We start from the raw sequence: 112,589 nt of genomic DNA on the forward strand, positions 1-112,589 counted from the left end.
GAAGTGCTCTGCGCTGCACGCACGAAAACGGGGCGATTCCAACCCTCAGCGCACAGACGGGCCGTAAGATCGTGGCCGACTCGAACCCGACAGCCTACGAATCGCGCCGATGCCGCGCCTGAAGCAGATCGAATCCTTCGTCGCCGTGGCGACCAAGGGCAGCCTGACCGCCGCGGCGAACGCCGAAGGCGTGGCGCCGGCGGTGATCGGCCGGCGCATCGACGCGCTGGAGGAGCGCCTGGGCGTGAAACTGATGCTGCGCACGACGCGGCGCATCACGCTGACCCACGAAGGCAGCGCCTTCCTCGAGGACTGCCAGCGCGTGCTGGCCGACCTGGGCAACGCCGAAGCCAGCGTCAGCGCTGGGGGCGTCAAGGCCAGCGGCCATCTGCGCATCACCGCGCCGGCGGGTTTCGGCCGCCGTCACGTCGCGCCGCTGGTGCCGCGTTTCCTTGCCGAACATCCCGACGTCAGCCTGTCGCTGAACCTCAGCGACCGCGTCGTCGACATCGTCAACGAGAGCTTCGACTGCGCGATCCGCGTCGGCGACCTGGCCGACTCCAGCCTGGTCAGCGTGCGCTTGGCCGACAACCGCCGGCTGTGCGTCGCGACGCCGGCCTATCTGAAGCGCGCCGGCGTGCCGCAGACGCCGGCCGACCTGGCGCGCCACGAATGCCTGACGCTGTCGTCCGACGCCAGCCAGACCCGCGGCTGGGCCTTCCAGGTCGACGGCCAGGTGGAACATCTGCGCCCGAGCGGGCGACTGGACTGCAGCGACGGCCAGGTGCTGCACGCCTGGTGCCTGGCCGGCCTGGGCATCGCCTGGCGCAGCACCTGGGAGGTGCAGCAGGACATCGCCGCCGGCCATCTGGTGGCGGTGCTGGAGGACTACGCCGCGCCGCCCAACGGCATCTATGCGGTCTTTCCACAGCGGCGGCTGCTGCCGCTGCGCGTGCGGCTGTGGATCGACTTCGTCAAGCACAGCTACGGCGACCCGGGCTACTGGGCCCGGGCCGCCGGCTGACTCAGGAGCCCGCCTTGTTGGACAGGCATTCCTTCATGAAGGCCTTGCGCTCGTCGCCGGTCTTGCCGGTGGCCTGCGCATTGCACGCCTTCATGCGCTCCTGCGGCGTCGCCGCCTTGGCGGGCTTGGCCGACAGGCATTCCTTCATGAAGGCCTTGCGTTCGTCGCCGGTCTTGCCGGCGGCGTCGGCGTTGCAGGTCTTCATCTTGCTTTGCTGGGCCGTCTCGGCCGCCAGCGCGGGGCCGCAGACCAGCAGGCTGGCCAGCGCGGCGACAATCATCGTGTTCTTCATGTTGTATCTCCTTGAGTGCCCTCCGGGGCTGGCACCGATTGGACCAGAGGGCCCGACCCCGGGCCAGGGGGAATCGTGTCGTATTTCCAGGCCGGCGCTTGTGACATCCGCGCCCGCCCCCGAAGATAGGCGCCCATGATCTCGCTGGAGGGGGTGCCGTCGGCCCTGGTGGCCCGCAATCAGAGCTGGGTGCGTCAGCAGGCGCAGTCGCTGGTGCGGCATTTGCCGGCCAACGTGGAGAAGGCCGACCTGATCCAGGTCGGGCTGATCGCCGTCGCGCAGGCCTCGCTCAGCTTCGTCTGGGAGGGCGACCCGGAGTCCGAAGAGGCGCGCGAAGCCTTCGCGCGCTACGCCCGCCAGCGCGTGCGCGGCGCGATGATCGACGAGCTGCGCCAGATGGACGTGCTGACGCGCGCCCAGCGCCGCAAGATCAAGGTGATGCAGATCGCGCGCGAACGCTGGCGCTCGAAGAACGGCACCGAACCCGGCCTCGCCGAGCTGGCGCGGCTGTGCAAGATGGACGTCGACGAGATCGCGCTGCTCGAGCAGTTGGCCCAGGCCAGCCAGCAGCGCAGCAGCTCCGGCGGCGACGACGACGAACCCGACTTCGCCGAACGCCACCACCCGGCGACCGAGAAGGACGAGGTCGAGGCGCGCGTGGACACCGCGATCGTGCTGCGCCACCTGGAGACCTTCTTCGCCCAGCTCCCGGAGCGCGAGCGCCAGGTCATCGACGCCTACCTGGGCGTCGGCATGACGCCGGTGGAACTGGCCGCCTCGCTGAAGGTGACGCCGTCACGCGTGTCTCAGATGTACCACGGGCTGCTGCGCCGCATGGCGGTGCGTTTCGGCCACGCGCCGCAGCAGCGTGCCACCGACCGGGCACGCCGCCCCAGCCGCGCCGACATGGAAGCGCTGGTCGCGCAGCGCGAGCGCGATCTGCAGGCGCAGCCCGAAGCCGGGCCGTGGGGCGAGATGATGGAAGACGTGCTGGTCTCGCCCGCCGAACGCTTCGGCATCCGCATTGACGTGCCGCCCGGGACGCGCTGGTAACCGGCACGCGCCAGCGGCGCTACATGATGCGCCTAGGGTGCGCCATCGCCTCGTGCGCGGCGTGCAGCCGGCGCACCAGCACGCCGATGAAGGCCTGGTCGAAGCGGTGGCGCGTGTCGACCGACAGCTGGCCCAGCGTCTCGGGCGTGAACGCGATGCTGGTCAGCGGTTCGGAAACGAGGATGTCGGCGCTGTGCGTGCGCAGCTCCTCGCTGGGCGCCAGGTAGGCCATCTCGCCGACCGAGGTGCCGGTGCCCAGGCGCGCGACCCGCTGGCCGTCACGGTAGACGTCCACCTGGCCGGCGGCGACGATGTGGAAGGTGTTGCCGGTGTCGCCCTTGCGGTACAGCGCATGGCCGTAGGGGAAGCGCTGCCACTTCGCGCGGTGCACCACTTCCCAGAGCTCGACGTCTCCGAAGCGCGAGAAGAACTCCAGCTTGCGCAGCAGGCTGAAGCGCTCGGAGTCGAGCACGTTCTGGGCGTGGCCGTGCGTGACCTCGCGGTTGGCGACCAGCTCCGACAGCGCCTGCGCGAACTCGTTCCAGTCGGCCGGGCGCTCGTCGCGCTTCTTGCCCAGTGCGCGCAGGATCAGAGCCTCCAGCCGCGGCGGCACGCCTTCGCGCAGCAGCCCGAGCTGCGGCGGCGCGGCGCGGTAGATCTGGTGCATCAGCGCCGGCTGCTGCTGGGCGTCGAACGGTGGGCGGCCGGCGATCAGGTGGAACAGCACCGCGGCCAGCGAATAGATGTCGGCGCGGCAGTCCAGCGTGTCGCCATCGAGCTGCTCGGGCGACATGTAGGCCAGCGAGCCGACGCGGTAGATCTGGGTGCGCTCGGTGTCGAAGTTGAAGACGCTGCCGAAGTCGGTGATCTTGACGTCGACGACCTGGTCGCCGTCGAGCACCGCCAGCAGGTTGGCCGGCTTCACGTCGCGGTGGATCAGGCCCTGGCGGTACATGTAGTCCAGGGCCATCGCGCACTTGAAGCCGATCTCGACGATCTGGTCCAGCGGCAGCAGCGCGTCGGCGCGGCAGAAGCGGCGCAGCGTGACGCCGGGCACGTACTCCATCACCAGGTACGGCGCCTGGACGTCGGCCACCGCGTCGAGGATGCGCACGACGTTGGGGTGCTGGAGCCGGCCGACGAGCGCCGCCTCGGCGGCGAAGAAACGCTGCTGGAAGTGGCTCTCGCGCGAATCGGCGGCCAGCGCCGGGCGCACGCGCTTGATCGCCACGTCCTCCTCGCGGAAGTCGTCGCGGGCGCGGAAGACTTCGCTGGTCGCGCCCTCGCCGAGGCGTTCGAGCACGCGGTACTTGCCGATGCGCTCGGGCAGCTCGGAGTCGAAGAAGGTGGAGGTCGCGGTGGGGGCGTCGGTCATCGTCGCAGCCGGGTGGGGCCGGCCGATGTTGCCACCATCGCGGCCGGGCGGCGAGCCCGCGCCGCCCAGGGGGGCCCCAAAAGTAGAATCGCCCGATGATCCAAGCCAAGCAAGAGCTGCTGCAGGCACTGGCCGCGGCGCTGGCCGAACTGGCCCCCGACGCAGCCCCGGTTGCCGCCTTCGAGTCCCCCAAGCAGGCCGCCCACGGCGACCTCGCGATCACCGCCGCGATGGGGCTGTCGCGAACGCTGAAGAAGAACCCGCGCGAGATCGGCCAGCAGCTCGTCGCGCTGCTGGAGAAGCAGCCGGCCGTGGGCCGCTGGGTCGAGTCGCTGGAGATCGCCGGCCCGGGCTTCATCAACCTGCGCCTGAAGCCGGCGGCGCGCCAGGCCGTCGTCGCCGAGGTGCTGCAAGGCGGCGAGGGCTTCGGCCTCAAGCCGGCCAACGGCCAGCGCATGATGGTCGAGTTCGTCTCCGCCAACCCGACCGGGCCGCTGCACGTCGGCCACGGCCGCCAGGCGGCGCTGGGCGACTCGATATGCCGGCTGTTCGAGTCGCAGGGCTGGGACGTGACGCGCGAGTTCTATTACAACGACGCCGGCGTGCAGATCCAGAACCTGGCCACCTCGACGCGCTGCCGCCTGAAGGGCCTCAAGCCCGGCGACGACGGCTGGCCCGAGTCGGCCTACAACGGCGACTACATCGGCGACATCGCCGCCGACTTCGCGGCCAAGAAGACGGTGCACGCCGACGACCGCGCCTTCACCGCCTCGGGCGACGCCGACGACGTCGACGGCATCCGCCAGTTCGCCGTCGCCTACCTGCGCCACGAGCAGGACCTGGACCTCCAGGCCTTCGGCGTGCGCTTCGACAACTACTACCTCGAGTCCAGCCTCTACGCCGACGGCCGCGTCGAGGACACCGTGCGCCGCCTCGTCGCCGCCGGCAAGACCTTCGAGGAAGGCGGCGCGCTGTGGCTGCGCAGCACCGACTACGGCGACGACAAGGACCGCGTGATGCGCAAGTCCGACGGCAACTACACCTACTTCGTGCCCGACGTCGCATATCACATCGCCAAGTTCGAGCGCGGCTTCACCAAGGTCATCAACGTCCAGGGCAGCGACCACCACGGCACGATCGCGCGCGTGCGCGCCGGCCTGCAAGCCGCGGGCGTCGGCATCCCGGCCGGCTACCCCGACTACGTGCTGCACAAGATGGTCACGGTCATGAAGGGCGGCCAGGAGGTGAAGATCTCCAAGCGCGCCGGCAGCTACGTCACGCTGCGCGACCTGATCGACTGGACCAGCCGCGACGCGGTGCGCTTCTTCCTCATCAGCCGCAAGGCCGACACCGAGTTCGTCTTCGACGTCGACCTGGCGCGCAAGGCCAACGACGAGAACCCGGTCTTCTACGTCCAGTACGCGCACGCCCGCATCTGCTCGGTGCTGGCGCAGTACCAGGGCGAGGCCGACTTCGCCGGCGCCGACCTGTCGCGGCTGACGGCGCCGTCGGAGTACGCGCTGATGCTGCAGCTGGCCGCCTACCCGACGATGCTCGAACGCGCCGCGGCCGAGTTCGCGCCGCACGACGTCGCCTTCTACCTGCGTGACCTGGCCGCGGCCTTCCACAGCTACTACGCCGCCGAACGTTTCCTCGTCGACGACCCGGCGCTGGCCCGCGCGCGCATGGCACTGCTGGCGGCCACCGCCCAGGTGCTGCGCAACGCGCTGGCGATGCTCGGCGTCTCGGCCCCGACTTCGATGGGGCGCGACGCCGCCCCGGAGGTGCAAGCGTGAAGAACCAGCGCGGCGGCTTCGCGCTCGGCCTCGTCGTCGGCCTGCTCGCAGGCCTGGCGGTGGCGCTGGGCGTGGCGCTCTACATCACCAAGGCCCCGGTGCCCTTCATCGACAAGGTGCCGCAGCGCACCCCCGAGCAGGACAGCGCCGAGGCCGAGCGCAACAAGCGCTGGGACCCGAACGCGCCGCTGGCGGGCAAGGTGCCGCCGATGCCCGAGCCCGCCGCCTCGGGCACCGCGGCCGGCACGCCCGCCACGTCGCCGGCTGCCCCGGCCGCGCCGCCGGTCCCGGCCTCGGCGCCGGGCACACCGCCCACCGCCCGCACGCCGGCCACGCCGCCGGCCGCGCAAGGCGGTTCCTCCCGCGATCCGGCGGCCATCCTCTCGGGCCAGTCCACCGACAAGGCCGCTGAAGCGTTCGTGTATTTCGTGCAGACCGGCGCGTTCACGCGCACCGAGGACGCCGAGCAGGAGCGCGCCCGTCTGGCGATGCTCGGCTACGGCGCCAAGGTGAGCGAGCGCGAGCAGGCCGGCAAGACGATGTACCGGGTGCGGACAGGCCCCTACGCCACGCGCGAGGACGCCGAAGCCGTGCAGGGGCGGCTGCAGGCCGCCAACATCGACGCCCGGCTGGTGCGCGCCGAAAAGCCGTGATCAGGGAACCCGGCACCGTCAGCGCCGGTCCATGACCCGTCAACGCTCACTCGAAAGGACTCTCATGAAGCGGCGCGATTTCTCGATCCACCTGGCCGGCACGGGCCTCGGGCTGGCGCTCGCCGGCTCCGCCCATGCGCAGGGCGGGCCGGTCGAGGGCACGCACTACGTGCGGCTGCAGACGGCTGCGCCGTCCTCGCTGCCCGAGGGCAAGAAGGTCGAGGTCGTGGAGTTCTTCTGGTACGAGTGCCCGCACTGCTACCAGTTCGAGCCGCTGCTGGACACCTGGAGCAAGCGCCTGCCGACCGACGTGGCCTTCCGCCGCGTGCCGGTGGGCTTCACGGCGCGCCACCAGATCGGCCAGAAGATCTTCTACGCGCTCGAGGAGATGGGCCAGGTCAGCGCGATGCACCGCAAGGTCTTCACCGCGATCCACGCCCAGGGCAAGCGCCTGCTGGCCGAAAAGGACATCGTCGACTTCATGGTCGCCAACGGCCTGGACGGCAAGAAGTTCGCCGAGGCCTTCAACTCGTTCAGCGTGGCGACCAAGTCCAACCGCGCCAAGCAGCTCTCCGAGGCCTACAAGATCGACGGCGTGCCGGCGATCGGCATCCAGGGCCGGTACTACACTTCCGGCGCACTGGCCGGCAGCCACGAACGTGCGCTGGCCGTCACCGACTACCTGATCGGCCGCGTCCGCCAGGGCGCCTGAGCGGGGAATGCGCCGGCTTGACCCGGCGCATCGCCCTCGCAACACGGGGCCTCGGCCCCTGCCCTGCGGCACGAACTTGTGGCTAGAATGCTTGCAAGTTTCGTGCCGAATATGACGCCTCGTTCCCACCTCCTTCGCCGCGCCGCGCCGTTCGCCCTGGCGCTGCTGTGCGCCGCCGCCATGGCCGAGCGTGCCGACCGCGAGCGCCAGATGGTGGTCGAGGCCGATCGCCCAGGCTCGGTCGACCTGCAGCGCCAGGTAGTCGAGTTCAACGGCAACGTCGTCATCACCCAGGGCACGATGATCATCCGCGCCGACCGCGTCGAGCTGCGCGAGACCTCCGACGGCTACCGCGCGGCCACCGCGATCGGCACGCCCGGGCGCCAGGCCAGCTACCGCCAGAAGCGCGACGGCGTCGACGAGATCGTCGAAGGCCAGGCCGACCGCATCGAGTACGACGGCCGCGCCGACACGCTGCATTTCATCGGCAACGGCGCCGTGCGCCGGCTGCGCGGCTCGATCGTCTCCGACGAGATCACCGGCTCGCAGATCGTCTGGGACAACACCGCCGAGACCTTCAACGTCGCCGGCGGCCAGACGACGAGTGCCAACCCCAGCGGCCGGGTGCGTGCGGTGCTGAGCCCGCGCGCCGACGGCAGCGCGTCCGCCGCCTCGGCACCGGCCTCGGCCGCGCCGCTGGCGCCGTCGCGCACGCTCGGGGGCGCGCGCTGATGGACGCCGCGGCGAACGTCAGCCGGCTCGAGGCCGAGCACCTGCAAAAGAGCTACGGCGCGCGCCGCGTCGTCAAGGACGTGCACCTGTCGGTGGCCGCCGGCGAGGTCGTCGGCCTGCTCGGCCCCAACGGCGCCGGCAAGACGACCACCTTCTACATGGTGGTCGGCCTGGTGCGCGCCGACGACGGCCAGATCCGCATCGACGGCCAGGCGATCGAGCGCCTGCCGATCCACCAGCGTTCGCGCCTGGGCCTGTCCTACCTGCCGCAGGAAGCGTCGATCTTCCGCAAGCTGACGGTCGAGGAGAACATCCGCGCCGTGCTCGAACTGCAGCAGGGCCCGGACGGCCGGCCGCTGAAGCCGGCGCAGATCCAGGAGCTGCTGGACAAGCTGCTGCACGACCTGTCGATCGAGAAGCTGCGCGACTCGCCGGCCCCGGCGCTGTCCGGCGGCGAACGCCGCCGCGTCGAGATCGCACGGGCGCTGGCGACCCAGCCGCGCTTCATCCTGCTCGACGAGCCCTTCGCCGGCGTCGACCCGATCGCCGTCATCGAGATCCAGCGCATCATCTCCTTCCTCAAGTCGCGCGGCATCGGGGTGCTGATCACCGACCACAACGTGCGCGAGACGCTGGGCATCTGCGACCGCGCCTACATCATCAGCGAAGGCAGCGTGCTCGCCGAGGGCACGCCGCAGGCGATCGTCGAGAACGCCGAGGTGCGCAAGGTCTACCTCGGCGAGCACTTCCGCATGTGACCCGCCGATGAAGCCGTCCCTGCAGGTTCGCCTGTCCCAGCACCTGGCGTTGACGCCGCAGCTCCAGCAGTCGATCCGGCTGCTGCAGCTGTCGACGCTGGAGCTGCACCAGGAAGTCGAGCAGATGCTCGAGCAGAACCCGTTCCTGGAGATGGACGAGGAGTCGCCGACGCCCTTCGACGCGCCGGCCGAACGGGCCGCGGCCGACCGCGTCGCCGAGCGCGACGACGGCGGCGACGGTGCCGCCGAGCCGGCGCCGGCCGAGGTCGACGCCGCCGAGTTCGGCACCACCGAACGCGACGACTGGGAGAACGGCACCGAACGCGACGACTTCGACGGCATCCGCGAGACGCCGAGTTCGGCGGCGCCCGAAGGCGACGACGAGCTCGACCCGCAGGAGCGCCGCGCCGGCGTCGGCACGCTGCAGGACCATCTGCGCGCCCAGGTCGCCGGCATGCGTTTGTCGCCCGAGGACTTCGCGGCGCTGAACGTGCTGATCGAGTCGCTGGACGACGACGGCTACCTCGCCGACCCGCTGGAAGACATCGCCGCGCGCCTGGCCGACATGCTCGACCTGGACGACGACGAGCAGCGCGAGAGCCTGCTCGATCGCCTGCAGTGCGCGCTGCGCTGGCTGCAGAGCCTGGAGCCGACCGGCGTCGGCGCGCGCTCGTTGTCCGAGTGCCTGGTGCTGCAGCTGCGCACGCTGTCGCGCTGCGAGGCGCGCGAGGTCGCGATCCGCATCTGCGAGCACTCGCTGGAGCTGCTGGCGCGGCGCGACGTGCGCAAGCTGACCGCGGCCACCGGCGCCGGCGAGGATCTGCTGCGCCAGGCGCAGGCGCTGATCGTCGCCTGCGAGCCCAAGCCCGGGCGGCCGTTCGCGCCGGCCGAGTCGAACATCATCGTGCCCGACGTCATCGTCCAGAAGGCCGGGCGCGGCTTCAAGGTCGTGCTCAACCCGGACGTGATGCCCAAGCTGCGCATCAACGACCTCTACGCCCAGGCGATCCGCGGCCAGCGCGGCAGCGGCGGCGGGTTGTCGTCGCGGCTGCAGGAGGCGCGCTGGTTCATGAAGAACATCCAGCAGCGCTTCGACACCATCCTGCGCGTGTCCAAGGCCATCGTCGAGCGCCAGAAGGGCTTCTTCACCCACGGCGCGATCGCGATGAAGCCGCTGGTGCTGCGCGAGATCGCCGACGAGCTGGGCCTGCACGAGAGCACGATCTCGCGCGTGACGACGGCCAAGTACATGGCCACGCCGCAAGGCACCTTCGAGCTGAAGTACTTCTTCGGCAGCTCGCTGAACACCGAGGCCGGCGGCAACGCGTCGAGCACCGCGGTGCGCGCGCTGATCCAGCAGCTGGTCTCGGCCGAGGACAGCGCCAAGCCGCTGTCGGACAGCCAGCTCTCGCAAATGCTCGAGGAGCAGGGCATCCAGGTCGCACGCCGCACCGTCGCCAAGTACCGCGAGGCGCTGAAGATCGCGCCGGCCTCGCTGCGCCGCGCGATCTGACCCGCTGCACTACAGTGCAGCCAAACCCGGCGCCCGCGCGCCGTTTCGCACCATGACCGTTTCGCTGTTCCTTCCGTGCGCCGGCGGCGTCGAACCGCTGCTGGCCGAGGAGGCCGCCCGCATCACCGGCCGGCCGACCGAAGCCACGCGCGGCGGCGTCTGGGTCGACGGCGACGCCGCCGCGGCGATGGCGCTGAACCTGGAGAGCCGGCTCGCCCAGCGTGTGCTATGGCCGCTGATCGACGGCCCCTACCGCGACGAGCACGAGCTCTACGAACTCGCGCGCCGCGTGCGCTGGGGCGACTGGATCACGCCGCGCCAGACGCTGCGTGTCGACGTCGCCGCCCAGCGTTCGCCGCTGAAGAGCCTGAACTTCGCCGCGCTGCGCGTGAAGGACGCCGTCTGCGACAGCCTGCGCGAGAGCGCCGGCGAACGGCCCAGCGTCGACACCCGCCACCCCGACCTGTCGCTGCAGCTGTACGTCGGCCCCGAGCACGCGACGCTGTACGCCGACACCTCGGGCGAGGCGCTGTTCAAGCGCGGCTGGCGCGACGAGCGCGCCGGCGGCGTCAAGGGCGAGGCGCCGCTGAAGGAGACGCTGGCCGCGGCAATGCTGGCCGCCGCCGGCTGGCAGGGCCGCGAGGAGGACGGCGCGCTGCTCGACCCCTGCTGCGGCGCCGGCACGATCGCCATCGAGGCCGCGCAGATCGCCTGCGGCATCGCCCCGGGCATCAAGCGCCGCTTCGCCTTCGAGCGCCTGCTGCCCTTTCGCGACCAGCTCGGCGCCTGGCGCGAGCTGCAGCAGGCTGCACGCGAGCGCGTGCACGCGCCGGCCGTCGAGCTCTTCGCCGGCGACGTCAGCTTTCGCATGACCGACTTCGCGGCGCGCAACGCCGCCAACGCCGGCGTCGGCCAGGCCATCGCCTTCAAGACCGCCGACGCGCTGCAGCGGCCGGCGCCGGCCGAACGCGGCACGCTGATGCTCAACCCGCCGTACGGCGAACGCATCGCGCCCAAGGGCAGCGGCGCCGCACGCGCCGAAGCCTCGGCAGGCGGCGCGCGCGAAGGCTTCGACGGCGGCGGTTCGTCGGCCGAGTTCTTCGGCGCGCTGGCCGGCCACTGGAAACGCCGCTACGCCGGCTGGACGGCCTGGGTGCTGAGCCCGGAGATGAAGCTGCCCTCGCTGATGCGGCTGAAGGAAAGCCGGCGCGTGCCGATGTGGAACGGGCCCATCGAATGCCGGCTGTTCCGCTTCGACATGGTCGCCGGCTCGAACAAGGAGGCCGAATGAAACGTCTGCACATCGACTTCGTCAGCGACGTCGTCTGCCCCTGGTGCGCCGTCGGGCTGGCCTCGCTGGAGCGCGCGCTGGAGAACCTGGCCGGCGAGATCGAGGCCGAGATCGAGGTCCGCCCCTTCGAGCTGAACCCCGACATGGCGCCCGAAGGCGAGGCGATCGACGAACACCTGCAGCGCAAGTACGGCGGCGCGCCCGAGCAGTTCGCCGCGGTGCGGCGCACGCTGGCCGAACGCGGCGCGGCGGTCGGCTTCGCCTTCGGCGAACGCACGCGCATCTGGAACACCTTCGACGCCCACCGGCTGCTGCACTGGGCCGGAATCGAAGGCCGGGCGCTGGAACTCAAGCGCGCGCTGCTCGCCGCCTACCACGGCGAAGGCCGCAACCCGAGCGACCCCGAGGTGCTGGCCCAGGTCGCGGCCGGCGTCGGGCTGAACGAAGCACGCGCCCGCGAGATCCTCGAGTCCGGCGAGTTCGCCGACGCCGTGCGCGCCGAGGAGCAGCGCTGGCTGGGCTTGGGCATCCGCTCGGTGCCGGGCGTCGTCGTCAACGAACGCCATCTGATCTCCGGCGGCCAGCCGCCCGAGGTCTTCGAGCAGGCGCTGCGCGAGATCGCCGCCGAAGGCTGATCAGCCGGCTTCGTGTGCGATCGGCGCCAGCCGGTCGAACCAGGGCGCATCGGCTTCCAGCTCGGCGGCCAGCCGCAGCAGCGTCGCCTCGTCGCCCTGGCGGCCCACGGCCTGCACGCCAAGCGGCAGGCCCTCGGGCGTCCAGTGCAGCGGCAGGCTCATCGCCGGCACGCCGGCCAGGTTGGCGAGCTGGGTGAACGGGTACGGCGCCAGGTTCTGCACGAACAGGCGCTGCACACGCGCGTCGAGCGCCCCCCAGCGCGCCAGCGGCGCGAGCAGGCCGCTGGCCAGCAGCGTGTCGGTCAGCCGGGCTTCGGCCGGCGGCGGGTCCAGCGTGCCGTGCGGCAGTGCCGCTCGCGCCGTGGTCGGTGTCAGCCAGACGTCCCAGGCGCCGAAGAACGCGCCCAGCGTGCGTGCGAACTCGTTCCAGCGCGCTAGGCTCTGGGTCAGCGCCGCCGCGTCCAGGCGGCGGCCGTAGGCGGCCATCACGCGCGTCAGCGGCTCGAACTCGGTGTCGCGCGCGCCCAGCGAACGCGCCTGGTCCATCACCGCCGGCACCTGGGCGGCGTAGAGCTTCAGATAACACGCCGCGACCGCGTGGCCGTCGACGGGCGGTGCGGCTTCCTCGACGTGGTGGCCCAGGGCTGCGAGCCGGCGCGCGGCGGCCTGCACCGCGGCCGCGGCCTCGGCGTCGACGGCGGTGCCCAGCGGCGAGGCGATCGAAAACGCGATGCGCAGCCGCGCCAGCGGCCGGCGCAGCGCGGCGACGAAGGGCTCGGCCGGCGCCCCGCCGGCGAACGGGTCACCGGGCTCGGGGCCGCAGAGCACGTCCAGCGCCAGCGCGCTGTCGCGCACGCTGCGCGAGATCACGCCTTCGCTGCAGGCGCCGAACCAGACCTCGCCCAGCCCCGGGCCGTTGGAGATGCGCCCGCGCGACGGCTTCAGCGCGAACAGCCCGCAGAAGGCGGCCGGGATGCGCAGCGAGCCACCACCGTCGTTGCCGCCGGCCATCGGCACGACGCCCGCGGCGACCGCAGCCGCCGAGCCACCGCTGGAGCCGCCGGCGTTGCGTCCCGGGTCCCAGGGGTTGGAGACCGGGCCGAAGGCACGCGAGTCGCTGATGCCCTTGAGCCCGAACTCGGGCAGGTTGGTCTTGGCGAAGACGGTGGCACCCGCGTCGAGCAGCCGGCGCAGCACCGCGGCGTGCCGCGGGGCGACGAAACGTTCGCCGGCGCGGCTGCCGTAGCTGGTCGGCTGGCCGGCGACGTCGGCGACGCTGTCCTTGACGACGAAGGGCACGCCAGTCAGCGGGCCGGCGGCGCCGCGCGCGAGCTGGGCTTCGGCCAGCGTCGGCAGCATGCGGGTGAAGGCATTGAGCCGGGGCTGCACGCGCCCGGCCTGGGCGCGCGCCAAGTCCAGCAGCTCGCGCGCCGAGACCTCGCCGCGGCGCACGAGTTCGGCGAGCGCGGTGGCGTCGTGGCGCAGGTACTCGTCGTGCCGCATTGCGCGGCGATTGTCGCGGCGGCCCCGGCCGCCGCGCAGCGGGTCAGACCCGCAGCCCGGCCCAGCCCAGCACCGCCAGCGGCGCGGTGTCGGCACGCAGCACACGCGGGCCCAGGCCGACGGCGGCGAAGCCGGCGGCCTCGGCAGCCGCTTCCTCGGCCGGCGACAAGCCGCCTTCGGGGCCGCTCAGCGTGCAGAAGCCGGCGCCGGCCGGCAGCCGCTCGGCCAGCGGGCGCGCACCGGGGCGCGGGCTCAGCAGCAGCCGCGTGCCCAGGTCCTGCGAAGAGGACAGCGCGCCCAGCCAGGCCGCCAGCGGCCGCACCGGCTCGACGCGCGGCACACGCGTGCGCCCGCACTGCTCGCAGGCGGCGACGGCCACCGCCTGCCAGTGCGCCTGCTTGCGCTCGGCACGTTCGCCGTCCAGGCGCAGCACCGAACGTTCGCAGACCAGCGGCTGGATCGCCGCGACGCCGAGCTCGGTCGCCTTCTCGACCAGTGCATCCATGCGGTCGTTGGCCGGCATGCCGACGGCCAGCGTCGCCGTGAACGGCAGCTCGCGTTCGACGGCCTGCGGCTCGCCGACACGCACCGTGACCTCGCTGCGCCCCATCGCGAGGACCTCGGCCGGCCATTCGGCGCCGCCGCCGTCGAACAGCAGCAGCGCGTGGCCGGGCTGCAGCCGGCGCACCTGGACATGGCGCGCGGCGCCGGGCGGCAGCGCCAGCGTCGTGCCGGCGGCCAGGGGAGAGTCGACATACAAACGGATGCTCATCGCGGCGCGCAGTGTGCCGCAGAGCGCGGCCGGCGTGCCGCGCGGCGTCAGCCCGGCGAGCCGAGGCGGCGACAGAAGTCCAGCGCCGCGGCCGTGCCCTGGGCGGCTTCGAGTTCGTCGACGAAACGCTGCGCCAGACGGGGCAGCTGCTCGGGGCCGCTGCGCTCCAGGTCGAGCACCAGGCGGTAGCCCTTGACCAGGCCCAGCAGCGGGCGCGCCTCGGCGGTCAGCCGGGCGTAGAGCAGGCGCGCATCGAGCGTCGGCAGCAGCGCCTGGAGAGCCGCACGCGCCGGGGACACGCCGGGCGGCAGCGCGGCCGGCGCTTCGGGTTCGGCGACGTAGCCCAGCGCGATCAGCCGCTCCAGGTCGGCCGGCTGGGCGCCGGCCACCGCGGCCAGCCAGGCCTCGGCCGGGCGCGAGGGGTCGAGGATCAGCAGCAGGTTGCGCGCGGCGCGCGAGAGTTCGCCGTCGCGGCGGCGGATGGCCTCGCGCCCGGCCTCGGTCTTCTGCAGTCGCACGCTCACGCGTTGCCCCGGCGGGTGCGTCAGGCCGGCGCCCGCGGCCTCAGGTGCGCAGCTCGCGCCGCAGGATCTTGCCGACCGGGGTCTTGGGCAGGTCGCTGCGGAACTCGACGATCTTCGGCCGCTTGTAGCCCGTCAGGTTGGCTTCGCAGAAGGCGCGCACGTCGGCTTCGCTGACCGCCGGGTCCTTCTTGACGATGACCACCTTGACTGCCTCGCCGGCCTTGGCGTCGGGCACGCCGACGGCGGCGCATTCGAGCACGCCGGGCATCTGCGTGATGACGTCCTCGACCTCGTTCGGGTAGACGTTGAAGCCCGAGACCAGGATCATGTCCTTCTTGCGGTCGACGATGCGGAAGTAGCCGCGTTCGTCGACCAGGCCGACGTCGCCGGTGCGGAAGAAGCCGTCGACAGTCATCACCTTGGCGGTCTCGTCGGGGCGCTGCCAGTAGCCGGCCATCACCTGCGGGCCCTTGATCGCGATCTCGCCGGCGACGCCGGGCGGGACTTCGCGGCCTTCGTCGTCGAGCAGGCAGACGTCGGTGGACGGCAGCGGCAGGCCGATGGCGCCGCTGTAGGCATCGGTGTCGACCGGGTTGCAGGTCGCCGACGGGCTGGTCTCCGACAGGCCGTAGCCTTCGCAGATCGGGCAGCCGGTCTTCTCCAGCCAGAGCTTGGCGGTGGCGTGCTGCACCGCCATGCCACCGCCGACGCTGATCTTCAGGTGGCTCCAGTCGACGGTGCCGAAGTCCGGGTGGTTGGCCAGCGCGTTGAACAGCGTGTTGACCGCCGGGAAGCTGTGGAAGCGGTGCTTGGACAGCTCCTTGAGCGTGGACGGGAAGTCGCGCGCGTTGGGGATCAGGATGTTGCACCCGCCCATGCGCATCGACAGCATCATGTTCGCCGTGAAGCCGAAGATGTGATAGAGCGGCAGCGCGCAGACGGTGACGATCTGCTCGCCAGCCGGGATCTTCTTCAGCGCCGGCTGGTACCAGGCCTCGGACTGCAGCACGTTGGCGACCAGGTTGCGGTGCAGCAGGATCGCGCCCTTGCTGACGCCGGTGGTGCCGCCGGTGTACTGCAGCACGGCGATGTCGTCGGGGCCGACCTTGGTCGGCGCTAGCGGCTTGTTTCGGCCGCGCGCGACGGCATCAGGGAAGCGCACCGCGCCCGGGATGTCCCAGGCCGGCACCATCTTCTTCACCTTGCGCACGACGTGATTGACGATCGCGCCCTTCAGCAGGCCGAGCATGTCGCCCATCGCGGCGACGATCACCTTCTTCGTCGGCACCGCGTCGTAGACCTTCTGCAGCGTCGCGGCGAAGGTCTCGAGGATGATGATGGCCTTGGCGCCGGAGTCCTTGAGCTGGTGCTCCAGCTCACGCGGCGTGTACAGCGGGTTGACGTTGACGATGACGTAACCGGCCCGCAGGATGGCCGCGACGGCCACCGGGTACTGCGGCACGTTGGGCATCATGATCGCCACGCGGTCGCCGCGCGCCAGGCCCAGCGACTGCAGGTAGGCGGCGAAGGCCCGCGAGACCTCGTCGACCTCGCGGAAGCTCACGGTGCGGCCCATGAACTTGTAGGCCGGCAGCTCGCGATACTTGCCGAAGCTCTCCTCCAGCAGGGCGACGAGCGAGGGGTACAGCTCGACGCTCACTTCGGCAGGCACGCCCGCCGGGTACTGCTTCAGCCAGATCTTCTCCATGCACCTCTTCTCCGTGGAACGCGGGATTCTGTCGGCTGCCTTACGTCCGCGTTATCCGGGATTCCGAGCAGGCACGCCTGCCCCGGGGGGTGCTGCACGCGCCGGCCGCGGGGCGGGGCCGGCGCGGTGCGACCGTCACTCGACGGCCTTGACCATCTCCTCGACGACCTTCTTGGCGTCGCCGAAGACCATCATGGTCTTGTCCATGTAGAACAGCTCGTTGTCCAGGCCGGCGTAGCCCGAGGCCATCGAGCGCTTGTTCACGATCACCGTCTTGGCCTTGTAGGCCTCCAGGATCGGCATGCCGTAGATCGGGCTGCCCTTCACATGCGCGGCCGGGTTCACGACATCGTTGGCGCCCAGGATGATCGCCACGTCGGCCTGGCCGAACTCGGCGTTGATGTCTTCCATCTCGAAGACCTGGTCGTAGGGCACCTCGGCCTCGGCCAGCAGCACGTTCATGTGCCCCGGCATGCGCCCGGCCACCGGGTGGATGGCGTACTTCACCGTCACGCCCTTCTCGGTGAGCTTGGCCGCGAGTTCTTTCACCGCATGCTGGGCACGGGCGACGGCCAGGCCGTAGCCCGGGACGATGATCACCGTCTCGGCGTTGCCAAGGATGAAGGCCGCGTCGTCGGCGCTGCCGCTCTTGACGCTGCGCTGCGCCTGGCCGCCCGCCGCCGCCGTCGTGCCTTCGCCGCCGAAGCCGCCCAGGATGACGTTGAAGAACGAGCGGTTCATCGCCTTGCACATGATGTAGCTGAGGATCGCCCCCGAGCTGCCCACCAGCGAGCCGGCGATGATCAGCATGCTGTTGTTCAGGCTGAAGCCGATGCCTGCGGCCGCCCAGCCCGAGTAGCTGTTGAGCATCGACACCACGACCGGCATGTCGGCGCCGCCGATCGGGATGATGATCAGCACGCCCAGCACGAAGGCCAGCGCCAGCATCGCGAAGAACGCCGGCCAGCTCTCGGTGGCCGCGAAGGCCAGGCCCAGGCCGACGGTCGACAGCCCCAGCACCAGGTTGAGCATGTGCTGGCCGCTGAAGGTGACCGGCGCGCCCTGGAACAGGCGGAACTTGTACTTGCCGCTGAGCTTGCCGAAGGCGATGACCGAACCGCTGAAGGTGATCGCGCCGATGGCCGCGCCCAGGAACAGCTCGATGCGGTTGCCGACCGGAATCGGCTCGCCGCGGTTGATGATGCCGAAGGCCCAGGGCTCGGCGACCACCGCGACGGCGATGAACACCGCGGCCAGGCCGATCATGCTGTGCATGAAGGCCACCAGCTCGGGCATCTTGGTCATCTCGACGCGGTTGGCCATCAGCGAGCCGGCGCCGCCGCCGATGACCAGACCCAGCAGCACCCAGCCCAGGCCCAGCGGCGAGCCGGCGAGCTTGACGATGAGCGCGGCGGTGGTCAGCACGGCGATGGTCATGCCGACCATGCCGAAGACGTTGCCGCGGATTGAGGTGGTCGGGTGCGACAGGCCTTTCAGCGCCTGGATGAAGCAGATGCTCGCGACGAGGTAGAGCAGCGTGACGAGATTCAGGCTCACTTCTTGGCCTCCGCCGGCTTGCGGTCCTTCTTCTTGAACATCTCCAGCATTCGCCGGGTGACCAGGAAGCCGCCGAAGACGTTGACCGCGCACAGCGCCACGGCCAGCACGCCCATGGTCTTGCCCAGGTCGGTCTCGGTCAGCGCCGCCGCCAGCATCGCGCCCACGATCACGATCGCCGAGATCGCGTTCGTCACCGCCATCAGCGGCGTGTGCAGCGCCGGCGTCACGTTCCACACCACGTGGTAACCCACGTAGATCGCCAGCACGAAAATGATCAGGTTCGTGACGGTATGGCTCACGATTTCCATCGCCGCCTCCTTCAGTTCTTCTTCAGTTCGCCGCCCTGCGCCATCAGGCAGGCGAGCACGATGTCGTCGTCGGCAGGCACGTGCAGCGCACCTTCCTTGGTGACGACGAGCTTGAGGAAATCGAGCACGTTGCGCGCGTACAGGCTGGAGCTGTCCGCGGCCACCAGCGCCGGCAGATTGGTCTCGCCGATGATGGTCACGCCGTGCTTCTTCACCGTCTGGCCGGCTTCGGTCAGCGGGCAGTTGCCGCCCACGCCATCGGCGCCACGGCCGGCGGCCATGTCGACGATGACCGAGCCCGGCTTCATGGCCTTGACCATGTCCTCGGTGACGAGCACCGGCGCGGCACGGCCCGGGATCAGCGCCGTCGAGATGACGATGTCGGCCTGCGCGACGCGCTTGGCGACTTCGACCTTCTGGCGGTCCAGCCAGCTCTGCGGCATCGGGCGGGCATAGCCGCCGACGCCTTCGGCGGCTTCCTTCTCTTCGGCCGTCTCGTAAGGCACCTCGATGAACTTGGCGCCCAGCGACTCGACCTGTTCCTTGACGCTGGGACGAACGTCCGAGGCCTCGATGACCGCGCCCAGGCGCTTGGCCGTGGCGATGGCCTGCAGGCCAGCGACGCCGACACCCAGGATGACGACACGCGCGGCCTTGATCGTGCCGGCGGCGGTCATCAGCATCGGGAACAGGCGCTGGTACTTGTCCGCGGCCATCATCACGGCCTTGTAGCCGCCGATGTTGGCCTGGCTGGACAGCACGTCCATGCTTTGCGCCCGCGTCGTGCGCGGCGCGGCTTCGAGCGCGAAGGCGGTCAAACCGGCAGAGGCCAGCGCCTGCAGGCCGGGCTTGTCGAACGGGTTCAACATGCCGACCAGCGCCGTGCCGGGCTTCATCAGCGCGAGCTCCTCGGCATCCGGGCTGCGCACCTTGAGCACCAGCTCGCAGCCGAACGCGGTGGCACGGTCGCAGATCTCCGCGCCGACGGCCGCGTAGGCCTCGTCCGGCGCACTCGCCGCCACGCCCGCGCCGCTCTGCACCTTCACGGTGTGGCCCTGCGCCTTCAGTTTCTTCGCCGTCTCCGGGGTGACGGCGACACGCGTCTCGCCCTGCGCCGTCTCCAGCGGCACACCGATCAGCATGGGGATCTCCTAACCTACGTTGCTGAAATTGCCGCCGCGGGCGCCTGGTGCCGGCGCCCGGGGGCGTCGGAAGCTACCACAACTCGCCGCTACGATCCGGCGATGCCGAGCACCCGCTGGACCCCCTTCGTCACCGTCGCCGCCGTCGTCGAACACGAGGGCCGCTACCTGCTCGTCGAGGAAGAGACGGCCGACGGCCTGCGCCTGAACAACCCGGCCGGGCACCTGGAGTGCGGCGAGTCACCGCAGCAAGCCGTGGTGCGCGAGGCGCTGGAAGAGACCGCCCGCGCCTTCACGCCCGAGGCGCTGCTGGGGCTGTACCTGTCGCGCTTCACGCCACGGCCCGGCGACGACCGCACCTATCTGCGCATCGCCTACACCGGCCGTGTCGGCGAGCCGCTGCCGGGCCGCCGCTTGGACGCCGGCATCGTGCGCACCCTGTGGCTGCGGCCCGAAGAGATCCGCGCCCAGGCGGCGCGGCTGCGCAGCCCGCTGGCGCTGCAGTGCGTCGAAGACCATCTGGCGGGTCGCCGGCTGCCGTTGGATTCGGTTTACATCCATCCCAGCCTGTGGAATGAGAACGGTATGAATTTGCGCTAGAACAAACCCATAAAAACACAAGCTCAAGCTGGCAAGGTTCGGCGTCGATAGCACCGGGACAGTGTTGGCCCGACGCAGGCGGACACAAGGCATCCCGTCAACGCCTCGACAACAAGAAGCCAACATGCGCCAGAACCTGCCTGTGACGCAGCGTGAACACCCGTTCCCCGACGGAACGACGCTGATGTCGATGACCGACCCGCGCGGCAAGATCACCTATGCCAACGCGGCCTTCGTGGCGATCTCCGGCTACAGCCGCGAGGAACTCGTCGGCAAAGCGCACAACATCGTGCGCCACCCCGACGTGCCACCGGCGGCCTTCGCCGACATGTGGACGACGCTGAAGGCCGGCCAGGCCTGGACCGGCATCGTCAAGAACCGCCGCAAGAACGGCGACCACTACTGGGTGCGCGCCAACGTCGCGCCCATCGTGCGCGACGGCCGCATCGTCGGCCACCTGTCGGTGCGCACGCGGCCCACGCCCGAGGAGATCCAGGGCGCCGAAGCGCTCTACAAGGAGATCCGCGAGGGCCGCGCCAAGGGTCTGGCGATCGAATGCGGGCTGCTGGTGCGCACCGGCATCGGCGCGCTGCTGTCGATCCGACAGCGCATGTCGCTGGCCTGGCGCGTGCGGCTGGGCGTGCTGGTGGCGGCGCTGCCGGCTGTTGCCGCCGCAGCCGCCGTCGGCGCTCCGACGCCGGTGATCGGGGCCGTGGCGGCGGCTGCGGCCGCCGGCGCACTCGCCGCCGGGCTCTGGCTGCGCCAGCAGGTCACGCAGCCGATCCGCGTGGCCGCCGAGCAGTCGCTGAAGGTGGCGACCGGCCAGCCGGGCAGCACGCAGCTGCTGGACCGCGCCGACGACGTCGGCATGCTGCTGCGCTCGGTGAACCAGTCCGGCCTGAACCTGCGCTCGCTGATCGACGACGTCGCCAACCAGGTCGACGGCCTGGGCAACGCCAGCCGCGAGATCGCCGCCGGCAACCTGGACCTGTCGCAGCGCACCGAGCAGACCGCCGCCAGCCTGCAGCAGGCCGCGGCGTCGATGCAGCAGATGACCGGCAACGTGCGCCAGACGGCCGACAGCGCCGCCGCCGCACACGACCTGGCCGAGGAAGCCACCGCCGCCGCCGCCCACGGCGGCCAGGCCGTCGGCCAGATGGTGGCGACGATGACCGAGATCAGCGGCAGCTCGGCGCGCATCGGCGAGATCGTCGGCGTCATCGACGGCATCGCCTTCCAGACCAACCTGCTGGCGCTGAACGCCGCGGTGGAAGCCGCACGCGCCGGCGAACAGGGCCGCGGCTTCGCGGTCGTCGCCGCCGAGGTGCGCGCGCTGGCCAAACGTTCGGCCGAGGCGGCACGCGAGATCAAGCGCCTGATCGCCGAGTCGCAGGAGCGTGTCGAGGCCGGCAACCGTCAGGCCGGCGACACCGGCGAGGCGATGGAGCGCCTGGTGCAGCAGGTGCACCGCGTCGGCGACCTGCTGGCCGAGATCAGCGCCGCGGCACGCGAGCAGAGCGAAGGCATCGGCCAGGTCAACGAGGCCGTCAACGAACTGGACCGCTCGACGCAGCAGAACGCCGCGCTGGTCGAAGAGACCGCCGCCGCGGCCGCCAGCCTGCGCCAGCAGGCGGTGGCGCTGTCGGAGGCGGTGGCGGTGTTCGACCAGGGCTCGACCGCCCGCAGTTGAAGGGACGCGCGCCGCGACGGTGGCGCGAATAATGGCCGCGTCCTATCGAGGAGGCGGGCGTGAACTTCCAGCAGCTGCGATCGGTGCGCGAAACGGTGCGCCGGGGCTTCAACCTCACCGAGGTCGCGCAGGTGCTGCACACCTCGCAGCCCGGCGTCAGCCGCCAGATCCGCGAGCTGGAGACCGAGCTCGGCGTCGAGATCTTCGTGCGCGCCGGCAAGCGCCTGACCGGGCTGACCGCACCGGGCGCGACCATCCTGCCGATCGTCGAGCGCCTGCTGCAGGAAGCCGACAACCTGAAGCGCGCCGGCGACGACTACGCCGGGCAGGGCAAGGGCACGCTGGTCATCGCCGCGACGCACTCGCAGGCGCGCTACGCGCTGCCCACCGCGGTGCGCGACTTCCGCGCCACGCATCCCAACGTGCAGCTGCGCCTGCACCAGGGCTCGCCCAAGCAGGTGGCCGAGCTGCTGCTCGAAGGCGAGGCCGACCTCGGCGTGGCCACCGCGCTGATCGCCCACTACCCCGAGCTGGTGGCGCTGCCCTGCTACCGCTGGACGCACTCGGTGATCGTGCCGGCGGGCCACGAGCTGGCGCGGGACGCCGAACGCGGCGCGCCGCTGACGCTGGAGCGCCTGGCCGCCTTCCCGCTGATCACCTACGAACCCGGCTACACCGGCCGCAGCCAGATCGACGAGGCCTTCAGCCAGAAAGGCCTGGCGCTGGAGCTGGTGCTGTCGGCGATGGACGCCGACGTCATCAAGACCTACGTCGAGCTGGGCATGGGCGTGGGCATCATCGCCTCGATGGCCTACGACGAGCAGCGCGACCCCGGCCTGCGCGCCATCGACGCGCGCCATCTCTTCGCCACCAACATGACGCACGTCGGCCTGCGCCGCGGCGCATACCTGCGCGACTACGTCTACGACTTCATCCGCACCTTCGCGGCGCCGCTGGACCGGGAGCTGGTCGACCGGGCGCTGGCGGCGCCGGTGGGGGTGGTGGTCGAGCCCTGATCAAGGGCATTCCGAAGGCCGGCCCGCCGCCGGAGCGGGCGTGATGGCCCGGCCGCCGTCATCTCGTTCGCGATCGGCGCAACACAATGCATCAGGCCGAATTCGATCGAATTGAGGACGTTCTTCTTCGATTTCCTGAGTGTCGAATGCGATCGGACCGCCAACACGACCCCAATTCCGGGGACGAACACTCGTGTTCGTGCGGCCGCGCAGGACCGGCACGATACGATCGAATGACATCGAAAAAAGCACTCAGGGAGAGATGCGAATGGCGGGGAAACTCGAATGGCTGGCCGCAAGGCCTGCACGCGCCGTGGCCGGCGTGGCGCTCGTCGGCGCCCTCGCGGCGTGCGGCGGCGGGGTCGTGGACGACAACGGCGAAGCGGATCACCTCGTTTGTGCGACGGGATGCAAACCCTCCAGTTCGCTGAAAACGAACGAACTCCGCGCGTATTTCGCCGTCGTCGGCGATGGCTCCAGCGTGCAAGCGCAGGCTGGTTTCAGCACCGGCAGCGACCTGCGCTTCAATGTCGAGATCGACGGCGGCGACAGCCTGCGGCTGGTCACGCCCAAGGGAAGCCAAGGCTTCCATATCCCGGGAGGAGACATCACGACGCTCCTCGGCGACGCCCTGATCACGCTGATCACCGGGGCAAAGCCTTATGTGTCCAAGATCGATCCGTCGTCGGGCGTCACGCCATTGCGCTTCGAGTTCGTTCGCGGCACCACGACCGAGGTCTCGACGGTGGAGTTGCCGGCGCCATTCGACATCTTGAGTCCCGCGTCGCGAACGACGCTGCCCATCACGCAGCGCACGCTGCCCATCCGCTTGAGCGCGGCGGAGGTGGGCTCGTCGCATTACGCCAGCATCGATTGCACCGACGTCAACGGCAACAAGGGCAGTGGCTCACCCGGACTGGGCGTGGTGTCCGGCAGTCTCGCCAGCGACACGTCCGGCGTGTCTTATTCGCTGGATCTGGGCAAGGCGATCGATGGACTCAGCTTCTCGAGCACTTATCCGCGTGGCGCGGTGGCGCGCTGCGACGTCAAGCTCCAAGTGGTCGTGCAGAGGGTGGGCCAGGCCGACCCGGCGTTCGCCTCGGCCGAGGTCTACGCGAAGCAGGCCCGGTCGGTCTCGATCGCTCTGCGCTAAGGCGTCCCCGCTGCGGGACAGCCGCTCGACGTCCCGATGCGCTTAGCCGGCAGGCTCACCCGCTGGAACGACGAGCGTGGCTTCGGCACGATCGAGTCGACCCAGGGCGGCGAGCCGATCTTCATGCACGTCTCGGCATGGCCCAAGGGCGAGCCGCGGCCGCGGCTCGGCCAGGCGGTGTCGTTCGAGATCGAACTCGGGCCCAAGGGCAAGCGCGCGTGCAAGGTCCAGCCCCTCGCGCAGCGGCGCACGCCGCCGCGGGCGCCCCGCGCGCGCCCGGCGCCTTGGGGCACCGCGACGCTGTTCACGATCCCCGCCTTCCTGCTGCTGTACCTGGGCCTCTCGGTGCTCTGGGGACTGCCCCGGTGGGTCGGCGGGCTGTACCTCGCGGCCAGCTTGGTCAGCGTCGTGGCCTACGCGCTGGACAAGTCGGCCGCCGAACGCGGCGCCTGGCGCACGCCGGAGAGCACGCTGCACGCGCTGGCGCTGCTCGGTGGCTGGCCGGGCGCGCTGCTGGCGCAGCAGTGGCTGCGCCACAAGTCGAGCAAGCCGGCCTTCCGCCGCGTGTTCTGGGCGACGGTGATGCTCAACGTGGCGGCGCTGGCGGTGCTCGGCTCGCCGCTGGGTGCGGCGCTCGTCGGCGCCGCGAGCTGAGCCGCGCCGCCTAAACGCTGCCCGCCACGAAGCGCGTCACGCGCCGCGGCCGCAGGTGGTAGTGGCCGCCGACGGCCAGCCCCAGGCGCTCGCGCAGCGCGACGTAGTCGGCGCGCAGCATCTCGACGTCGACGAAGCCGCCGTCGTCGCCACGGCGGAACTCCAGCCGCGTGTGCGCGCCCACCGTCAGCGTGTGCGCCAGCGTCGCCGGCAGCGCGTCGGGCGCGGCGTCGCCCAGGATGTCCAGCTCGTGCGGGCGCACGTAGCCGGTCTCGCCGTCGGGCACGCCGAAGCGGCCGCGGAACAGGTTCACGTCGCCCAGGAACTGCAGCACGAAAGGCGTCGCCGGATGGTCGTAGACCTGGTCCGGAGCGCCTTCCTGCTCGATGCGGCCGGCGTTCATCACGACGACGCGGTCGGCGACTTCCATCGCCTCTTCCTGGTCGTGGGTGACGAAGACGCTGGTGACATGCACCTCGTCGTGCAGCCGGCGCAGCCAGCGGCGCAGCTCCTTGCGCACCTTGGCGTCGAGCGCGCCGAAGGGCTCGTCGAGCAGCAGCACCTTGGGCTCGACGGCCAGCGCACGCGCCAGCGCCACGCGCTGGCGCTGGCCGCCGGAGAGCTGGTGCGGATAGCGGTCGAGCAGCGGGCCCAGCTGCACCAGCTCCAGCAGCTCGGTCACCTTGCGCCGGATCGTCGCGTCGTCGGGGCGCCGGTGTTTGGGGCGCACGCGCAGGCCGAAGGCGACGTTCTCGAAGATCGTCATGTGGCCGAACAGCGCGTAGTGCTGGAAGACGAAGCCGACGTTGCGCTCGCGCACGTCGGTGTTCGTCGCGTCCTCGCCGTGGAAGTGCACGCTGCCCGAATCAGGCACTTCGAGCCCGGCGATGATGCGCAGCAGCGTCGTCTTGCCCGAGCCCGAGGGGCCCAGCAGCGCGACCAGTTCGCCGGACGGGATGTCGAGGTTGAGGTCGTCGCAGACGACCGTGCTGCCGAAACGCTTCTTCAGGTTGCGGACTTCAATGCTCACCGGCAGCTCCCTTCATCGTCGCCTTCACGCGCTGCTCGACGGCGTACTTCAGCACCAGCGTGACCAGCGCCAGCGCCGCGAGCAGCGACGCGACCGCGAAAGCGGCGGCGAACTGGTATTCGTTGTAGAGGATCTCGATGTGCAGCGGCATCGTGTTGGTCTCGCCGCGGATGTGGCCGCTGACGACGCTGACGGCGCCGAACTCGCCCATCGCGCGCGCGTTGCAGAGGATCACGCCGTACAGCAGCGCCCACTTCACGTTGGGCAGCGTCACGCGGCGGAAGATCTGCCAGCCGCCGGCGCCGAGCACACGCGCCGCCTCCTCCTGCTCGACGCCTTGGGCCTGCATCAGCGGGATCAGCTCGCGCGCGACGAAGGGGAAGGTGACGAAGACGGTGGCCAGCACGATGCCGGGCACGGCGAAGATGATCTTCAGGTCATGGTCGCGCAGCCACTCGCCGAACCAGCCCTGCATGCCGAAGACGAGCACGTAGATCAGGCCGGCGATCACCGGGCTCACCGAGAACGGCAGGTCGATCAGCGTCAGCAGCAGGTTCTTGCCGCGGAAGTCGAACTTGGCGATGCACCAGGCCGCGGCGATGCCGAACACGAGGTTCAGCGGCACGCTGATCACCGCCGCCAGCAGCGTCAGCTTGACCGCCGACAGCGCGTCGGGCTCGACGATGGCCGCCAGGTAGACCGCCCAGCCTTTCTTCAGCGCCTCGTGGAAGACGGTGGCCAGCGGCACGAAGAGGAACAGCGTCAGGAACACCAGCGCGGTGCCGATCAGCAGCCGGCGCACCCAGGCCGGCTCCTCGGTGGCGCCCAGGCGGCGTTCGACCGCGGGTGCCGCCGTCGGCCAGGATTCGGTCTTGCGCCGCACGACGGCGCGCCAGCCGCCACGCAGCCGAGTGGTCGTCGTATTCACACGCCCCCCTGGCGTTTACGCGCCCAGGCCTGCAGCGCGTTGATGACCAGCAGCAGCACGAAGGACACCGTCAGCATCACCACCGCCACCGCGGTGGCGCCGGCGTAGTCGTACTGCTCGAGCTTGGTGATGATGATCAGCGGCGTGATCTCGCTGACCATCGGCATGTTGCCGGCGATGAAGATCACCGAGCCGTACTCGCCCAGCGCACGCGCGAAGGCGAGCGCGAAGCCGGTCAAGAGCGCCGGCATGACGATCGGCAGCACCACCTGTGTCACCGTCTGCCAGCGCGTCGCGCCCAGCGTCGCGGCGGCTTCCTCGAACTCGCGGTTCACGTCTTCCAGCACCGGCTGCACGGTGCGCACGACGAAGGGCAGGCCGATGAAGACCAGCGCGACGAAGACGCCGACCGGCGTGAACGCCACCTTGAACGGCAGCCACTGGCCGATGGCGCCGTTCTGGGCATAGATCGCGGTCAGCGCGATGCCGGCCACCGCGGTCGGCAGCGCGAACGGCAGGTCCACGAGCGCGTCGACCAGGCGCCGGCCCGGGAAGCGGTAGCGCACCAGCACCCAGGCGACGAGCAGGCCGAACACGGCGTTGACCAGCGCCGCCGCGAGCGAGGCGCCGAAGGTCAGCCGGTAGGAGGCGACGACACGCGGCGACATCGTCGCGGCGACGAAGGCGTCCCAACTCAGCGTCGCCGTCTTCAGGAAGGCGGCCGACAGCGGCACCAGCACCAGCAGGCACACGTACAGCAGCGCGAAGCCGAACGCGAGGTCGAAGCCGGGCAGGACGGTGTGGCGGCGCAGCAGCGCGCGTGAGAACGGCATCAGGCCTCCACGCGCCGTGCCGTGCGCACGCGCTTCATCGGTTTGCTCATGGGAAGGGGCGAAATACGAAGCTGAACGCATCGTAGGCAGCACATGACGGCCGCCTACGAAGCGTTTCGAGGATCGTTATGCGAGCGGCGTCTGTCCCCGCGGATGCGGGCGCCGGCCCGCGGGGGTCACTTGCGCACGTAGATCTGGTCGAAGGTGCCGCCGTCGGCGAAGTGCGTCTGCTGCGCCTTGGCCCAGCCGCCGAACACCTGGTCGATCGTGAACAGCGTGACCTTGGGGAACTGCTTTTCGTACTTCGCCGCCGCCTTCGGATCGATCGGGCGGTAGTAGTTCTGCCCGGCGATGTCCTGGCCTTCGGGCGAGTACAGGTACTCCAGGTAGGCCTGGGCGACGGCGCGTGTGCCCTTGCGGTCGACGACCTTGTCGACCACGGCCACCGGCGGCTCGGCCAGGATGGACAGCGAGGGCGCGACGATGTCGAACTTGTCCGGGCCCAGCTCCTTCAGCGCCAGCAGCGCCTCGTTCTCCCAGGCCAGCAGCACGTCGCCGACGCCGCGTTCGACGAAGGTCGTCGTCGCGCCGCGCGCGCCGCTGTCGAGCACCGGCACGTTCGCCAGGATCTTGCCGACGAACTCCTTGGCCTTGGCTTCGGAGCCGTACTTCTTCTGCGCGTAGCCCCAGGCGGCGAGATAGTTCCAGCGTGCGCCGCCGGAGGTCTTGGGGTTCGGCGTGATGACCGAGATGCCGGGCTTGATCAGGTCGTCCCAGTCCTTGATGCCCTTCGGGTTGCCCTTGCGCACCAGGAACACGATGGTCGAGGTGTAGGGCGCGCTGTTGTGCTTCAGGCGCTTCTGCCAGTCGGGCGCCAGCAGCTTGGCCTTTTCCGCGATCTCGTCGATGTCGTAGGCCAGCGCCAGCGTCACGACGTCGGCGTCCAGGCCGTCGATGACCGAACGCGCCTGCTTGCCCGAGCCGCCGTGCGACTGCTTGATCGTCACGTTGTCGCCGGTCTTGGCCTTCCAGTGGGCGGCGAAGGCCTTGTTGAAGTCCTGGTAGAGCTCGCGCGTCGGGTCGTAGGAGACGTTCAGCAGCGTCACGTCCTTGGCCCAGGCGCCGGCAGCGGCGACGGCCAGCGTGGCGGCGGCCAGCGTGGCGCGCCAAGGGAATCGGGTGATGTTCATGCAGGATCCGTTCGGTCGGGGATGCAGTCCATGCTAGGAACGAGGAAGCAAGCGAAGAACGAATGAAATCGCCGATCCTTATGCGTTTTGCGCCCATTGCCGCCCAGCCGCACGGCTTGCGCCCGGTGAAGCGGGGTGCCGCGGCGGGCGGCTATGCTCGGCCGCCATGCCCTGTCTTGCTTGCGCTCCGCGATGAGCCTGCCCCCCGCCGACTGGCCGCTGCGTGAGTTCAGCCGCTCGGTGCGCACCGGCGAAGTCGACTGGCACGTGCAGGTCGCCGGCCGCGGCCCGGTGATCCTGCTGCTGCACGGCTCGGGCGGCTCCTCGCACTCGTTCGCCGGCATGCTGCCGCACCTGGTGGCGCACGGCACCGTCGTCGCACCCGACCTGCCGGGCCACGGCTTCACGACCGGCGCCCGCTTCGACGCGCTGACGCTGCCGCGGCTGCGCGAAGCCATCGCCTCGCTGCTGCTGGCGCTGGAGCTGCCGCGCCCGGCACTGGTCGCCGGACATTCGGCCGGCGCCGCGCTGGCGCTGCGCTGGGCGCTGGACGCGCCGCGGCCGCCGAAGGCGGTGTTGGGCTTCGCGCCTTCGCTGGTGGCGCCGCCCGCTTATTACATGCAGTGGATGGCGCCGCTGGTGCATCCGTTCGCGACCTCGGCGCCGGTGACCTCGATGCTGGCCTGGGCCGTGGGCCCCACCGGCATGCTCGACTGGCTGCTCGACTCCACCGGCAGCAAGCTGCCCGAGGCCGAACGCCGCCTCTATCGCACGCTGTTCGCGCAGCCGACGCACGTGCGCGGCGCCATGAGCTTCATGGCCGCCGCCGACCTGCCCTCGCTGCTGCCGGGCTGCGCCGCGCTGCCCTGCCCGGCGGCCTTCGTGCTCGGCCGCGAGGACGGCTGGATCCGCGAGCGACCGCTGCGCCGCGTGCTGCAGCGCCACCTGCCGCAGGCCGAGGTGCAGACCTGGCCCGGCGGCCATCTGCTGCACGAGCAGAGCCCCGAACGCGCCGCCCGGCGGCTCATCGAACTGCTTTGAGCCGGCGGCATACTCGCCGGCGATGACCGAATTCCTCTTCATCCGCCACGGCGAGACCGACTGGAACCGCCAGCAGCGTTTCCAGGGCCGCATCGACGTCCCGCTCAACGCCACCGGCCGCCTGCAGGCCGAACGCCTGGCCGAACGGCTGGCCCCGGAGCCGGTCGACGCGCTCTACGCCAGCGACCTCGTACGCGCGATGCAGACCGCCCAGCCGCTGGCCCGCGCCTGGAAGCTGGACACGCGCCCCGAACCGGGGCTGCGCGAACAAGGCTTCGGCATCCTCGAAGGCCTGGACGTGCCGACGATCCGCGTCGAACACGCCGATCTGTGGGCGCGCTGGATCGAACGCCGCGCCGACTTCGCCTTGCCCGGCGGCGAGAGCGTGCGCGACTTCAGCACGCGCGTGCTCGGCGCCGTCGCCCGCCTGGCCGCCGCGCACGAGGGCGGCCGCGTCGCCGTCGTCACGCACGGCGGCGTGCTCGACATGCTGTGGCGCCACGCCCGCGGCGAAGCGCTGGATGGCGCCCGCGCCTGCCTGATCCCGAACACCGGCCTGAACCGGCTGCGCTGGCACGACGGCGCGCTGACGATCGAGGCCTGGGGCGACGACGCCCACATTGCCGACCTGCCGGGGACGGCGCCGGTGACGCCGCTGGCGCGCTGAGTTCAGCGCTCGGGTGCGCCCGGCTGCGGCAGCGCCGGGTCTTCGGCCGCGGCGGCGTCGGTCACCGGGCGGCTCACGGCCTTGCCCAGCGACTCCAGCACGCCGTCGTCGGCGCCCTTGGGCGAAGGCTGACCGCCCGGGTCGGCTGCGGGGTCCGGGCGCGGATCGGGGGGAGTGGGTGTGTTCATGTCGGCCTGATGGCAATCGGGAATCCCACGCCCCCTAACCCCCACGAATGCGCGGCCCGGCCCGCGGGATTCGGCTCCTAGGATGGCTCGCGCCTTGCGTGGCGTGACCAAAGACAACATCAAGACAGGAGCGAAACCCCCGTGACCCAGACTTCCTCGCGGCGTGTCCGCATCACGTTCTCGATCCTCGCCGCAGCCGCGGCCCTGGCCACCACGACGGCAGGCGCCGCACCGAGTGCCGACCAGAGCCGCGCCGCCAGCGCGCGTGCGCTGTCCCACGTGCAGGCCTATGCCGGCCGCACGCTGCACGGCGCCGGCCAGACCTGGGCCGTGCGCAACATGGTCATCGACGCCGACGGCCGCGAGCACGTGCGCCTGGACCGCCGCTACCGTGGCCTGCGCGTCATCGGTGGCGACGTCGTCGTGCACGGCAGCCGCAGCGGCGCTTTCCTCGACGCCACGCTGACGCTGCGCCGCGCCCTGACGCTGGGCACCAAGCCCGGCCGCAGTGCCGCCGACGCGCTGCGCACGGCGCTGGCGACGCACAGCGGTGCACTGCGCCAGGCGCCCGAGCTCGTCGTGCACGCGCGCGGCGACCGCCCGGTGCTGGCCTGGGACGTGGTGCTCGACAGCGAAGGCGAGGACGGCACGCCCAGCGCGCTGCACGTCATCGTCGACGCCGCCAGCGCCCAGGTCATCGAGAGCTGGGACGACATCCAGACCGCGCCGGCCGCCGGCACCGGCAACTCGCTGTTCCTGGGCAGCGTGCCGCTGACGACCGAGAGCTCGGGCAGCAGCTACGTGCTCAAGGACACGACGCGCGGGGGCCAGAACACTGTCGACATGAACAACCGCGGCTTCGGCACCGGCAAGGCGCTGAGCGACAGCGACAACGTCTGGGGCAACGGCACGACCAGCGACCGCGCGACGGTGGCCGTCGACGCGCAGTACGGCGTCGCGATGACCTGGGACTACTTCCAGAACGTGCACGGCCGCAACGGCATCGCCGACAACGGCGTCGGCGCGCAGAGCCGCGTGCACTACAAGCGCAACTACGCCAACGCGTTCTGGAGCGACAGCTGCTTCTGCATGACCTTCGGCGACGGCAACTCCAGCATCTACCCGCTCGTGTCGCTGGACGTCGCGGGCCACGAGATGTCGCACGGCGTGACCTCGCGCACCGCCGGCCTGGTCTATTCCGGCGAGTCCGGCGGCCTGAACGAGGCCACCAGCGACATCTTCGGCACGATGGTCGAGTTCTACGCCGCCAACGCCAAGGACACGCCCGACTACCTGATGGGCGAGAAGCTGTTCAAGAACGGCACCGGCTTCATCCGCTCGATGATCCAGCCGAGCAGCGACGGTGCCTCGGCCGACTGCTGGTACTCGGGCCTGTCCTCGCTGGACGTGCACTACAGCTCGGGCGTCGCCAACCACTTCTTCTACCTGCTCGCCGAAGGCACGACCGCCGGCCAGCCCAGCCGCACCTGCAGCGCGTCGAACACGCGCGTGGCCAACGGCACCGGCACGCTCGCGGGCATCGGCCACGGCAAGGCCGAGAAGATCTGGTACCGCGCACTGACGGTCTACATGACCTCCAGCACCAACTACGCCGCCGCCCGCAGCGCCACGCTGTCGGCCGCCGCCGACCTCTACGGCGCCGGCTCGGCCGAAGTGAACGCGGTGGCCGCCGCCTGGAGCGCGGTGAACGTCAACTGAGCGTGACCGGCCGGCGGCGGTTCAGGCCGCCGCCGGCTGGATCGTCGCCACCGGCTCGGGCGCCAGCAGCGAGCCGTCGCGCAGGCCGCGCCAGGTCGCCAGCGACAGCCAGGCGATGACCAGCGAGGCCAGCGCCAGCACCACCGGCGCGAAGCCGGCCAGCGCGCTGCCCGGCTCGGCCAGGCGCAGCGTCAGCGCCGCAAAAGCCGCCAGCGGGAACGACAGCCCCCAGTGCGGCAGCGCGAAGGGCAGCGCCGCGATGCGCCGCGCCTGCGTGCCCGCCCAGACGACGGCGAACGCCGCCGCGCCCCAGCACATCCAGGCCAGCAGCGCCGAGGCGCCGAACTGCAGCGCCGACAGCCCGACCACCGCCGGCGGCGCGACGAGGATGAAGGCCGTCGGCCGGAAGCGTTCCGGCCAGGGCCCGCGCAGCGCGACACGCGTGGCCAGCAGGCCGATGACCACCGGCCAGAACACGAGGCCGACGCCGAACTGCGCCGCCGACCATTCGACGCGCCCCAGCGGCACGCCGGCCAAGGGCGCCAGCACGTTGCCGACCACCGGGATCAGCATCGCCGGCGTGACGCCGGGCCACTGCAGGCCGCCGGACTGGGCGTCGTGCCACCAGTGCTGCAGCACCCAGACGGTGACCGCGAGCTGGACCATGCAGCCCAGCCACCAGACGGCTTCGATCCAGCGCGCGGGCCCCAGCAGCGCCGTGGCCACCGTCGCCAGCAGGATCACCGCCACCGGCATCGCGGCGACGAAGGGGTAGCGCACAGGGTGCCGGCGGTCCTCGCGCCAGGCCTCGGGGTGGCGCGACAGCCGAAGCCCGAAGGCGACGGCGAGCACGGCGAAGACCAGCGCTGCCAGCACGCCGAGCGCGAGTGCGATCGCGCCGGCCATCTCGCCCATCAGCGGCACCGCGCGATACCAGGCGAGCGACAGGCCGCACAAGCCCATCACGACGGTGAACCAGCCGGGGTGGAGGTACTTCAGCGGGGCGGAACGGGACATGGCGATGCCGGTTGTCGCCGGCATGCGCCGGGCGGCGCCATGCCGGTCGGCCCTGCGTCGGCAGGGTCGGGGTGGATCTCAGGCGGGCCGGCGGGCGCCCGCGCGCGTGTCGGCCGGCGCGCTCAGCGCACCTTGGACAGCAGGTTCTGCACGTCGGCCAGCACGGCGGCGAGGTCGTCCTCGCGCGCGTCGGACAGTTCCAGGCGCTGCTGCAGCTCCTGCTGCATGAAGCACACCGTCATGCGCACGTAGGTGCTGTCCAGCGCCTTGCGCACGGCCGACATCTGGCCGGCGATCTCGAGGCAGGGTTCGCCTTCTTCGATCATGCGCTGGATACCCCGCAACTGCCCCTCGGCCCGCTTCAGGCGGTTCAGGATGTCGGTACGGCTGGTGGTGTCGACGAGCGAGCTCATGGGGCAGGGCTCCGGGGACGGGGCGGATGGGTCTTGTGGCCCCATTGTCGTACCTCAAGCACTTTTCGTGACGGGGACGCCCAGCTTCCTGAGCACGATGCCCAGCGGACAGACCTCGGTGAAGCCGAACTGGAACAGGTTCAGGCCGACGAAGGCGGTGAAGGCGAGCCACCACTGGCTGACGAACAACGGGCTCGCCGGCGCGCCCAGCGCCAGCGAGATCAGGATGAAGCTGCCCGCGAAGACGCGGATCAGGCGGTCGACGGTCATCGTCACGCTCCTTCGGTTGCGGTGGGGCCCTCGTGGCGCCGGCGGAACAGCGCGTAGTACAGGACCGGGATCACGACCAGCGTCAGCAGCGTCGACACGGCGATGCCGAAGAGCAGCGAGATCGCCAGGCCGTTGAAGATCGGGTCGTCGAGGATGAAGAGGGCGCCGGTCATCGCCGCCAGGCCGGTCAGCGCGATCGGCTGGGCGCGCACCGCGGCGGCGTCGATGACCGCCTGCTTGAACGCCACGCCGCGTGCGGCCTGCAGCTCGATGAAGTCGACGAGCAGGATCGAGTTGCGCACGATGATCCCGGCCAGCGCGATCATCCCGATCATCGAGGTGGCGGTGTACTGCATGCCCAGCAGCGCGTGGCCGGGCATCACGCCGATGATGGTCAGCGCGATCGGCGCCATGATCACCAGCGGCGCGAGGTAGCTGCGGAACTGGGCGACGACCAGCAGGTAGATCAGCACCAGCCCGACGCCGTAGGCCGCGCCCATGTCGCGGAAGGTCTCGTAGGTGATCTGCCACTCGCCGTCCCACTTCAGCGCGTACTCGGCGTAGGGGTTGGCGGGCTGGCGGATCCAGTACTCGCCCAGCGGGCCGGCGTTCGGCAGCGCGGCCTCGGCCAGGCGCGAGCGGATGCCGAACAGGCCGTACAGCGGCGAGTCGGGCGTCGTGCCGCCGGCACCGACGTCGCCGTAGACGTAGCTGACACCCTGCAGGTCCTTGGTGTAGAGCGGCTTGTCGACGACGCCGCGTTCGACACGCACCAGCTCCGACAGCGGTACCAGAGGGCCCGAGGCGCTGCGCAGCGGCAGCGCCAGCAGCGCGTCCAGCCCGACCTGGGCCTCGCGCGGCAGCTGCAGGCGCACCGGCACCGGGTACTTGGACTGGCCGTCGTGCAGCCAGGCGGCGTCGGCGCCCGACAGCGCGCCCTGCACCGTGGCCGCGATGTCGTCGGCGGCGATGCCCAGCGTGTCGGCACGCTGGCGGTTCACGCGCAGGAAGGCGCGCGGCGCGTCGGCGTGCAGCGAACTGTCGATCGAGCTCACGTCGGGCGTCGCGTGGAATGCCTGCTCCAGCCGCGAGGCGAGCTGCTGGCGGCCGGCTTCGTCGGGGCCGTAGACCTCGGCGACGATCGGGCTCATCACCGGCGGGCCGGGCGGCACCTCGACGAGCTTCAGCTTGGCGCCACGGCGCGCGGCGATCTGCTGCAGCTCCGGGCGCAGGCGCTGGGCGATGGCGTGGCTCTGCTCGTGGCGCTCGGACTTGTCGACCAGGTTGACCTGCAGCTCGCCCTGTTCGGCGTCGGCGCGCAGGTAGTACTGGCGCACCAGGCCGTTGAAGGTGATCGGGCTGGCGGTGCCGGCGTAACCCTGCAGGTCGCGCACCTCGGGCTGGGCGGCGAGGAAGGCGCCGAGCTCGTGCAGCGTCGCCGCGGTGTCTTCCAGCGGCGTGCCGGCCGGCATGTCGACGACGAGCGCGAACTCGCTCTTGTTGTCGAAGGGCAGCATCTTCAGCACCACCCACTGCACGGCGGCCAGGCCGACCGACAGCACGAGCGCCGCGACGATGCCCGCCAGCAGCAGCCAGCGCTTGCGTGCGCTGTCCAGCAGCGGCTGCAGCAGCCGCGTGAAGAGCGCCTGCAGCCGCCCGGCCAGCGCCTCGGCGCGGCCGCCGTGCGCCGCCGCGCCGTGCGGCTTCATCAGCTTGAGCGCCAGCCAGGGCGTCACCGTGAAGGCGATCGCCAGCGAGATCGCCATGCCCAGGCTGGAGTTGATCGGGATCGGGCTCATGTACGGGCCCATCAGCCCGCTGACAAAAGCCATCGGCAGCAGCGCCGCGATGACCGTCATCGTCGCCAGGATCGTCGGCCCGCCGACCTCGTCGACCGCGGCGGGGATGATCTCCACGAGCGGCCGGCCGGGCTCCAGGCGCTGGTGGCGGTGGATGTTCTCGACCACCACGATGGCGTCGTCGACGAGGATGCCGATCGAGAAGATCAGCGCGAACAGCGACACGCGGTTCAGCGTGAAGCCCCAGGCCCAGCTGGCGAACAGCGTCGCGGCCAGCGTCAGCACGACGGCGGCGCCGACGATCACCGCCTCGCGCCGCCCCAACGCCAGGCCGACGAGCAGGATCACCGAGCCGGTGGCGAAGACGAGCTTGCTGATCAGCTTGTTCGCCTTCTCGGCGGCGGTGGCGCCGTAGTCGCGCGTCACCGTGGCCTCGACGCCCTCGGGCAGCAGGCCGTTGCGCAAGGCGTCGACCCGTTCGCGTGCGGCGCGCGCGACGTCCACCGCATTCGTGCCGGGCTTCTTCGTCAGCGTCAGCGTCACCGCCGGGTGGCCGCCGGCCGTTCCGGCACCGCCGGGCGTGAACCAGACGTAGCGCGAGGGCTGGGCCGCGCCGTCGACGACCTCGGCCACCTCGCGCAGATAGACCGGGCGGCCGGCGTGCGTGCCGACGACCAGTTCGCCGACCTCGGCGGCCGAACGCAGGAACTCGCCGGTCTCGACGGTCAGCGCGCCGCCGCGTTCGTCGATCACGCTGCCGGCCGGCATGCCCTGGTTGGCGGCGGCCAGCGTCTGCTTCAGGCGCAGGATGTCGACGCCACGCTCGCGCAGCCGCGCCGGCTGCAGCGTCACCTGGACGACGCGGCCGGGGCCGCCGATCGTCTGCACCTCGCGCGCGCCGGGCACACGCTTCAGTTCGGCCTCCAGCGCGTGCGCGACACGCTCCAGGTCGGCGGCGGCGCGGTCGTCGCGGCTCCACAGCGTCAGCGCCAGCACCGGCACGTCGTCTATGCCCTTGGGCTTGACGATGGGCGGGAGCGTGCCCAGGCCGGCGGGCAGCCAGTTCTGGTTGGCGTCGAGCACGTCGTACAGGCGGACCAGCGCTTCGGTGCGGGGCACGCCGACCTCGAACTGCACGGTCAGCACGGCCAGGCCCGGGCGCGAGACCGAGAAGGTGTGCTCGATGCCGGCGATCCGGCCCAGCACCTGCTCGGCCGGGCGCGCGACCATGTTCTGCACGTCGGCCGACGAGGCGCCCGGGAACGGGATCAGCACGTTGGCCATCGTGACGTTGATCTGCGGCTCTTCCTCGCGCGGCGTGACCAGCACCGCGAACAGGCCCAGCAGCAGCGCGACCAGCGCCAGCAGCGGCGTGAGTGCGTTGGCCTGGAAGGCGCGCGCCAGACGGCCGGCGATGCCCATAGCGTTGTCGGCCACGGCGCGCTCCGTCACTTGGCAGCCAGCGCGCCGGCCAGGCCGGCACGCACGGCGTCGGCGGCGACACGTTCGCCGCCCTTCAGGCCGGCGAGGATCTCGACCGTGTCGCCTAGCGTCGCGCCGGCGCGCACCGCCTGCAGCACGAAGCCTTCGCCACGCTGCACGTAGACCGCGCTCAGCTCGCCACGGCGCAGCAGCGCCGCCGCCGGCACGGCCAGCCGGCCGGCGGGTGCGGCGGCGCCGGGCACGCCGGCGAAACGCACGCGCACGTTCTGGCCAGGCGCGAGGCCGGCGGTCGCCGCCGGCGGCAGATCCAGCCGCCATTCGACGGTCTGCGAGACGGCGTCGGTGGCCGGGAGTTCGGTCTTGGCGACCGGCGCGACACGTCGGCCGTCGGGCAGCACGATCTCGACGCCGGCCGCCGCACGCGCCGCCGCCGAACGCGAAGCCGGCAACTGCACGACGGCGCGCAGCGCGCCCGGCGCGTAGACGGTGGCGATCGCACGCCCGGCGCTGGCCAGGTCGCCGGCTTCGACATGCGTGGCCTGCACGACGGCGTCGAACGGCGCGACGACGGCGGTGAAACCTCGTGCCAGCGCCGCCTGTGCGCGCGCGGCACGCGCCTGCTCCAGGCCGGCCTGGGCGGCGTGCGCCTGGGTCTCTGCGGTGTCCAGCGCCGCCTGGCTGACGAAACCCTGGCTGCGCAGCTCGCGCGTGCGCTGCAGCTGCAGCGAGGCGTTGCGCCACTCGGCGTCGGCCTGGGCGACGCCGGCTTCGCCGCGCAGCAGCCCGGCCTGGGTGTCGCGTTCGTCGATGCGCGCGATCAGCTGGCCGGCCTTGACGCGCTCGCCGGCCTTCACCGCGAGCTGCAGCACGTTGCCCGAGACCTGGGCGGCGACGGTGCTCTGGCGCAGCGCCTGCAGGCTGGCGTCGATCTCGAAACCGCCGGCCGCGGCGGCCTGGCCGACGACGACGACCGGCACCGCCGGTGGCGCGGCCGACGCGGCCAGGCCGGCGAGCAGCGCCGGCAGCAGGGACGAGCGCACGACGGCGCGGACGATCGGGTTCATGCCGCCATCTTATCCGATACCCCACAGGGTATCAAACAGGTGCAGCTGAACCCGACCGGCGGCGTGCCGGATGTCGCGGGCGGCGGGATCTCAGCCGGGCAGGCCGGCGCAGGGATCGCGGCGCGGCATCGCCGGCACCGCGACGCCGCGCTCCTTGGCGCGCGCGGCCATCTCGGTGTGGTGCTGCTCGACGTAGGCGCGGCAGTCGGCGCCTGTCGTCATCGACCGCATCTTGGTCTGGTGCGCCGTGCGTTCCTCGGGCGTCATCAGCGCCCAGCCGGGCGTCACGCCCTGGCCCCAGCGCGCGGCACCGCGGCCGCCGCCCGGGCCCATGCCGCCACCCATTCCGCCTCCCATGCCGGGGCCGGCCCCCTGGACCGGCGCGCTGGCGGCACCGGCAGGCGCCGGCGTCTGGGCAAAAGCGGCCGCGGCGGCGAGGGCCGCAGCGGCGAACACGAAGGCATGGCGGATCGTCGACATCGTCGTCTCCTGGAGCGAGAGCCCCAATCTACCCCCCACGGTATCCAGGGGATTGATCCAGAGACAGACGCGAGGCGATACGCGCCAGCCGCGCCTGGCCGCGCACCGGCTCGGCGTCCAGCGCGAGCCAGCGTGTCGGCAGCTCGCCGCCGGACTGCACTTCGGCCGGCAGGCGCGCGAGAAAGCAGAAGTCCAGATGCAGGTGGCCGGGCTCGCCACGGCGCGGGTTCGGCGGGATGGCGTGCAGGTCGACGTCGACGGCGAGGTCGCCGAGCACCGCGGCGTCGGCGACGGCGTCGCCGCATTCCTCGCGCAGCTCGCGTTCGGCGGCCTGGCGCAGCGTCTCGCCGGGCTCGAGGTGGCCGCCGGGCTGCAGCAGCCGGCCCAGCGTCGGGTGCTCGACGAGCAGCGTGCGCCGGCCGTCGACATCGACGACGAAGACGCTGGCCGTCAGGTGCCAGGGAAAGCTCCAACGCCGGCCGTGGGCGGCGGTGACGGGCGCGCAGCGGTCGAAGGCCGCCCAGTCCAGGTCGGGGCGGGCGGCACGCGCCCGCGCGATCTCGGCCAGCACGGCGGCCAGCGGCAGGTCATGCATCACGGACAGAAGGCTCGGAAAAAGAAACGGCCCGCGCACCCGAAGGCGGCGGGCCGTGACGGCCAGCGGCCGACAGGCTCAGAACGGAATGTCGTCGTCCATGTCGTCGAAGCCGGTGCTCGACTTCTGCGGCGCCGGCGCGCGCGGCGCGGGGGCCTGCGGGCGCGGTGCCGGGGCGCGGCGGGCCGGCGGCGCGCCCATGTCGTCGCCACCGCCGTAGTCGCCGCCGCCACCGCCGCCGCCTTCACGGCCGCCGAGCAGCTGCATTTCCATCGCGATGATTTCGGTCGTGTACTTCTCGACGCCGTCCTTGTCGGTCCACTTGCGCGTCTTCAGACGGCCTTCGACGTAGACCGGGCGGCCCTTCTTCAGGTACTCGCCGGCGATCTCGGCCAGGCGGTCGTAGAAGACCACGCGGTGCCATTCGGTCTCTTCCTGGCGCTCGCCGCTGGTCTTGTCCTTCCACTGGCGGCTGGTGGCGATGGTGACGTTGCAGATCGCCGAGCCGCTGGGGGCGTAGCGCACTTCGGGGTCGCGGCCGAGGTTGCCGACGAGGATGACTTTGTTGACCGAGGCCATGGGGGATGCCCTCCTGGGGTGGGCGAAGACGAGAGGGAAGGACGGACGCCGGCGCGAAGGCCGGCACTGGGCGCCGATGATACCGGCCGGGCCCTCCTGGCGGGGCACTCCCCCCGCACGGTGGCTGGTTCCCCCTCCCGAGGGCGCGCCGGGCCGGCCGCACGGCTCGCGTACCATCCGGCCCCTCCATGAGTCCCGCCCCCGTCGAGGCCGATCCCGCGCAGCAGGTGCTGCACGAGGTGTTCGGCTACACCGCCTTCCGCGGCCGCCAGCGCGAGATCGTCGAACACGTGGCCGCCGGCGGCGACGCCCTGGTGCTGATGCCCACCGGCGGCGGCAAGAGCCTGTGCTACCAGGTGCCGGCGATCCTGCGCCACCGCGCCGGCCAGGGCGTCACCGTCGTCGTCTCGCCGCTGATCGCGCTGATGCACGACCAGGTCGGCGCGCTCGACGAAGTCGGCGTGCCGGCCGCCTTCCTGAACAGCACGCTCGACGGCGACGAGGCCCGGCGCATCGAACGCGAGCTGCTCGCCGGCCGCCTGGTGCTGCTCTACGCCGCGCCTGAACGCATCCTGACGCCGCGCTTCCTGGCGATGCTCGAGTCGCTGGCCGAACGCGATCGGCTGGCGCTGTTCGCGATCGACGAAGCGCACTGCGTCAGCCAGTGGGGCCACGACTTCCGCGAGGAGTACCTCGGCCTGTCGGCGCTGCACGAGCGTTTCCCGCAGGTGCCGCGCATGGCGCTGACGGCCACCGCCGACGCCCACACGCGCGAGGACATCGTCGCGCGGCTGAAGCTGGAGGACGCGCGCCGCTTCGTGTCCAGCTTCGACCGGCCGAACATCCGCTACACGATCGTCGAGAAGGACGAGCCCAAGCGCCAGCTGCTGCGTTTCCTGCGCGACGAGCACGAGGGCGACGCCGGCATCGTCTACTGCCAGAGCCGCAAGAAGGTCGAGGACACCGCCGCCTGGCTCAGCGCCGAAGGCATCCCGGCGCTACCGTATCACGCCGGCCTGGACGCCGAGACGCGCCGCCGCCACCAGGACCGCTTCCTGCGCGAGGACGCGCTGGTGATGGTCGCGACGATCGCCTTCGGCATGGGCATCGACAAGCCCGACGTGCGTTTCGTCGCCCACCTGGACCTGCCCAAGAACATCGAGGCCTATTACCAGGAGACCGGCCGCGCCGGCCGCGACGGCCTGCCCGCCGATGCCTGGATGACCTACGGCCTGGCCGACGTCGTCAACCAGCGCCGCATGATCGACGAGGGCGAGGCCGACGAGGAGTTCAAGCACCTGCAGCGCGGCAAGCTCGACGCGCTGCTGGCGCTGGCCGAGGCCCACGACTGCCGCCGCGTGCGGCTGCTCGGCTACTTCGGCGAGCGTTATGGCGGCGAAGACGACGGCGATGACGACTCCGGCGCCGTGCCCAGGCTGCGTTGCGGCAATTGCGACAACTGCCTGGCGCCGCCGGCCACCTGGGACGCCACCGAAGCCGCGCGCAAGGCGCTGTCCTGCGTCTACCGCTTCCGCCAGCAAGGCGGCCAGCGTTTCGGCGCCGGCCACCTCGTCGACGTGCTGCGCGGCAAGCAGACCGACAAGGTCGCGCAATACGGCCACGAGACGCTGTCGACCTTCGGCATCGGCGCCGACGTCGCCGAGTCGCAGTGGCGCGGCGTGCTGCGCCAGCTGATCGCGCTGGGCCATCTGCGCACCGAAGGCGAGTTCAACACGCTGGAGCTGACCGCCAGCGCGCGCGAGGTGCTGCGCGGCGAGGTGCAGCTGCTGCTGCGCGTGCCGGCCGAGACGCCGCGGCGCGGCCGCACGGCGCGCACGCGCGGCAGCGCCGACAAGCCGCCGCCGCTGCCGCTGGACGAAGCCGCGACGGCGCGCTTCACGGCGCTGAAAGCCTGGCGCGGCGAAGTGGCTCGGGAGCACAATGTTCCGGCCTATGTCGTCTTCCACGACGCGACGCTCGCCGAGATGGCGCGCGAGCGTCCGCAGACCTTGGACGACCTGGCGGGCATCAGCGGCGTCGGGGCGAAGAAACTCGAAGCCTACGGGGAGGAAATCCTTCGCGTACTGCGGCAAGGCGCTTGATCTGCGTCTATCCAGACGGGTCGCCGGGCCGGATACTTGATCATCAGGGGGACGCGCGCGGCCTGTCTCCCGGCAAACGGGGAGACCCGGAAGGGGCGGGGGAAGGTGGCGGGAAAGAGCCAAGAACAAGCACCGGCGCGGGCCGAGTCCGACGCCGAAGAGCTGGAGATTGCGCCGCCCGCGCCGGCCCTCCTGCTGCCGCCCGATGAGCCGTTCGCCGGACGCGTGGTCGCCATCGGCGCCTCCGCCGGCGGCCTGGACGCGCTGGCCCGCGTCTTCAAGGCCCTGCCGCCGGACACCGGCGCGGCCTTCGTCGTGATCCAGCACCTGTCGCCGGACCACAAGAGCATGATGGCCGACCTGCTCGGTCGCTACACCGAGATGCCGGTGTGCGTGGCCGAGCACGACATGGCGCTGGCCGCCAACCGCGTGCACCTGATCCCGCCGGGCAAGATGATGCGCGTGGCCGGCGACCGGCTGCAGCTCGCACCCAAGCCCGAACACGGGCTGACGCTGCCGATCGACACCTTCTTCGGCAGCCTGGCCGAGCAGTTCGCCGACCGGGCGGTGGCCGTCGTGCTCTCGGGCACCGGCTCCGACGGTTCGCGCGGCGTGCAGGAGATCAACGCCGCCGGCGGCATCTTCTACGTCCAGGACCCGACGACGGCCAAGTTCGACGGCATGCCGCTGTCGGCCAGCCAGGCCGCGCACTACGACTTCATGGGCAGCGCCGAGGCGCTGGCCGCGCAGCTGACGACGCAGCTCGTCTCGCCGCGCGCCGAGGGCACGCGGCTGCTGTCGCCGCACGCGCCGGCGGTGGCCCAGCCGCTGGACGCGATCCACGAGATCCTGCTGCATTCCAGCGGCATCGACTTCCGTCAGTACAAGCCGACGACGGTGCTGCGGCGCATCGAGCGCCGCATGCAGGTGCTGCACTGCAGCTCGCTGCTCGATTACCGCGAGCGCCTGGCCGGCTCGCCCGACGAGCAGGTGCTGCTGCGCCGCGAGCTGCTGATCCCGGTGACGCGCTTCTTCCGCGACAGCGAGGTCTACGACCTGCTCGCCGAGCAGGTGATCCCCGAACTCGTCACCCGCGCCGGCCCGGAAGGCATCCGCGCCTGGGTGGCCTGCTGCGCCACCGGCGAGGAGGCGTACTCGATCGCGATCCTCTTCGCCGAGGCCTTCCGCGCCGCCGGGCGCACGCGGCCGGTGAAGATCTTCGCCACCGACGTCGAGCAGCAGTACCTGGACCACGCCGCCGCCGGCCTGTACCCGGACACGATCGCCGCCGAGGTCTCGCCCGAGCGGCTGTCGCAGTTCTTCATCGAGCGCCAGGGCCGCTACCAGGTGCAGCCCGAGCTGCGCCAGATGATCATCTTCGCGCGCCACAACGTCATCGCCGACCCGCCGTTCACGCGCATGAACCTGGTCACCTGCCGCAACGCGCTGATCTACCTGGAGCCGGCGGCGCAGGAAAGCGCGCTGCGCCGGCTGCAGTACGCGATGGCGCCGGGCGCGCACCTGATGCTCGGCCCCAGCGAGTCGCTGGGCGAGCTGCAGCGCGACTTCCAGCCGCTGAAGGCGCGCAGCAAGGTCTACCGCCTGCTGCGCCGCGACCGCTCGGCCGCGACGATGGACATGCGCGGCCTGCACCACACGCGCCTGGGTGACCCGGCCAAACGCGGCTCGGGCCTGCCGCCGCTGATGCCGCGCCCCGGCAACGACGGCGCGCTGGCGCTGCTGATGCAGCACTACGCGCCGCCGTCGGTGGTCGTCAGCGAGGCCCGCCAGCTGATGCGCGTCTACGGCGACACGCGCCAGCTGCTGCAGTTCGCCGAAGGCCAGGCGACGCTGGACCTGATGAAGCTGCTGCCGCGCGACCTGGTGCCGGTGGCCAGCATGCTGCTGCAGGGCATCTGCACCGAACGTTCGCCGCAGCGCTCGGCGCCGATCCGCCTGCCCGACGGCGACGGCTGGTGCCGCGTGCAGCTCGTCGCCCGGCCGCTGGACGGCAGCGACGACGGCGGCTTCGCGATGCTGTCGCTGGAGACGCTGCCCGAGCGCGGCGCGGCCACCGAGCCCGACGGCACGCCGGTGCCGGCCGATCCGCCCGACGATCGCTACCTGCGCCGCATCGAGGAGCTCGAGCGCGACCTGGCGGTGATGCACGACAACCTGCAGGCGACGATCGAGGAGCTCGAGACCTCCAACGAGGAGCTGCAGGCGACCAACGAAGAGCTGATGGCCTCCAACGAGGAGCTGCAGAGCACCAACGAGGAGCTGCAGTCCGTCAACGAGGAGCTCTACACCGTCAACTCCGAGTACCAGGAGAAGGTCGACGTCCTGAACTCGGTCAACGCCGACCTGGAGAACGTCTCCAAGGCGGCGGCGATCCCGACCGTGTTCGTCGACGAGCAGCTGCGCCTGACGCGCTTCACGCCCGAGGCGACGCCGCTGTTCCACCTGCGCCAGGGCGACGAAGGCCGCTCGATCGAGGACTTCGCCCACCGGCTGGACTATCCCTCGCTGTTCGCCGACCTGCGCCTGACGCTGGAACGCGGCAGCGTCACCGAGCGCGAGGTGCGCAGCCGCAGCGGCCAGTGGTGGCTGGCGCGCATCCAGCCCTACCCGGGCCGCTCGCCGGGCGCCAGCCGCGCGGTGATGACCTTCGTGAACATCGACTCGGTCAAGGACTCCGAGCGCCTGCAGGCCGTCATCGACTCGCTGCCGCAGCACGTCGCCGTCGTCGACCTGCACGGCGCGATCACGCGCGTCAACGAGGCCTGGCGCCGCTTCGCCACCGAGAACGGCGACCCGGCGGAGCGCCGCACCGGGCCGGGCAGCAACTACCTGCGGGTCTGCGCCGAGGCGGCGCTGTCGGATGCCGACGCCCGCCGTGCCCACGAGGGCCTGACCGCGGTCCTCGAAGGCCGCATCCCGATGTTCCAGATGCACTATCCCTGTCACGCACCGGACCAGAAGCGCTGGTTCCTGATGTACGCGGCCCCGATCCGCCATTCGGCGGGCGGCGCCGTCGTCAGCCACGTCGACATCAGCGAGTGGGTCCGCTTGAGCGGGGGTTCGCTGCCCGACGGCAGCAAGGCGAACGCATGAGCGAGATGCAACTGAGGCAACGGGTGCGCCAGCGCGACCGGCTGGTCGCGCAGGTGGCGAACAACGGCGCGGACCTGCGCAGCGAGCTGCTCGACGCCGTGCAGCGCGGCGATCTCGGCGCCGCCGAGGCGGCGCTGCAACGCAACGACACCAAGGTGCGCACGCTGGCCGAGGAGCTGCGCATCTACCAGGCCGAGCTGCACGCCCAGGCCGACGAGCTGCAGCAAAGCCGCGAGCGCACCGAGCAGGCGCTGTCGCGCTTCACGACGCTGTTCCTGGGCATGCCGGTGGCGTCGATGCTGGTCAGCTTCAACGGCGAGGTGCTCGAGCAGAACGGCCAGGCCGAGCGCCTGTTCTCGATGCAGCGCCAGACGATGAGCGCGCGGCTGCTGTTCCGCATGGTCGACTCGCAGCAGTACCAGCAGCGCGTGCGGCCGGCCTTCCACCAGGCGCGTGCGCTGGGCTCGATCACGCTCGACGAGGTCGGCTTCGTCGCCGAGGACGGACGCCGCTTCATCGGCGAGATGCACCTGTCGACGCTGCCCGGCGACGACGACGACAAGCCGCAGTTCGCGATGGCCGTCATCGACCGCACCGAGCACATCGAGGACGTGCGCGCGCTGCGCGAGACCACCGAGGCGCTGCGCGTGCGCGAGGCCTTCCTCGCCGACTCGGCGCGCCTGGCGCGCATCGGCGGCTGGGAGTACGACATCGAGTGCGGCACGATGCGCTGGTCCTCGCACCTGCGCCGCGTCTTCGAGATCGCCGCCGACGAACCGGCGACGCTGGAGCGCACGCTGCAGCTGTGCACGCCCGACGGCCACGCCGCGCTGTCGGGGGCGCTGCACGCGGCCAAGCCGGGGCAGGCGCCGTTCGACTTCGAGCTCGACATGCACGACGCCCACGGCCGCGCGATGCGCGTGCGCGTCGTCGGCCGCGCCGAGCTCGGCGACGACGGCCCGCTGGTCATCGGCATGTTCCAGGACGTCACCGCCCAGGCCCAGGCCCGGCGCCAGATCGGCGAGCTGACCGAGCGCCTGAGCGTGGCCAACGATGCCGGCGGCATCGGCGTCTGGGACTGGGACCTGCAGCACGGCGAGCTCTACCTCGACGGCCGCATGCGCGAGCTGGCCGCCTACGGCGACGGCACGCCGCCGTCGGACCTGTGCGCCGCGCTCTCGCCCTATCTGCACCCGGAAGACGCGCCGAGCTTCGTCGACGCCGTGCACCAGGCCGTCGAGGCCTGCACCGCCTTCGGCATCGAGCTGCGCCTGGCGCCGGGGCCGGTTGGCGAGCGCTGGCTGCACCTGGCCGGGCGCGCCCACGTCGAAGGCGGCATGGCGCCGCGTACCGTGCGCCTGGTCGGCTGCGCCTGGGACACGACCGGCGAGCACGAGCAGGCCCGGCTGCTGGCCGCCAAGCAGGCCGCCGAATCGGCCAACCGCGCCAAGACGGTGTTCCTGTCGCGCGTCAGCCACGAGCTGCGCACGCCGCTGAACGCGATCCTCGGCTTCTCGCAGCTGATGCGGCTGGAGGCCGAAGCCGGCGACCTGGTGGTCAAGCCCTACCGCGTCGCGATGGTCGAGGACGCCGCGCGCCACCTGCTGGAGCTGGTCAACGAGCTGCTCAACGTCTCGGGCATCGAGAGCGGCCAGCTGGCGATGAAGCGCGTCGCGCTGGACCTGCGCCCGCTGGTGCGCGACTGCCTGCAGATGATCGCCGCCCAGGCCGCGGCGATGCAGCTGACGATGGACGACCGCTGCAGCGACGGCCCGCCGCTGCTGGTGCTGGCCGACCCGCTGCGCACCAAGGAAGTGCTGCTGAACCTGCTGTCCAACGCCGCCAAGTACAACCGCACCGGCGGCCGCATCATGGTCTCGGCGCGGCACTTCGCCGGTTATGTCGAACTGACCGTCGCCGACACCGGCCGCGGCCTGTCGGAGCAGCAGCTGGCCGAGCTGTTCCAGCCCTTCAGCCGCGCCGGGGCCGAGTGCTCGGGCATCCCGGGCTCGGGCATGGGACTGTACTTCAGCAAGCGCGTCGTCGAGGCGATGGGCGGGCGCATCGAAGTCGAGAGCGTCGCCGGCGAGCGCACCGCGTTCACCGTCGCACTCGACGAGGTGCCGCTGCACGGCGAGCCGGGCCTTCGCATCTGACGCGCGGCGCAGGAGCGCTGGCGCCTCGGCGCCGGCGCTCGCTATGATGGCCGGTTGCCCGCCGCTCGCCCGCCGATGCCCGAACACCGTCCACGCCCCGCCCACGCCGCCGAAACCACGGCGCTGCGCGTGCGCGGCGCCCGCACGCACAACCTGAAGAACGTCGACCTCGACATCCCGAAACACGCGCTGGTCGTGATCACGGGGCTGTCGGGTTCGGGCAAGTCCAGCCTGGCCTTCGACACGCTGTACGCCGAAGGCCAGCGGCGCTACGTCGAGAGCCTGTCGGCCTACGCGCGCCAGTTCCTGCAGCTGATGGACAAGCCCGACGTCGACGTCATCGAAGGGCTGTCGCCGGCGATCTCGATCGAGCAGAAGGCCACCAGCCACAACCCGCGTTCGACGGTCGGCACGATCACCGAGATCCACGACTACCTGCGCCTGCTGTACGCGCGCGCCGGCACGCCCTACTGCCCCGAGCACGGCCTGCCGCTGCAGGCGCAGAGCGTCAGCCAGATGGTCGACGCCGCGCTCGCGCTGCCGCCCGAGACCAAGCTGATGGTGCTGGCCCCGGTGGTGCGTGACCGCAAGGGCGAGTTCGTCGAGCTCTTCGCCGACATGCAGGCGCGCGGCTACGTGCGCTTTCGCGTCGGCAACGACGGCCAGCCGGGCGCGGTCGTCGAAGCCGACGCGCTGCCGGCGCTGAAGAAGACCGAGAAGCACGACATCGACGTCGTCGTCGACCGGCTGAAGACGCGGCCCGACATGAAGCAGCGCCTGGCCGAGAGCTTCGAGGCCGCGCTGCGCATCGCCGACGGGCGCGCCATCGCGCTGGAGATGGACACGGGCCGCGAGCACCTGTTCAGCAGCAAGTTCGGCTGTCCGGTGTGCAGCTACTCGCTGCCCGAGCTGGAGCCGCGGCTGTTCTCGTTCAACTCGCCGGTCGGTGCCTGCCCGGCCTGCGACGGCCTGGGCCAGGTGACGGTGTTCGACCCCGAGCGCGTCGTCGCCTTCCCGTCGCTGAGCCTGGCCGCCGGCGCGGTCAAGGGCTGGGACCGGCGCAACGCCTACACCTTCTCGCTGCTGGAGAGCGTGGCCGCGCACTACGGCTTCGACATCGACACCGCGTTCGAGGACCTGGACGCGAAGGCGCGCCAGGTCCTGCTCTACGGCTCGGGCGACGAGGAGATCGAGTTCTCGTACACCGCCGAAGGCACCAAGGGCCGCCAGCGCAGCGTCAAGCGCCGCCATCCCTTCGAAGGGATCATCCCGAACTTCGAGCGCCGTTTCCGCGAGACCGACTCGGCCGCGGTGCGCGAGGACCTGGTGCGCTACCAGGCCGCCAAGCCCTGCCCGCAGTGCGAAGGCACGCGGCTGCGGCGCGAGGCGCGCCACGTCTTCCTGCGCCATGCCGGCGAAGGCGACGAGGCGGCGCGCCGAGGCCTGCCGATCTACGCCGTCGAACACGCGACGCTGGCCGAGTGCCTGGCCTACTTCGAGGGCCTGAGGCTCGAAGGCGCCAAGGCCGAGATCGCCGACAAGATCGTGCGCGAGATCCGCTCGCGGCTGCGCTTCCTGAACGACGTCGGCCTGACCTACCTGAGCCTGGACCGCGGCGCCGACACGCTGTCGGGCGGCGAGGCCCAGCGCATCCGGCTGGCGAGCCAGATCGGCAGCGGGCTGTCGGGCGTGATGTACGTGCTCGACGAGCCCAGCATCGGCCTGCACCAGCGCGACAACGAGCGCCTGATCGGCACGCTGCAGCACCTGCGCGACCTGGGCAACTCGGTGCTCGTCGTCGAGCACGACGAGGACATGATCCGCGCCGCCGACCACGTCGTCGACATGGGCCCGGGCGCCGGCGTGCACGGCGGGCGCGTCATCGCCCAGGGCACGCCCGAGGAGGTGGCGGCCGACCCCGAGTCGCTGACCGGGCGCTACCTGGCGCACACGCTGCGCATCGAGGTGCCCCAGCGGCGTGTCGCCGCCGACGCCGAACGCGGCGTGCTGCGCATCGTCGGCGCGCGCGGCCACAACCTGAAGGGCGTCGACGTCGAGATCCCGGTCGGGCTGCTGACCTGCGTCACCGGCGTCAGCGGCTCGGGCAAGAGCACGCTGGTCAACGACACGCTCTACACCGCGGTCGCCAAGAAGCTCTACCAGAGCCACGCCGAGCCGGCCGAGCACGAGCGCATCGACGGCCTGGAGGCCTTCGACAAGGTCATCAACGTCGACCAGAGCCCGATCGGGCGCACGCCGCGCTCCAACCCGGCGACCTACACGGGGCTGTTCACGCCGATCCGCGAGCTCTTCGCCGAGGTGCCGATGGCGCGCGAGCGCGGCTACGGCGCCGGGCGCTTCAGCTTCAACGTCGCCGGCGGGCGCTGCGAGGCCTGCGAGGGCGACGGCGTCATCAAGGTCGAGATGCACTTCCTGCCCGACGTCTACGTGCCCTGCGACGTCTGCCACGGCGCGCGCTACAACCGCGAGACGCTGGAGGTGCTCTACAAGGGCCGCAGCATCACCCAGGTGCTGGAGATGACGGTCGAGGAAGCCAACGGTTTCTTCTCGGCGGTGCCGGCGATCGCGCGCAAGCTGCAGACGCTGCTCGACGTCGGCCTGGGCTACATCCGCCTGGGCCAGGCGGCGACGACGCTGTCCGGCGGCGAGGCCCAGCGTGTCAAGCTGGCGCTGGAGCTGTCCAAGCGCGACACCGGGCGCACGCTGTACATCCTCGACGAGCCGACCACCGGCCTGCACTTCCACGACATCGGCCTGCTGCTCAAGGTGCTGCACCAGCTGCGCGACGCCGGCAACACCATCGTCGTCATCGAGCACAACCTGGACGTCATCAAGACCGCCGACTGGCTGATCGACATGGGCCCGGAAGGCGGCTCGGGCGGCGGCCGCGTGCTGGTGGCCGGCACGCCCGAGGACATCGCCGCGCATGCCGGCAGCCACACCGGGCGTTTCCTGGCGCCGCTGCTGGAGACGGCGCGCCGCTGGCACACCCCCGACTGAATGCCGCGGCCGTTTGCGCCTCGGGATGGCGCCGCGGCCGCGCCGGGGCCAGCATCAGGGTTCGGACGAGGCTGGGAGGCCCGGGGAACCCGATGGACACGACACAAGCGCTGCGCGACTGGCTGGAAGTCGCCTGGAACCGCCACGACACGGCCCCGTACGAGCTGACGCTGGAACTCGTCGCGCGCGCTTCGACGCTGCCCGACGACGACGACGGCGCCGACGCCGTGCGGCTGGCGCGTCACACCGCGCTGGGCCACCTCGGGCGGACCGACCTGCTGCACACCTTCGTCGCCGCGCTGCCGGCCGGCGCCAAGCTCGACGCGGCGCGCTCGCGCGCCCAGTGGGCGCTGGCGCAGGTCGAGGGCCGACAGGCCGAACCGCTGCCCGAGGTCGCCGCCTGGGCCCTGCTCGGCGACGTCGTGCAGGCCGAGCTGCGCCGCGGGCGCCACGACGCGCCGCGCGTGCGCCTGCTGCCGCTGGAGACGCGCGCCGCGAACCACCCCGACCCGGCCGCGCGCCAGGCCTACGCCGCGACGGCGCACAACGTGGCCCAGGCGCTGCGCCTGGGCCCGCGCGAGCCGGCGCTGGACGCGCTGATGATCGAGATGGCCGAACTCGAACGCCGCGCCTGGGAGCGTGCCGGCACCTGGATGCACGTCGAGCGCGCCGACTACCACCTGGCGCTGTGCCATGCCGCGCTCGGCCACGGCGCGCAGGCGCAGGCGCACGCGGCGGCCTGCATCGCGGCCTGCGAGGCGCATGGCGCCGAGGCCTCGGAACGTTTCTTCGCCCATGAATGCGCCGTGCATGCGGCGCATGCGGCCGGCGACCGCGAGGAGCTGGCCCGCCACCGCGAGGCGATGCTCGCGCTGCTGGCCGAGGTGCAGGACGCCGAGATGCGCGCCTTCTGCGAGAAGACGCTGGCGGCGGCGCCGCAATGAAAAAGGCCGGCTGACGCCGGCCTTCGTGGTGGACAACGGGCGCCAGGCGCCCGCGTGCCTCACTTGAGGTGGCTGCTGATCAGCTTGGTCATCTCGAACATCGAGACCTGCGCCTTGTCGAAGATCGCCTTCAGCTTGGCGTCGGCGTTGATCATCGTCTTCTTGGCCTTGTCTTGCAGGCCGTTCTTCTTGATGTACTCCCAGACCTTCTTCGTGATCTCGGTGCGCGGCAGCGGCTTGTCGCCGATGACGGCGGCCAGAGCGGCGCTCGGGGTCAGGGGCTTCATGAAGGCGGCGCTGGGGGTGCGCTTCTTCGCGGCGGCCTTCTTGGCGGGCGCCTTCTTGACCGCCGGGGCGGCCTTCTTCGGGGCGGCAGCCTTCTTCGCCGGAGCGGCGACGGCCTTCTTCGCGGGAGCGGCGGCCTTCGTGGCCGGAGCCGCCTTCTTCGCCGGTGCCTTGGTGGCCGCGGTCTTCTTCGCGGCGGTCTTCTTCGCAGTTGCCATGGGAATGTTCTCCGTCAGAGTGGCTCGACGCCGGCGCTGCGCGAAGCCTCATGGGAGCCTCGTCTGGCAGGGAGCGCCGTGCACGCGGGATGGTACCGCCTCACGAGGGCCGCTGAGAAGCTGTTTTCATAGGTGGAATGCATTCTCGCCACGCTATGCTGCGCCCTATGAAGATCCTCGCGAGATGGTTCCTGCTCGCCGCTGCGCTGCTGCTGGTGGCCAACCTCTATCCCGGCGTCACCGTGCAGAGCTTCGGCACTGCGCTGATCGCGGCCCTGGTCCTGGGCCTGCTGAACACGCTGGTGCGGCCGCTGCTGGTGCTGCTCACCCTGCCCGTTACGCTGCTGACGCTGGGCCTGTTCCTCTTCGTCATCAACGCGCTGATGTTCTGGGCCGCGGCCAGCGTGCTCGACGGCTTCCGTGTCGCCGGCTTCGGCGCGGCGCTGATCGGCTCGGTGATCTACAGCCTGTGCGGCATGGTCATCGACGCCGCCGTCGAGCAGCTCTTCGGCCGCTCGGCCCCCTGATCAGCGCGGGCAGTCGCGCACCTCGACGCCCTCGATCGGCGCGGGGTTGCCGCCGTCGGCCCGGGCGTCGCAGAACGCACGGCGCTGCTGCGCACGCAGCTCGCGCAGGCGCGCGTCGATCACCGAAGCCTCGATGAAGTCCTGGCCGGCGGCGCCGCGTGCCGCGGCCTGGCCGGCACGCAGCCGGTCGATGGCGCCGTTCACGTCGCCCGAGACGTAGCGCGCCTCGGCTTCGGCACGCACCGCACGCAGCTTGAAGCCGGCGGCGTCGGCGGTGGCGGCCAGCTGCGTCCAGGCGCCGGCATCACGCGGATGCTCGGCGACCCAGGTCTGCAGCGATTCGGTGCTGGCGCGCAGCGCCTCGGGAGCCGCCTTGCCGCCACGCTGCAGGTCGAGTGCCGCCTGGGCGCGCATCAGCAGCGGCGCGCGGCCGCGCGCATCGACGCCGATCGTGTCCAGCACCTGCAGCGCCGCGGCGGGCTGGCCGGCGGCCAGCCGCACCTGCACCAGCAGCAGCTGCACGTCGCGCTCGGCCTGCGGTTCACGCGGGCTGGCCTGCTGCACGAGCGCCAGCGCCTGCGAGGCCAGGGCCTCGGCCTTGGCGTATTCGCGCAGCAGCGAGGCCGACAGCGCCGCGGCGTAGAACGCCCCCAGGCGCTCGCGCAGCGGCGCGTCGGCCGCGCCGCCGCCCTGGTCGACGAGGCGCTGCAGCACCTGCGGGTCGGTGTCCATCAGCACGCGCGAACGCTGCTGCATCAGCGCATGGCGCAGCGGCGGCGCGAGCTTGCCGTCGCCGCTGAACATCGCACGCGAGCGCGCCTCGCTCAGGCGCTCGACCGTCAGCGGGTGGCTGCGCAGGTAGGGGAAGCCGCCGCTGTCGTTGAGCCGCGTGGCGGTGTCGAGCTTCTCGAACATCTGCGCCATGCCCTGCGGCGCGAAGCCCGCCGAGGCGAGCGTGCTGTAGCCGATGCGGTCGGCCTCGCGTTCCATGTCGCGCGAGAAGTTGAGCTGGCCCTGGATCGACGCCGCCTGGCTGCCGACGATGGCCGCGTTGGCGACGTCGGCGTTGTTGCTGCGCGCGGCGGCGACCAGCCCCAGCAGCAGCGCCGCCAGGCTGATCATCGAGTTGCGCTGCGCGGCGATGCTGCTGCGCGCGATGTGGCGCTGGGTCACGTGCGACAACTCGTGCGCCAGCACCGAGGCGAACTCGTCGCTGCTGGCCGTCAGCGCGATCAACCCGAGGTGCACGCCGACGAAGCCGCCCGGCAGCGCGAAGGCGTTGACGCTGCGCTCGCGCAGCAGGAAGGGCTCCCAGGCGAACTGGCGGTCGAGCTCGGCCTCGATGTTGCCGTTGGCGCGCGACGCCGCCACCAGCGGCTGGAAGATCGAGTTCAGGTACTCGAGCAGCACCGGGTCGTCGAGGTAGGACGGATCGGCGCGGATCTGGCGCATCACCTGCTCGCCCAGGCGGCGTTCGGCGCCGAGCGTGATGTCTTCGACCGCCGACTCGCCGAGCGAGGGCAGGCGCACCTGCGCCGGCACCACCTGGACGGCGAAAGCCAGCGCGAGCGCCAGCACGAGGGCACGGGGACGACGCGGGGAACGCGGGGAGGAAGAGAGCGTCAAGGCAGGGTGTCCGTCGGGAGCACCGGACGCGGCCGGCGCGCGTGCATGCAGCGGCCTATGATGACACCGTCGCGTTGCCCCCTTGTTTCCGTCGATGAACTCTCCGCTCACCCACTTCGACGCCCAGGGCCGGGCGCAGATGGTCGATGTCGCCGCCAAGGACGAGACGCACCGCGTCGCGCGCGCCGCCGGCACGATCCGCATGCTGCCGGCGACCTTCGAGCTCGTCGCGCAAGGCCGCGCGGCCAAGGGCGACGTGCTGGGCGTCGCGCGCATCGCGGCGATCCAGGGCGCCAAGCGCACCGCCGAGCTGATCCCGCTGTGCCATCCGCTGCCGATCACGCGCGTGGCCGTCGAGTTCGAGCTCGACGCCGCCACGTCCAGCGTGCGCTGCGAAGCCCAGGTCGAGACGCGTGGCCGCACCGGCGTCGAGATGGAGGCGCTGACCGCGGTGCAGGTCGGCCTGCTCACCATCTACGACATGTGCAAGGCCGCCGACCGCGGCATGGTGATGACCGACGTGCGCGTGCTGGAGAAGCGCGGCGGCAAGAGCGGCGACTGGGTCGCGCCGGACTGAGCCTCAGGGCCGGAAGAACTCGCGCCAGTCGGGCACACGCTGCGGCGCCTGGCACTGGAACGGCGCGCCGGCCGCGCCCGCGGCGACGGCGTCGCAGGCCGCGAAGAAGTCCCGGCTGGCGGGGTTGCGGAACTCGCGCAGCCGCTCGGCGATGTGGCGCGCGGCGTCCAGTTCGCCATGCGCGGCCAGGGCGTTGGCCCAGGCGGTCATCAGCCGCGTGTCCAGCAGATGGTGGGTCGCGCCTTCGAAAGGCTGCATCGCGTCCGGGCCGGGCACCAGCCCGGTCGTCGCCGCGGCGTAGTCGGCGTGGTAGGCGAAGAGCAGGCTGCGCTGGCCGACGGCGATGCGTTCGACCAGCGGCGGCGAGTCGGGCGCGCTGCTGAAGATGCGCGTGACCGGCAGGTAGTCGACGACGGCCAGCGTCGCGCCGACGACCAGCGCCAGCCCGCCGGCCCACTGCGTAGGCTGCGGCCAGCCGTGCGGCATCGCCGGGCCGCGGCGACGGGCGAGCGCGAAGCCCCAGGCCCAGGCCGCCGGCAGCAGGAAATAGGCGTACCAGAGCGGGTACTCGAGCAGGCTGTGCAGCCCGATCATCAGCACCATCACCCAGGCCGCGCGGCGCTCGATGCCGCCGCCTTCGGCCTCGCCGTCGCGGCCCGGCCGGAAGGCGAGGCGCGCCGCCGCCCACAGCGCCCACAGCAGCAGCGCCATCACCAGCGCCGCGGCCGGCACACCGAGCTCCACCGCGAGCTGCAGCACGAGGTTGTGCGAATGGTCGAAGAAGGCCACCGGGCGGTCCGGGAACGGCGTCAGCGACCAGGCGAAGTTGAACTCGCCGAAGCCGACGCCGCCCCAGGGCTGGCGACGGATCAGCTCCAGCGTGTTCAGCCAGATGCGCACGCGCGAGCTCGACAGGTCGTTCTCGGCCAGCCGCGCCTCGCCGCCGAAGACGTGCTGCGACAGCCGCGCCCATTCGGCCATCGCCAGCCAGCCGACGAGGTAGACCAGCGGCGCGGCCAGCAGCAAGAGCCGCGTCGAACGCGCCAGGCGGCGGTCCAGCACGCCCCACAGCGCCAGCAGCAGCACGCCGACGAAGCCGGTGCGCGAAGCCGTCAGCACGACGGCGAAGATCAGCGCCGCGAACAAGGCCGCGCCCGCGGCACGCAGCAGGCGGCTCGCGCGGGCGTCGCGGTAGAGCTCGACCAGCGCGATCACCGCGATCGCCGACCACAGCAGCAGGCTGCTCAGGTGGTTGGGCTGGCGCAGGTTGCCGACGGCACGCCCGGGAATGCCGGAGCGCGCGATCCACTGGCCGTCGGCCCAGTCGGGGGCGAAGACCTGCACGAGCGCGATCGCGACGTTGAACACGCCGGCCGCCGCCCAGCCGATGCAGAACGCGGCGAAGACTGCCCGCGGATCGGCCCGCGACTGCGCCGCAGCACCGCCGGACACCATGACCAGCGCCGCGAGCAGGATGCCGATCGCCGACAGCGCGATGCTCGTCGGCAGCGCCCGCGACCAGGACCAGCAGACGCCGGCCAGCACGACGAGCAGCGCGGCCTTCAGCGGCCCGGCGCCCCGGCGGTCCGAGCCCACGCGCGGCGCCGTCGCGGCGACGAACAGCCCCCACAGCGCGATCGCCAAGGCCTGGTTCAGGAAGGTCGGCGACGGGGAGACGTTGTAGGCCAGCAGCGAAGGGGCGCAGGCGGCGAGCAGGGCCAGCGCGACGTGTGCGATGAAGGCGGGGGAGGCGGCTGGCAAGAGAGTGGGTCTCCGGCCTCGGGCGGCGAGGGAGCCCGGCGGCGAGGCCGCGCGATGCTACCAAGAACGATCGCTGTGCCGGTCAGGGCGGCGGCGGCCGCACCGTCAGCCCCGCCGCGGCCAGGGCCGTAGGTGGCAGGGCGACCTGTCGCAGCAGCGGCTGCTGACTCGTGATCGACGTCCACGCATCGTAGGCCTCCTCGCAGCGCTCGAAACGGTGCATGCGGCACAGCCGGCGGATCTCGAGTTCGGCTTCGCGAGGATGGCCGTTGAGCGCGGAAGCGAGCGCGTAGCGCAGCATCACCGGCGGGTAGGGAAAACGCTCCGCGACCGAGCGCATCGTCTCCAGCTGCGACGGACTCATGCCGGTCCGGGCCTCGGTGCGGATGAAGTCCTGGAACGCACGCTGCTGGGTCAGCAGGCGCAGGTCCGGGGTCTCGCTGGTGATGGTCGCGGTGCCGATGCGGGCGGCTTCCATCCGCAGCGTGCGAAACGATGTCTCGACCTGGGCGTACTCGTAGCCGATGGCGGCGACCAGCGTCATCAGCACCAGCCCGCCGACGCGGGGCAGCGGCGAGGGCAGGACCACGCCTTCTGCCGGCCGCTCGAGCGCTTGGGTCGCGCCGATGAAGAGACCCAAGGGGATCAGGAAGTAGGCGTACTCCAGCGGGTACTCCAGCATCCCGTGGACGAGGATGCCGGCAGCGCCGAGCAGCAGCCACGCCGAACGTGGGTCGCGACAGCCGCGGAAGGTTCTCAGCAAGCCCCAGACGAGCAGCGCGACGAGCAGCAGGCCCAGCGGCACGCCGTTCCAGACCAGCAAGTCGAGCACGATGTTGTGGGCGTGCTCGATGTTTTCGCCGACATAGGGCCTGTCGGCCGCGACACTGTGCTGGGCACGGGCGACCTGCTGCCAGCCGTAGCCCGACCACGGCTGCTGCCGCAGCGCATCGAGCATCGCGGTCCAGTGCGCATAACGAGTCCCCGGCTGTACAGCCTGTTCGAGCGACCTGCCCGAACTGAGGCCCAGCCAATCGTTGAACGCCGGCCAGCCCGCGGCCAGCAGTGCGAAGCCGACGGCGAGCGCGACGGCCTCCCGGCGGGCCAGCGCCCACCGGGTGCGGGCGCCGACGGTCAAGGCGATGACGAGCAATGCGGCGATCTGAAGCCAGCCCGTGCGCGAGCCGGACATCACCATGCCGAACAGCAGCCATGCCGTACACAGGAAGAAGACGGCCTTGCCGATGCGAGCCGACTGGAACAGCAGACCCGCGGCCGAAATCCCGAGCAGCGCCACGGTGCACAAGTGATTCGCCTGCGCGACGTTGCCGAACGGGCGCGTGCCCGGCGGCAGGTCGACCTGCCAGACGCCGAGCGGGGCCACCTGCATCCATTGGGCCAGCGCGATGCCCACCGACAGGGCCGCGCTGGCGACCATGACGGCGGCGAGCGAGGTAAGGCCGTCAAGTCGGCGCCCCGAGTCGCCCGGCAATGCGCGACCGAGCATCAGCGCCGCCGCGAATGCGCACAGGTACAGCACGACCATGAGCGCATCGCCGAAGAAGAAGACCTGGCCCGACGCCCATTGGGCCAACGCGACGGCGCTGCCGATGACCAGAACGGCGAGCAGCGAGATGTCGATCCGTGACGGTCCGGCCCAGCACGAGAGCGAGCTTGCCACCAGCACCAATACCAGCCCATCGGACCAGGCCGACACCCAGGGCGCATAGTGGTTGGAGACCAGCCATGCGACCGGCACCAGCGCAAGCAACACCGCGAACGACCTCATTGCGCCTTTCGGGTTCGACACGATCTGGAGAATCTTTCCGCACGAGGTGGCACGCGAGCACGCCGTTTGAGACTCCGTGGCGTGTCACGCGGGATCCACGGATACTCTGCTGGATGGCAGGAGCCATCTTCCGCAAGAAAAAGGGCAGCCCTCAGGCTGCCCTCTCGTCGAAGCACGAACTGAATATTCGACCGCTGATTACCAGGTCTGGTCGGACTTGCACGAGCCGGGCAGGTACTTCTTGAAGGCCGTGTCAGAGGTGCCGCAGGCCCATTCCGTCACCAGGTTGCCGCTGATCGTCGGAACCAGAATGACGTGCCCGGTGACCGGCAGGTTCTGCGTCGTGACCCGGATCTTGCCGCTGCTGCCCTTCGTCTCGACGGAAGCGACGTACTTCGACGTCGACGAGCTGGACTCGCAACCCCAGGAGTTGTCAGCGCTCGGCAGGCTGCCGGACGAGGTTTGCACGGCTTCGGTGATGGCCGTGCGGCAGGTCGACGCCGCGAGGACGACTTCGGACACCTTCGCCTTGACGGTGTAGTCCTGGTAGGCCGGCAGCGCGACCGCCGCCAGGATGCCGATGATCGCGACGACGATCATCAGTTCGATCAGGGTGAAACCTTGTTGCACACGCTTCATGGACGGTACTCCCGTGGGGTGAGTGGAAAGGAGGAATCGAGGACACCCCGCATTTGCAGGGGTCGTGCCATGCGGCAAAGCGTCGACTGGTTCACACCCGCTGACGAAAAACGTCACTTTTCTCGCCCAACGTGGCGCCGCACCGGGCGCAAAGCGACGTTTTTGGTCAGTCGCCGAGCACCAGCCGCTGGCCGGCGCGCAGCGCGCGCATGCGGTGCGGGCCGGGCAGCGCCGCGACCTGCGACATCACCTGCTCGACCATGCCCGGCTTGATGTGGGTGATGTAGACGTCCACGCCGCGTGGCAGCCGCGCCAGTTCGTCGCGCAGCAGCGCCGGGCACAGGTGCTGACTCAGCTCGGCCATCGCACGTTCCTCGTCGTCGAAGGCGGTCTCGACGATCAGCCCGCGCAGGTCCAGCTGCTCCAGGCGCCGCCACAGCGCCGGCGCCGGGCCGGTGTCGCCGCTGTAGGCCCAGGCGCGGCCGGCGGCGTCGATCAGCGCGAAGCCGACCGCCGGCACGGTGTGCGTGGCCGGCAGGACTTCCAGCCAACGGCCGCGGCCCAGGTCCAGGCGCTCGCCCACCGCGAAAGGCACGAAGGCCAGCATCGGCTGCTGCGGGCTCGGCAACTGGGTGAAGTCGGGCCAGATGACGCCGTTGAAGACGTGCGCGTGCAGCGCCGCCAGCGTCTCGGGCAGGGCGTGCACGCGGATCGGCGGCCGTCCGGCCGCGGCGCGGCGGCGTTTGACGCTGTCGGCCAGCAGGCCGATGGCGAGCACATGGTCCAGGTGCGAGTGGCTGACGAAGACGTCGTCGATGCGCGCCAGTTCGTCGAGTTCGAGGTCGCCGACGCCGGTGCCGGCATCGACGAGCACATCGTCGTCGACGAGAAACGAGGTGGTTCGGTTGCCGGCGGCGATGGAGCCCGAACAACCGAGGACGCGGATCTGCATGAGGCGGTGGGTCGACCGCCGATGCGCCGACGGGAGAACCGATGCTGACCGTCGCCGCCGGCCGGCGCAAGCCGCGAAATCGACGTCCGGCCCGCTTTACCGAGGGGTGCAGGCGTTGCCGGCGGGCTTAACGTGAAGATCGTCACGCGGCGACGCAGACGCCGCCCCGAACCGCCTTCAGTGGTGGATGAACTGCATCGCCGTGCCGGCGAGTTCGATGACGTCGCCGTTGCGCAGCGGCACCGAGTCGCCGACCAGCGGCACGCCGTTGACGCTCGGCCGGTTGACGCCTTCGACGTGCGAGAAGGCGTAGCCGTTGGGACGCCGCGTGATCGAGGCCACCTGCACGCCGGGCTTGCCGACCGTCGTGACGACCTTGGTCAGCATGACCTCGCGTCCGGCGGCCGCACCGTTGAGCACCTTGATCGACGCGCTGCCCGAGGCCGCCGCGGCGATGATCGGCGCGTGGCCCGAGCGCGTCGGGCCGGCCGACGTGAACGGCGGCGGCGTCGAAGCCGCGGGGCGCATGACCAGCGTCTTCTCGTAGTCCGAGTTCTCTTCGGTCAGGTACTTGATCTTGTACTTGCCGATCTCGACGGTGTCATTGTGCGCCAGCAGCTGCTTCTTGATCGCCTTGCCGTTGATGTAGGTGCCGTTGGTGCTGTTGAGGTCTTCGATGAAGACGTCGGCCCCGACCATCTGCAGCACCGCGTGCTCGCCGCTGACGGCGAGGTTGTCGATGACGATGTCGTTGTACGGGCGCCGCCCGAGCGTCGTCTTGTCCTTGGTGATCTGGACTTCCTTGATGACGACACCGTCGAGCGAAACGACCAGCTTGCCCATTCGAGACCTCAGATGTGCCGACCGTCTGCGGCGGCGTGCGAGTCGCCTGCCAGGATGGGACCGGCCAGGCGGGATGCGTGGAGAACGACTAGCGGCGGAAGGGCCACCAGGACCGGCCAGAAGCCCCGGAGCCCCCGGAAACGCGCACCAGGATGACCGAGATATTATCCCTTCCCCCTGCGGCATTGGCCGCGTCAATAAGGGTGCGACACCCCTCGTCAAGGGACTCGCCGCAGGCCGCCAGCAGGCGGCCGATCGCGCCGTCGTCGAGCATGTCCGACAGGCCGTCGGAGCACAGCAGGTACAGGTCGCCGGGCATCACGTCGTGCGGATGCATCTCCAGCAGCACGGTGTCCTCGACGCCGACGGCGCGCGTGACCAGGTTCTTGTTGGCCGAGAACGCCGCCTGTTCGGGCGTGATCAGGCCGGCGTCGATCTGCTCCTGCAGCAGCGAGTGGTCGCGCGTGATCTGCTGCAGCCGGCCGGCGCGCATGCGGTAGGCCCGCGAGTCGCCGACGTGGCCGACGATGACCCGGCTTTCGCGGAAGACAGCGACGACCAGCGTCGTGCCCATGCCGGCGTACTGGGGGTTGGCGTTGGCGGCGTTGAAGATCGCGCGGTTGGCGTTGTCCACGCAGATGTCCATCGCGCGGCGCACGTCGGCGTCGCCGGCCTGGGCGCCGGCTTCCTGCAGCCAGCGGCCGAGTTCGCGCACGATGAAGCTGGTGGCCATCTGGCTGGCCACTTCGCCGGCGTTGTAGCCGCCCATGCCGTCGGCCAGCACGGCCAGCGAGGTGCCCTCGTCGATCGCAACCGAGTCTTCGTTGTTGCTGCGCGCACGGCCGGTATCGAGGGCCGAGCAGAACTCGGTCGTCATCGGCATCTCTCGAACCTCGGGCTGACGGTCATGGTTTTTTGCGATTGTGCAACGGAAGAACCTCGCAGGAATCGTCAGCTCGTCAAGGGCGTGACATCGGTCCTGCCGCGGCCGCGTCGATCGTCTGGAGGACGTCCTCCAGCGCCTTGGCCACCTCGTCGGCCGAAGCCGGACGCTGCGCCGGCGGTTTGGCGAGCAGGCGCGCGACGATGCCGGTCAGCGCCGGCGGCAGGCCGGGGCGCAGGCGGGCGAGGTCCGGCGCCGGCTGCTCGGCCACCTGGCGCAGCAGTTCGCCCAGCGACGGCGACTCGTGCGGCCGGCGGCCGGCCAGCAGCTCGAACAGGGTGACACCCAGCGCGTACAGGTCGCCGCGCGGCGTGGCCGGCGCCCCGGCGAGCTGCTCGGGCGCCAGGTAGGCCGGCGAGCCGAGCACGAGCCCGGTACGCGTGCTGTCGCCGTCGGCGCGGCGGGCGAGGCCGAAGTCGGTCAGCGTGACGCGGCGGCTGCTCCAGTCGACGATGACGTTGGACGGCTTGAGATCGCGGTGCACGACGCCGCGCCCGTGGGCGTAGGCCAGCGCACGCGCGACCCGGGCCATCACGCCGATCACCACCGGCTCGGGCAACAGGCGCGCCGCGTGGGTGTAGCGCTCCAGGCTGCAGCCGGGCAGCAGCTCCATCACCAGCCAGGGGCCGGCGTCGTCGTGGCCGGCGTCGAGCACACGCACGATGTCGGGGTGCTGCAGCCGCCGCGTCGTCTCGGCCTCGGCGGCGAAGCGGCGCGCCGCCTCGGCGCGCCGGCGCGAATCGGCGATCGTCGCGCGCAGCCGCTTGAAGGCGACCTGCTCGCCGCTGGCCAGTCGGGTGGCGACGAAAACCTCGCCGTGCTCGCCCGAGCCCAGACGGCTGGCGAGGCGGTATCCGCCCACGACGGGGCCGACGGCAGGGGTCTCGGGGCGCACGGGCGACAGCGGCGACGGTCAGGGCGAATGCCAACTTGCGACGCTAGCACAGGCCCGCGGCCGCGCCCCGCGACCCGGTCACGGGGGACACCCGCGTTCGTGTGTTCAGTCGCTGAGCGCGAGCACCGTCGCCATGCCGGTGGCCACCGCGATGCCGGCGCTCCAGCGCGTGTCCTCGGCCGGAGGCTGGTCGGCGCTGACCGGCGCCATCGTCGCGCCGAGCTTGGGGCGACGGGCGTCGAGCAGGCGCAGATCGGCGCCGAGGCGGCGCCGCAGGCGTTCGCTGACTTCGGGCAGCGGCGCGCGCGCGACCATCCACTCGCGCTCGCCCGGCACCGCGGCGAAGGCCGGCTCCAGACGCTGGCGCAGCGTGCGCGCCCACTGCTCGCGCCAGTTCTCGCGGCTGCGGTGCGAGACCCACTTGCCGATACGGTGCGTCAGCTTGGGCGCGCAGCCGACGATGACCCAGCGCGTCGGTGCGGCGGCCTCGGCGAGCATCGGCGCCAGGATGCGCCGCGCGTGCTCGGCGTCGTCGACGAAGACAGCGATCTGTTCCATGGCTTCTCCTCGTGACTCAGGCGGCGTGCGGCGGTTCCGCACGATCTGCCGGGCGGGCACGGCGCGCCGCCCACCAGCCGGCGGCCAGCACGCCGCAGACCAGCACCGTGTAGGTGGCGACGCGCGCGATCAGGTTCGGGTCGTAGACCTCGTCGAGCAGCGGCTCGCCGACGATCATCTTCGCCGCGGTGAAGGCCAGCACGCCGGCGCCGACGTAGGTGATGACCGGGTAGCGGTCGACGAGCTTCAACACCAGCGAGCTGCCCCAGACGACGATCGGGATGCTGATCAGCAGGCCGATGACGACTAGATCGAAGCTGCCGTGGGCCGCACCGGCGACGCCGAGCACGTTGTCCACGCCCATCAGCGCGTCGGCGACGATGATCGTGCGCATCGCGCCCCAGAAGGTCGTCGCGACGACGCCGTGCTCGCCTTCCTCGCCTTGCGGCGCGAGCAGCTTGTAGGCGATCCAGACCAGGCCCAGACCGCCGACCAGCATCAGCCCGGGGATCTGCAGCAGCCAGACCACGGCCAGCGTCATCGCCGAGCGCACGACGACGGCGCCGACCGTGCCCCAGACGATGGCGCGCTTGCGCAGGCTTTCGGGCAGCTGGCGCGCGGCCAGCGCGATGACGATCGCGTTGTCGCCGGCGAGGACGAGATCGATCAGGATGATGGCGGCGAGCGCCGAGAACCAGGCGGGCGAGAAGAACTCCATGCGGACTCCGGGCGAGAACAAACGACGGCGGGCAGGCCGCGTGCGCGGCATGCCCTGGCGTCGAAGGTCTCGCTCGGCTGGAGTTGTATGGTTGTCGCCCGACGGACCGGAAGCAAAGCTTCGTACTGACGGCCCTGTCGTCGTCCGACGCCGACCGTTGTCCTCCTGGTCGGGCCGGCGGGAGCTACTCCCCTTCGGTCCGGGGATGATAACCAGCGAACCCGCGGCCGCAGCTTCGTGCGGCTACTTACTCCGTGCGCTCCTTGGCGGCGCGGCGCTGCAGCAGCATGCCGATGCCGACGACAAGCGCGGCGCCGATGGCGCCGGCGGTGTTGATCACCGCGTGCGGCAGCTCGCCGAAGCGCTCGACGACGGCCGGATCGGTCATCAGCATCTCGCCGGCCAGGAAGCCCAGCAGCGCGGCGCCGGCGGTGACGATCAGCGGGAACCGCTCCATCACGCGCAGCAGCAGCGTGCTGCCGAAGATGATCAGCGGGATGCTGACGGCCAGGCCGATGACCAGCAGCGGCACGTCGCCGTTGGCCGCGGCGGCCACCGCCAGCACGTTGTCCAGGCTCATCACGAGGTCGGCGACGAGGATCGTGCGGATCGCGGCCAGCATGCCGCCCTGGCCTTTGCCGACGCCGTCGTCGTCCCCGTCGTCGTCCTCGCGCAGCAGGTCGACGCCGATGTACAGCAGCGCCAGCGCGCCGACGATCTTCAGGAAGGGCAGCTGCAGCAGGCGCGCGGCGACGATGGTCAGCACGATCCGCATCACGATCGCCGCGGCGCTGCCCCAGAAGATCGCCTTCTTCTGCTGGTGCGCCGGCAGGGCCCGCGCGGCCAGCGCGATGACCACGGCGTTGTCGCCGGACAGCAGGATGTTGACCCAGATGATCGAGCCGAGGGCGGCCCAGAAGGCCGGCGAAGTGAGGTCCATGGAGTTGTCTTGTGGTCGGCGCGCGGCCGAGTGTAGGCAGACGACGGGGGCTTCCGGTGCGTGGAACTACGCAGCCTCGCTGCTCACGCCATTCTCAGGGCCACGACACCGGCCAGCACCAGCGCCGCGGCCGCCAGGCGCGGTGGCGCCAGACGCTCGCGCAGGAACAGCGCCGACAGCAGCATCGCGAAGACGATCGAACATTCGCGCAGCGCGGCGACCAACGCCACCGGCGCCTGCGTCATCGCCCACAGCACCAGTGCGTAGGAGACGATGGTGCCGGCACCGGCCAGCAGCAGCGGCCGCCAGCGCGTGCGCAGCAGCGCCAGGGCCGCGGGCCGGCGCCGGGCCAGCGCCCAGAGCGCGAGCGGCGCGCCGCCGGCCAGCAGCACGCACAAGGTGTAGGCCAGCGGCCGCCCCGAGAGCCGCGCCCCCAGCCCGTCGACCACGGTGTAGGCGGCGATGACAACCGCGTTGAGCAGCGCGTAGCCCAGCCCCGCGACGCCGTGGCCACGCGCGGCGACGGCGAAACCCAGGATGCCGGCACACAACAGCGCGACACCGACCCAGGCCGTCAGGCCCAGCGGCTCCAACAGCACGGCGGCGCTGGACAGCGCGACGAGCAGCGGCGCACTGCCGCGCATCACCGGATAAGCCACCGCCATGTCGGCGGCGGCGTAGGCACGGGCCACGAGCACGTAGTAAGCGACGTGCAGCAGCCCGGAAGCCGCGATGAAGGGCCAGGCGGCCCGCGGCGGCAGCACCAGCAGCGGCAGCAGCAGCGCCGCGATCAGCGCCGCCGCGGTCGCCACCGCCACCGAGTTCAGCAGCTTGTCCTGCCCGCCTTTGACGACCGCGTTCCAGCTGGCGTGCAGCGCGGCGGCCAGCAACACCAGGGCGAGCACCGCGCCGGACATCGACGCCGTGCCTCAGTGCAACACCCGGTGCTGGCGCGAGCGGGAGATCAGATCAGCTTCTGCAGCAGCCGCCCCATCTCGGACGGGTTGCGCGTGATCGTGAAGCCGCACTCCTCCATGATCGCCAGCTTGGCGTCCGCCGTGTCGGCGCCGCCGGAGATCAGCGCGCCGGCGTGACCCATGCGCTTGCCCGCCGGCGCGGTGACGCCGGCGATGAAGCCGACCACCGGCTTGGTCATGTGCTCCTTGCACCAGCGCGCCGCGTCGGCTTCGTCGGGGCCGCCGATCTCGCCGATCATGATCACCGCGTCGGTGTCCGGGTCCTCGTTGAACAGCCGCATCACGTCGATGTGCTTAAGCCCGTTGATCGGGTCGCCGCCGATGCCCACCGCGCTGCTCTGACCGATGCCCAGTTCGGAGAGCTGCGCCACGGCCTCGTAGGTCAGCGTGCCCGAGCGGCTGACGACGCCGACGCGGCCCTTCTTGTGGATGTGGCCCGGCATGATGCCGATCTTGATCTCCTCGGGCGTGATCGTGCCCGGGCAGTTGGGGCCCAGCAGCAGCGTCTTCTTGCCGCCCGCGGCTTCCTTGGCCTTCATCTTGTTGCGCACCTCGAGCATGTCCTTGATGGGGATGCCTTCGGTGATGCAGATCGCCAGATCGAGTTCGGCCTCGACGGCCTCCCAGATCGCTGCCGCAGCGCCGGCCGGCGGCACGTAGATGACGCTGACGGTGGCACCGGTCTGCGCCGCCGCTTCCTTGACGCTGGCGTAGATCGGGATGCCCTCGAAGTCCTCGCCGGCCTTCTTCGGGTTCACGCCGGCGACGAAGCAGTTGCGGCCGTTGGCGTAGTCGCGGCACATGCGGGTGTGGAACTGGCCCGTCTTGCCGGTGATGCCCTGCGTGATGACGCGGGTGTCCTTGTTGATCAGGATGCTCATGTCGGTGTTCCTCGCGCCGGGTTTATTTCACCGCCGCGACGATTGCGGTCGCGGCTTCGGCCATCGTGTCGGCGCTGATGATCGGCAGGCCGCTGTCGGCCAGCATCTTCTTGCCCAGGTCCTCGTTGGTGCCCTTCATGCGCACCACCAGCGGCACCTGCAGGTTCACCGCCTTGCACGCGGCGATGACGCCTTCGGCGATGGTGTCGCACTTCATGATGCCGCCGAAGATGTTGACGAGGATGCCCTTCACCTCGGGGTTCTTCAGCATGATCTTGAAGGCCTCGGTGACCTTCTCGGCGCTGGCGCCGCCGCCGACGTCGAGGAAGTTCGCCGGCTCGCCGCCGAAGAGCTTGATGGTGTCCATCGTCGCCATCGCCAGCCCCGCGCCGTTGACCAGGCAGCCGATGTTGCCGTCCAGGCTGATGTAGCTGAGGTCGAACTTGCTGGCCTCGACCTCGGCCGGGTCTTCTTCGTCCAGGTCGCGCCAGGCGACGATCTCCGGATGCCGGAACAGCGCGTTGGCGTCGAAGTTGAACTTCGCGTCCAGCGCCTTGATGCCGCCGTGGCCTTCGAGGATCAGCGGGTTGATCTCGGCGAGGCTGGCGTCGCTGGCCATGTAGCAGGCGTAGAGCTTCTGGAAGACCTCGATGGCCTGCGCCTGGCTGGCCTCGGGCACGCCGATGCCCACCGCCAGCTCACGCGCCTGGGCTTCGGTCAGGCCGACCAGCGGGTCGACGAAGACCTTGAGGATCTTCTCCGGCGTGGCGTGCGCCACTTCCTCGATGTCCATGCCGCCTTCGGAAGACGCCATCAGCGCCACCTTCTGCGTCGCGCGGTCGGTGAGCGCAGCGACGTAGTACTCCTTCTTGATGTCGGCGCCTTCTTCGATCAGCAGCCGGCGCACCTTCTGGCCTTCGGGGCCGGTCTGGTGGGTGACGAGCTGCATGCCGAGGATCTGCGAAGCGAGCGTCTCGACTTCGGCGATCGAACGCGCGAGCTTGACGCCACCGCCCTTGCCGCGGCCGCCGGCGTGGATCTGGGCCTTGACCACCCACACCGAGCCGCCGAGCTTCTGCGCCGCCTCCAGCGCCTCCTGCACCGTGAACGCCGCATAGCCCCGCGGCACGGGTACCCCGTGCGCGCGCAGCAGTTCCTTGGCCTGGTATTCGTGGATCTTCATTCGGGACTCCCGGAAGTGTCGAGAACCGCGCCGGGCCGACGGAACCAGCGCGGGTAGTGGAGACGGGCGACCTCGCCGTCGCTGCGCAAGGCGTGACAGCGGTCGAGCTGGAAGGGTTTGACGCCGCTGTCGCCGCGCGTGTCGATGACCTCGCCGGCGAACGCCTGGATGACCGCCGTCGGCAGCACCAGGGCGAGTTCGGTGATGTGGGTGCAGCCCAGCACGCCACCGACACGCTCCTGCAGGCCTTTGCGGAAGCCGCGCACGAGGTTCAGGCCGATCAGCGAGCGGTAGGTGTCGCCGTGGTCGTCGCAATGGCCGGCGTACGGCATCCAGCGCGTCTTGGCGCCCGCGTCGACGACGTTCAGCGAGGTGTCGACGACCAGCCGGATCAGCATGTCGTGGATCGGCGTGCCGGCGGGGCGCACTTCGCCGGCCAGGCGGGCGTCGCGGGTCTTGGTGTCGACGAGCGTCGCATCGACCTCCCACAAACCGTCGTCCCGGGCAAAGACCTGCACGTCGATCTGACGACGGTGCTTGAGCTGGCGTCGGGCCGCGGCGGGAGGAAGGCTCATGGAGGAGGACAGGGCCGGCGGCTGGCCGCTGAAAAAAGCGGCGGCAATGTAGCACGCGGCGGCGCGGCCGGCAGGCGGCGGCTGGACAAGCCCTGGACGGCGCTCGGCTGCGCTCGCCCCGCCTTCAGTCGAGGTCGAACTCGGGTTCGCCGTCGTCGTCGGCGCCGATCGAGGGCACGACACGCCGGATGAGCTCGCCTTCGAAGCCCCGCCCGGCGAGGAAACGCATCTGCTTGGCGCGTTCCGCGGCATCGGCGGGGGCCGTGCCGAAGCGCTTGCGCCAGACCTCGCGCGCACGCTCCAGCTCGGTGCTGCGCGCCTGCTCCAGCGTACGCGCGACGAGTTCTGGCGCCAGGCCCTTGGACTGCATCGTCTGGCGCAGGCGGCGGCTGCCGAAGCGCGCGCCGTGTGCGAGCACCGACTCGGCCACCCGCGACTCGCTCAGCAGGCCGGCCGCCTGGAGTTCGTCGAGCGCGCGCGCGATCTGCTCGGCGGCGCTGGCCTCGGGGCCGTCTTCGGCGTGGCGGGCGAGCTTGCGCTCGAGCTCGGCGCGCGAGTGCTCGCGCTGCGCCAGATAGCGCAGCGCGCGGCCTTTCAGCGAGGGAGCGGCAAAAGCCATCGGGGTGTCGATCGGGATGGCGGCCGGGCGGGGCAGGCGACGCAGCTCACCCCGCCAGGGAAAGGCACCGGGGCGCTTGTCACGCCCCGGCGGCCGGCATCAGGCGCCGGCTTCGGCGCCGTCGGCCGCGGGCAGCTGCGGGATGCCCAGCGACTCGCGCACCTTGTTCTCGATCTCGCGTGCGATGTCGGGGTTCTCGCGCAGGAACTCGCGCGCGTTGTCCTTGCCCTGACCGATCTTCTCGCCGTTGTAGGCGTACCAGGCACCGGACTTCTCGACGAGGCGGGCATTGACGCCCATGTCGATGATCTCGCCTTCGCGGCTGATGCCTTCGCCGTAGAGGATGTCGAACTCGGCGGTCTTGAACGGCGGCGACACCTTGTTCTTGACGACCTTGACCTTGGTCTCGCTGCCGATGACCTCGTCGCCCTTCTTGATGTTGCCGGTGCGGCGGATGTCCAGGCGCACCGAGGCGTAGAACTTCAGCGCGTTGCCGCCGGTGGTCGTCTCGGGGTTGCCGAACATGACGCCGATCTTCATCCGGATCTGGTTGATGAAGATGACCATCGTGTTGGTCTTCTTGATCGTCCCCGTCAGCTTGCGCAGCGCCTGGCTCATCAGCCGCGCCTGCAGGCCGGGCAGCGCGTCGCCCATCTCGCCTTCGATTTCGGCCTTGGGCGTCAGCGCCGCGACCGAGTCGACGACGATCAGGTCGATCGAGCCCGAGCGCACCAGCGCGTCGACGATCTCCAGCGCCTGCTCGCCGGTGTCGGGCTGGCTGATCAGCAGGTCCTGCAGGTTGACGCCCAGCTTCTGCGCGTACTGGATGTCCAGCGCATGTTCGGCGTCGATGAAGGCGCAGGTGCCGCCGGCCTTCTGCATCTCGGCGATGACCTGCAGCGTCAGCGTCGTCTTGCCCGAGGATTCCGGGCCGTAGATCTCGACGACGCGGCCACGCGGCAGGCCGCCGACGCCCAGCGCGACGTCCAGGCCGAGCGAGCCGGTCGAGACGACCTGGATGTCCTCGATGACCTCGCCTTCGCCCAGGCGCATGATCGAACCCTTGCCGAACTGTTTCTCGATCTGGGCAAGAGCGGCTTGAAGGGCCTTGGCTTTCTCGGCGTTCAGCGGTTTCGGGGCGTCCATCGGGTTCTCCTTGATTGGCACCGATTATTGCAGAAACTGGATATTCGTACAGTTCTTTGGTGGGCCCTCGACGGTGGGGTGAGCCGCGGCTACACCCTGCCCTGTATCAAGAGGCGAGTCGTTAAAATTTCCACAGCCAGAGCCCGACGACGGGCCCGCCGACGGAGACAGTCATGCGCATCCTCATCGCCGAAGACGACCAGGTCCTGGCCGACGGTCTTCTGCGCTCGCTGCGGGCCTCGGGTTACGCGGTCGACCAGGTCGGCAGCGGCACCGAGGCCGATGCCGCGCTGTCGGCGCACGAGTTCGACCTGCTGATCCTGGACCTGGGCCTGCCCAAGCTGCACGGCTTCGAGGTGCTCAAGCGCCTGCGGGCGCGCGGCGCGGCGGTGCCGGTGCTGATCCTCACCGCCGCCGACAGCGTCGAGCAGCGCGTCAAGGGCCTGGACCTGGGCGCCGACGACTACATGGCCAAGCCCTTCTCGCTGCAGGAGCTGGAAGCCCGCGTGCGCGCGCTGACGCGCCGCGGCCTGGGCACCGCCTCCAGCGTCATCAAGCACGGCCCGCTGACCTTCGACGCCACCGGCCGTGTCGCCTACCTCAACGACCAGATGATCGAGCTGTCGGCGCGCGAGCTGTCGCTGCTGGAGGTGCTGCTGCAGCGCTCGGGCCGCCTGGTCAGCAAGGACCAGCTCGTCGAGCGCCTGTGCGAGTGGGGCGAGGAAGTCAGCAACAACGCGATCGAGGCGTACATCCACCGCCTGCGCAAGAAGATCGAGCAGGGTCCGGTGAGAATCGCCACGGTACGCGGCCTGGGCTACTGCCTGGAAAAGATCGCGGCCTGACCCGGCCGCACGGGCGCCGGCCGCGGCCGCCAGCCGATGCCCACGACACGCGAACAACGCTCTCTCTTCGGCGAGATCCTCGACTGGATGCTCGCACCGCTGCTGCTGCTGTGGCCGATGAGCGTCGCGCTCACCTGGCTGGTGGCGCAGAACATCGCCAACCGCCCCTACGACCGTGAACTCGGCGTGATGGTGCGGGTCATCGCGCGCCAGGCCGCGGCCGAGCACGCGATGCCGGCGCGCGCCAGCGACGCCGCGCGGCGCAGCCTGGAGCAGACCGCCACCCAGCTGCTGCGCCCCGACGACAACGACAGCCTGTTCTTCCAGGTGCGCGGCGCGCGCGGCGAGATCGTCGCCGGCGACGCCGACCTGCCGGTGCCCAACGACACCTCGCCGACGGTCGAGCCGCGTTTCCGCGACGACGTCATCCGCGACGAGCCGGTGCGCGTGGCCTACCTCTGGACCGGCGAGAACGCCAGCGGCAACGCCGGGCTGATCCAGATCGCCGAGACGGTGGACAAACGCTCGCGCCTGGCCACCGAGATCATCAAGGGCGTCATCCTGCCGCAGTTCGTCATCCTGCCTGTGGCGGTGCTGCTGGTGTGGCTGGCGCTGGCGCGCGGCATCCGGCCGCTGTCGGAGCTGCAGCAGCGCATCCGCCAGCGCGAAAGCACCGACCTGTCGCCGATCGAGGAGCGCCACGTGCCCGAGGAGGTGGCGCCGCTGGTGGGCGCGATCAACGACCTGCTCGGCCGGCTCGACCAGTCGATCGCCTCGCAGCGCCACTTTCTCGCCGACGCCGCGCACCAGCTGAAGACGCCGCTGGCGGGCTTGCGCACCCAGGCCGAACTCGCCGAGCGCGAGCTCGACAGCGGCCAGGGCGACACGCTGTCGATGAAGCACTCGCTGCAGCAGATCGCCTTGTCCAGCCAGCGCGCCGCGCACATGGTCAACCAGCTGCTGGCGATGGCGCGCGCCGAGGACAAGGAGCAGGCGCTGCGCAAGCAGGCCGTCGACCTCGCCGCCACCGTCGTCGAGACGGTGCGCGACTTCGTGCCCAAGGCGATGGAAAAGCACATCGACCTGGGCTACGAGGGCCCCGAGCCGGACACCGAGGGCGCGCGGCTGTGGGGCCAGCCGGTGCTGGTGCGCGAGATGGTGCGCAACCTCGTCGACAACGCGCTGCAGTACACGCCGCCCGGCGGCACCGTCACCGCGCGCGTCATGCCAGACCCCTTCGGCCAGGTGCTGGTGCTGCAGGTCGAGGACACCGGCCCGGGCATCGCGCCGGCCGAGCGCGAGATGATCTTCCAGCCCTTCTACCGCGCGCTGGGCACCGACGTCGACGGCAGCGGCCTGGGCCTGGCCATCGTGCAGGAGATCGCCAACGTGCACGGCGCCGAGATCGCCGTCACCGACGCCGAGCTGCGCCCCGGCAGCCCGCACGGCACGCCGGGCGCGGTGTTCACGGTGCGCTTCCCGCTGGGCGGCGAGGAAGCCGGCGAAGGCTGAACGCCCGCCGCTTCAGCTCATCATCAGCCGGCGGCTTCGCGCCACCGACATCAGGATCCCGAGCCCCAGGCCGAGCGTGACCATCGCCGTGCCGCCGTAGCTGACGAAGGGCAGCGGCACGCCGACCACCGGCAGGATGCCGCTGACCATGCCCATGTTGACGAAGGCGTAGGTGAAGACGCTGAGCGACATCGCACCGGCGAGCAGGCGCGAGAACACCGTCGGCGCCTCGCCGGCGATCATCAGTCCGCGGAAGATCAGGCAGACGAAGGCGAACAGCAGCAGCAGCACGCCGGCCAGGCCGAACTCCTCGCAGAAGGCGGCGAAGATGAAGTCGGTCGTGCGCTCGGGGATGAACTCCAGGTGCGTCTGGGTGCCGTTCATGAAGCCCTTGCCGGTGACGCCGCCGGAGCCGATGGCGATCATGCCCTGGATGATGTGGAAGCCCTTGCCCAGCGGGTCCTGCGTCGGGTCGAGCAGCGTGCAGACGCGGTGCCGCTGGTAATCGCGCAGGATCGGCCACTCGACGCCCGGCTGGCAGATCGTCGGCTCGGCGATGATCAGCGCGACGATGCCGACGACGCCCAGCGCCAGCACCGGCACGATCAGCTTCCACGACAGCCCGGCGAAGAAGATCACGTAGACGCCGCCGGCCAGGATCAGCAGCGCGGTGCCCAGGTCGGGCTGGTGCATCACCAGCAGCACCGGCACGGCCAGCAGCGCCCCGGCGACGAGGAAGTCGGGCACGCGCAGCAGGCCTTCGCGCTTCTGGAACCACCAGGCCAGCATCAGCGGCATCGCGATCTTCAGGATCTCGCTGGGCTGGATGACGACGCCCAGGTTGAGCCAGCGCGTCGCGCCCTTCTTCGTGATGCCCAGCCCCGGCAGCGCGGTCATCAGCACCAGCACGACGCCGATCACGTACAGCGGCACGGCGATCTGCTGCAGCCGCTGCGGCGGCACCTGGGCGACGGCGAACAGCACCACCAGCGCGAGCAGCATGTTGCGGCCGTGGTCGACGAAACGCGTGCCGTGGTCGTAGCCGGCCGAGTACATCGTCACCAGGCCGATGGCCGCCAGCAGCGCCAGCGCCGCGGCCAGCGGGCCGTCGAAGCCGGCGAAGACGCCGCGCACGCGCTGCCAGATCGACGGTTGCTCGAACACCGAGTTCATCGCCGGGCCACCTTCTGGACGTCGGATGCGGCGCCGGCCGGCGGCGCCAGGGCCGGCACGGGGGCCGGGTCACGGCGTGGCGGCGCCGACGGGGCCGGCGCCGGCGGCGCGGCGGCCAGCGTGGCGGCCGCGGACGCGGCCGACGCCGCAGCGTCGACGGCGGCCGGCGTCTGGCCCGGCAGCGGCACGTCGGCGGCGCGGCGCGGCGTGCCGATCGGCGGCCCGGAGCGGCCGCCGCGCAGCGCCGCCAGGTCTTCCTCGCTCGGGTACTGGCCGAGCAGCAGGTAGTCGATGACGCGGCGCGCGATCGGCGCCGCCGACGCGGCGCCGAAGCCGGCGTTCTCGACGATCACCGCCAGCGCCACGCGCGGCGCCTCCATCGGCGCCAGCGCGGTGTACAGCGCGTGGTCGCGCTTGTGCTCCTCGAGCTTGGCGGCGTTGTACTTCTCGTTGGAGCGGATCGTCACCGCCTGCGCGGTGCCGGTCTTGCCGCCGCTGGTGTACGGCGCGCCGGCGAACGCGCCGGCACCGGTGCCTTCCTGCACGACGCCCTGCAGCGCGCGCATCACCACCGCGACGTTCTCGGGCTTGAGCGGCAGGGGCTCACGCGGCTTGGCCGCGACCTGGCGCCGCTCGCGCGTGATGACGTCCTCGACCTCGCGCACCAGGTGCGGCGTGTAGCGCTGGCCGCCGGAAGCCAGCGTCGCCATCGCGTTGGCCATCTGCAGCATCGTGAAGTTGTTGTAGCCCTGGCCGATGCCCAGCGAGATCGTCTCGCCGGCATACCAGCGCTGCTGCTCCGGGCGCTTGTAGGTCTTGCGCTTCCACTCGGTGGACGGCAGCACGCCGGTGACCTCGCCTTCGAGGTCGATGCCGGTGCGCTGGCCGAAGCCGAACGGCGCCATCATGTCGTGGATCAGGTCCACGCCCATGTCGTTGGCCAGCGAATAGAAGTAGACGTTGCTGGACTTGACGATCGCCCGGTGCATGTCCACCGGCCCGAGCGCGATGTCGCCGTGGCTGCGGAAGGTGTGGTTGCCGAAGGTCCAGCTCGCGTTGTCCTGGATGACCAGCGAAGCGCTGCGTTTGCCCGACTGCAGCGCGTTGATCGCCATGAACGGCTTGTAGGTCGAGCCCGGCGGGTAGGTGCCGCGCAGGGCGCGGTTCAGCAGCGGCCGGTCGATGCTCTCGTTGAGCTCCTTCCAGCTCTCGACGTCGATGCCGTCGACGAACAGGTTGGGGTCGAAGGTCGGCTTGCTGACGAAGGCCAGGATCTCGCCGTTGCGCGGGTCGATCGCCACCAGCGCGCCGCGGCGGTCGCCGAACATCTGCTCGACCAGCGCCTGCAGCTTGATGTCGATGGACAGCACGAGCTTGTTGCCCGGCGTCGGCGGATGGCTGTCCAGGCGGCGCACGGCGCGGCCGTTGGCGCTGGTCTCCACCTCCTCGAAGCCGGTGGTGCCGTGCAGCTCCTGCTCGTAGCTCTGCTCCAGGCCGAGCTTGCCGATGTACTCGGTGCCGCGGTAGTTGTCCTGCTGCTCCTCGGGCCAGTCGGACATGGCCTTCTTCTCGGCCTGGTTGATGCGGCCGATGTAGCCCAGCAGGTGGCTGCCGACTTCGCCCAGCGGGTACTGGCGGAACAGCCGCGCCTTGACGTCGACGCCGGGGAAGCGGAAGCGCTGCGCGATGAAGCGCGCGACCTCCTCGTCGCTCAGCTTGGTGCGGATCGGCAAGGAGTCGAAGCCCTTGCTCTCCTCCATCTGGCGCTTGAAGCGGCGGCGGTCGCGCGGCTGGATCTCGACGTAGCGGCCGAGCTGGTCGATCAGCTCGTCGAGGTCGACGTCGCCGATGCGCGAGGGCGTGATCTCCAGCGTGTAGGCCGAGTAGTTGGTGGCCAGCACGACGCCGTTGCGGTCGACGATCAGGCCGCGGTTGGGCACGATCGGCACGATGGCGATGCGGTTGTTCTCGGCCTGCGTCGCCAGCTCGTCGTGGCGCACGACCTGCAGGTAGACGAGCCGCGTCGTCAGCAGCCCGAAGGCGACGAGCACGAAGGCCGCGGCCGCGAACAAGCGGGCGCGAAAGCGCCCGAGTTCGAGCTCGAGGTCCTTGATCTCGGTCACAGCGGCCGATTCTCGTCCGGATCCGGCGCGCGGCGCTGCGGCGCCAGCAGGGCGATCGTGACGAGCGGCCAGGCGAGCGCCTCGATCACCGGCGCGAGGAACATCCACCAGCCCGGGAACATGCCGCCGGCGGCCAGGCCCACGAGCAGCGACACCAGGTGCGCGGCGAAGAACAGCGGCGCGATCTGCAGCGCCTGCTCGACGACGCCGAACCACAGCAGCCGGCGGTGCGCGCTGATGGCGGCATAGGCGAGCAGCGAATACGCCAGCGCATGCTGGCCGAGCAGCGCGCCCTGGTGCACGTCCAGCAGCAGGCCGAAGCAGAAGCCGAGGCCGACGCCGACACGCCGCGGCTGGTGCACGGTCCAGAACACCAGCACCACGGCCAGCAGGTCCGGCAGCGCCGGGTGGCGGCCGAAGGGCAGCAGCATGAAGGCGAAAGCCAGCAGCAGCGTCAGCGCGATGAAGAAGGGGTTGACCGGCAGCAGCAGCTGGTCGGACCCGCGCGGCATGATCATTTGCGCCCGCTCCCGCGCCGTGGCGCGACCTCGGGCGTGGTCGGCGCCGGGTCCGGCCGCGGCGGCAGCTGCGCCGCCAGCGGCTCGAGCACCAGCACGTGGCGCACGCCGTCGCCGCGTGCGCTCGGCGTCAGCCTGATGCGCGCGAACCCGGACTCCGAGCGCCGCTCGACCGACATCACCTTGGCCACCGGCAGCCCCCCCGGATAGACGCCGTCGACGCCGCTGGTCTGCAGCTCGTCGCCGACACGCACGTCGTCGTTGGCCGAGGTGAAACGCAGCTCCATGCCGCCGCTGACGCCGAACGCGGCGCCGCGCTGCTGGGTGCGCACGTTGAGCACCGGGATCGCCGCGTCCTTGTCGACCAGCAGCGTCACTTCGGAGGTCAGCGCGAAGACACGCGTCACCTGGCCGAGCACGCCGTCCTGGTTGACCACCGGCGAGCCGGCGGCGACGCCCTGGGCCTGGCCGCGGTCGATGACGACCTTGCGCGAATACGGGTCGGCGGCCTCGTACAGCACCTCGGCGGCCTGCGAGCGCACCGACAGCGCGGGCTTGAGTTCGAGCAGCGCGCGCAGCTGGTTGTTCTCGGCGGCCAGCGCGCCGGCGCGCGCCAGCTTGTCGGCGTTGCCGGCGAGCTGCTGCAGCGCCTCGCGCTCGGCGGCGCGTGCGGCTTCCAGGCCGCGCAGGTAGTCGGCGCCGCCGAAGACGAGTTCCACCGGCACCGCCAGCGCACGCTGCACCGGCAGCAGCACGAAGGCGATCGCCTCGCGCACCGGCCCGGCGATGTGCAGCCGCGCGTCGGCCACCATCAGGAAGAAGGCCAGCGCGGCGAAGAAGACGAGCTTGGTGAGCGCCGAGGTGCCCTGGCGGAAGAAAGGCGGCGGCGTGCGGTCGAGCGTACCGAGCGGCATGGCGGCTCGCGGCGGGTCAGGACAGGCGGCGCGCGCCCGACGGCCGGCCGGCCGTGCGAGGACACGCGTCGCAGGGGTTCACGCCGTCACTCGGACGTGAAGATGCTTCCCAGGCGCTCCATGCGCTCCAGCGCCATCCCGCAGCCGCGCACGACGCAGGTCAGCGGGTCTTCGGCGACGAGCACCGGCAGGCCGGTCTCTTCGGCGAGCAGGCGGTCCAGGTCGCGCAGCAGCGCGCCGCCGCCGGTGAGCATCATGCCGCGCTCGGCGATGTCGGCGCCGAGTTCCGGCGGCGTCTGCTCGAGCGCGTTCTTCACCGCGCTGACCATCTGGTTCAGCGGGTCGGTCAGCGCTTCCAGGATCTCGTTGGAGCTGATCGTGAAGCTGCGCGGCACGCCTTCGGAGAGGTTGCGGCCCTTGACCTCCATCTCCTTGACCTCGGAGCCGGGGAAGGCGCTGCCGATGTTCTTCTTGATCGCCTCGGCCGTCGGCTCGCCGATCAGCATGCCGTAGTTGCGGCGGATGTAGTTGATGATCGACTCGTCGAACTTGTCGCCGCCGACGCGGATCGAGCCCTTGTAGACCATGCCGCCCAGCGAGATGACGCCGACTTCGGTCGTGCCGCCGCCGATGTCGACGACCATCGAGCCCGAGGCCTCGGACACCGGCAGACCGGCGCCGATGGCCGCGGCCATCGGCTCTTCGATCAGGTAGACGTCCGACGCGCCGGCGCCCAGCGCCGACTCGCGGATCGCGCGGCGCTCGACCTGGGTCGAGCCGCAGGGCACGCAGATGATGATCCGGGGGCTGGGCCGCGTCATCGAACGCGGGTGGACCATCTTGATGAACTGCTTCAACATCTGCTCGGTCACGGTGAAGTCGGCGATGACGCCGTCCTTCATCGGCCGGATGGCCTCGATGTTGCCGGGCACCTTGCCGAGCATGGCCTTGGCTTCAGCGCCGACGGCCTGGATGGTTTTTTTGCCATTCGGGCCACCTTCGTGGCGGATGGCGACGACCGACGGCTCGTCGAGCACGATCCCCTTGCCGCGCACGTAGATCAGCGTGTTGGCGGTGCCGAGGTCGATCGCGAGGTCCGTCGAGAAATAGCGACGCAGGGAGGCGAACATGTGGGGAGACGGCGGTCGGAAGGCGGCTGGATCGAAAGGCGGGGCCTGGCGCCTAAAGCGCGGGCGACGCGGTCGCACGGCCGGCTACCGACGAGGCATGTGGGGTAACCATAGATAATACCTGATCGCCCCCCGCGCTTGCCCTTGGGCAAGTGCTCATTTGCACCTGTTTCCATGGCCCTCACACCGCAGGACGTGAGCCGCATCGCGCATCTGGCGCGGCTCGAGCTTCAGCCCGACGAAGAGCAGCGCATGCTCGCGCAGCTCAATGACTTCTTCGGCATCGTCGAGAAGATGAGCGCGGTCGACACCAGCGGCGTCGAGCCGCTTTACACGCCGCTGTCGGCGGTGCAGGACGTCGCGCTGCGCCTGCGCGAAGACCGCGTCACCGAGAGCAACGAGCGCGAGGCCAACCAGCAGAGCGCGCCGGCCGTCGAGGACGGCCTGTTCCTCGTGCCGAAGGTGATCGAATGAGCACCGCCTTCGACCGGCTGGGCGTCGCCGAAACCGCCCGCGCGCTGCGCGCCAAGCAGTTCTCCAGCGTCGAACTCGTGCAGGCGCTGCTGGCGCGCGCCGACGCGCAACGTTCGCTCGGCGCCTTCCTGTCGCTCGACGCCGAGGGCGCGCTGGCCGCCGCGCGTGCCGCCGACGCCGCGCTCGCCGCCGGCGACGCGCCGGTGCTGGCCGGCGTGCCGATCGCGCACAAGGACATCTTCGTCACGAAGGACCAGCCCAGCACCGCCGGCTCGAAGATGCTGGCCGGCTACCGCAGCCCCTTCGACGCCACCGTCGTCGCGCGGCTGAAGGCCGCCGGCACGGTGACGCTGGGCAAGCTCAACTGCGACGAGTTCGCGATGGGCTCGGCCAACGAGAACTCGGCCTACGGCGCGGTGCACAACCCCTGGGACACGACGCGCGTGCCCGGCGGCTCGTCGGGCGGCTCCGCCGCCGCGGTCGCCGCGCGCCTGGTGGCCGCGGCCACCGGCACCGACACCGGCGGCTCGATCCGCCAGCCGTCCAGCTTCTGCGGCATCACCGGCATCAAGCCGACCTATGGCGTGTGCTCGCGCTACGGCATGATCGCCTTCGCCTCCAGCCTGGACCAGGCCGGGCCGATGGCACGTTCGGCCGAAGACTGCGCGCTGCTGCTGTCGGCGATGAGCGGTTTCGACGAACGCGACGCGACCAGCGCCGAACGCCCGCCGCAGGACTACCACGCCCAGATGCTCGCCGCGCGCGACGGCGCCAGCGCCGCACGCCCGCTCGAGGGCCTGCGCATCGGCCTGCCACGCGAGTTCTTCCCCGAGGCCCTGTCGGCCGACGTCGCCGCCGCGGTGCGCGGCGCGCTCGCCGAGCTGGAGAAGCTGGGCGCGACGCTGGTCGACGTCAGCCTGCCGCGCACCGAGCTGTCGATCCCGGTCTACTACATCATCGCCCCGGCCGAAGCGAGCTCGAACCTGTCGCGCTTCGACGGCGTGAAGTTCGGCCACCGCGCAGCGGAGTACACCGACCTGCTCGACATGTACAAGAAGACGCGCGCCGAGGGCTTCGGTCCCGAGGTCAAGCGCCGCATCATGATCGGCACCTACGTGCTGAGCCACGGCTACTACGACGCCTACTACCTGCAGGCGCAGAAGCTGCGCCGCATGATCGCCGACGACTTCCAGGCCGCCTTCCGCGACTGCGACCTGATCGCCGGCCCGGTGGCGCCGACCGTCGCCTGGCAGCTCGGCGAACAGGGCGACCCGCTGCAGGCCTACCTGGCCGACATCTTCACGCTGCCGGCCAGCCTGGCCGGCCTGCCGGGCATGAGCGTGCCGGCCGGCACCGGCGCGCACGGCATGCCGGTCGGTCTGCAGCTGATCGGCAACTACTTCGACGAAGGCCGGCTGCTGCACGCCGCGCACGCGCTGCAGCAATCGACCGACTTCCACACCCGTGCCCCGGCCGGGATCTGATCCGATGGCGACGTTCCCCCTCATCCGCGGCTACGAAGTCGTCATCGGCTTCGAGACCCATGCCCAGCTCTCCACCGAGAGCAAGATCTTCAGCGGCGCCTCGACGCGTTTCGGCGCCGAGCCCAACACCCAGGCCTGCCCGGTCGACCTGGCGCTGCCCGGCACGCTGCCGGTGGCCAACCGCGGCGCCGTCGAACGCGCGATCCGCTTCGGCCTGGCCGTCGGCGCCAAGGTCGCGCCGCTGTCGATCTTCGCGCGCAAGAACTACTTCTATCCCGACCTGCCCAAGGGCTACCAGATCAGCCAGTACGAGATCCCGGTGGTGCAGGGCGGCAGCGTCTCCTTCCTGCTCGACGGCGAGAAGCGTTCGGTGCGGCTGACCCGCGCCCACCTCGAGGAAGACGCGGGCAAGAGCCTGCACGAGGACTACCACGGCCAGTCGGGCATCGACCTGAACCGCGCCGGCACGCCGCTCCTGGAGATCGTCTCCGAGCCCGACCTGCGCAGCTCGGCCGAGGCGGTGGAGTACGCCAAGGCGCTGCACGCGCTCGTCGTCTGGCTGGGCATCTGCGACGGCAACATGCAGGAAGGCAGCTTCCGCTGCGACGCCAACGTCTCGGTGCGCCGCCCCGGCGAGCCTTTCGGCACGCGCCGCGAGATCAAGAACCTCAACAGCTTCCGCTTCCTGCAGCAGGCCATCGACTTCGAGGTCCAGTGGCAGATCGACCGGCTCGAAGACGGCCTCGCGATCGAGCAGGCGACGGTGCTGTTCAACCCCGACACCGGCGAGACGCGGGCGATGCGCAGCAAGGAAGACGCGCACGACTACCGCTACTTCCCCGACCCCGATCTGCCGCCGCTGGTCATCGCGCCCGACTGGGTGGAACGCGTGCGCGCCGCGATGCCCGAGCTGCCGGCGCTGATGGCCGAACGCTTCCAGCGCGACGACGGCCTGCCGGCCTACGACGCGGCGATGATGACCCAGAGCCTGGCCTTCGCGCGCTACTACGAGGCGGCGCGCGACGGCTGCGGCCAGCCCAAGCTGGTCGCCAACTGGCTGATGGGCGAGATCAGCAAGCGGCTGAACTCCGAAGGCGTGGCGATCGACGCCGCGCCGGTGGGCCCAGAGACGCTGGCCAAGCTGATCGGCCGCATCGCCGACGGCACGGTGTCCAACAACGGCGCGCGCCAGGTCTTCGACGCGCTGTGGAGCGGCGAGGCCGCCGAGGTCGACGCCGTCATCGAGGCCAAGGGCCTCAAGCAGATGAACGACAGCGGCGCGCTGGAGAAGATCGTCGACGAGGTGATTGCCGCCAACGCCAAGTCGGTCGAGGAGTTCCGCGCCGGCAAGGACAAGGCCTTCAACGCGCTGGTCGGCCAGGTCATGAAGGCCAGCAAGGGCAAGGCCAATCCGGCGCAGGCCAGCGAACTGCTGCGCCGCAAGCTCGGCGGCTGAACGCGGCGGGCCGGCGCCTCAGCGCGCCGGTGCCGACGAGGTCTCGGCCGGCATCGGCCCCAGCGTGCCGGGCCGCGCGCCGGCCCAGAGCCGGCGCAGACGCTCGAGTTCGGCGTCGTAGAGCTTGTTGATGCGCACCAACTCGGCTTCCTGGTTGGCCATCGCCGCACGCTGGGCCTCGGTGGCCGCGTCGTTGGCGTCCATGGCCTGGCGCAGCTTGGGCGGCAGCGGCTTGCCCGGGTAGAACTCGGCTTCGTCGAGCAGCGGCTTGCGCTCCGAGGCGAGCAGCTTCAGACGCTGCTCCGAGGCCCGGATCGCGACGCGCACCGTCTCCAGCGCGCTCTCCCGCGCGCGCTGGTGCGTGTCTTCGTTCGGGTAGCGCACCATCAGGTTGCGGTCGCGCCGCGCGGCGTCGGCCTGGGCCGCACGCGCCTCGGCGGCACGGCGCTCGCGGGCCTCGATCTCGGCACGCTCGTCGGCCGTCGGCGTCGGCGGCACGACGCGGCGCAGCGAGCCGTCGCGGTTGAGCAGGCGCTGCTCGCGCGCGACGCACTCCGGGATCGGCCGGTCCGAGGTGATCTTGCGGCCGCTGTCGTCGACGCAGGTGTAGATGCCGTCGGGCCCGCGCCCGGATGACGGCTCGGCGGCCACCGCCGTGCAGGCCGCCAGCAGGCAGAGACCGGGAACGAGCCGCCCGCGTCGCGCCATTCAGACCCCGTAGCGTTCGCGATAAGCCTGCACGGCCGGCGCGTACTGCTCGAGTGCGGGGTCGGCGCCGGAGCGCAGGTAGGCCAGCAGGTCGGCGAGCGTGGCGACGGCGACGACCTCCAGTCCGAGCTGGGCACGCACCGCCTGCACCGCCGAGAGCTCGGCGTCGCGGCCGTCGGCGTCGGTCGCCTTTTCCTGGCGGTCCAGCGCGATCGCCACGCCGCAGGGCGTGGCGCCGGCGGCGCGGATCATCGCGATCGACTCGCGCACCGAGGTGCCGGCGGAGATCACGTCGTCGACGATCAGCACGCGGCCGGCGACCGGTGCGCCGACCAGCGTGCCGCCTTCGCCGTGGTCCTTGGCTTCCTTGCGGTTGTAGGCGAACGGCACGTTGCGGCCTTCGCGCGCCAGCTCGATGGCGATCGCCGCGGCCAGCGTGATGCCCTTGTAGGCCGGGCCGAAGAGCATGTCGAACTCGAGCCCGCTGGCCAGCAGCCGGCGTGCATAGAATGAAGCGAGACGGCCCAGCTTGGCGCCGTCGTCGAACAGCCCGGCATTGAAGAAGTAGGGCGACAGCCGCCCGGCCTTCGTGCGGAACTCGCCGAAGCGCAGCACGCCGGCCCCGACCGAGAACTTCACGAAGTCTTGCGCCAGGGCGTCGGGGGCGTTCATGGAGGTCATCCCTTGGGTTTTCGTCTGGTCACGCTCAACCTGAACGGCATCCGTTCGGCCGCGAACAAAGGTTTTCTCGATTGGGCCGCAGCTGCGGCCGCAGATTGTATGGGGGTGCAGGAGGTCAAGGCGCAGGCCGCGGATGTGGCCGGACGCTTCGAACGGGTGGGCGGCCTCGACGGCCACTTCCACTACGCCCAGAAGAAGGGCTACTCGGGCGTCGGTCTGTACACGCGCCACGAGCCGAGCGACGTCGTCGGCTTCGACGGCGGCGAGTTCGACGCCGAGGGCCGCTGGATCGAACTGCGCTTCGACAAGCCCGGGCGCAAGCTGTCGATCATCAGCTGCTATTTCCCCAGCGGCTCCAGCGGCGAGGAACGCCAGGCGGCGAAATACCGTTTCCTCGACCTGCTGCATCCGCACCTGATGGCGTTGAAGGCCGAACGCGAGTTCATCCTCGTCGGTGACGTCAACATCGCGCACAAGGAAATCGACCTGAAGAACTGGCGCGGCAACCAGAAGAACAGCGGTTTCCTGCCCGAGGAACGCGCCTGGATGACGCGGCTGCTGGACACCGGCGTCGTCGACGTCTTCCGCCGCCTGAACCCCAACCCCGAGCAGTACACCTGGTGGAGCAACCGCGGCCAGGCCTGGGCGAAGAACGTGGGCTGGCGTCTGGACTACCACCTGGCGACGCCGGCACTGGCCGAGACGGCACGGCGCGAGCAGATCTTCCTGGCGCAGCGCTTCTCCGATCATGCGCCGTTGACGATCGATTACGAATTCACGCTCTGAGCCAAGACGTGCGGCCGAATACGCTCATTCGGGCGGTGGATACGATGCAGGTCAAACAGATAGGGGCACTCGAAGGCAGAATGTAAAGCGCGAACAGAGGCAGGAGGCGGGCACGCAGAGCCCGCGCGCATTACCCGCCCATCCGCACCGTATCCCTGGGGAGGAAGTCACCGCCTACCCGCAATCGTTTCGAACGACTGACGAAAGGCGATGACCATGCTCGAACGGCAGCCCGCCGCACGCCCCGCCACGCCACCGCTGTTGCCGCGCTCGATGACCGAGCGCACGCCGACCGGCGGTTGGGCCCGCTGTCTGAGCCTGATGCTCGACGAGATCGACTACGGTCTTCTGCTGCTCGACACGAACGGCGTCGTGCGCTGGCGCAACGACCGTGCGCTGGCCGAACTCGACGAGGCGCATCCGCTGCAGATCACATCCGGCCGCCTGGGCGCCCAGTTGCCCGACGACGCTGCACGCCTGGCCACCGCGGTATCCGACGCCGCACAGCGCGGCACGCGCGAGATGCTGACGCTGGGCGCTGGGCGTCAGCGTGTCACGCTGGCCGTCGTGCCGCTGGCCCCCGACGCCCTCGAGGGCCAGCCGGCGACGATGCTGCTGCTGGGCAAGCGCCAGGTCTGCGAAGACCTCTCGGTGCGCGGCTTCGCTCGCGCCCACCGCCTGACGCCGGCCGAGACGCGTGTGCTCGAAGCGCTGTGCGCCGGCGTCGCGCCGCAGAAGTTCGCCGAACACCAGGGCGTGCGCATCTCCACGGTGCGCACGCAGATCGGCAGCATCCGCGAGAAGACCGGCGCGCGCAGCATCCGCTCGCTGGTACGCATGGTCGCGCTGCTGCCGCCGATGGTGCCGGCGCTGCGCGGCGTGGTCTTCGAGCCGATGGAACGCTGGCCGCTGGAACGCGCCACCGACGCCGCCTGAGGCGGCGGCCGCTGCCGGCGCGTCAGCCGCGCGCCGGCGGCCCGTACTGCCGGCCGGGCTTGGCCGCGCGCTCGTACAGCGGCATCACCTTGGGCAGCTTGGCCTGGATGTCGGCGATGCGCGTCGGCCCGGACGGGTGCGTCGACATGAACTCCGGCGGCGCGTTCTTGTTCGCCTCGATCATCTTCTGCCACAGCGAGACGCCGGCGCGCGGGTCGTAGCCCGAACGCGCGGCGAGGTCCATGCCGACGATGTCGGCCTCGGACTCGTCGTCGCGGCTGAACTTCAGCGTCAGCAGCTGGCTGCCCATGTTGAGCAGCGTGTCGCCGGCCTGGCCCAGACCGAACAGCGCGCTGACCAGGCCGGCGCCGATGCGCGTGGCCGCCGTCTTGCCCATGCGCTCGCGGGCGTGTTCGCGCAGCGCGTGCGCGACCTCGTGGCCCATGATCGTCGCCACCTCGTCGTCGCTGAGCTGCAGCTCCTTCAGGATGCCGTAGTAGAAGGCGATCTTGCCGCCCGGCATGCAGAAGGCGTTGAGCTGCTTGCTGCCGATGAGGTTGATCTCCCACTTCCAGCCCGAGGCGCGCCGGTTCCAGGACGCGGTATAGGGGACGATGCGGTCGGCGATCGCACGCAGGCGCACCAGCTGCGGGTGGCCGTCGGGCGCCAGCGCCTTGGCGGCGCGGGCCTCGCGCAGCATCTGCTCGTACTGCTGGGCGGCGGCTTTCTCGACGTCCTCGGCGGGCACGAGCTTGGTGAACTTGGACTCGCTGCCGACGTCGCCGCGCACGCCGTCCTGGGCGACCGCCGGCCCGGCCAGCGCCATGCCAGCGCCTGCGGCGAGCGCGCCGGTGAACAGGCGGCGGCCGTGCAGCGCGCAGCGGCAACCCATTGCGTGGAGCATCGGAGGCAGGTCGATCCGGGCGTCGGTGTCGAAGGTGTTCGGCATGAGGCTTGGGACCCGGCTCCCAGCGCCGGGGTTCCGCGTGCGGATTCTAGGAGCCGGACGTGGCTCAGTCGTCGGTGGCGCCGGCGGTGGCCGGGTCGACCTCGAGCGCCCGCACGCTGTCGCGCAGCCAGACCAGCATCACCAGCGCCGGCGCCGCCAGCACCGTGCTCAGCACGAAGAAGCTGGGCCAGCCGATGCTTTCGGCCAGCACCCCGGCCAGCGGCCCGACCCAGACGCGGCCCACCGCGGCGAAGGCCGACAGCAGCGCGTACTGCGTCGCCGTGAAGCGCTGGTTGCACAGGCTCATCAGGAAGGCGACGAAGGCCGCCGTGCCCATGCCGCCGGAGATGTTCTCGAAGGCCACGACCATCAGCAGCCCGCCGTCGACCGGCGTCGGCTGCGCCAGGTGCACGAAACCCCAATCGAAAGCCGGGATCAGCAGCCCCGGCATCACGCCCTTGCCGTTGACCGCCAGCCACCAGAAGCCCAGGTTGCTGGCCATCTGCAGCGCGCCGAAGACCAGCAGCGCGCGCCACAGCCCCAGGCGCAGCATCAGCGCGCCGCCGACGACGGCGCCGGCGATCGTCAGCCACAGCCCGATCAGCTTGTTGACGACGCCGACCTCGGCCGAACCGAAGGCCATCGCCTTCAGCAGGAAGGGCGTCATCAGCGAGCCGGCGAAGGCGTCGCCCAGCTTGTAGAGCACGATGAACAGCAGGAAGGCCGCCGCGCCGCGCTGCGCGAAGTAGCTGCGCAGGCCGCCGAGCAGGGTCTCGAAACGCGCCGCGCGTGCCGCCCAGCCGGCCAAGGGCAGCGTGAAGACCAGGCCCATCATCAGCACGGCGAGTTCCAGCCAGCGCGTCTGCAGCGTCGGCGCCATCGAGCTCGCGGCAAGCAGGCCGCCGAACAGCGCCTGTGCCAGCACGGCGCCGAAGCGGTCGGTCAGGAACACGCCCACCGCGACCGCGGCAAGCACCGCGACGAAGCCGACGAGGTCGTTGCGGGCCAGCGTCGATTGCCGCGGTGCCGTCTTCAGCCGAGGCAGCGCCAGCGCCGACAGCACGGCCAGCACCGCCATCAGCCCGGCCATGAAGCGGTAGACCTCGGGCCAGGTCCAGCCGCCGCCCTGGCCGGGGTCGGTCCAGATCAGCGCGATGCCACCCGACAGGATCATCGCCAGCCGGTAGCCCATCACGTTCAGCGAGGCGCCGAGACCGCGCTCGCGGTGTTCGAGCAGGTCGGTGCGGTAGGCGTCGATGACGACGTCCTGCGAGGCCGAGACGAAAGCCACCAGCACCGCCAGCAGCGCGAAGGCGCGGATCGACGCCGAAGGCGAGGTCGTCGACAGCAGGAAGAGCACGCCGGCCAGACCGAGCTGCGTGAGCACCAGCCAGCCCCGCCGTCGGCCGAGCACCGGCAGCTCGAAGCGGTCCATCAGCGGCGCCCAGAGGAACTTGAAGGTGTAGGGCAGGCCGACGAGGCTCAGAAAGCCGATCGTCGCGATGTCGATGCCGTCGGTCGTCAGCCAGGCCTGCATGGCCTGGCCGGTGAGGGCCAGCGGCAGGCCCGAAGCGAAACCGAGCAGGGTGACGACGGCGAGGCGGTGCAGCGCGGTGGCGCGCTGCGCCAGCGAAGAAGGCATCGGCGGATTCTAGGAGGCGGCCAGGCGGGCCTTGTCGCGGCGGCAGGCCGCCCTCAGATCGGAAGCATGGACCATCCGCTGCACCTGCGTTGCCCGCATTGCGAGGCGATGAACCGTCTGCCCGCCGCCCGGCTGGGCGAAGCGCCCAACTGCGGCCGCTGCGGCCAGCCGCTTCTCGACGGCCGCCCGGTCGAACTGGGCGACGCCGACTTCGATGCCGCCGTCGGCGCCCACCCGCTGCCGGTGCTGGTGGACTTCTGGGCTCCGTGGTGCGGCCCGTGCCGCGCGATGGCGCCGGCCTTCGAGCAGGCCGGCCGTGCGCTGGCCGGGCGCGCGCTGCTGGTCAAGGTCAACAGCGACGACAACCCGCAGCTCGCGGCGCGCTTCGGCATCCGCAGCATCCCGACGCTGGTGCGGCTGGAACGCGGCGAGGAAACCGACCGCCACAGCGGCGCGATCCCGGCGCAATCGATCCAGCAGTTCGCGCGCGCGGCCGGCTGAGGCCGCGGCTTCAGTTGATGCTCGGCGAGGCCGGCGTCTGGGCGGTCATCAGACGGGCGATGATGCCCGTCTCCTCGCGCGGCGAGAACGCGTAGGGGTAGAGCGAGCGCTCGTCGGCGTCGAGGTCGTTGCGGCCGCCGAAAGCCTCGATCTGCTCGCGGATGTAGGCGAAGTCGATCGTCAGCAGCACCGCCGGTGCGTTGACGAAACGGTTCAGGCGCTCCTCGCCGATGATGCGCGCGCCGAGCATGCGCTCGTAGTAGCGCACGTGGCGCGGGTTCACTTCCATCACCAGCGCGTCGTAGCCGCGCAGGCGGTGGGCGACGATGTAGGCGACGTGGAACAGCGCCGCGAGCACACGCTTGCTGCCGGACATCGGGTCGATCGCCAGCTTGGTGAACTCGCAGACGCGGCGGTTCTGGCGCCGCAGCGCCTCCATCTCGGCGGGGAAAGCGTCTTCGGCGCTCAGGCCTTCGGCACTGTCGAGCGCGACGGTGATCGTGCCGATGGTGTCGTCGTTCTCGGTGGCCGAGAGCGTGATGCGGTTGGTGGTCTGGTCGCTCGGCAGCGAAACGGCGTGGTAGCCGCGCCAGGCGTAGCGGTCCTTCAGCAGCGAGTTCGCGTGCTGACGGCATACGTAGGAATCGGCGGAGCGGATGCGGAACACACGCTCGGGGACATCGGCGGAGGGCGCGCGGGCAGGCAAAGCGCGCCCGTCCGACACCGGGCGCCGCACGGTGCGCTGACCGCCGATCGGCGCCACGATGATCGTGTCAGTCGTCATTACTGGTCTCTTTGGTACCCAACGAGCGGCCGAGTCTGCCCAAGCGACCACGGCGCAACTGTGAGAAAGGATTACCAGTCTGCCCGAGGATCGTGAGATCGCTCACGATTGCGCCACCAAGTTGTAACGGCCAGTTTACGGCGCACGATTTGTGGCGTATTGCGAAACACTCGGCGTCGCGCCGCCGCTGCGTCGTGTAACCGATCATTTCAACGGCGGCGCGTCCGAGCTCAGTCGACCTTGATGCCAGCCTTGGCGCGCATCGCCGGGTCGACGTCGACGAGGTGCCACCACTCTTGCCAGAACAGCGGCCGGCGGAAGCCCGTGACCCAGGGCTGCCACATGTCGGTGCTGATGCGGTGCACCAGCGGCTTGTACGGCATGTAGGCGATCGACAGGATCTTGGCCTGGCGGAACAGCTCGTCGCGCTCCGGGCCGTCGGGCAGCACCAACAGGCGGTCGTAGATCGCGTCGAAGGCCGGCAGCTTGAAGCGCGCCAGGTTCTGCGAGCCCGACTGCGGCCCGTGCAGGCGGGCCAGCGCACTCTGGCCGTCGGGCACGTCGGCCGACGAGCCCAGCATCCAGATCTGCAGCTTGCCGGCGCGCGCCAGCTTCAGCTGCTCGGGCCACTGCCCGGTCTGGAAAGTCGTTCGGATGCCGATCGCCTCGAGGTTCTTGCGCCAGAGTTCGTCGAACTGGCGGTTGATCTGCGACGGTTGCGTCGCGTAGACCAGCACCAGCGGTTTGCCATCGGGCAGCTCGCGCCAGCCGTCGCCGTCGCGGTCGACGTAGCCGTACATGTCAAGCAACGCACGGGCGCGCGCCGGGTCGTAGTCGCCGGCCTCGCTCTTGAAGTTCGGGTCGTAGCCGCTGGTGTTCGGCGCGATCTGAGACTGCGCCGGGATCGCCTGGCCCTTGCGGATGACGCGGATCTCGCGTTCGGTGTCCATCGACAGGGAGATCGCGCGGCGCAGCGCCACCTTCTCGGGCGTGTAGCCGCCGACGACCGGATCTTCCATGTTGAAGTAGGCGATCGCGATGTCGGCGTTGACCTGGCGCGCCGCCTGGATGCCCTTGCGTGCGAGGTTGGGCGCGACGTGGCCGTTGGGCATCGCGACGTTGATGAACGAGCCCGGCATCGAACCGTACTGCCCGGCCAGCATGTCGATCTGCCCGTTGAGGAAAGCCAGCCAGCGCGGCTGCTCCTCCTCGATGATCGAGATGCGCACCTCGTCAACCATCGGGATGCGCCGGCCCTTCAGACGCGCCAGGATGGCCTGGCCTTCCGCATCGTCGGCCGCCGGCTCGGCGTCGTAGTGCATCTCGCGGAAGTCGGGGCTTCGCTCCAGCACGATCAGCGAGCTGCGCCGCCACTGCTTGAGCCGGAACGGGCCGGTGCCGACCGGATGCTCGGCGATCTTGTCGCCGTAGAACTCGACGACCTCGCGCGCCATCGCACCCAGCAGGTCGGACGCGGTCAGGTTCTCGATGAAACGCGGCGAGGGATCGCGCAGCGTGAAGCGGATCGTGTAGCGATCCAGCGCGCGCAGGCCCGGGATCACGTGGTCGTAGTCGAAGCGTTTCTTCTGCGCGACGACCTCGCGCCGGTAGTCGGCCAGGCCTTCGATCTTGAAGGTCTCGACGCCACCCCAGACCTGGCTGCGATTGGCCGGATCGGCGATTCGCTGGAAGGCGTAGACGTAGTCCTGGGCGACGAGCTCGCGCTTCTTGCCCTTGAACGCCGGGTCGTCGGCGAAGTAGATGCCGGGCTGCAGCTTGACGGTCCAGACCCTGTAGTCCGGCGACACCTCGGGCATGCCGGCGGCCGTCAGCGGCCGGATCTTCACCGGCCGCGCGAGGTGGTCGTAGCGGTACAGCGCCTCGAAGATGTGCGGCGTGACGGTGCGCGAATAGAGGTCGCTGAGCTGCGCCGGATCGAAACCCGTCTCGGCCGTCGTGAACGCGACGCGCAGGATCTTGCGGCCGCCGTCAGCCGCGGGTTCGGCGGCGTGCACGGCGGTGGTGCAGGCCAGCAGCACGCCGGCCAGGAAGGAATAGAACTTCATCGTCTTGGGTCGGTCAGGAACCGCGGCGCGCCTGCGCCTCGGGGTCGAGGTCCACGTATTTCCAGAACTCGCGCACGAAGATGTTGCGGCTGTAGCCCAGCACCCAGGGATAGGCGAGGTCGGTCCAGATGCGGTGCACGGTCGGCTTGTAGGGAGCGTAGGCGACGAGCAGCTTCTTGGCCGCGTCCATCGCTTCGCGGCGCTCGGGCCCGTCGGGCAGGCGCGCCTGCTTCTCGTACAGCGCGTTGTAGGCCGGCAGGTCGAAGCGCGGGTGGTTGGACTGGCCCTTGTTCGGCCCGTAGCCCAGCGCCAGGAAGGTGTCGCCGTCGGGCAGCTCGGCGCTCCAGGCGACGCCCCACATCATCAGCTTGCCGGCACGCGAGGCCTTCAGCTGCTCGGGCCACTTGGCGGGCTTGAACACGATGCGGATGCCGATCGCGTCCATGCTCTTCTTCCACAGCTCGTTGAGCTTGCGGCTGAGCTGGTCGGGCTGCGTCGCGTACTCCAGCACCAGCGGGCTGCCGTCGGGCTGTTCGCGCCAGCCGTCGCCGTCGCGGTCGACGTAGCCGAACATGTCCAGCAGCGCGTTGGCGCGCGCCGGGTCGTACTCGCTGCTCTCGCTCTTGAAGGCCGGGTCGTAGCCCTGGACTTCGGGGCCGACCATCGACTGCGCCGGGATGCCCTGGCCGCCACGCACCAGCCGGATCTCGCGCTCGACATCGACCGCCAGCGCGATCGCGCGGCGCAGCGCCACCTTGTCCGGCGTGTAGCCGCCGACGACCGGGTTCTCCATCGCGAAGTAGGTGTAGGAGACGTCGGCCTTGGCGTAGCGCAGCATCAGCACGCCACGCTTGGCGAGGTTGGGTGCCAGCTCGTTGTTCGGGAAGGCGACGTTGGCGAACTCCGCCGGCACCTGCTCGGCGACGTCCTGCTCGACGTTCAGGAAGGACAGCCAGCGAGGCTGCGGCTCCTCGATGATCGAGATCTTCACGCGGTCGACCAGCGGCAGGCGCCGGCCCTTGAACTCGCGCGCAATGGCCTGGAGCCGGGCGTCGCCTTCGGGCGCCTGCTCGTCGTAGAGCACCGTGCGGTAGCCCGGGTTGCGGTCGAGCTCGATGCTCGAGCTGCGCTTCCAGGCGCCGAGCTTGAACGGCCCGGTGCCCACCGGGTGATCGCCGACGCGGTCGCCGTAGAACTCGACGACCTCGCGCGCCACCGCACCGGTGAGCGAGGCCTCGGCGAAGTTGTAGACGAAGCGCGGTGCCGGCTCGGCCAGCTTGACCTGGAAGGTGTAGCGGTCCAGCGCACGCAGGCCCTCGACCGGCGTGTCGTAGTCGAAGGGCTTGCGCTCCTTGAGCGCCCGGGCGCGCAGTTCCGACAGGCCGAGGATCTTGTTGCTCTCCAGCCGGTACAGCCGGCCGGCACGCCAGCGCGGGTCGTAGAAGCGCTTGATCGAATAGACGTAGTCCTCGGCGACCAGCTCGCGCTTCTTGCCCTTGAACGCCGGGTCGTCAGCGAAGTAGATGCCGGGCTTGATGCGGAAGGTGAAGGTTCGGTAGTCGGCCGAGACCTCGGGCATCGCCGCCGCGGTGTTCGGGCGCAGGCGCACCGGGCGCTCGAGGAAGGCGAACTCCAGCGGCGCCTCGAGGATGCCGGAGACGACGGTGATCGAATACAGGTCGCTGATCACCGCCGGGTCGAAGCCGGTCTCGGCGATCGGAAACGCGTAGCGCAGCGTCTTCGGCGCCGTGCTGGCGGTCTGCGCGGCTCCGGAGAGGGCCGTCGCGAGCAGGCAGACGGCCAGCGCAGCGGACCGGACCAGGCGTTTCATCGGGCGAAGGTTTGGTTACGAAAGCGGCGGAGTCTACGGTGCACGGCAGGCCCGCGGGGCGCCGCCACCCCGCGCCGCGGCGGGGATCCGGGCGGCTCGCAAGCTCCGTGCCCCGACAAGGGCTGGCGCGCCTCCTGCTTGTCCCGTGACGTCGCGGGGACATGACCCGGCGGTCGCGCCAGCGCGACGCCCCTACACTCGCGCATCCTGTAACACGGGCCGCGGCACGAGCGCGGCCCGCTTTTCGTCGATTCGCAGATGGCGGCTTACCTGATACGACGCCTGTGGCAAATGATCCCGACGCTTGCCGGGGTGGTGCTGCTGGTGTTCCTGCTGTTCAAGTTCTTCGGCGGCGACCCTGCCGAAATCATGGGCGGGCTCAACGCGACCCCCGAGCAGATCGCGGCGATCCGCCAGGAGCTGGGCCTCGACCAGCCCTGGTCGATGCAGCTGTGGATCTTCGTGAAGTCGATCCTCACCTTCGACTGGGGCCACAGCTGGGCGACCAACGAGCCGGTGTCCAGCCTGTTCGCCAGCCGCCTGCCGGCGACGCTGACGGTGATGGTGCCGATCCTGATCCTCGACACGCTGCTGGCGCTGCCGATCGCGATGTGGGTGGCCTACCGCCGCGGCTCGCTGACCGACCGCACGATCATGGTCGTCACGACCATCGCGCTGTCGATCAGCTTCCTGGTCTACGTCATCGTCGGCCAGTACTTCTTCGGTTTCCGCCTGGGCTGGTTCCCGGTGCAGGGCTGGAGCGACTCGACGCTGAACAACCTGCTGACCTACGCGCCGCTGCCGGTGCTGCTGGCGGTGGCCGTCGGCATCGCGCCGCAGACCCGGCTGTACCGCAGCTTCCTGCTCGACGAGCTCGGCCAGGACTACGTGCGCACCGCACGCGCCAAGGGCATGGGCGAAGGCACGGTGCTGTTCAAGCACGTGCTGCGCAACGCGATGATCCCGATCCTGACGAACATCGGCCTGGCCCTGCCCAGCATCTTCGTCGGCTCCTTCCTGATCGAGGTCTTCTTCTCGATCCCCGGCCTGGGCCGCGAGGTCCTGCTGGCCGTCAACCGCAGCGACTACCCGGTGATCCAGGCGGTCACCGTGTACCTGGCCGTGCTGACGATGCTGATCAACCTGCTGACCGACCTGATGTTCAAGGTCGTCGACCCGCGCGTGGTGCTGAAGTGAGTGCCGTCATGTCTTCCCCGGCCGCCGTCGACGCGGCCCAACAACGTTCCGAGGGCGTCTGGCACGCCGCCTGGCGCCGCTTCAAGAGCGACCGCGTCGGCGTCACCTCGCTGGTCGTCGTCATCGCCTTCCTGCTGCTGATCCTGCTGTCCTGGGCCGGCGTCGTCGCCGGCGACTGGCAGCGCGAAGTGGGCGTGGCCAACGCGCCGCCGACCTTCGTCGGCCCGGCCGAAGTCGCCGACAAGGCAGCCATCGCGGTGCCCAAGGGCCCCAACGTCGACCTCTCCGACGTCGACCCGCTGGCGCCGCGTTATGCCGAATGGGCCGAACGCGCCGCCAAGCTGAAGACCGAGGAGGCGCCCAAGGCCGAGACGCTGCCGCTGGGCGGCGACCGCCTCGGCCGCGACGTGCTCGAGAAGGCGATCAAGGGCACGCAGATCTCGGTCTTCGTCGGCGTGCTGGCGGCCGTCGTCGCGACGACGATCGGCACGCTGCTGGGCGCCTTCAGCGGCTTCTTCGGCGGCAGGATCGGCGACGCGCTGGAGTGGCTCTACAACGTCTTCGAGTCGGTGCCGGGCATCCTGCTGATCTTCGCCTTCGCCGCGGTGCTGGGCCGGGGCATCGACACCGTCGTGCTGATCCTGGGCTTCACCGGCTGGACCGGCATGTACCGCCAGGTGCGTGCCGAGTTCATCAAGCACTCCAGCCGCGAGTACGTGCGCGCCGCCGAGGCCATCGGCGCCTCGCGCATGTCGCGCATGTTCCGCCACATCCTGCCCAACGTCAGCCACGTCGTGCTGGTGCGCATGGGGCTGCTGGTGGTCGGCTTCATCAAGGCCGAGGTCATCCTGTCCTACCTGGGCCTGGGCGTGCCGGTCGACCAGGTGAGCTGGGGCACGATGCTCGCCGAGGCGCAGAGCGACCTGATCCTGGGCTACTGGTGGCAGCTCGCCGCGGCCACCGTCTTCATGGCGGTGTTCGTCACCGCGTTCTCGCTGATGGCCGACGCCGCGCGCGACGCGCTCGACCCGAAGCTGCGGGGGCTGGAATGAGCACCGCGCACGACACCGTCCCGACGATGACCCCGCTGCTTTCCATCCAGGACCTCAAGGTCGAGTTCCGCATGGGCCAGGGCCAGCGCGCCCAGGCCGTCAAAGGCATCTCCTTCGACGTGCCCGAGAACACCACCGTCGCGCTGGTCGGCGAGTCGGGCTCGGGCAAGAGCGTCACCGCGATGTCGGTGCTGAACCTGCTGCCCGAGAACGCCGAGCGCAGCGGCCGCATCCTCTGGCGCGAACGCGACCTGCTGAAGACCTCGCTGCGCGACCTGCAGGCCCTGCGCGGCAAGGAGATCGCCTGCGTCTTCCAGGACCCGATGAGCTCGCTGAACCCGGTGTTCAACGTCGGCCAGCAACTCGCCGAACCGCTGATGCGCCACCTGGGGCTGACGCGCCGCCAGGCCTGGGCGCGCGCCGAGGAGCTGCTCGGCGAGGTCGGCATCCCCGAGCCCAAGCGCCGCCTGCTGGCCTACCCGCACGAGATGTCCGGCGGCCAGCAGCAGCGCGTGATGATCGCGATGGCGCTGGCCTGCGAGCCCAGGCTGCTGATCGCCGACGAGCCGACCACGGCGCTGGACGTGACGATCCAGCGCCAGGTGCTGGAGCTGCTGGGCAAGCTGCGCGAACGCCACCGCATGAGCCTGCTGTTCATCAGCCACGACCTGGGCGTGGTCGGCGAGATCGCCGACCGCGTCGTCGTGATGCGCCACGGCGCGATCCGCGAGACCGGCCCGGTGGCACAGATCTTCGCCGCGCCGCAGGACGCCTACACCAAGGCGCTGCTCGCCTGCCGCCCGGCGCTGGATTCGAACCCGGGCCGGCTGATGGTCATCGACGACCACATCGCCGGCCGTGGCGCGGCCGCCGCCGCCCAGGCCAAGGACCCCGCGGCGCCCGTCGTGCTGGAGGTGCGTTCGCTGGCCAAGAGCTTCTGGCTCAAGGAAGGCCTGTTCGGCAAGCGCGAGTTCAAGGCGGTGCGCGACGTCAACTTCAAGCTGCGCCGCGGCCACACGCTGGGCGTGGTCGGCGAGTCGGGCTCGGGCAAGACGACGATGGGGCTGACGCTGCTGCGCCTGCACGAACCCACCGGCGGCGAAGTCATCTTCGACGGCAAGAACCTGCTGAAGCTGAGCGACCGCGAGCGCCAGCTGATGCGCCGGCGCATCCAGATCGTCTTCCAGAACCCGTACGCCAGCCTGAACCCGCGCTTCACGATCGGCCAGGCGCTGATCGAGCCAATGACCATCCACGGCATCGGCACCGACACCGCCGAGCGCGAGCAGCGTGCGCGCACGCTGCTGGAGAAGGTCGGCCTGGACGGCCGCGCCTTCGGCAAGTACCCGCACGAGTTCTCCGGCGGCCAGCGCCAGCGTGTCGCGATCGCGCGCTGCCTGACGCTGGAGCCCGAGGTGCTGGTGCTCGACGAAGCCGTCTCGGCTCTGGACGTCAGCGTGCAGGCCCAGGTGCTGAACCTGCTGAAGGACCTGCAGGACGAACTCGGCCTGGCCTACGTCTTCATCAGCCACGACCTGTCGGTGGTGCGCTTCATCAGCGACGAGGTGATGGTGATGAAGGACGGCCAGGTGGTCGAGCAGGCCAGCGCCGAGCAGATCCTGCTGGCGCCGCAGCAGGACTACACGAAGCGGCTGCTGGCGGCGATTCCGCGCGGGTATCGGCCGGCGGCCTGAGGCTCAGCCGCGCCGGCGCGCCTTCTTCGGGGGCGGCGGCGCGGCCATCGTTCCCCGGCATCGGGGCGCGCCGCAGTGGCACGCGAAGTCCGCCGGGTCTTCGTCGCCGATGTCCAGCGAGTAGTCGATGAACAGCTCCTCGCCGACGCGGATCGCGCGCCGGGCCTCGATGGCGATCTGCAGCCTGCCGTCTTCGTCCTCGACCTCGTAGGCCGCGCAGTTGGGCGCGCACGAGTGGTTGAAGTGGCGCGTGCCGTTGCCGCCTTCGCGGCCGTCGATCATCGAGCCGTCGGACAGGCCGAAGAAGTAGGTCAGCGCGTTGTCCCAGTCCAGGCGCTCGATCTCGGCGGCGCTCCAGCGCCGGCCGGCGTAGAAGCCCAGGCGTTCGCCGCGGCGCAGGTCGCGCGTGGCGAAGGCGCCGAGGCCGTGCACGTGGCTGTCGCGGACCTCGAACGGGGCGTCGGCGTCGTTCATCGGCGCGCATTGTGCCCGGCACCAGCGCAAGGCAGGCTCTGCGGGCGCCGCAGATAATCCGCTCCATGCAGGGCAAGCGTCGCGTGGTGGTGGGCTTGAGCGGCGGCGTCGACTCCGCGGTCAGCGCCTGGCTGCTCAAGCAGCAGGGGTACGAGGTCGTCGGCCTCTTCATGAAGAACTGGGAGGACGACGACGACAGCGAGTACTGCTCGTCGCGCCAAGACTTCCTCGACGCCGCGGCGGTGGCCGACGTCATCGGCATCGACCTTGAGCACGTCAACTTCGCCGCCGAGTACAAGGACCGCGTCTTCGCCGAGTTCCTGCGCGAATACAGCGCCGGGCGCACGCCCAACCCGGACGTGCTGTGCAACGCCGAGATCAAGTTCAAGGCCTTCCTCGACCACGCGATGCGCCTGGGCGCCGAGCGCATCGCCACCGGCCACTACGCCCGCGTGCGCGAACGCGACGGCCGCTTCGAGCTGCTGAAGGGCCTGGACCCGGCCAAGGACCAGAGCTACTTCCTGCACCGCCTGAACCAGGCGCAGCTGGCGCGCACGATGTTCCCGGTCGGCGAACTGCCCAAGACCGAGGTGCGCCGCATCGCCGCCGAGATCGGCCTGCCGAACGCGAAGAAGAAGGACTCGACCGGCATCTGCTTCATCGGCGAGCGCCCGTTTCGCGAGTTCCTCAACCGCTACCTGGCGCAGGCGCCGGGCGACATCGAGGACGAACGCGGCCGCGTCGTCGGCCGCCACGTGGGCCTGAGCTTCTACACGCTGGGCCAGCGCCAGGGCCTGGGCATCGGCGGGCTGAAGACCGGCGGTGGCGAGCACGCGCCCTGGTACGTGGCACGCAAGGAACTCGAGCGCAACGTGCTGCGCGTCGTGCAGGGCCACGACCACCCCTGGCTGCTGTCGCGCACGCTCGCCGCCAGCGACTGCGCCTGGGTCGCCGGCACGCCGCCGGCCGAAGGCGCGCTGGCCGCCAAGACGCGCTACCGCCAGGCCGACGCGGCCTGCACGCTGCGCCGCGACGGCGAGGCCGTCGTGCTCTCGTTCGCCGAGCCGCAGTGGGCCGTCACGCCCGGCCAGTCGGCCGTGGTCTACGGCGGCGAGGTCTGCCTCGGCGGCGGCGTCATCGAATCGTCCGAACCCTGAGTCGGGCCGCCGGCCCGCACACCATGAGCGAACCCCAAGCCCCGGCCCGCCCGATGCTCACGCCGCTGGCCGCCGCGCGCGGCGCGGCCCCCCGGCGACGCGGCCGGCGCTGGATCTGGCTGGGCTTCGTCGGCATCGCTGCGGCGCTGGCCGTCGCCGCCTGGAGCCGGCGCGCGCCCGAGGTCCAGGCCACCAGCGTCGCCAGCGCCTACCCGTCGGCACGTTTCGCCGAACTCAGCGCCTCGGGCTACGTCGTCGCCCAGCGCCGCGCCGCGGTGGCGAGCAAGGCCACCGGCCGGCTGGTCGAGCTGGCGGTGCGCGAAGGCAGCGTCGTCAAGGCCGGCGACCTGATCGCGCGCATCGACGCCGCCGACGTGCTGCCCACCGTGCTCGCCGCCGAAGCCGGCGTGCGCCAGGCCGAAGCCACGCGGCGCCAGGCCGCGGTCGAGCTCGACAACGCCCGCGCCGACCTGGAACGCACGCTGGGGCTCAAGGATCAGGGCTTCGTCTCGCCGCAAGCAGTCGACTCGGCCCGCCGCCGCGCCGACGCCGCCGCCGCCGCGCTGGCTGCCAACGACGCCGCCATCGCCCAGTCGCGCGCCCAACTCAACGTGCAGCGCGTCGCGCGCGACAACACCGAGATCCGCGCGCCCTTCGACGGCGTCGTGCTGGTCAAGAACGCCAACGTCGGCGACCTGATCACGCCGCTGTCCAGCGCCACCGGCGCGCTGGGCGCCGTGGTCACGATGGCCGACATGTCGACGCTGGAGGTCGAGGCCGACGTCTCCGAGGCCAACGTCGGCCGAATCCGCATCGACCAGCCGGTGGAGATCGCGCTGGACGCGCTGCCCGACAAACGTTTCGCCGGCAGCGTCGCGCGCATCGTGCCCACCGTCGACCGCGCCAAGGCGACGGTGATGACCAAGATCCGCTTCGAGCAGCTCGATCCGCGCATCCTGCCGGAGATGGCCGCGCGCGTCGTTTTCCTGTCGCAGGCCGCCAGCGAAGCCGACCGCCGGCCGGTGATGGCGCTCAACCCCAAGGCCGTCGTCGAGCGCGACGGCCGCCGCGTCGTGCTGCGCATCGGCGCCGACGAGCGCCTGGAGGCCGTGCCGGTGAGCGTCGGCCGCACGCTGGGCGACGTCGTCGAGATCGCGCCCGGCGCGCTGAAACCCGGCGAGCGTGTCGTGCTCGCGCCCGCCGACACGCTGGCCGCCGGCACGCGCGTGACGGTGGCCAAGTGAACACGCCGCCGCTGATCCGCATCCAGGGGCTGCGCAAGACCTACCGCCGCGGCGAGCAGGACATCCCGGTGCTCGAAGGCATCGACCTGGACGTGCACGCCGGCGAGTTCGTCGCGCTGATGGGCCCCAGCGGCTCGGGCAAGAGCACGCTGCTGAACCTGGTGGCCGGCATCGACAAGCCGAGCGCCGGCACGATCGAGATCGCCGGCACCGACATCGCGACGCTGGACGAAGGCCAGCTCGCAGACTGGCGCGCCGCCAACGTCGGCTTCATCTTCCAGTTCTACAACCTGCTGCCGGTGCTGACCGCGGCCGAGAACGTCGAGCTGCCGCTGCTGCTGACCAACCTCACGGCGCGCGAGCGCCGCGAGCGGGTCGCCCAGGCGCTGGCGCTGGTGTCGCTGGCCGACCGCGCCGGGCACTATCCGAACGAGCTCTCCGGCGGCCAGCAACAGCGCGTGGCGATCGCGCGCGCGCTGGTCGGCGACCCGACGCTGATCGTCGCCGACGAGCCCACCGGCGACCTCGACCGCCACACCGGCGAAGAGGTGCTGTCGCTGCTGGAGCAGCTCGTCGCCGAGCTCGGCAAGACCATCGTCATGGTCACCCACGACCCCAAGGCCGCGGCGCGTGCGCACCGCCTGGTGCACCTGGAAAAAGGCGTGCTGGTCGACGAGGCCGCGGCCGGCTGAACGGGGCGACGCGGTGTTCCTGCTGCGCCTGCTGCTGAAGAACGCGTTCCGCCACCGGCTGCGCACGCTGCTGACCATCGTCGGCCTGATGGTCGCGGTCTGCGCCTTCGGGCTGCTGCGCACCATCGTCGACGCCTGGTACGCCGGCGCCAACGCCAGCTCCAGCACGCGGCTTGTCGTGCGCAGCGCGACCTCGCTGACGGTGCCGCTGCCGCTGGCCTATGCCGAGCGGCTGCGTGCGGTCGACGGCGTCACCGCGGTCAGCTGGTCGAACTGGTTCGGCGGCGTCTACGTCACCGAGCGCAACTTCTTCCCGCAGTTCGCCGTCGACGGCGCCAGCTATCTGCCGCTGTACCCGGAGTTCGTCGTCGCCGACGCCGAACGCACGGCTTGGCTGCGCGACCGCCGCGGCGTGCTCGTCGGCCGCACGCTGGCGGCCAAGTACGGGTGGAAGGTGGGCGACACGGTGCCGCTGCGCGGCACGATCTACAGCGGCACCTGGAACTTCACGATCCGCGGCATCTACCAGGGCGCCGACGCTGGTGTCGACCAGAACCAGATGCTGATGCACTGGGGCTACGTCAACGAGATCCAGCGCCAGCGTTTCCCCGGCCGCGGCGACTCGGTCGGCGTGTTCGTCGTCGGCATCCGCGACCCGAACGACGCCGCGCTCGTCGGCCAGCGCATCGACACGATGTTCCGCAACTCGCTGGCCGAGACGCTGACCGAGACCGAGAAGGCCTTCCAGCTCGGCTTCGTGTCGATGAGCGAGGCCATCCTCGTCGCGCTGCAGGCGGTGAGCCTGATCGTCATCGTCATCATCATGGCGGTGATGGCCAACACGATGGCGATGACGGCGCGCGAGCGCCTGGCCGAGTACGCGACGCTGAAGGCGCTGGGTTTCCCGCCGGAGTTCGTCGTCAAGCTGTTGTTCGGCGAGAGCCTGCTGATCGCCGTGATCGGCGGCGTGCTCGGCGTGCTGGTGACGCTGCCGCTGGCCTCGGCCTTCGCCAACGCCGTCGGCACGCTGTTCCCGGTGTTCCGCGTCGCGCCGGAGACGATCGCGCTGCAGCTGCTGGCGGCGCTGGCGGTCGGCGTCGCCGCGGCCGCCTGGCCGGCCTGGCGCTCCAGTCGCATCGACATCGTCGACGGCTTGAGACACGTCGCCTGAGCCCCCCATGCGCCGCGCCGTCCCGCTTGCCTACATCGCACGCAACCTCTGGGTGCGGCGCGTGACGACGGCGCTGACCGCCGGCGGCATGGCGCTGGTGATCTTCGTCTTCGCCACCGTGCTGATGATGACCGAGGGCATCCGCGCGACGCTGGTGGCCACCGGCCAGCCGGACAACGTCGTCGTGCTGCGCAAGGGCTCCAACGCCGAGATCACCAGCACCATCGGGCGCGAGCAGGCCGGCATCATCGAGAGCCTGCCCGGCATCGCCACCGACGCGGCCGGCCAGCCGCTGGTCAGCCGCGAGCCGGTGGTGCTGAACAGCCTCGTCAAACGCAACGGCAAACCCGGCAACGTGACGCTGCGCGGCACGTCGGCTACCGGGCTGGCGCTGCGGCCGCAGGTGCACATTGTCGAAGGCCGCTTCTTCCGCCCGGGCAGCGCCGAGATCGTCGTCGGCCGCGCCGTCGCGCGCGGCTACGACGGCGTCGCTCCGGGCTCGACGCTGCGTTTCGCCGGCCGCGACTGGACCGTCGTCGGCATCCTCGACGCCGGCAAGACCGGCTTCGACTCCGAGATCTGGGGCGACTCCGAGCAGCTGATGCAGGCCTTCCGGCGCCTGGCCTACTCCAGCGTGATCTTCCGCCTGGCCGAGCCCTCGTCCTTCGAGGCGGTGCGCGCGCGGCTGGAAGACGACCCGCGGCTGACGCTGGAGGCCAAGCCCGAGATCCGCTTCTACGCCGAGCAGAGCGAGCAGCTCGCCAACTTCATCAGCATCCTGGGCACGGCGCTGGCGCTGATCTTCTCGACCGGCGCGATCGTCGGCGCGGCGATCACGATGTTCGGCGCGGTCGCCTCGCGTGTCGGCGAGATCGGCACGCTGCGCGCGCTGGGCTTCCGCCGCGAGGCGGTGCTCGTGGCCTTCCTCGGCGAGTCGCTGCTGCTGGCTTTCGTCGGCGGCGTCTTCGGGCTCGCGGCGGCCAGCCTGATGCAGTTCGTCGACGTCTCGACGACCAACTTCGCCACCTTCTCCGAACTCGCCTTCCAGTTCCGGCTGACGCCCGTCATCGGCGCCAAGGCCATAGCCTTCGCGCTGGCGATGGGGCTGATCGGCGGCTTCGTGCCGGCCTGGCGCGCGGCGCGGCTGAAGATCGTCGACTGCCTGCGCGCGGCCTGATCAGGCGCCGCCGTCGTACCAGACGACCGCCCGGCCGCCGGCCGTCCATTGCTCGTAGCGGCGCGCGAACAGCGCCTCGATGCGCCCGCGCTTGACCTTGAAGGTCGGCGTGACGAGGTCGTTGGCCACCGTCCAGGCGTCGCGCATCGCGACCAGGCAGACCAGGCGCTCGTGCGGGTCGAGCAGCGAGTTGACGGTGGCCAGGTGGTCGGCGAGCGATCGTTCCAGCGCCGCGCGGCCTTCGGCGTCGTCCGCCTGCGCCGCGGCGGCCGGGTTCAGCATCACCAGGCCCAGCGGCTGGTGCAGGTGGGCGCCGCTGACGCAGCAGGCTTCGACCGCCGGGTGCATCACCAGCTTGTCCTCGATCGGCGCCGGCGCGACGTACTTGCCCTTGCTGGTCTTGAACAAGTCCTTCACGCGGCCGGTGATGCGCAGGTTGCCGCCTTCGTCGAGCTCGCCCTGGTCGCCGGTGTGCAGCCAGCCGTCGGCGGTGAAGGCTTCGCGCGTGAGTTCAGGCTCGCGGTAGTAGCCGGTCATCAGCGCCGGGCAGCGCATCTGGATCTCGCCGCTTTGCGGATCCAGCCGCGACGACACGCCGTCGTAAGGCAGGCCCACGGTGCCGGGGCGCGGGTGGCCGGGCAGCGTGGCGTGGCTGATGCCGCAGTTCTCGGTCATGCCGTAGACCTCGACGACGTCCAGCCCGAGCCGGCCGTACCAGCGCAGCAGCTCGGGCGGCATCGGCGCCGCGCCGCCGGCGGCGAAGCGGCAGGCGTCCAGCCCCAGGCCTTCGAGCACCTTGCGCCGCACGATGCGGCCCAGGCCGGGCACGGCGAGCAAGGTGTTCAGCTTGGACGGCGGCATCTTGGCGTGCACGCCCTGCTGGAACTTGAGCCACAGCCGCGGCACCGAGAAGAACACCGTCGGCCGCGCGCGGCGCAGGTCCTCGGCGAAGGTCTCCAGCGTGTCGGCGAAGTAGACGCGCATGCCGCTGGCGAGCTGGCCGTGTTCGACCAGCGTGCGCTCGGCGACGTGCGACAGCGGCAGGTAGCTCAGCATGCGCGCGTCGGCGTCCAGGCCGCCGATGCGCCGCAGCCCCGACTGCAGCGCCCAGGCGAAGTGCGAGAAGCGGTGCATCACGCCCTTGGGCGCGCCGGTCGTGCCGGAGGTGTACATCACGGTGCAGAGCTCGGTGCCCGGGCGCACCGGCTCGCCGGCCAGCGGCGCGGTGGCGGCGACGATGTCGTCCCAGCGCGGCGCGCCGCTGCCCGGGCCCAGCGGCAGCTCGACACAGGACAGGCCCTCGGGCACGCCGGCCTTCATCTCGTGCCACGTGTCCAGCTTGCCGACGAACAGCAGGCGCGCACCGCTGTGCTCCAGCACCTGGCGCACGGTGGCCGCGGCCAGCGTCGGGTACAGCGGCACCGAAACGTGGCCGGCCATCCAGATCGCCCAGTCGGCCATCAGCCAGTGCGCGCTGTTCTTGCCGAGGATGGCGATGCACGAGCCGCGCGGCAGGCCGAGCGAAACGAGGTGCGCCGCCATGCGCCGCGCCTGGCCGATGGCCTCGCCCCAGGAGATGTCGCGCAGCGTGCCGCCGCCCGGCTGGGTGAAGGCGATGCGCGCGGGCGCGGTCTTCTCCCAGTGCCACAGGCGCTGCAGCGCGAGCGCGTCGTCGGGCACGGTGTCGGGGATCGTCTCGGACATGGCGGCCACCCGCGGGCCGCGACGGGGCCCGGACGAAGCCAGACTAGCGGCGCCCGCCGCGCCGGCGGCTCAGGGCTTACGACGAGGCGGCGCCAGTGCGCGCTCGCGTCATCCCCCGAACGCGTGACGGGGCGACCCGCAGTTCAGCGGCCGTGGCTCAGCGCGTCGGCGAGCTGCTCCTGCACCTGGCGCACGCTGCGCAGCGCCAGCGTGACGTCGAGCTCGGCCAGCGGCGCGATCGTCGCGGTGACCTCGTCGACGGTCGCCGGATCGTTGATCAGCGCGTGGGCGATCACCGAGACCGCGCCGATGGCGCGCCGGTTGGGCGGCATCTGCGGCGGGAACTCCAGGCCGAACTGCAGCAGCACGTGGTGACGCACGCAGGCCACCGCGGCCTGGCCCAGGCCCCAGCTCTCGCAGAGCGCGGCGCCCAGCGCGTCGTGGCTGACGCCGAAGCCGGCGTGCTCCAGCGTCAGCAGCTCGGTGTCCGAGCGTGCTGCGCGCAGCATCGCGCGGTAGTGGTCGGCGGCGTGGCGGAACAGCACCGCCTTGCCGCATTCCTCGAACAGCCCGGCCGAGTGCGCGGCCCAGGCGTCCAATGAGAGCTTGTGCGCGATGCGCCCCATCACCAGGCCGCGGCGCGCGGCGCGCGCCCACATCGGCTCGAGTTCGGCGGCCGGCGGGAAGGCGGCCCGCAGGCCGATCTCGAAGGTGATGGCCGCGATCTCGCGCATGCCCAGGTAGGTGATCGCCTGCTGCACGCTCCGCACGCGCCCGCGCAGGCCGTAGAGCGACGAGTTCACCGCCTTCAGCACCGCGGCGGCCAGCGCCATGTCGGCCTCGATCAGCGAGGCCGCGGCGCTCAGGTTGACGTCTTCCTCGGCGAGCAGCAGCGAGAGCTTGACGAGCGCCTCGGGTTGCGCCGGGATGTCGATCTCCAGCGTTCGCAGTTCGGCGTTGACGGACATGGGCGGCTCGGAAGAGGCAGAGGGACAGACCCGCCGATCGTAGACGCCGGCACGGGGCCGCATCCGGACAACAGCGGGCGCATGACCACGCTTCTCCGCCGTGGCCGGGCCCGAGAAGCGAAAAAGGGCGCCACCGGATCCGGTGGCGCCCCTTCGTGCTGTGGCCGTCGGCCCCTAGGTCGCCATCTTCGTGTGATGTGCGACGACCCGGTGCCAGGCGTCTGTTTGTCTCCTCGACCCCCGCTGGCCGCAGCGTTTGCCCTCGTGGAGCACCCACTGCGACGCGAGTGAAGACACTGTAGCGGGGGGTTTGAGCCCGGACATCGGGACTTACCCGCCACGCGCGATCCACTCCGCTGCACGTTCAGCGATCATCAGGGTCGGAGAGTTGGTGTTGCCGCTCGTAATCGTCGGCATCACGCTGGCATCGGCAATGCGCAGCCCGACGAGGCCGCGCACACGCAAGTGCGAGTCGACCACCGCCTGCGGGTCGTCGTCCCGTCCCATGCGACAAGTTCCCACGGGATGGAAAATCGTCGTGCCGATGTCGCCGGCCAGACGGGCAAGTTCCTCGTCGCTCTGGTACTGCGGCCCGGGCTTGACCTCGCGTGGCCGGAAACGCGCCAAAGCCGGCATGGCGGCGATGCGGCGCGTGAGCTTCAGCGAGTCGGCGGCGACCTGGCGGTCTTCGGCCGTCGACAGGTAGTTGGGCACGATGCGCGGCGCGTCCTCGGGCCGCGGCGACGCCAGCCGGACCTCGCCGCGCGCGCTGGGGTTCAGGTTGCAGACGCTGGCCGTGAAGGCGTCGAAACCGTGCAGCGGTTCGCCGAAGGCCTCCAGCGACAGCGGCTGCACGTGGTACTCGATGTTCGCCGCCGCATACGCCGGCGACGAGCGCGTGAAGGCGCCCAGCTGCGACGGCGCCATGCTCATCGGCCCGCTGCGCCGCAGCGCGTACTCGGCGGCGATGCGCGCCTTGCCCAGCACGCTGGCCGACAAGGTGTTCAGCGTGCGCGTGCCCTCGACGGCGTAGACGGCGCGGATCTGCAGATGGTCCTGCAGGTTGGCGCCGACGCCCGGCAGCTCGTGCCGGGTCTCGATGCCCAGCGGCTGCAGCCAGTCGCCGCGGCCGATGCCCGAGAGCTGCAGGATCTGCGGCGAACCGATCGCGCCGGCGGCGAGCACGACTTCCTGGCGCGCCCGCGCCACCAGCGGCGCGCCGCCACCCGCCGGGTGCACCTCGACGCCGGTCGCGCGGCCGCCGTCGAGCAGCACGCGGGTCACCGTCGCGCCGGTCCAGACCTGCAGGTTCGGCCGCCCCAGCGCCGGGCGCAGGAAGGCCTTGCTGGTGTTCCAGCGGATGCCCGAGCGCTGGTTGACCTCGAAGTAGCCGACGCCTTCGTTGTCGCCGCGGTTGAAGTCCTCGGTCGCCGGGATGCCGGCTTCTCGTGCCGCGGCGGCGAAGGCGTCGAGGATGTCCCAGCACAGGCGCTGGCGTTCGACGCGCCACTCGCCGCCGCTGCCGTGCAGCGCGTCGCCGCCGCGCCAGTGGTCCTCGTGGCGGCGGAAGTACGGCAGGCAGTGCTCCCAGCGCCAGTTGGCGTCGCCCGTCGCCACGGCCCAGCCGTCGTAGTCGCGCGCCTGGCCGCGCATGTAGATCATGCCGTTGATGCTGGAGCAGCCGCCCAGCACCTTGCCACGCGGGTAGCGCAGGCTGCGGCCGTTGAGCCCGGGGTCGGGCTCGGTGCGGTAGAGCCAGTCGGTGCGCGGGTTGCCGATGCAGTAGAGGTAGCCCACCGGGATGTGGATCCAGTGGTAGTCGTCCCTGCCGCCGGCCTCGACCAGCAGCACGCGGCACGAGGTCTCGGCCGAGAGCCGGTTGGCGAGCAGGCAGCCGGCGGTGCCGCCGCCGACGATGACGACGTCGTACTCGGTGGCGCTCACCGCGCGGACGGCGGCAGGCGACGGGGCGGGGGTTCGGGGCGGGCGGGGTTCATGCGTGTCTCCTGTCGTTGTCGTTCGAACGGCCCGCCGGCGCTCAGGTCAGCGGGCTGGCGAGCACCGGGAAGAGCTTCAGCAGGCCTTCGGCCATGATCTCGACGGCCAGCGCCGCGAGGATCAGCCCCATCAGCCGGGTCATCACGTTGATGCCGGTGCGTCCCAGCCAGCGCGCGATGCGCTCCGAGGCCGAGAAGGCGAGGAAGGTGGCGACGCCGACGACGACGCCGTAGCCGACCAGCACCGCCAGCTGCCACCAGTGGCGCGTGCGCTCGGCGTAGATGACCATCGTCGAGATCGTCGCCGGGCCGGTGAGCAGCGGGATCGTCAGCGGCACGACGGCGATGCTGGCGCCGGCGTCCACCCGCTCGTTGCCTTCGCTGACGTCGGTCGGCTTGGTCTCGGCCGGCTGGGCGTTGAGCATGGCCACCGCGCTCAGCATCAGCAGCAGGCCGCCGCCGACCTGGAACGAGGCGATCGAGATGCCGAAGAACTCGATGATCTTCAGCCCGGCCAGCGCGCTGGTGGCGATGACGACGAAGGCGGTGAAGGCGCTGATGCGGATCGTGCGCCGGCGCTGCTCGGGCGAGAAGTTCTGCGTGAAGTGGATGAAGAAAGGGACGACGCCGAGCGGGTTGACGATCGCCAGCAGGGCGATCAGCGGCTTGAGGAGATCCATTGCGGCGATGGTAGCGGGCGCGCCCGGAGCGCAAAAACGGCGGCAGGACCGGGGCCGGCAGCCGGCGAGAGCCGGGCCGGTTTCCGCTGTCGAGGGGATCCGGCGCCGCTTTCGGACATCAGCGATTTTTTAAATTAGGGGGCAGAACCCCGGATTTGGGGTTTGCCTGGGGGGTCGAAAACAACATTTGGGCGGCACCCCCTTTACAGGCCGCGGCCGGCGGCACCCATAATAGGCCGGTCTGTGTCTGGTAGCCGCGCCTTTGAAATGAATGGTTCACGCAAGGGTAGAAGCTCCGCATGGCTCCTTGTTCTAGATAGAGGGCTTCTCTGTGGGTAACAAACTGTACGTCGGCAACCTTGCGTATTCGGTGCGCGACGACTCTCTCCAACAAGCGTTCGCGCAATTCGGCACCGTCACGTCCGCCAAGGTCATGATGGACCGTGAGACGGGCCGCTCGAAGGGGTTCGGCTTCGTCGAGATGGGCTCGGATGCCGAGGCGCAAGCCGCGATCAACGGCATGAACGGCCAGCCTCTGGAAGGCCGCGCGATCGTCGTCAACGAGGCGCGTCCTCGTGAAGACCGTCCGGGCGGCTTCCGCAGCGGCGGTGGCGGCGGCTACGGTGGTGGCGGCAGCTACGGCGGCGGCGGTGGTGGCGGCGGCTACGGCGGTGGCGGCGGCGGCGGTGGTCGCAGCCCCTACGGCGGTGGCGGCGGTGGCCGTGGCCCCTACGGCGGTGGCAACCGCGGTGGCAGCGGCGGCGGCTACGGCGGCGGCGGTGGTGGCTACGGCGGCGGTGGCCGCGGCGGCTACTAAAACGCCGGTCGCCGGTCCGCGCTGAGGCGCGGGCCGCATCGATCGACACGAAAAGAGGGCACGGGCCGCAGGTCCGGGGCCCTCTTTTTCTTTGCGCGAAGCCTTCTCAGGCGCTCACCGGTGGGCGTGTGCGGCACCGGCAGGTGCCACTCGCAGGCCGCCGTCAGCGGCTCAGGAGGCTTCGCCGCGCCTGGGCTTGCGTCCGCGGCCGGCGAACAGCGCGTCGAACAGCGGGTTCGGCAACAGCCGCATCAGTTTGGCGACGACACCCATCTGCCAGGGGATGACCCGGTAGCTGATGCCCGCGGAAATCGCGCGAAACGCGCGCTCGGCGAACTGCTCGGCGGGCATCAGGAAAGGCATCGAGTACGGGTTTCGCGCCGTCAGCGGCGTCGCGACATAACCCGGCAGCAGGGTCACGACTTTCACCCCGCTGTCGCGACACTCGCCTCTGAGGCTTTCGCAGTAGGCGACCACGGCGGCCTTGCTGGCGCAGTAGGCGCCGTGGCCCGGCAGACCGCGGATCGCGGCGACGCTGGCGATGCCGACCAGCGTGCCAGAGCGCCGCGCGCGCATCGCCGCGACGAAAGGGTGGAAGGTCGCGGCCAGGCCGACGTTGTTGATCGCCAGCGTCTCGTGCAGCACGTCCAGGTCTTCGCGTACGGCGGTGTCCATGCCGACGCTGATGCCGGCGCTGGCGATGACGACGTCGGGCAGGCCCTGGCGCTCGAGGCACTCGCGGCCGACGGCGGTGATCGCCGCCACGTCGGCGACGTCGGCGCGGTAGACCTGTGCGCGCTCCGGCCCCAGCCCCTGCGCCGTGGCCCAGGCCTGCAGCTCGTCGACCCGACGGGCCACCAGCGCCAGCCGCCAGCCGGCCTGGGCGTAACGCAGCGCGAGCGCCTGGCCGATGCCGCTGGACGCGCCGGTGATGAAGACCAGCGGCGTGTTCATCGCTGCGCCCGAGGCGGCAGCACGCCGCGCATCGGCCCGGCCAGCTGGAGCTTGCGCAGGCCGTGGTCGTACTCCAGGCCCTTGGCATCGAAGACCCCGCCATCGGGCGCTGTCACGCGCACCGGCAGATGGCTGCGCACGCGTTCGGTGACGAGGAAAGCGTGCAGGAACTCGCCGTCCATGCGGATCGTCTTGCCGTCGCTGTCGGTGGTCGTGACGTGCGCCGCGCCCAGCAGCTGGACCTCGCTGGCATCGCCGGTGGCGACCGCCCGCCGGGCGTCGGCCAGCGTGACGCGGCCGTCGGGCGTGATCGCACGCAGATGCACGTGGTCGATCTCGATCTGGTCGGTCGCCGGGTAGTGGCGCATCTGGTCGCCTTCGATGCGCACCTTCAGCCGGCCGTCGGCGGAAAAACGCTCGAGCGCGAAGTCGTTCATCGTGTAGTCGGGCTCCTGGCGCACCGGCGTGTCGTTGGGCACACGCGGCGCCGACGGCGTGTTCTTCACCAGCCACCAGGTCGCCAGCGCGAGCAGCGCCATCAGCAGCAGCGGCAGGTAGGCCGACACCACCTCGCGCAGGCGCAGCGTCCAGGGCACGCGCGGCGGCGGCGGCGCGTCACCCGGCGGGCGCGGCGAAGTGCCGACGCTGATCGGCACCTCGGGCAGGTCGGGCAGATGGAGTTCGACGCTCATCGGGCCTCAGGCCGTGTCCAGCGAGGTCAGGTGGCCGCGTAGCAGCGCTTCGTAGCGCCCGCAGGCGACGAGCAGCAGGTCGCAGAACTCGCGCGCCGCGCCGTGGCCGCCGGAGGCCGTGGTGACGTGCTGCGCCACCGCCTTGACCTCGACGTGCGCGTTGGCTGGCGCACAGGCGAAGCCGGCACGCACCAGCAGCGGCAGGTCGGGCCAGTCGTCGCCGATGGCGGCCAGTTCGTCCCAGGCCCAGCCGCGGCGCGCCAGCAGCGCGGCGGCGGCGGCCAGCTTGTCGTGCACGCCGTAGACGGCCTCGGCCAGCCCCAGGTCGGCGACGCGGCGGCGCACCGCCGGCGAGTCGCGCCCGGTGATGACGACCGGCTCGATGCCGGCCTGGCGCAGCAACTTCAGGCCGTGGCCGTCCAGCGTCGAGAAAGCCTTGACGCTCTCGCCGTCGGCGCCGATGTAGATGCGGCCGTCGGTCAGCACGCCGTCGACGTCGAAGATCGCGGCCTTCAGGCCCTGGGCGCCGCCCTGGGCCTTCAGCAGCAGTTCGGGCGGAAAGCTCAGCGCCGGCATCAGATGACTTTCGCGCGCATCAGGTCGTTGGAGTTCAGCGCGCCGACCAGCCGCCCGTCGGCGTCGACCGCCAGCACGCTGGTGATGCGGTGCTGCTCCATCAGCCCGGCGGCGTCGACGGCCAGCGCGTCCTGCGGGATCTGCTTGGGCTGGGTGTGCATGACGTCGCCGGCGGTCAGGTCGCGCAGGTCGGCGCCGCGTTCGATCAAGCGGCGCAGGTCGCCGTCCGTGAAGATGCCGGCCGGCTTGCCGTCGGCGTCGACGAGGGCGGTGAAACCCAGGCCTTTGCGCGTCATCTCGCGCAGCACGTCGGAGAAGCTGGCGCCGGCCTCGACACGCGGCACGGCCTCACCGCTGCGCATCAGGTCGCGCACGTGCATCAGCAGCTTGCGGCCGAGGCTGCCGCCCGGGTGCGAGCGCGCGAAGTCTTCTTCACGGAAGCCGCGGGCGTCGAGCAGCGCGACGGCGAGCGCGTCGCCGAGCGCGATCTGCGCCGTGGTGCTGGCCGTCGGCGCCAGGTTCAGCGGGCAGGCTTCCTGGTCGACGGCGCAGGAGAGCACGTGGTCGGAATGGCGTGCCAGCGTCGAACCGGGCTTGCCGGTCATGCCGATGATCGTCACGCCCAGGCGGCGGATGGCCGGCAGGATGGCGGCCAGTTCGTCGACCTCGCCGCTGTTGCTGATCGCGAGCACGACGTCGCCGCCGATCAGCATGCCCAGATCGCCGTGGCTGGCTTCGGCCGGGTGCACGAAGAAGGCCGGCGTGCCGGTGGAGGCCAGCGTCGCGGCGATCTTGCGGCCGACGTGGCCGCTCTTGCCCATGCCCATCACGACGACGCGGCCGCGGCATTCGAGCATCGCCTGCACCGCGGCCGGGAAGCCCTCGCGCTGGCGTTCGGCCAGACCGAGCAGCGCACGCGCCTCGATCTCGAAGGTGCGGGCGGCCAGTTCGAGCGCACGCTGGGGGTCGAAGGGGCGCGGCGAAGTCATGGTGCGAGCGGCGTCGAATAGGATCGAAGGATTCTAGATGGCCACCACCCTCGAACTCGTCCTGCTCTACCTCGTCGCCGCCGTGCTCGGGGTCGTGGTCTGCCGTTCGCTGAAGCTGCCGCCGATGCTGGGCTATCTGGTCGTCGGCGTGCTGATCGGCCCGAACGCGCTGGCGCTCGCGCAGGACAGCGCCGGCGTGAAGTACCTCGCCGAGTTCGGCGTCGTCTTCCTGATGTTCGTGATCGGGCTGGAGTTCAACCTGCCCAAGCTGCGCAGCATGCGCACCGTGGTCTTCGGCCTGGGGCTGTCGCAGGTGGCGCTGACGATGATCGGCACGCTGGCCGGGCACCTGGTGCTGGCCGAGCTGTACCAGCGCTTGACCGGCGACCCCTGGCGCATGTCCTGGCAGGGCTCGGTGGTGCTGGGCGGCGCGATCGCGATGTCGTCGACGGCCATCGTCGTCAAGCTGATGGCCGAACGCCTGGAGCTGGAGAGCGAACACGGCCGGCGCGTGATGGGCGTCCTGCTGTTCCAGGACTTGGCCGTGGTGCCGCTGCTGGTGCTGATCCCGGCGCTGAACACCAGCGGCGAACAGCTGCTGGTCTCGCTGTCCTGGGCCGTGCTGAAGGCCGCCGTGCTGCTGACCGTGCTGCTCGTCGGCGGCCAGAAGGTGATGCGCTGGTGGCTGACGCTGGTGGCCCGGCGCAAGAGCGACGAGCTGTTCATCCTCAACCTGCTGCTCGTCACGCTGGGCCTGGCCTGGATGACCGAACACGCCGGGCTGTCGCTGGCACTCGGCGCCTTCGTCGCCGGCATGCTGGTCGCCGAGACCGAATACAAGCACCAGGTCGAGACCGACATCCGCCCGTTCCACGACGTGCTGCTGGGGCTGTTCTTCATCACCATCGGGATGAAGCTGGACTGGCGGCCGGTGCTCGACCAGTGGCTGCTGGTGGCGCTGCTGACCACCGCGCCGGTGGCGGCCAAGTTCGCGCTCGTCGCGGCGCTGGCGCGCGCCTTCCGCACCGCGCCGGGCGTCGCGCTGCGCACCGGCCTGTACCTGGCGCAGGCCGGCGAGTTCGGCTTCGTGCTGCTGACGCTGGGCGCCGAGCGCGGCCTGGTCGACGCCGAG

104 protein-coding genes (1 of these 104 only partly in view) are annotated in these 112,589 nt (G+C 71.0%); 43 read left to right on the forward strand and 61 right to left on the reverse strand.

The window, feature by feature from the left end; translation table 11 throughout:
* Positions 1-109: 109 nt before the first annotated feature.
* Positions 110-1,024 carry a LysR family transcriptional regulator gene (locus RGE_RS22420; RefSeq protein ID WP_014430776.1) on the forward strand — a complete coding sequence of 305 codons (915 nt, stop codon included), beginning with the start codon at positions 110-112 and terminating at the stop codon, positions 1,022-1,024.
* A 1-nt stretch (position 1,025) separates the two neighbouring features.
* On the opposite strand, the gene RGE_RS22425 is transcribed toward RGE_RS22420, so the two are convergent.
* Positions 1,026-1,304, reverse strand: a complete 279-nt coding sequence (locus RGE_RS22425) for a PsiF family protein (protein ID WP_404948062.1) — start codon at positions 1,302-1,304, stop codon at positions 1,026-1,028.
* A gap of 147 nt (positions 1,305-1,451) precedes the next feature.
* On the opposite strand from RGE_RS22425, the gene RGE_RS22430 reads away from it, so the two are divergent.
* Positions 1,452-2,369 carry a sigma-70 family RNA polymerase sigma factor gene (locus tag RGE_RS22430; protein WP_014430778.1) on the forward strand — a complete coding sequence of 306 codons (918 nt, stop codon included), beginning with the start codon at positions 1,452-1,454 and terminating at the stop codon, positions 2,367-2,369.
* A gap of 19 nt (positions 2,370-2,388) precedes the next feature.
* On the opposite strand, the gene RGE_RS22435 is transcribed toward RGE_RS22430, so the two are convergent.
* A complete protein-coding gene (locus RGE_RS22435; RefSeq protein ID WP_014430779.1) occupies positions 2,389-3,744 on the reverse strand; it encodes a serine/threonine-protein kinase in 1,356 nt (451 codons plus the stop codon).
* A 95-nt stretch (positions 3,745-3,839) separates the two neighbouring features.
* Here RGE_RS22435 and argS point away from each other — a divergent pair, with 95 nt between their 5' ends.
* The 8 genes from argS to RGE_RS22475 all read left to right on the forward strand — a co-directional run bounded on the left by argS (position 3,840) and on the right by RGE_RS22475 (position 11,834).
* Positions 3,840-5,540 (forward strand): arginine--tRNA ligase, encoded by a 1,701-nt coding sequence (argS, locus tag RGE_RS22440; RefSeq protein ID WP_014430781.1) that lies wholly within the window; start codon positions 3,840-3,842, stop codon positions 5,538-5,540.
* Positions 5,537-6,193 (forward strand): SPOR domain-containing protein, encoded by a 657-nt coding sequence (locus RGE_RS22445; RefSeq protein ID WP_014430782.1) that lies wholly within the window; start codon positions 5,537-5,539, stop codon positions 6,191-6,193. Before argS ends, RGE_RS22445 begins: the two co-directional genes overlap by 4 nt.
* A 64-nt stretch (positions 6,194-6,257) precedes the next feature.
* Entirely contained in the window at positions 6,258-6,905 is a 648-nt protein-coding gene (locus tag RGE_RS22450) for a thiol:disulfide interchange protein DsbA/DsbL (protein ID WP_014430783.1), read from the forward strand.
* Between the two features lie 111 nt (positions 6,906-7,016).
* Positions 7,017-7,637 carry a lipopolysaccharide transport periplasmic protein LptA gene (gene lptA / locus RGE_RS22455; RefSeq protein ID WP_052311034.1) on the forward strand — a complete coding sequence of 207 codons (621 nt, stop codon included), beginning with the start codon at positions 7,017-7,019 and terminating at the stop codon, positions 7,635-7,637.
* The gene (lptB, locus tag RGE_RS22460) at positions 7,637-8,395 is read left to right on the forward strand and encodes an LPS export ABC transporter ATP-binding protein (protein WP_014430785.1); all 759 of its coding nucleotides are present in this window, start codon (positions 7,637-7,639) and stop codon (positions 8,393-8,395) included. The genes lptA and lptB overlap by 1 nt, the downstream gene beginning before the upstream one ends.
* Positions 8,396-8,402: 7 nt before the next feature.
* Positions 8,403-9,908: an RNA polymerase factor sigma-54 gene (locus tag RGE_RS22465; RefSeq protein WP_014430786.1), complete on the forward strand. Its 1,506-nt coding sequence runs from the start codon at positions 8,403-8,405 to the stop codon at positions 9,906-9,908.
* 52 nt (positions 9,909-9,960) lie between these two features.
* Complete coding sequence (locus RGE_RS22470) at positions 9,961-11,199, forward strand: THUMP domain-containing class I SAM-dependent RNA methyltransferase (RefSeq protein ID WP_014430787.1); 1,239 nt, start codon at positions 9,961-9,963, stop codon at positions 11,197-11,199.
* Complete coding sequence (locus RGE_RS22475) at positions 11,196-11,834, forward strand: DsbA family oxidoreductase (protein WP_014430788.1); 639 nt, start codon at positions 11,196-11,198, stop codon at positions 11,832-11,834. Before RGE_RS22470 ends, RGE_RS22475 begins: the two co-directional genes overlap by 4 nt.
* Here the strand turns inward: RGE_RS22475 and RGE_RS22480 are convergent, their stop codons facing one another.
* From RGE_RS22480 to RGE_RS22510, 7 genes are all read right to left on the reverse strand, one after another.
* Positions 11,835-13,337 carry an amidase gene (locus tag RGE_RS22480; protein WP_014430789.1) on the reverse strand — a complete coding sequence of 501 codons (1,503 nt, stop codon included), beginning with the start codon at positions 13,335-13,337 and terminating at the stop codon, positions 11,835-11,837. It abuts the gene before it with no gap.
* Positions 13,338-13,380: 43 nt separating this feature from the next.
* Positions 13,381-14,109 carry a 16S rRNA (uracil(1498)-N(3))-methyltransferase gene (locus RGE_RS22485; protein ID WP_014430790.1) on the reverse strand — a complete coding sequence of 243 codons (729 nt, stop codon included), beginning with the start codon at positions 14,107-14,109 and terminating at the stop codon, positions 13,381-13,383.
* A 47-nt stretch (positions 14,110-14,156) separates the two neighbouring features.
* Complete coding sequence (locus RGE_RS22490) at positions 14,157-14,633, reverse strand: hypothetical protein (RefSeq protein ID WP_014430791.1); 477 nt, start codon at positions 14,631-14,633, stop codon at positions 14,157-14,159.
* Between the two features lie 40 nt (positions 14,634-14,673).
* Positions 14,674-16,341 carry a long-chain-fatty-acid--CoA ligase gene (locus RGE_RS22495; RefSeq protein ID WP_014430792.1) on the reverse strand — a complete coding sequence of 556 codons (1,668 nt, stop codon included), beginning with the start codon at positions 16,339-16,341 and terminating at the stop codon, positions 14,674-14,676.
* Between the two features lie 135 nt (positions 16,342-16,476).
* Entirely contained in the window at positions 16,477-17,898 is a 1,422-nt protein-coding gene (locus tag RGE_RS22500) for an NAD(P)(+) transhydrogenase (Re/Si-specific) subunit beta (protein WP_014430793.1), read from the reverse strand.
* On the reverse strand, positions 17,895-18,209 hold the full coding sequence (locus tag RGE_RS22505) for an NAD(P) transhydrogenase subunit alpha (RefSeq protein WP_014430794.1): 315 nt from the start codon (positions 18,207-18,209) through the stop codon (positions 17,895-17,897). Before RGE_RS22505 ends, RGE_RS22500 begins: the two co-directional genes overlap by 4 nt.
* Positions 18,210-18,220: 11 nt before the next feature.
* Positions 18,221-19,351: a Re/Si-specific NAD(P)(+) transhydrogenase subunit alpha gene (locus RGE_RS22510; protein ID WP_014430795.1), complete on the reverse strand. Its 1,131-nt coding sequence runs from the start codon at positions 19,349-19,351 to the stop codon at positions 18,221-18,223.
* Positions 19,352-19,453: 102 nt separating this feature from the next.
* Here RGE_RS22510 and RGE_RS22515 point away from each other — a divergent pair, with 102 nt between their 5' ends.
* The 5 genes from RGE_RS22515 to RGE_RS22535 all read left to right on the forward strand — a co-directional run bounded on the left by RGE_RS22515 (position 19,454) and on the right by RGE_RS22535 (position 24,464).
* Positions 19,454-19,951, forward strand: a complete 498-nt coding sequence (locus RGE_RS22515; protein ID WP_014430796.1) for an NUDIX hydrolase — start codon at positions 19,454-19,456, stop codon at positions 19,949-19,951.
* Between the two features lie 124 nt (positions 19,952-20,075).
* Positions 20,076-21,641: a methyl-accepting chemotaxis protein gene (locus RGE_RS22520; protein ID WP_014430797.1), complete on the forward strand. Its 1,566-nt coding sequence runs from the start codon at positions 20,076-20,078 to the stop codon at positions 21,639-21,641.
* A gap of 59 nt (positions 21,642-21,700) precedes the next feature.
* Positions 21,701-22,657 (forward strand): CysB family HTH-type transcriptional regulator, encoded by a 957-nt coding sequence (locus RGE_RS22525; RefSeq protein WP_014430798.1) that lies wholly within the window; start codon positions 21,701-21,703, stop codon positions 22,655-22,657.
* 268 nt (positions 22,658-22,925) lie between these two features.
* Positions 22,926-23,810, forward strand: a complete 885-nt coding sequence (locus RGE_RS22530; RefSeq protein ID WP_148280258.1) for a hypothetical protein — start codon at positions 22,926-22,928, stop codon at positions 23,808-23,810.
* A gap of 36 nt (positions 23,811-23,846) precedes the next feature.
* Positions 23,847-24,464, forward strand: coding sequence for a DUF1294 domain-containing protein (locus tag RGE_RS22535; RefSeq protein WP_014430800.1), 618 nt, complete (start codon positions 23,847-23,849; stop codon positions 24,462-24,464).
* Between the two features lie 10 nt (positions 24,465-24,474).
* Here the strand turns inward: RGE_RS22535 and RGE_RS22540 are convergent, their stop codons facing one another.
* From RGE_RS22540 to RGE_RS22555, 4 genes are all read right to left on the reverse strand, one after another.
* Positions 24,475-25,494: a sulfate/molybdate ABC transporter ATP-binding protein gene (locus RGE_RS22540; RefSeq protein WP_014430801.1), complete on the reverse strand. Its 1,020-nt coding sequence runs from the start codon at positions 25,492-25,494 to the stop codon at positions 24,475-24,477.
* On the reverse strand, positions 25,484-26,377 hold the full coding sequence (gene cysW, locus RGE_RS22545; RefSeq protein WP_232505040.1) for a sulfate ABC transporter permease subunit CysW: 894 nt from the start codon (positions 26,375-26,377) through the stop codon (positions 25,484-25,486). The genes RGE_RS22540 and cysW overlap by 11 nt, the downstream gene beginning before the upstream one ends.
* 41 nt (positions 26,378-26,418) lie before the next feature.
* Positions 26,419-27,255: a sulfate ABC transporter permease subunit CysT gene (gene cysT, locus RGE_RS22550; RefSeq protein WP_014430803.1), complete on the reverse strand. Its 837-nt coding sequence runs from the start codon at positions 27,253-27,255 to the stop codon at positions 26,419-26,421.
* Between the two features lie 176 nt (positions 27,256-27,431).
* Positions 27,432-28,445, reverse strand: a complete 1,014-nt coding sequence (locus RGE_RS22555; RefSeq protein WP_014430804.1) for a sulfate ABC transporter substrate-binding protein — start codon at positions 28,443-28,445, stop codon at positions 27,432-27,434.
* 192 nt (positions 28,446-28,637) lie between these two features.
* Between RGE_RS22555 and bchO the strand changes: the two genes are divergently transcribed.
* Both bchO and RGE_RS22565 read left to right on the forward strand, forming a co-directional pair.
* A complete protein-coding gene (gene bchO / locus RGE_RS22560) occupies positions 28,638-29,486 on the forward strand; it encodes an alpha/beta fold hydrolase BchO (protein WP_014430805.1) in 849 nt (282 codons plus the stop codon).
* Positions 29,487-29,508: 22 nt separating this feature from the next.
* Entirely contained in the window at positions 29,509-30,153 is a 645-nt protein-coding gene (locus tag RGE_RS22565; protein WP_014430806.1) for a histidine phosphatase family protein, read from the forward strand.
* Positions 30,154-30,155: 2 nt separating this feature from the next.
* Here the strand turns inward: RGE_RS22565 and RGE_RS24220 are convergent, their stop codons facing one another.
* Positions 30,156-30,341 carry a hypothetical protein gene (locus RGE_RS24220; protein WP_014430807.1) on the reverse strand — a complete coding sequence of 62 codons (186 nt, stop codon included), beginning with the start codon at positions 30,339-30,341 and terminating at the stop codon, positions 30,156-30,158.
* 141 nt (positions 30,342-30,482) lie between these two features.
* Here RGE_RS24220 and RGE_RS22570 point away from each other — a divergent pair, with 141 nt between their 5' ends.
* Entirely contained in the window at positions 30,483-32,060 is a 1,578-nt protein-coding gene (locus tag RGE_RS22570; protein ID WP_014430808.1) for a M4 family metallopeptidase, read from the forward strand.
* 21 nt (positions 32,061-32,081) lie between these two features.
* On the opposite strand, the gene RGE_RS22575 is transcribed toward RGE_RS22570, so the two are convergent.
* The 8 genes from RGE_RS22575 to ssb form a co-directional block, all read right to left on the reverse strand.
* Positions 32,082-33,077: an SLAC1 anion channel family protein gene (locus tag RGE_RS22575; protein ID WP_014430809.1), complete on the reverse strand. Its 996-nt coding sequence runs from the start codon at positions 33,075-33,077 to the stop codon at positions 32,082-32,084.
* A 122-nt stretch (positions 33,078-33,199) separates the two neighbouring features.
* A complete protein-coding gene (locus RGE_RS22580; protein ID WP_014430810.1) occupies positions 33,200-33,490 on the reverse strand; it encodes a metal-sensing transcriptional repressor in 291 nt (96 codons plus the stop codon).
* Between the two features lie 54 nt (positions 33,491-33,544).
* Positions 33,545-33,760: a YgaP family membrane protein gene (locus tag RGE_RS22585; protein WP_014430811.1), complete on the reverse strand. Its 216-nt coding sequence runs from the start codon at positions 33,758-33,760 to the stop codon at positions 33,545-33,547.
* A 2-nt stretch (positions 33,761-33,762) separates the two neighbouring features.
* On the reverse strand, positions 33,763-36,981 hold the full coding sequence (locus RGE_RS22590) for an efflux RND transporter permease subunit (RefSeq protein ID WP_014430812.1): 3,219 nt from the start codon (positions 36,979-36,981) through the stop codon (positions 33,763-33,765).
* 26 nt (positions 36,982-37,007) lie between these two features.
* Entirely contained in the window at positions 37,008-38,066 is a 1,059-nt protein-coding gene (locus RGE_RS22595) for an efflux RND transporter periplasmic adaptor subunit (protein WP_014430813.1), read from the reverse strand.
* 90 nt (positions 38,067-38,156) lie between these two features.
* Entirely contained in the window at positions 38,157-38,546 is a 390-nt protein-coding gene (locus RGE_RS22600) for a hypothetical protein (protein ID WP_014430814.1), read from the reverse strand.
* 28 nt (positions 38,547-38,574) lie between these two features.
* Positions 38,575-39,141 (reverse strand): NUDIX hydrolase, encoded by a 567-nt coding sequence (locus tag RGE_RS22605; RefSeq protein ID WP_043784390.1) that lies wholly within the window; start codon positions 39,139-39,141, stop codon positions 38,575-38,577.
* Between the two features lie 78 nt (positions 39,142-39,219).
* Positions 39,220-39,720, reverse strand: a complete 501-nt coding sequence (ssb, locus tag RGE_RS22610; RefSeq protein WP_014430816.1) for a single-stranded DNA-binding protein — start codon at positions 39,718-39,720, stop codon at positions 39,220-39,222.
* Positions 39,721-39,908: 188 nt separating this feature from the next.
* Here ssb and recQ point away from each other — a divergent pair, with 188 nt between their 5' ends.
* The 5 genes from recQ (at position 39,909) to RGE_RS22635 (ending at position 51,057) form a co-directional block, all read left to right on the forward strand.
* Positions 39,909-41,822: a DNA helicase RecQ gene (gene recQ, locus RGE_RS22615; RefSeq protein WP_014430817.1), complete on the forward strand. Its 1,914-nt coding sequence runs from the start codon at positions 39,909-39,911 to the stop codon at positions 41,820-41,822.
* A 225-nt stretch (positions 41,823-42,047) separates the two neighbouring features.
* Entirely contained in the window at positions 42,048-44,936 is a 2,889-nt protein-coding gene (locus RGE_RS22620) for a chemotaxis protein CheB (RefSeq protein WP_232504965.1), read from the forward strand.
* Positions 44,933-47,092, forward strand: a complete 2,160-nt coding sequence (locus tag RGE_RS22625; RefSeq protein ID WP_043784393.1) for a sensor histidine kinase — start codon at positions 44,933-44,935, stop codon at positions 47,090-47,092. The genes RGE_RS22620 and RGE_RS22625 overlap by 4 nt, the downstream gene beginning before the upstream one ends.
* Positions 47,093-47,167: 75 nt before the next feature.
* Complete coding sequence (uvrA, locus tag RGE_RS22630; protein WP_014430820.1) at positions 47,168-50,113, forward strand: excinuclease ABC subunit UvrA; 2,946 nt, start codon at positions 47,168-47,170, stop codon at positions 50,111-50,113.
* 92 nt (positions 50,114-50,205) lie between these two features.
* Positions 50,206-51,057, forward strand: a complete 852-nt coding sequence (locus RGE_RS22635; protein ID WP_014430821.1) for a hypothetical protein — start codon at positions 50,206-50,208, stop codon at positions 51,055-51,057.
* Between the two features lie 59 nt (positions 51,058-51,116).
* Here the strand turns inward: RGE_RS22635 and RGE_RS22640 are convergent, their stop codons facing one another.
* Positions 51,117-51,560 carry an SWIB/MDM2 domain-containing protein gene (locus tag RGE_RS22640; protein ID WP_014430822.1) on the reverse strand — a complete coding sequence of 148 codons (444 nt, stop codon included), beginning with the start codon at positions 51,558-51,560 and terminating at the stop codon, positions 51,117-51,119.
* 167 nt (positions 51,561-51,727) lie between these two features.
* Here RGE_RS22640 and RGE_RS22645 point away from each other — a divergent pair, with 167 nt between their 5' ends.
* Positions 51,728-52,087 carry a phage holin family protein gene (locus tag RGE_RS22645; RefSeq protein WP_014430823.1) on the forward strand — a complete coding sequence of 120 codons (360 nt, stop codon included), beginning with the start codon at positions 51,728-51,730 and terminating at the stop codon, positions 52,085-52,087.
* On the opposite strand, the gene RGE_RS22650 is transcribed toward RGE_RS22645, so the two are convergent.
* Positions 52,088-53,665, reverse strand: a complete 1,578-nt coding sequence (locus RGE_RS22650) for a M48 family metalloprotease (RefSeq protein WP_148280260.1) — start codon at positions 53,663-53,665, stop codon at positions 52,088-52,090.
* Positions 53,666-53,807: 142 nt separating this feature from the next.
* Here RGE_RS22650 and moaC point away from each other — a divergent pair, with 142 nt between their 5' ends.
* Positions 53,808-54,290 carry a cyclic pyranopterin monophosphate synthase MoaC gene (gene moaC / locus RGE_RS22655; protein WP_014430825.1) on the forward strand — a complete coding sequence of 161 codons (483 nt, stop codon included), beginning with the start codon at positions 53,808-53,810 and terminating at the stop codon, positions 54,288-54,290.
* A gap of 3 nt (positions 54,291-54,293) precedes the next feature.
* Here the strand turns inward: moaC and RGE_RS22660 are convergent, their stop codons facing one another.
* From RGE_RS22660 to recA, 16 genes are all read right to left on the reverse strand, one after another.
* Positions 54,294-56,051: a PglL family O-oligosaccharyltransferase gene (locus RGE_RS22660; RefSeq protein WP_014430826.1), complete on the reverse strand. Its 1,758-nt coding sequence runs from the start codon at positions 56,049-56,051 to the stop codon at positions 54,294-54,296.
* Positions 56,052-56,133: 82 nt separating this feature from the next.
* On the reverse strand, positions 56,134-57,840 hold the full coding sequence (locus tag RGE_RS22665) for a PglL family O-oligosaccharyltransferase (RefSeq protein ID WP_043784395.1): 1,707 nt from the start codon (positions 57,838-57,840) through the stop codon (positions 56,134-56,136).
* A 198-nt stretch (positions 57,841-58,038) separates the two neighbouring features.
* Positions 58,039-58,479, reverse strand: a complete 441-nt coding sequence (locus RGE_RS22670) for a pilin (protein WP_014430828.1) — start codon at positions 58,477-58,479, stop codon at positions 58,039-58,041.
* A 166-nt stretch (positions 58,480-58,645) separates the two neighbouring features.
* Positions 58,646-59,431, reverse strand: a complete 786-nt coding sequence (locus RGE_RS22675; RefSeq protein WP_014430829.1) for an MBL fold metallo-hydrolase — start codon at positions 59,429-59,431, stop codon at positions 58,646-58,648.
* Positions 59,432-59,608: 177 nt separating this feature from the next.
* Positions 59,609-60,274 (reverse strand): FHA domain-containing protein, encoded by a 666-nt coding sequence (locus RGE_RS22680; RefSeq protein WP_014430830.1) that lies wholly within the window; start codon positions 60,272-60,274, stop codon positions 59,609-59,611.
* A gap of 88 nt (positions 60,275-60,362) precedes the next feature.
* The gene (locus RGE_RS22685; RefSeq protein ID WP_043784397.1) at positions 60,363-61,151 is read right to left on the reverse strand and encodes a Stp1/IreP family PP2C-type Ser/Thr phosphatase; all 789 of its coding nucleotides are present in this window, start codon (positions 61,149-61,151) and stop codon (positions 60,363-60,365) included.
* Positions 61,152-61,233: 82 nt separating this feature from the next.
* Complete coding sequence (locus tag RGE_RS22690; protein ID WP_232504966.1) at positions 61,234-62,079, reverse strand: serine/threonine-protein kinase; 846 nt, start codon at positions 62,077-62,079, stop codon at positions 61,234-61,236.
* Positions 62,080-62,217: 138 nt separating this feature from the next.
* Complete coding sequence (locus tag RGE_RS22695) at positions 62,218-62,670, reverse strand: hypothetical protein (protein WP_014430833.1); 453 nt, start codon at positions 62,668-62,670, stop codon at positions 62,218-62,220.
* Positions 62,671-62,686: 16 nt separating this feature from the next.
* Positions 62,687-63,388, reverse strand: coding sequence for a TerC family protein (locus tag RGE_RS22700; protein ID WP_014430834.1), 702 nt, complete (start codon positions 63,386-63,388; stop codon positions 62,687-62,689).
* Positions 63,389-63,635: 247 nt separating this feature from the next.
* A complete protein-coding gene (locus tag RGE_RS22705) occupies positions 63,636-64,328 on the reverse strand; it encodes a TerC family protein (protein WP_014430835.1) in 693 nt (230 codons plus the stop codon).
* Between the two features lie 83 nt (positions 64,329-64,411).
* Positions 64,412-65,245, reverse strand: a complete 834-nt coding sequence (locus tag RGE_RS22710; protein WP_014430836.1) for an EamA family transporter — start codon at positions 65,243-65,245, stop codon at positions 64,412-64,414.
* Between the two features lie 47 nt (positions 65,246-65,292).
* A complete protein-coding gene (sucD, locus tag RGE_RS22715; RefSeq protein WP_014430837.1) occupies positions 65,293-66,186 on the reverse strand; it encodes a succinate--CoA ligase subunit alpha in 894 nt (297 codons plus the stop codon).
* A gap of 22 nt (positions 66,187-66,208) precedes the next feature.
* Positions 66,209-67,369 carry an ADP-forming succinate--CoA ligase subunit beta gene (gene sucC, locus RGE_RS22720; RefSeq protein ID WP_014430838.1) on the reverse strand — a complete coding sequence of 387 codons (1,161 nt, stop codon included), beginning with the start codon at positions 67,367-67,369 and terminating at the stop codon, positions 66,209-66,211.
* A complete protein-coding gene (locus RGE_RS22725) occupies positions 67,366-67,944 on the reverse strand; it encodes a DUF2889 domain-containing protein (protein ID WP_014430839.1) in 579 nt (192 codons plus the stop codon). Before RGE_RS22725 ends, sucC begins: the two co-directional genes overlap by 4 nt.
* 124 nt (positions 67,945-68,068) lie before the next feature.
* Positions 68,069-68,563: a recombination regulator RecX gene (gene recX / locus RGE_RS22730; protein ID WP_014430840.1), complete on the reverse strand. Its 495-nt coding sequence runs from the start codon at positions 68,561-68,563 to the stop codon at positions 68,069-68,071.
* 99 nt (positions 68,564-68,662) lie between these two features.
* Positions 68,663-69,709, reverse strand: coding sequence for a recombinase RecA (gene recA / locus RGE_RS22735; protein WP_014430841.1), 1,047 nt, complete (start codon positions 69,707-69,709; stop codon positions 68,663-68,665).
* A gap of 173 nt (positions 69,710-69,882) precedes the next feature.
* On the opposite strand from recA, the gene RGE_RS22740 reads away from it, so the two are divergent.
* Positions 69,883-70,554 carry a response regulator transcription factor gene (locus RGE_RS22740; protein WP_014430842.1) on the forward strand — a complete coding sequence of 224 codons (672 nt, stop codon included), beginning with the start codon at positions 69,883-69,885 and terminating at the stop codon, positions 70,552-70,554.
* A 36-nt stretch (positions 70,555-70,590) separates the two neighbouring features.
* Complete coding sequence (locus tag RGE_RS22745) at positions 70,591-72,066, forward strand: sensor histidine kinase (RefSeq protein WP_014430843.1); 1,476 nt, start codon at positions 70,591-70,593, stop codon at positions 72,064-72,066.
* 12 nt (positions 72,067-72,078) lie between these two features.
* Here the strand turns inward: RGE_RS22745 and rodA are convergent, their stop codons facing one another.
* The 5 genes from rodA to RGE_RS22770 form a co-directional block, all read right to left on the reverse strand.
* A complete protein-coding gene (gene rodA, locus RGE_RS22750) occupies positions 72,079-73,239 on the reverse strand; it encodes a rod shape-determining protein RodA (RefSeq protein ID WP_014430844.1) in 1,161 nt (386 codons plus the stop codon).
* Positions 73,236-75,362 (reverse strand): penicillin-binding protein 2, encoded by a 2,127-nt coding sequence (mrdA, locus tag RGE_RS22755; RefSeq protein WP_014430845.1) that lies wholly within the window; start codon positions 75,360-75,362, stop codon positions 73,236-73,238. The genes rodA and mrdA overlap by 4 nt, the downstream gene beginning before the upstream one ends.
* Entirely contained in the window at positions 75,359-75,880 is a 522-nt protein-coding gene (gene mreD, locus RGE_RS22760) for a rod shape-determining protein MreD (protein WP_014430846.1), read from the reverse strand. The genes mrdA and mreD overlap by 4 nt, the downstream gene beginning before the upstream one ends.
* Positions 75,877-76,794, reverse strand: a complete 918-nt coding sequence (mreC, locus tag RGE_RS22765) for a rod shape-determining protein MreC (RefSeq protein WP_014430847.1) — start codon at positions 76,792-76,794, stop codon at positions 75,877-75,879. Before mreC ends, mreD begins: the two co-directional genes overlap by 4 nt.
* Positions 76,795-76,880: 86 nt before the next feature.
* Positions 76,881-77,924: a rod shape-determining protein gene (locus RGE_RS22770; RefSeq protein ID WP_009856758.1), complete on the reverse strand. Its 1,044-nt coding sequence runs from the start codon at positions 77,922-77,924 to the stop codon at positions 76,881-76,883.
* Between the two features lie 174 nt (positions 77,925-78,098).
* Between RGE_RS22770 and gatC the strand changes: the two genes are divergently transcribed.
* The 3 genes from gatC to gatB are packed head-to-tail and all read left to right on the forward strand — an operon-like array spanning position 78,099 to position 81,338.
* Positions 78,099-78,398 (forward strand): Asp-tRNA(Asn)/Glu-tRNA(Gln) amidotransferase subunit GatC, encoded by a 300-nt coding sequence (gene gatC / locus RGE_RS22775; RefSeq protein WP_014430848.1) that lies wholly within the window; start codon positions 78,099-78,101, stop codon positions 78,396-78,398.
* The gene (gene gatA / locus RGE_RS22780) at positions 78,395-79,882 is read left to right on the forward strand and encodes an Asp-tRNA(Asn)/Glu-tRNA(Gln) amidotransferase subunit GatA (RefSeq protein WP_014430849.1); all 1,488 of its coding nucleotides are present in this window, start codon (positions 78,395-78,397) and stop codon (positions 79,880-79,882) included. The genes gatC and gatA overlap by 4 nt, the downstream gene beginning before the upstream one ends.
* Before the next feature lie 4 nt (positions 79,883-79,886).
* Positions 79,887-81,338 carry an Asp-tRNA(Asn)/Glu-tRNA(Gln) amidotransferase subunit GatB gene (gene gatB / locus RGE_RS22785; RefSeq protein ID WP_014430850.1) on the forward strand — a complete coding sequence of 484 codons (1,452 nt, stop codon included), beginning with the start codon at positions 79,887-79,889 and terminating at the stop codon, positions 81,336-81,338.
* An 18-nt stretch (positions 81,339-81,356) separates the two neighbouring features.
* On the opposite strand, the gene RGE_RS22790 is transcribed toward gatB, so the two are convergent.
* Positions 81,357-82,046: a DUF4124 domain-containing protein gene (locus RGE_RS22790; RefSeq protein ID WP_014430851.1), complete on the reverse strand. Its 690-nt coding sequence runs from the start codon at positions 82,044-82,046 to the stop codon at positions 81,357-81,359.
* Entirely contained in the window at positions 82,047-82,718 is a 672-nt protein-coding gene (gene pyrE / locus RGE_RS22795; RefSeq protein WP_014430852.1) for an orotate phosphoribosyltransferase, read from the reverse strand.
* Positions 82,719-82,730: 12 nt separating this feature from the next.
* Between pyrE and RGE_RS22800 the strand changes: the two genes are divergently transcribed.
* The gene (locus RGE_RS22800) at positions 82,731-83,513 is read left to right on the forward strand and encodes an exodeoxyribonuclease III (protein WP_014430853.1); all 783 of its coding nucleotides are present in this window, start codon (positions 82,731-82,733) and stop codon (positions 83,511-83,513) included.
* Between the two features lie 216 nt (positions 83,514-83,729).
* Positions 83,730-84,449: a helix-turn-helix transcriptional regulator gene (locus tag RGE_RS22805; protein WP_232504967.1), complete on the forward strand. Its 720-nt coding sequence runs from the start codon at positions 83,730-83,732 to the stop codon at positions 84,447-84,449.
* A 22-nt stretch (positions 84,450-84,471) separates the two neighbouring features.
* Here RGE_RS22805 and RGE_RS22810 read toward each other — a convergent pair whose 3' ends face one another.
* On the reverse strand, positions 84,472-85,398 hold the full coding sequence (locus tag RGE_RS22810) for a M48 family metallopeptidase (RefSeq protein ID WP_043784402.1): 927 nt from the start codon (positions 85,396-85,398) through the stop codon (positions 84,472-84,474).
* 64 nt (positions 85,399-85,462) lie between these two features.
* Positions 85,463-87,040 carry an AmpG family muropeptide MFS transporter gene (locus tag RGE_RS22815; RefSeq protein ID WP_014430856.1) on the reverse strand — a complete coding sequence of 526 codons (1,578 nt, stop codon included), beginning with the start codon at positions 87,038-87,040 and terminating at the stop codon, positions 85,463-85,465.
* A gap of 66 nt (positions 87,041-87,106) precedes the next feature.
* Between RGE_RS22815 and trxC the strand changes: the two genes are divergently transcribed.
* Positions 87,107-87,541, forward strand: a complete 435-nt coding sequence (gene trxC, locus RGE_RS22820; RefSeq protein WP_014430857.1) for a thioredoxin TrxC — start codon at positions 87,107-87,109, stop codon at positions 87,539-87,541.
* A 10-nt stretch (positions 87,542-87,551) separates the two neighbouring features.
* Here the strand turns inward: trxC and RGE_RS22825 are convergent, their stop codons facing one another.
* From RGE_RS22825 to RGE_RS22835, 3 genes are all read right to left on the reverse strand, one after another.
* Complete coding sequence (locus tag RGE_RS22825) at positions 87,552-88,325, reverse strand: N-acyl amino acid synthase FeeM domain-containing protein (RefSeq protein ID WP_014430858.1); 774 nt, start codon at positions 88,323-88,325, stop codon at positions 87,552-87,554.
* Between the two features lie 230 nt (positions 88,326-88,555).
* Positions 88,556-90,391 (reverse strand): ABC transporter substrate-binding protein, encoded by a 1,836-nt coding sequence (locus RGE_RS22830; RefSeq protein WP_014430859.1) that lies wholly within the window; start codon positions 90,389-90,391, stop codon positions 88,556-88,558.
* Positions 90,392-90,404: 13 nt separating this feature from the next.
* Positions 90,405-92,222: an ABC transporter substrate-binding protein gene (locus tag RGE_RS22835; protein WP_014430860.1), complete on the reverse strand. Its 1,818-nt coding sequence runs from the start codon at positions 92,220-92,222 to the stop codon at positions 90,405-90,407.
* Between the two features lie 258 nt (positions 92,223-92,480).
* On the opposite strand from RGE_RS22835, the gene RGE_RS22840 reads away from it, so the two are divergent.
* Genes RGE_RS22840 through RGE_RS22850 form a run of 3 tightly spaced genes read left to right on the forward strand, consistent with a single transcriptional unit; the run spans position 92,481 to position 96,165 of the window.
* Positions 92,481-93,419 (forward strand): ABC transporter permease, encoded by a 939-nt coding sequence (locus RGE_RS22840; RefSeq protein ID WP_014430861.1) that lies wholly within the window; start codon positions 92,481-92,483, stop codon positions 93,417-93,419.
* An 8-nt stretch (positions 93,420-93,427) separates the two neighbouring features.
* Positions 93,428-94,471: an ABC transporter permease gene (locus RGE_RS22845; RefSeq protein ID WP_014430862.1), complete on the forward strand. Its 1,044-nt coding sequence runs from the start codon at positions 93,428-93,430 to the stop codon at positions 94,469-94,471.
* Between the two features lie 26 nt (positions 94,472-94,497).
* The gene (locus tag RGE_RS22850) at positions 94,498-96,165 is read left to right on the forward strand and encodes an ABC transporter ATP-binding protein (RefSeq protein ID WP_014430863.1); all 1,668 of its coding nucleotides are present in this window, start codon (positions 94,498-94,500) and stop codon (positions 96,163-96,165) included.
* Positions 96,166-96,168: 3 nt separating this feature from the next.
* On the opposite strand, the gene RGE_RS22855 is transcribed toward RGE_RS22850, so the two are convergent.
* Positions 96,169-96,639, reverse strand: coding sequence for an SET domain-containing protein (locus tag RGE_RS22855; RefSeq protein ID WP_014430864.1), 471 nt, complete (start codon positions 96,637-96,639; stop codon positions 96,169-96,171).
* A gap of 65 nt (positions 96,640-96,704) precedes the next feature.
* Here RGE_RS22855 and mnmA point away from each other — a divergent pair, with 65 nt between their 5' ends.
* The 5 genes from mnmA to RGE_RS22880 are packed head-to-tail and all read left to right on the forward strand — an operon-like array spanning position 96,705 to position 102,080.
* Entirely contained in the window at positions 96,705-97,796 is a 1,092-nt protein-coding gene (gene mnmA / locus RGE_RS22860; RefSeq protein WP_014430865.1) for a tRNA 2-thiouridine(34) synthase MnmA, read from the forward strand.
* Between the two features lie 53 nt (positions 97,797-97,849).
* Positions 97,850-99,040 (forward strand): efflux RND transporter periplasmic adaptor subunit, encoded by a 1,191-nt coding sequence (locus tag RGE_RS22865; protein WP_014430866.1) that lies wholly within the window; start codon positions 97,850-97,852, stop codon positions 99,038-99,040.
* Complete coding sequence (locus RGE_RS22870) at positions 99,037-99,732, forward strand: ABC transporter ATP-binding protein (protein ID WP_014430867.1); 696 nt, start codon at positions 99,037-99,039, stop codon at positions 99,730-99,732. Before RGE_RS22865 ends, RGE_RS22870 begins: the two co-directional genes overlap by 4 nt.
* A 13-nt stretch (positions 99,733-99,745) precedes the next feature.
* The gene (locus RGE_RS22875) at positions 99,746-100,903 is read left to right on the forward strand and encodes an ABC transporter permease (RefSeq protein WP_014430868.1); all 1,158 of its coding nucleotides are present in this window, start codon (positions 99,746-99,748) and stop codon (positions 100,901-100,903) included.
* A 7-nt stretch (positions 100,904-100,910) separates the two neighbouring features.
* Complete coding sequence (locus tag RGE_RS22880) at positions 100,911-102,080, forward strand: ABC transporter permease (protein WP_014430869.1); 1,170 nt, start codon at positions 100,911-100,913, stop codon at positions 102,078-102,080.
* Here the strand turns inward: RGE_RS22880 and RGE_RS22885 are convergent, their stop codons facing one another.
* The 4 genes from RGE_RS22885 to RGE_RS22900 form a co-directional block, all read right to left on the reverse strand.
* Complete coding sequence (locus tag RGE_RS22885) at positions 102,081-103,784, reverse strand: AMP-binding protein (protein WP_052311084.1); 1,704 nt, start codon at positions 103,782-103,784, stop codon at positions 102,081-102,083.
* Between the two features lie 143 nt (positions 103,785-103,927).
* Entirely contained in the window at positions 103,928-104,752 is an 825-nt protein-coding gene (locus tag RGE_RS22890) for an HDOD domain-containing protein (RefSeq protein ID WP_014430871.1), read from the reverse strand.
* Positions 104,753-105,082: 330 nt separating this feature from the next.
* Entirely contained in the window at positions 105,083-106,696 is a 1,614-nt protein-coding gene (locus RGE_RS22895) for a GMC family oxidoreductase (RefSeq protein ID WP_014430872.1), read from the reverse strand.
* 94 nt (positions 106,697-106,790) lie between these two features.
* Positions 106,791-107,429, reverse strand: a complete 639-nt coding sequence (locus RGE_RS22900; RefSeq protein ID WP_014430873.1) for a MarC family protein — start codon at positions 107,427-107,429, stop codon at positions 106,791-106,793.
* A 331-nt stretch (positions 107,430-107,760) separates the two neighbouring features.
* Between RGE_RS22900 and RGE_RS23435 the strand changes: the two genes are divergently transcribed.
* Positions 107,761-108,246 (forward strand): RNA recognition motif domain-containing protein, encoded by a 486-nt coding sequence (locus tag RGE_RS23435; protein WP_014430874.1) that lies wholly within the window; start codon positions 107,761-107,763, stop codon positions 108,244-108,246.
* A 171-nt stretch (positions 108,247-108,417) separates the two neighbouring features.
* Here the strand turns inward: RGE_RS23435 and RGE_RS22910 are convergent, their stop codons facing one another.
* The 4 genes from RGE_RS22910 to RGE_RS22925 are packed head-to-tail and all read right to left on the reverse strand — an operon-like array spanning position 108,418 to position 111,457.
* Positions 108,418-109,200, reverse strand: a complete 783-nt coding sequence (locus RGE_RS22910) for an SDR family oxidoreductase (RefSeq protein ID WP_014430875.1) — start codon at positions 109,198-109,200, stop codon at positions 108,418-108,420.
* Positions 109,197-109,892, reverse strand: a complete 696-nt coding sequence (gene lptC, locus RGE_RS22915; protein ID WP_081528278.1) for an LPS export ABC transporter periplasmic protein LptC — start codon at positions 109,890-109,892, stop codon at positions 109,197-109,199. The genes RGE_RS22910 and lptC overlap by 4 nt, the downstream gene beginning before the upstream one ends.
* Positions 109,893-109,898: 6 nt before the next feature.
* Positions 109,899-110,468 (reverse strand): KdsC family phosphatase, encoded by a 570-nt coding sequence (locus RGE_RS22920; protein ID WP_014430877.1) that lies wholly within the window; start codon positions 110,466-110,468, stop codon positions 109,899-109,901.
* Positions 110,468-111,457 carry a KpsF/GutQ family sugar-phosphate isomerase gene (locus RGE_RS22925; protein WP_014430878.1) on the reverse strand — a complete coding sequence of 330 codons (990 nt, stop codon included), beginning with the start codon at positions 111,455-111,457 and terminating at the stop codon, positions 110,468-110,470. Before RGE_RS22925 ends, RGE_RS22920 begins: the two co-directional genes overlap by 1 nt.
* Before the next feature lie 37 nt (positions 111,458-111,494).
* Between RGE_RS22925 and RGE_RS22930 the strand changes: the two genes are divergently transcribed.
* A protein-coding gene (locus RGE_RS22930) for a monovalent cation:proton antiporter family protein (protein ID WP_014430879.1) crosses the window boundary here: on the forward strand, positions 111,495-112,589 show its 5' portion. Its footprint extends 906 nt past the window's final position; 1,095 of the gene's 2,001 nt are visible here — the first part of the coding sequence; it begins with the start codon at positions 111,495-111,497; its stop codon lies beyond the right edge, outside the window.

It is taken from the genome of Rubrivivax gelatinosus IL144 (assembly GCF_000284255.1).
In the GTDB taxonomy this organism is placed as follows: Bacteria; Pseudomonadota; Gammaproteobacteria; order Burkholderiales; family Burkholderiaceae_C; genus Rubrivivax; species Rubrivivax gelatinosus_A.

Excerpts from the sequence above, each read along its gene's own strand:
- RGE_RS22420 (WP_014430776.1), top strand. The coding sequence starts at position 110 with ATGCCGCGCCTGAAGCAGATCGAATCCTTCGTCGCCGTGGCGACCAAG.
- RGE_RS22425 (WP_404948062.1), bottom strand. The coding sequence starts at position 1,304 with ATGATTGTCGCCGCGCTGGCCAGCCTGCTGGTCTGCGGCCCCGCGCTG.
- RGE_RS22430 (WP_014430778.1), top strand. The coding sequence starts at position 1,452 with ATGATCTCGCTGGAGGGGGTGCCGTCGGCCCTGGTGGCCCGCAATCAG.
- RGE_RS22435 (WP_014430779.1), bottom strand. The coding sequence starts at position 3,744 with ATGACCGACGCCCCCACCGCGACCTCCACCTTCTTCGACTCCGAGCTG.
- argS (WP_014430781.1), top strand. The coding sequence starts at position 3,840 with ATGATCCAAGCCAAGCAAGAGCTGCTGCAGGCACTGGCCGCGGCGCTG.
- RGE_RS22450 (WP_014430783.1), top strand. The coding sequence starts at position 6,258 with ATGAAGCGGCGCGATTTCTCGATCCACCTGGCCGGCACGGGCCTCGGG.
- lptA (WP_052311034.1), top strand. The coding sequence starts at position 7,017 with ATGACGCCTCGTTCCCACCTCCTTCGCCGCGCCGCGCCGTTCGCCCTG.
- lptB (WP_014430785.1), top strand. The coding sequence starts at position 7,637 with ATGGACGCCGCGGCGAACGTCAGCCGGCTCGAGGCCGAGCACCTGCAA.
- RGE_RS22465 (WP_014430786.1), top strand. The coding sequence starts at position 8,403 with ATGAAGCCGTCCCTGCAGGTTCGCCTGTCCCAGCACCTGGCGTTGACG.
- RGE_RS22470 (WP_014430787.1), top strand. The coding sequence starts at position 9,961 with ATGACCGTTTCGCTGTTCCTTCCGTGCGCCGGCGGCGTCGAACCGCTG.
- RGE_RS22475 (WP_014430788.1), top strand. The coding sequence starts at position 11,196 with ATGAAACGTCTGCACATCGACTTCGTCAGCGACGTCGTCTGCCCCTGG.
- RGE_RS22480 (WP_014430789.1), bottom strand. The coding sequence starts at position 13,337 with ATGCGGCACGACGAGTACCTGCGCCACGACGCCACCGCGCTCGCCGAA.
- RGE_RS22485 (WP_014430790.1), bottom strand. The coding sequence starts at position 14,109 with ATGAGCATCCGTTTGTATGTCGACTCTCCCCTGGCCGCCGGCACGACG.
- RGE_RS22495 (WP_014430792.1), bottom strand. The coding sequence starts at position 16,341 with ATGGAGAAGATCTGGCTGAAGCAGTACCCGGCGGGCGTGCCTGCCGAA.
- RGE_RS22505 (WP_014430794.1), bottom strand. The coding sequence starts at position 18,209 with ATGGAAATCGTGAGCCATACCGTCACGAACCTGATCATTTTCGTGCTG.
- RGE_RS22510 (WP_014430795.1), bottom strand. The coding sequence starts at position 19,351 with ATGCTGATCGGTGTGCCGCTGGAGACGGCGCAGGGCGAGACGCGTGTC.
- RGE_RS22515 (WP_014430796.1), top strand. The coding sequence starts at position 19,454 with ATGCCGAGCACCCGCTGGACCCCCTTCGTCACCGTCGCCGCCGTCGTC.
- RGE_RS22520 (WP_014430797.1), top strand. The coding sequence starts at position 20,076 with ATGCGCCAGAACCTGCCTGTGACGCAGCGTGAACACCCGTTCCCCGAC.
- RGE_RS22530 (WP_148280258.1), top strand. The coding sequence starts at position 22,926 with ATGGCGGGGAAACTCGAATGGCTGGCCGCAAGGCCTGCACGCGCCGTG.
- RGE_RS22535 (WP_014430800.1), top strand. The coding sequence starts at position 23,847 with ATGCGCTTAGCCGGCAGGCTCACCCGCTGGAACGACGAGCGTGGCTTC.
- cysT (WP_014430803.1), bottom strand. The coding sequence starts at position 27,255 with ATGCCGTTCTCACGCGCGCTGCTGCGCCGCCACACCGTCCTGCCCGGC.
- RGE_RS22555 (WP_014430804.1), bottom strand. The coding sequence starts at position 28,445 with ATGAACATCACCCGATTCCCTTGGCGCGCCACGCTGGCCGCCGCCACG.
- bchO (WP_014430805.1), top strand. The coding sequence starts at position 28,638 with ATGAGCCTGCCCCCCGCCGACTGGCCGCTGCGTGAGTTCAGCCGCTCG.
- RGE_RS22565 (WP_014430806.1), top strand. The coding sequence starts at position 29,509 with ATGACCGAATTCCTCTTCATCCGCCACGGCGAGACCGACTGGAACCGC.
- RGE_RS24220 (WP_014430807.1), bottom strand. The coding sequence starts at position 30,341 with ATGAACACACCCACTCCCCCCGATCCGCGCCCGGACCCCGCAGCCGAC.
- RGE_RS22575 (WP_014430809.1), bottom strand. The coding sequence starts at position 33,077 with ATGTCCCGTTCCGCCCCGCTGAAGTACCTCCACCCCGGCTGGTTCACC.
- RGE_RS22580 (WP_014430810.1), bottom strand. The coding sequence starts at position 33,490 with ATGAGCTCGCTCGTCGACACCACCAGCCGTACCGACATCCTGAACCGC.
- RGE_RS22585 (WP_014430811.1), bottom strand. The coding sequence starts at position 33,760 with ATGACCGTCGACCGCCTGATCCGCGTCTTCGCGGGCAGCTTCATCCTG.
- RGE_RS22590 (WP_014430812.1), bottom strand. The coding sequence starts at position 36,981 with ATGGGCATCGCCGGCCGTCTGGCGCGCGCCTTCCAGGCCAACGCACTC.
- RGE_RS22595 (WP_014430813.1), bottom strand. The coding sequence starts at position 38,066 with ATGAACCCGATCGTCCGCGCCGTCGTGCGCTCGTCCCTGCTGCCGGCG.
- RGE_RS22600 (WP_014430814.1), bottom strand. The coding sequence starts at position 38,546 with ATGTCGACGATCCGCCATGCCTTCGTGTTCGCCGCTGCGGCCCTCGCC.
- RGE_RS22605 (WP_043784390.1), bottom strand. The coding sequence starts at position 39,141 with ATGCATGACCTGCCGCTGGCCGCCGTGCTGGCCGAGATCGCGCGGGCG.
- ssb (WP_014430816.1), bottom strand. The coding sequence starts at position 39,720 with ATGGCCTCGGTCAACAAAGTCATCCTCGTCGGCAACCTCGGCCGCGAC.
- recQ (WP_014430817.1), top strand. The coding sequence starts at position 39,909 with ATGAGTCCCGCCCCCGTCGAGGCCGATCCCGCGCAGCAGGTGCTGCAC.
- RGE_RS22625 (WP_043784393.1), top strand. The coding sequence starts at position 44,933 with ATGAGCGAGATGCAACTGAGGCAACGGGTGCGCCAGCGCGACCGGCTG.
- uvrA (WP_014430820.1), top strand. The coding sequence starts at position 47,168 with ATGCCCGAACACCGTCCACGCCCCGCCCACGCCGCCGAAACCACGGCG.
- RGE_RS22635 (WP_014430821.1), top strand. The coding sequence starts at position 50,206 with ATGGACACGACACAAGCGCTGCGCGACTGGCTGGAAGTCGCCTGGAAC.
- RGE_RS22640 (WP_014430822.1), bottom strand. The coding sequence starts at position 51,560 with ATGGCAACTGCGAAGAAGACCGCCGCGAAGAAGACCGCGGCCACCAAG.
- RGE_RS22645 (WP_014430823.1), top strand. The coding sequence starts at position 51,728 with ATGAAGATCCTCGCGAGATGGTTCCTGCTCGCCGCTGCGCTGCTGCTG.
- moaC (WP_014430825.1), top strand. The coding sequence starts at position 53,808 with ATGAACTCTCCGCTCACCCACTTCGACGCCCAGGGCCGGGCGCAGATG.
- RGE_RS22665 (WP_043784395.1), bottom strand. The coding sequence starts at position 57,840 with ATGAGGTCGTTCGCGGTGTTGCTTGCGCTGGTGCCGGTCGCATGGCTG.
- RGE_RS22670 (WP_014430828.1), bottom strand. The coding sequence starts at position 58,479 with ATGAAGCGTGTGCAACAAGGTTTCACCCTGATCGAACTGATGATCGTC.
- RGE_RS22675 (WP_014430829.1), bottom strand. The coding sequence starts at position 59,431 with ATGCAGATCCGCGTCCTCGGTTGTTCGGGCTCCATCGCCGCCGGCAAC.
- RGE_RS22680 (WP_014430830.1), bottom strand. The coding sequence starts at position 60,274 with ATGGGCAAGCTGGTCGTTTCGCTCGACGGTGTCGTCATCAAGGAAGTC.
- RGE_RS22685 (WP_043784397.1), bottom strand. The coding sequence starts at position 61,151 with ATGACGACCGAGTTCTGCTCGGCCCTCGATACCGGCCGTGCGCGCAGC.
- RGE_RS22695 (WP_014430833.1), bottom strand. The coding sequence starts at position 62,670 with ATGGAACAGATCGCTGTCTTCGTCGACGACGCCGAGCACGCGCGGCGC.
- RGE_RS22700 (WP_014430834.1), bottom strand. The coding sequence starts at position 63,388 with ATGGAGTTCTTCTCGCCCGCCTGGTTCTCGGCGCTCGCCGCCATCATC.
- RGE_RS22705 (WP_014430835.1), bottom strand. The coding sequence starts at position 64,328 with ATGGACCTCACTTCGCCGGCCTTCTGGGCCGCCCTCGGCTCGATCATC.
- RGE_RS22710 (WP_014430836.1), bottom strand. The coding sequence starts at position 65,245 with ATGTCCGGCGCGGTGCTCGCCCTGGTGTTGCTGGCCGCCGCGCTGCAC.
- sucD (WP_014430837.1), bottom strand. The coding sequence starts at position 66,186 with ATGAGCATCCTGATCAACAAGGACACCCGCGTCATCACGCAGGGCATC.
- sucC (WP_014430838.1), bottom strand. The coding sequence starts at position 67,369 with ATGAAGATCCACGAATACCAGGCCAAGGAACTGCTGCGCGCGCACGGG.
- RGE_RS22725 (WP_014430839.1), bottom strand. The coding sequence starts at position 67,944 with ATGAGCCTTCCTCCCGCCGCGGCCCGACGCCAGCTCAAGCACCGTCGT.
- recX (WP_014430840.1), bottom strand. The coding sequence starts at position 68,563 with ATGGCTTTTGCCGCTCCCTCGCTGAAAGGCCGCGCGCTGCGCTATCTG.
- recA (WP_014430841.1), bottom strand. The coding sequence starts at position 69,709 with ATGGACGCCCCGAAACCGCTGAACGCCGAGAAAGCCAAGGCCCTTCAA.
- RGE_RS22740 (WP_014430842.1), top strand. The coding sequence starts at position 69,883 with ATGCGCATCCTCATCGCCGAAGACGACCAGGTCCTGGCCGACGGTCTT.
- RGE_RS22745 (WP_014430843.1), top strand. The coding sequence starts at position 70,591 with ATGCCCACGACACGCGAACAACGCTCTCTCTTCGGCGAGATCCTCGAC.
- rodA (WP_014430844.1), bottom strand. The coding sequence starts at position 73,239 with ATGAACTCGGTGTTCGAGCAACCGTCGATCTGGCAGCGCGTGCGCGGC.
- mreD (WP_014430846.1), bottom strand. The coding sequence starts at position 75,880 with ATGATCATGCCGCGCGGGTCCGACCAGCTGCTGCTGCCGGTCAACCCC.
- mreC (WP_014430847.1), bottom strand. The coding sequence starts at position 76,794 with ATGCCGCTCGGTACGCTCGACCGCACGCCGCCGCCTTTCTTCCGCCAG.
- RGE_RS22770 (WP_009856758.1), bottom strand. The coding sequence starts at position 77,924 with ATGTTCGCCTCCCTGCGTCGCTATTTCTCGACGGACCTCGCGATCGAC.
- gatC (WP_014430848.1), top strand. The coding sequence starts at position 78,099 with ATGGCCCTCACACCGCAGGACGTGAGCCGCATCGCGCATCTGGCGCGG.
- gatA (WP_014430849.1), top strand. The coding sequence starts at position 78,395 with ATGAGCACCGCCTTCGACCGGCTGGGCGTCGCCGAAACCGCCCGCGCG.
- gatB (WP_014430850.1), top strand. The coding sequence starts at position 79,887 with ATGGCGACGTTCCCCCTCATCCGCGGCTACGAAGTCGTCATCGGCTTC.
- RGE_RS22790 (WP_014430851.1), bottom strand. The coding sequence starts at position 82,046 with ATGGCGCGACGCGGGCGGCTCGTTCCCGGTCTCTGCCTGCTGGCGGCC.
- pyrE (WP_014430852.1), bottom strand. The coding sequence starts at position 82,718 with ATGAACGCCCCCGACGCCCTGGCGCAAGACTTCGTGAAGTTCTCGGTC.
- RGE_RS22805 (WP_232504967.1), top strand. The coding sequence starts at position 83,730 with ATGCTCGAACGGCAGCCCGCCGCACGCCCCGCCACGCCACCGCTGTTG.
- RGE_RS22810 (WP_043784402.1), bottom strand. The coding sequence starts at position 85,398 with ATGCCGAACACCTTCGACACCGACGCCCGGATCGACCTGCCTCCGATG.
- RGE_RS22815 (WP_014430856.1), bottom strand. The coding sequence starts at position 87,040 with ATGCCTTCTTCGCTGGCGCAGCGCGCCACCGCGCTGCACCGCCTCGCC.
- trxC (WP_014430857.1), top strand. The coding sequence starts at position 87,107 with ATGGACCATCCGCTGCACCTGCGTTGCCCGCATTGCGAGGCGATGAAC.
- RGE_RS22825 (WP_014430858.1), bottom strand. The coding sequence starts at position 88,325 with ATGACGACTGACACGATCATCGTGGCGCCGATCGGCGGTCAGCGCACC.
- RGE_RS22830 (WP_014430859.1), bottom strand. The coding sequence starts at position 90,391 with ATGAAGTTCTATTCCTTCCTGGCCGGCGTGCTGCTGGCCTGCACCACC.
- RGE_RS22835 (WP_014430860.1), bottom strand. The coding sequence starts at position 92,222 with ATGAAACGCCTGGTCCGGTCCGCTGCGCTGGCCGTCTGCCTGCTCGCG.
- RGE_RS22840 (WP_014430861.1), top strand. The coding sequence starts at position 92,481 with ATGGCGGCTTACCTGATACGACGCCTGTGGCAAATGATCCCGACGCTT.
- RGE_RS22845 (WP_014430862.1), top strand. The coding sequence starts at position 93,428 with ATGTCTTCCCCGGCCGCCGTCGACGCGGCCCAACAACGTTCCGAGGGC.
- RGE_RS22850 (WP_014430863.1), top strand. The coding sequence starts at position 94,498 with ATGACCCCGCTGCTTTCCATCCAGGACCTCAAGGTCGAGTTCCGCATG.
- RGE_RS22855 (WP_014430864.1), bottom strand. The coding sequence starts at position 96,639 with ATGAACGACGCCGACGCCCCGTTCGAGGTCCGCGACAGCCACGTGCAC.
- mnmA (WP_014430865.1), top strand. The coding sequence starts at position 96,705 with ATGCAGGGCAAGCGTCGCGTGGTGGTGGGCTTGAGCGGCGGCGTCGAC.
- RGE_RS22865 (WP_014430866.1), top strand. The coding sequence starts at position 97,850 with ATGCTCACGCCGCTGGCCGCCGCGCGCGGCGCGGCCCCCCGGCGACGC.
- RGE_RS22880 (WP_014430869.1), top strand. The coding sequence starts at position 100,911 with ATGCGCCGCGCCGTCCCGCTTGCCTACATCGCACGCAACCTCTGGGTG.
- RGE_RS22885 (WP_052311084.1), bottom strand. The coding sequence starts at position 103,784 with ATGTCCGAGACGATCCCCGACACCGTGCCCGACGACGCGCTCGCGCTG.
- RGE_RS22890 (WP_014430871.1), bottom strand. The coding sequence starts at position 104,752 with ATGTCCGTCAACGCCGAACTGCGAACGCTGGAGATCGACATCCCGGCG.
- RGE_RS22900 (WP_014430873.1), bottom strand. The coding sequence starts at position 107,429 with ATGGATCTCCTCAAGCCGCTGATCGCCCTGCTGGCGATCGTCAACCCG.
- RGE_RS22910 (WP_014430875.1), bottom strand. The coding sequence starts at position 109,200 with ATGAACACGCCGCTGGTCTTCATCACCGGCGCGTCCAGCGGCATCGGC.
- lptC (WP_081528278.1), bottom strand. The coding sequence starts at position 109,892 with ATGAGCGTCGAACTCCATCTGCCCGACCTGCCCGAGGTGCCGATCAGC.
- RGE_RS22920 (WP_014430877.1), bottom strand. The coding sequence starts at position 110,468 with ATGCCGGCGCTGAGCTTTCCGCCCGAACTGCTGCTGAAGGCCCAGGGC.
- RGE_RS22925 (WP_014430878.1), bottom strand. The coding sequence starts at position 111,457 with ATGACTTCGCCGCGCCCCTTCGACCCCCAGCGTGCGCTCGAACTGGCC.